We start from the raw sequence: 110,530 nt of genomic DNA on the forward strand, positions 1-110,530 counted from the left end.
CTGCTCGTCGCAGATCACCGGGATCTCCTTGCGGTTCGGCTCGCGGTCCAGGCGGAACGCCAGGGCCTTGAGGTTCACCTGCAGGTAGCGCGGGATCTCGCCGTCGGGGGCGAAGCCGCCCTCACGAGAGATCGTGAAGAGGGTCTTCTCCTTGCTGCGGTCACGGACCTGCACCACGTCGTCCGGGCGGACACGGAAGGAGGGCTTGTCGACCTTCTTGCCGTTGACCTGGATGTGGCCGTGGACGACCATCTGGCGGGCCTGGTAGATCGTGCGGGCGATGCCCGACCGCAGGACCAGCGCGTCGAGACGACGCTCCAGCTCGATGATCAGGGCCTCACCGGTCTTGCCCTGGACCTTGGAGGCACGCTCGTAGGCGCGGACGAGCTGACGCTCGGACACGTCGTACTGCGCACGCAGACGCTGCTTCTCCAGCAGACGGACCTTGTAGTCCGAGTTCTGCTTGCGGCCGCGGCCGTGCTCACCCGGCGGGTAGGGGCGGGCCTCGAAGTACTTGACGGCCTTCGGGGTCAGCGCGATGCCGAGGGCACGCGACTTCTTGACCTTGGGGCGGGACTGGTTCGCCACTTCTTTTCCTTTTCCTTTTCGGCTGCCTCAGGGTTACGGGAGGTCACATCCGCAGCCGGGGAATTCCCGGCAGGTCCGCGGGGGACATGCCAGGCAGCCGCTCCCTGGTCTGGGCACATACGTGCAGCACACGAGTGGCCCACCGACCGGTCCCTGGACTCACGGGTGGTGGTGGGCTGCCCGCGACACCTACGACGGTGCGCGACGCTCCTGGATCGAAGGATCCGGCTGGATGTCCCGCCTGAGGCGCCGACCGGAGCCGGACACGGGACGCAGCGCTTCGGAAAGTCTACAGGGTGGTCAGGAGCGCTTCCGACCGAGGCGCTTCCTGGTCCACTCCACCGCGTCCGCGTACCGGGCCTCCGCGCCGTGCCGGGTGGGCTCGTAGTAGGCGCGGTCCTTCAGGGCGTCCGGCGCGTACTGCTGTTCGGCGATGCCCTCGGGCAGGTCGTGCGGGTACACGTACCCCTGCGCGTGCCCCAGCTGGGCCGCGCCCTTGTAGTGCCCGTCGCGCAGGTGCGGCGGCACGGGTCCGGCCAGCCCCTTGCGTACGTCGTCCAGGGCGGCGCCGATCGCGGTGGTGGCGGCGTTGGACTTGGGGGCCAGGGCCAGGGCGATGGTGGCGTGGCTGAGGGTGAGGGCGGCCTCGGGGAAGCCGATCATGGCGACGGCCTGGGCGGCGGCGACGGCCACGGGCAGGGCGTTCGGATCGGCGAGGCCGATGTCCTCACTGGCGGAGATCATCAGCCGGCGGGCGATGAACCGCGGGTCCTCCCCGGCCTCGATCATGCGGGCCAGGTAGTGCAGGGCGGCGTCGACGTCGGAGCCGCGGATGGACTTGATCAGGGCGCTGGCGACGTCGTAGTGCTGGTCGCCGTCGCGGTCGTACTTCACCGCCGCCCGGTCGACCGTCTCCTCCAGGGTGGCCAGGGCGATCTCCGCCTCGCCCTTGTCGAGCGCGGCCCCGGCTGCGGCCTCCAGGGCGGTGAGCGCGCGGCGGGCGTCACCGCCGGCGATGCGCAGGAGGTGGTCCTCGGTGTCCTCGGGGAGGGTGACCGCGCTCTTCAAGCCCCGCTCGTCGGTGAGCGCACGCCGCAGCAGGTCCCGGACGTCGTCGTCGGTGAGCGGTTCGAGGGTGAGCAGGAGGGACCGGGAGAGCAGCGGGGAGATGATCGAGAAGTAGGGGTTCTCGGTGGTCGCGGCGATCAGGGTGACCCAGCGGTTCTCCACGGCCGGGAGGAGGGAGTCCTGCTGGGCCTTGCTGAAGCGGTGGATCTCGTCGAGGAAGAGGACGGTCTCCCGGCCGTACCCGCCGGAGGCGCGGCGGGCGCCCTCGATGACCGCGCGGACCTCCTTGACGCCCGCGGTGATCGCGGAGAGCTCGACGAAGCGCTTGTCGGTGGCCTTGGAGACGACGTAGGCCAGGGTGGTCTTGCCGGTGCCGGGCGGCCCCCAGAGGATCACCGAGGAGGCTCCCGCGGGACCCGAGGCGCCCTCGCCGACCAGTCTGCGCAGCGGCGAGCCCGGCTTCAGCAGGTGCCGCTGGCCCACCACCTCGTCCAGGGCGCGCGGGCGCATCCGGACCGCCAGGGGGCTGCCGGTCGGGTCTTTCTCCTGGCGGTCTTCCGCCGCGGCGGTGAACAGGTCGGGCTCCACGCTGAAACCCTAAAGCACCGCACCGACAGCCCTGCGCGGGCGATCAGCCGGTCCAGAAGTCCCACCAGCGGGTCAGGACCAGCATGCCGATGATGCCGATGTGCAGGACCGGCAGGACCCAGGTGAACTCGCCGAAGAAGCTCCTCAGCCAGCCCGGGGCGGGCAGGAAGCCCTGGCGCACGTTGAACGACGTCACGTACCAGAACATGACGATCGTGGCGACCCAGGCCAGGCAGCACCACAGGCACAGGGCGTTGATCCGGTACAGGGACTGGACCGTCAGCCAGGCGCAGAAGGCGACGCCGAAGAGCGTGCCCGCGTTGAAGGCGAGCCAGTACCAGCGCGGGAAGCGGGCCCGGGCGAGCAGGCTCACGCCGACGCAGATCACGATGCCGTAGGTGACCAGGCCGAGCATGGGGTTGGGGAAGCCGAAGACGGAGGCCTGGTCGCTCTCCATCACGCTGCCGCAGGAGACGACGGGGTTGAGGCTGCACCCGGGGACGAACGTCTCGCCCCTGGTCTTGGCCTCGAGCAGCTTGAACTTGTCGAGCGTGATCACCCATGCGGCGAGCACGCCGGCCGCGCCGGTGAGCACCAGGAGCAGGGCGAACGCCCGGCTCGCGCCCTCCGTGCGCGGGGCGGTGCGCTCCGGCGAGGGTTCGCGCTCCATGTCGACGTCCCTGACTGTCGTCTTGCTCATCACGCCGATTCCGTCACAAGAGAGTGTGGACCTGCTTCGGGCAGGGTCATTGTGCCGTACGGGGCGGTGGATCCGCCGTTGCGCGGACGTAAGGACGTACCGGCGCCCGCCCCTGAGCGTCCGGTTTCGGCCGACGTCCGCGGGGCGGCCGCACGGGTGTCTCCCCCGGGATCATCCGGCCGGGTGACGGCGGTGCCGGCGCGTTGACGGCGAAGGCGCCGGTGCTCCGCGGGAGCATCCGGCGCCTTCGCCCGCACGGGGAGGGATCAGCCGAGCCGTGACTCCAGCTCCGCGACGATCTCGTTGACGCCGACCGCCGTCTGCTCGCCGGACTCCATGTCCTTGAGCTGGACGACGCCCTCGGCGAGGTCTCGCTCGCCCAGCACCAGGGCGTAGCGGGCACCGGAGCGGTTGGCGGCCTTCATCGCCGCCTTCAGGCCCCTGGCGCCGTAGGAGAAGTCGGCGGCGACGCCGTTCTTGCGCAGCTCGGTGACCTTCGCGAAGAGGACCCGGCGGGCCTCCTCTCCGAGCGGGACGGCGAACACGCTGGTGGCGGCGGGGAGTTCGAGCTCGACGCCCTCCGCCTCCAGGGCCAGCACCGTGCGGTCGACGCCCAGGGCCCAGCCGACCGAGGGCAGCGCGGGGCCGCCGATCATCTCGGACAGGCCGTCGTAGCGGCCGCCGCCGCCCACGGCGGATTGGGAGCCGAGGCCGTCGTGGACGAACTCGAAGGTGGTGCGCGTGTAGTAGTCCAGGCCGCGCACCAGCCTGGCGTCGTCCTCGAAGGCCACGCCCGCGGCCGTGATCAGTTCGCGGACCTCCTCGTGGTACGCCTTGCAGGCGTCGCAGAGGTAGTCCTGCAGGAGCGGCGCACCTGTCAGCTGCTTCCGCACCGACTCCCGCTTGTCGTCCAGGACGCGCAACGGGTTGATCTCCGCGCGGCGCAGGGTGTCCTCGTCCAGGTCCAGGCCGCGCAGGAAGTCCTGCAGGGCGGCCCGGTACACGGGGCGGCACTCCTTGTCGCCCAGGCTGTTGAGCAGGATGCGGAAATCGCTCAGGCCCAGCGAGCGGTACGCCTGGTCGGCGAGGATGATCAGCTCGGCGTCCAGGGCCGGGTCCTCCGCGCCGATCGCCTCGGCGCCGACCTGGGAGAAGTGACGGTAGCGGCCCTTCTGGGGGCGCTCGTAGCGGTAGTAGGAACCGGAGTACCAGAGCTTGACCGGAAGGTTGCCGGTCTTGTGCAGGCTGGCCTCCAGGGCGGCGCGCAGCACGGAGGCCGTGCCCTCGGGGCGCAGGGCGAGCCGGTCGCCGCCCTTGGTCTCGAAGGCGTACATCTCCTTGGTCACGATGTCGGTGGACTCGCCGACACCGCGCGCGAACAGCTCGACGTTCTCGAAGCCGGGCGTCTCGATGTAGCCGTAGCCGGAGCCCCGCAGCGGGGCGGCGATGGCCTCACGGACGGCGAGGTACTTGGCGCTGTCCGGCGGGATCAGGTCGTACGTGCCCTTGGGGGCCTTGAAGGTGCTCACGGAAGTCTCTCGTCACATTCCTCGTCGGGGAGCGTCCACGTGCGCTCCCGGGCCGGCCGCCACCTGCCGCAGATACGGATTGGTGGCGCGCTCCCGGCCGATGGTCGTCTGGGGACCGTGGCCGGACAGCACCACGGTCGAGTCGTCGAGCGGCAGGCACACGCGGGCCAGCGAGTCGAGCATCTCGGCCGTGTCACCGCCCGGCAGGTCGGTGCGTCCGACGGAGCCGGCGAACAGCAGGTCGCCCGAGAAGAGGACCGGCGGGACGTCCGCCGCCTCGGGCAGGCCGAAGGTCACCGACCCCTTGGTATGGCCCGGCGCGTGCGCGACGGTGAGCTCCAGGCCCGCCAGTCGCAGCTTCGCGCCGTCGGCCAGTTCGCGGACGTCGTCCGGTTCCCCCACGGTCAGCTCGCCCATCAGCGGCATTCCGATGGAGCGGCCCAGCGCCTTCTCGGGGTCCTTCATCATGAAGCGGTCCGAGGGGTGGATCCAGGCCGGCACGCCGTGCGCTCCGCAGACCGGGACGACCGAGGCGACGTGGTCGATGTGGCCGTGGGTGAGGACGACGGCGACGGGCTTGAGCCGGTGTTTGGCGACCGCCTCCGCCACTCCGGGGGCGGCCTGATGGCCGGGGTCGATGATCACGCACTCCTCACCGGCGGCGGGGGCGACGAGATAACAGTTCGTCCCCCAGGCCCCGGCGGGGAACCCGGCAATGAGCACGATCGTCCTTCGTTGTATCGATACGGGAGGCTTGCGACGGGGCTGCGCCCGTGGTCAGAGCCTACCGGCGCTGCCGATTCCTCGGCGAACCCATATACGGTACGGGGCACACGCAGGCGGTCGGCTCACCGCACGCACGCACGCGTACCGGCCGGCACACGAGACGCATGAGGAGAGAACCCGGTGGTCAGCCAGGAACAGCGGCGGCGTCAGCTCGCCCGGGAGAAGTTCTTGCGGCAGCAGCAGCGGCGCACCGAAGCGCGGCGCAAGTCGCGGATGCGCAACTCGGTGATCGCGTCCGTGCTCGGTGTGGTCCTCGTGGGCAGCCTCGCGCTGTACACGACCGGGACGCTGAAGCAGGACGAGGACAGGACCGACGCGAGCGCGGAGGTGACGCCGAGCGCCTCGGCTCCGAGCAAGGCGCCCGACCCGTGCGAGAAGCCGGCGGAGGGCAAGGTCAAGTCGGAGACCTGGAAGAAGGAGCCGGCGATGTCCATCGACAAGTCGGCGAAGTACACCCTGAAGCTGGACACGACCTGTGGCGCGATAGACGTGGCGCTGAAGGCGTCGGCGGCCCCGCACACCGTCAACTCCTTCGACTTCCTCGCGAAGAAGGGCTACTTCGACCACAGCAAGTGCCACCGGCTCACCACCAACGGCATCTACGTGCTGCAGTGCGGTGACCCGACGGGCACCGGCACCGGCGGTCCCGGCTACACGATCCCGGACGAGAACCTGAAGGACGAGAGCCTGAAGGACAACGTCTATCCGGCGGGCACGGTCGCGATGGCCAACACCGGACAGAAGGACAGCGGCGGCAGCCAGTTCTTCCTGGTCTTCCAGGACAGCCAGCTCCCGCCCAGCTACACACCGTTCGGAACGATTTCGGACTCCGGCATGAAGGTGCTGAAGAAGATCGCCGACGCCGGGGAGAGCACCGGGGCCGGCGACGGGGCGCCCAACGCGACGGTCGTGATCGACAAGGCGACCGTCACCCGGTCCTGACCCCCCAACTGCGAAATTTCGGTCGCGCGGGATGCGGACAGGCATCCCGTCGGTCGCCTATGTTGGCCGTGACGAAACTGTGGACGATGCCCGGGGGAGCTACGAGGCCCCTCGACGGCATCATGTGGAGGAGGCGCTGTGAGCAGCGACCCGTGGGGCCGCGTCGACGAGACGGGGACCGTGTACGTGCGTACGGCCGACGGCGAGCAGGTCGTCGGTTCCTGGCAGGCCGGCTCTCCCGATGAGGCGCTGGCCTACTTCGAGCGCAAGTACGAGGGCCTGGTTGTCGAGATCGGCCTCCTCGAGAAGCGAGTCAAGACCACCGACCTGTCGTCCAAGGACGCGCAGACCGCGATCGGGCATCTGCGCGAGCAGGTCGACGCCCATCACGCGGTCGGTGATCTGGACGCTCTCAGGGCCCGGCTGGACAAGCTCGTGGAGCTGGTGGAGGCGCGTCGCGAGGAGCGCAAGGCGCAGCGGGCCAAGCAGTCCGACGAGGCGCGCCAGGCCAAGGAGGCGCTGGTCGTCGAGGCGGAGGAGCTGGCCCGGTCCGACCAGTGGCGGGCGGCCGGGGAGCGGCTGCGGTCCCTGGTGGACACCTGGAAGGGGCTGCCGCGGCTGGACCGCAAGTCCGACGACGAGCTGTGGCACCGGTTCTCGCACGCGCGCTCGGCGTTCTCCAAGCGGCGCAAGCAGCACTTCGCGCAGCTGGACGCGCAGCGCGAGGAGGCCCGCCGGATCAAGCAGCGGCTGGTCGCCGAGGCCGAGTCGCTGTCGGGTTCGACGGACTGGGGGCCGACGGCCGCCCGCTACCGCGATCTGATGTCGGAGTGGAAGGCCGCGGGCCGCGCCCAGCGCGAGCACGAGGAGGACCTGTGGAACCGCTTCCGCGGCGCCCAGGACGTCTTCTTCGCCGCCCGCAGCTCGGTCTTCGCCGAGCGTGACGCGGAGCAGACCGAGAACCTCAAGCTCAAGGAGGAGCTGGCGGGAGAGGCCGAGAAGCTTCTGCCGATCACGGATCTGAAGGCCGCGCGGGCCGCGTTCCGGGCGATCAACGAGCGCTGGGAGGCCATCGGCCATGTGCCGCGGGACGCCCGCCCGAAGGTCGAGGGCCGGATGCACACCGTGGAGCGGGCCCTGCAGGAGGCCGAGGAGTCCGAGTGGCGCCGGACGAACCCGGAGGCACGTGCGCGCGCCGCGGGTCTGACCGGTCAGCTCCAGGCCGCCGTGGACAAGCTGAAGGGCCAGATCGAGCAGGCCCGGGCGCAGGGCAACACCGCCAAGGCGGAGAAGCTCGAGCGGGAGCTTCAGGGGCGCCAGGCCCTGCTGGACCAGGCGCTGAAGGGTCTGCAGGAGTTCGGCGGCTGAGTCCGCGCGAGGAGGGGCTCCCGTACCTCGGTACGGGAGCCCCTCCTTCGTGTGTCTCCGTGTTGCGTGTGTCCTACGTGCGGTTGCGCGCCGAGGTCACCCGGTAGACGTCGTAGACGCCCTCCACGCCCCGTACGGCCTTCAGCACGTGCCCGAGGTGCTTGGGATCGCCCATCTCGAAGGTGAAGCGGGAGGTGGCGACGCGGTCGCGGGAGGTCTGGACGGCCGCGGAGAGGATGTTGACGTGCTGGTCGGACAGGACGCGCGTGACGTCCGACAGCAGCCGGGAGCGGTCCAGGGCCTCGACCTGGATGGCGACCAGGAACACCGAGGACTGGGTGGGCGCCCACTCGACACCGAGGATCCGCTCGGGTTCGCGGGAGAGGGAGTCGACGTTGACGCAGTCGCTGCGGTGCACCGATACACCGCTGCCCCGGGTCACGAACCCGATGATGGGGTCGCCCGGGACCGGGGTGCAGCAGCGGGCCAGCTTGACCCACACGTCCTCGACGCCCTTGACGACGACGCCCGGATCGGCGCTGGAGCGGCGCTTGCGGCCGCGGGCCGGCGGGACCGACTCGTCGATCTCCTCGGTGGCCGCCTCCTCGCCGCCGAGCGCCTGGACCAGCTTCTGCACGATGTTCTGCGCCGAGACGTGGCCCTCGCCGATCGCCGCGTACAGCGCGGAGATGTCGGAGTAGCGCATCTCGTGCGCGAGCGTGACCAGCGAGTCGCCGGTGAGGATGCGCTGGATCGGCAGGTTCTGCTTGCGCATCGCGCGGACGATGGCGTCCTTGCCCTGCTCGATCGCCTCGTCGCGGCGTTCCTTGGAGAACCAGGCGCGGATCTTGTTGCGGGCGCGCGGCGACTTGACGAAGCCGAGCCAGTCGCGGGACGGCCCGGCACCGGCCGCCTTGGAGGTGAAGACCTCCACCAGGTCGCCGTTGTCCAGGGTGGATTCGAGCGGTACGAGACGGCCGTTGACCCGTGCCCCTATGGTGCGGTGGCCGACCTCGGTGTGGACCGCGTACGCGAAGTCGACCGGGGTGGCGCCGGCCGGGAGCGCTATGACGTCGCCCTTGGGGGTGAAGACGAAGACCTCGTTGCGGGACAGGTCGAAGCGCAGGGACTCCAGGAACTCGCCCGGGTCCTCGGTCTCCTTCTGCCAGTCGAGAAGCTGCCGCAGCCACGCCATGTCGTTGATGGCGTCCTTGTCCTTGCCGGACGACTTGGGAGCGTCCGTGCGGACCTTGGACGCGCCGGCGACGGCCTCCTGCTTGTACTTCCAGTGCGCGGCGATGCCGTACTCGGCGCGGCGGTGCATGTCGAAGGTGCGGATCTGCAGCTCGACGGGCTTGCCGCCCGGTCCGATGACCGTCGTGTGCAGCGACTGGTACATGTTGAACTTGGGCATCGCGATGTAGTCCTTGAACCGGCCGGGGACCGGGTTCCATCGCGCGTGCACCGTGCCGAGGGCCGCGTAGCAGTCGCGGACGGTGTCCACGAGGACGCGGATGCCCACCAGGTCGTAGATCTCCGCGAAGTCACGGCCGCGGACGATCATCTTCTGGTAGACGCTGTAGTAGTGCTTGGGGCGGCCGGTGACGGTGGCCTTGATGCGGGCTCCGCGCAGGTCCTGCTGCACCTCGTCGGTGACCACGGCGAGGTACTCGTCGCGTTTGGGGGCCCGCTCGGCGACCAGGCGGACGATCTCGTCGTACATCTTGGGGTAGAGGATCGCGAAGGCGAGGTCCTCCAGCTCCCACTTGATGGTGTTCATGCCCAGGCGGTGGGCGAGCGGCGCGTAGATCTCCAGCGTCTCGCGGGCCTTCTGCTCCTGCTTCTCGCGCTTGAGGTAGCGCATGGTGCGCATGTTGTGCAGGCGGTCGGCGAGCTTGATGACCAGGACGCGCGGGTCCTTGGCCATGGCGACGACCATCTTGCGCACGGTCTCCGCCTGCGCGGCCTCGCCGAACTTGACCTTGTCCAGCTTGGTGACGCCGTCGACGAGGAGGGCGACGGTGTCGCCGAAGTCGCGGCGGAGCTGTTCCAGGCCGTACTCGGTGTCCTCGACGGTGTCGTGCAGCAGTCCGGCCATCAGCGTGGCCGGGTCCATGCCCAGCTCGGCGAGGATGGTGGTGACGGCGAGCGGGTGCGTGATGTAGGGGTCGCCGCTCTTGCGCTTCTGCCCGCGGTGCCAGCGTTCGGCGACCTGGTAGGCGCTCTCGATCTGCCGGAGCGTGGCGTTCTCGGTCTTGGGGTCGTTGCTGCGCACGATCCGCAGCAGCGGCTCCAGCACCGGGTTGTACGGGTTGGCGCGCTGGACGCCGAGACGGGCGAGGCGGGCACGGACGCGGTTGGAGGAGCCGGAGCGGACGGGCTGCCCGGTGTTCGGGCGGACCGCGGGGGCGGAGCGCTCGGTCGGGGCCGGCTTGGGGCGCGGCTGCTCGGGCTTGTCGACGGGGGCGGCCTGGGCGTGCTGGACCGGCCCGCGGGTGTCGTTCTTCGCCTGGGGCGTGGTCGGCGCGGGCTTGGCCGCGGCCGCCGAGGCGGACTCGGGCTTGGCGGCGGTCAGGTGCTGGGCCTCGTCTGGCAAGAGGACTCCTCGTGCGCGATCCGGGTCGCCCGGGCAGGCTCCGGAAACCCCATGGTAGCGATCCCGCCCCCGGGGATCGCCTGCGGAGCGGTAGTGAGGACCGTCTACCCCGGAAACGCACGAGGCGGACGCCGGATTCCTCCGGGTCCGCCCACGTGGTGTGGCAGGGCCTGCGCCGTCCGGGCCGTCGCCGGTCAGACCGTGAGCAGCGCCTCCAGCGGGGCGCCCGCCAGGGCCGGTTCCAGACGGGCCCGGCCGCCGAGGAAGCCGAGTTCCATCAGGACGGCGAGGCCCGCGACCTCGGCGCCCGCCCTGCGGATGAGCTGGAGGGACGCCTCGGCGGTGCCTCCCGTGGCGAGGACGTCGTCCACCACCAGGACGCGGTCGTCCGCGCGGAGGTCCTCCGCGTGGACCTCGATCTCGGCGGAGCCGTACTCCAGGTCGTAGGCCTGGCTGAGGGTGGCTCCGGGGAGCTTGCCCGCCTTGCGTACGGGGATGAAGCCGAGGCCCGCGCGAACGGCGACCGGGGCGCCGAGGATGAAGCCCCGGGCCTCCAGGCCGACGACCTTGGTGGCGCCCGTGCTCCGGGCGATGCCGGCCAGGGCGTCGCTGAGCGCGGCGAACGCCGCGGGGTCCGCCAGGAGCGGGGTGATGTCCTTGAACATCACGCCCGGCTCCGGGTGGTCCGCCACGTCGCGGATGCGGCTGAGCAGCAGGGTCGAGAGGTCGCTCGGCTCCGTCATCGGCGCTTCCCCGAGGGACGGCCGCGGCCGCGGGAGGCCTGCTGGTCACGCGGGCCGACGACCGCCGGCGCGGCGTCGTCGGAGTCGTCGTCGGAGTCGTCTTCGTAGTCCTCGTCGGAGACCCGGGCGTCCGGGGACTCGCCCGCGGCCGCCGTCTGGAGGCGCCTGGCCAGCACGCGCTTCTTCAGGGACCGCATCGCCGGCTCGCGCTCCTTGAGGTCGGCGACGAGCGGGGTGGCGATGAAGATCGAGGAGTACGCGCCGGCGGCGAGACCCACGAACAGCGACAGCGAGATGTCGTTCAGCATGCCGGCGCCGAGGACACCGCCACCGATGAACAGCAGGCCGCCCACCGGCAGCAGCGCGACCACCGTGGTGTTGACGGAGCGGACCAGGGTGCTGTTGATGGAGCGGTTGGCGATCTCGCTGTAGGTCCAGCGGGTCTGCTTTCCGATGTCCCTCGTCTGTTCCTTGAGGCTGTCGAAGACGACGACCGTGTCGTACAGCGAGTAACCGAGGATGGTCAGCAGACCGATCACCGTGCCCGGCGTGACCTCGAAGCCCACGAGGGCGTAGATGCCGACGGTGATGGTGATGTCGTGGATCAGCGCGACGAACGCGGCGAGCGCCATGCGCCACTCGAAGGCGAGCGCCAGGTAGATCACGACCAGGATGAGGAAGATGCCGAGGCCCTGCCAGGCCTTGTTGGCGATCTGCTCACCCCAGCTGGGACCGACCAGCTCGGCGTTGATCTGCTCCGCGTCGACCTCGAGGTCCTCGGCGAGCGTGTTCTTGATCCGGTCCGAGGTGTTGGTGTCGATGCCCGCGACCTGGATGCGCATGCTGCCGTCGCCGAGCTTCTGGACGATGGCGTCGTGACCGGAGGCGTCCTCCGCGTACTCCTCGGCCGTGGCGACCGAGACGCTCATGTTCTTCGGGGTCGTGAAGACCGCTCCGCCCTGGAACTCGATACCCATGTGCAGGCCGCGCACCGCCAGGCCGACGATGGCCGTGATGGTGATCAGGATGGAGATGCCGTACCAGATCTTGCGGTTCTTGACGAAGTCGTAGCCGACCTCGCCGTGGTGCAGTCGGGCGCCGAGGTTGCCGAGTTTCGACATCTCTCACGCCTCCTTCGGGTCGACGGGGCCGGCGGCCGGGCGGACGGGACGGCGGGTGCGGCGCAGCGGCGGCTTGGCGCCCAGGGCCTTCGGGTCGAGACCGGACCACTTGTGACCGCTCGCGAAGAACTGCCGGCGGGCCATCAGCGTCAGCAGCGGCTTGGTGAAGAGGAACACCACCACGACGTCGAGCACGGTGGTCAGGCCGAGCGTGAACGCGAAGCCCTGGACCTTGCCGACGGTGACGACGAAGAGCACGGCGGCGGCGAGGAACGACACGAAGTCCGAGACCAGGATGGTGCGGCGGGCACGCGGCCAGGCCCGCTCCACGGCGGGACGCAGCGTGCGGCCCTCGCGGATCTCGTCCCGGACCCGTTCGAAGTACACGATGAACGAGTCTGCCGTGATGCCGATCGCGACGATGGCACCGCACACGGCCGGCAGGTTCAGCGCGAAGCCGATGGTCGGGCCGAGCAGCGACATGATCACGTAGGTGAGGGCGGCGGAGACCAGCAGCGACAGGACCGCGATGAAGGACAGGCCGCGGTAGTACAGCAGCAGGTAGAGGACGACCAGGGCGAGGCCGATGGCACCGGCGATCAGTCCGGCCTCCAGCTGCTCACCGCCGAGGGCGGCGGTCACCGTGGTGACGCTGTCCTCGCGGAACGTCAGCGGCAGGGCGCCGTAGGACAGCATGTTGGCCAGTTCCTGCGCCGACTGCTGGGTGAAGTTGCCGGAGATCTCGGCGTTGCCACCGGTCAGCGCCTGGCTGACGTACGGGTCGGAGACGACCTCGCCGTCCAGGACGATGGCGAACTGGTTCTGCGGGGACTGCTTCTGCGCGAGCTGACCGGTGATGTCGGCGAACTTCTTGGCGCCCTTGTCCGTGAAGTCCATCGTGACGGTCCAGCCGGCACCGGTCTGCGTGTTCAGGAGGGCCTGGGCCTTGTCCACGTCCGTGCCGTCGACCGCCGCCGGGCCGAGGATGTACTTCTGCCACTGCCCCTGGGAGTTCTGGCCGCAGGCCACGGTCGAGTCGCTGGACTTGGCGCCGTCACCGGCCGTGGCGCGGACGTCTTCCTTGGTGCAGTCGAGCGCGGCGTACTGCTCCTGGAGCTTGCTGTCCGCGTCGCCGGAGGTGCCGCCGGTCGCGGAGGGGACGGCCTCGTCGGCCGCGCCGCTCGCGGAGGCGGACGGCGTCTCGTCGGCCTTCAGGGCGTCGGTGACCGCGCGGCCCTGGGTGGTGGCGTCGGCCGACGGGTCGGCGGCGTCGGACGGGGACGAACCGTCGGTCGCCTTGTCCGTGGCCCCGTCGGTCGCCTTGTCGGTCGCCTTGTCGGTGGCCTTGTCGTCTCCGGACGCGCTGCCGGAGGGGCTCGGCGCGGGCGCGGCCCCGCCGGCGATCTCGGTGGCGACGACGGGACGGAAGTAGAGCTTCGCGGTGGTGCCGACCTGATCCCGGGCCTGCTTGGAGTTCGTGCCCTTGGGAATGTTGACGATGATGTTGCGGGTGCCCTGCGTCTGGACCTCGGCCTCGGAGACGCCAAGACCGTTGACCCGGCGCTCCATGATGGAGACCGCCGTGTCCATGTTGGTCTTGTTGATCGCGGACTCCTGGCCGGCCTCGGGGACCGCCGCCAGCGTGATGCTCGTACCACCGGCCAGGTCGATGCCGAGACGCGGAGTGGTGTGGCCGGAGGCGAACATGCCTCCGGTGAGCGCCACCATGGCGATCAGGATCAGGGCCAGCGCGCGCCACGGCTTGCTCGGGGCGCTGGCGTTCCTGCCCTTTTTAGGTGCTGCCACCTTCTCGTACTCCCTCTCGGGCCGCCTCGCGCCGGGTCACGGGCAGGCGGCCATGACATGGTGTCGGGATTCCGTGCGAGTTGGGCATGTCCCGGGGCGCGCGGGCAGCGCCCGCGCACCCCGGGACACGACTACTTCGCCCCGGAGTCGCCGTCGGACTTCTTCGGCTGTGCGTCCGCCTTGGCCTCGTCGGTGGTGTCGGCGTCGGTCGGCACGTCGGCCGCGTCCTTCTTGCCGAGGTCGACGGGCGTGTCGTCGGAGACGGCGGCAGCGTCGGAGGAGTCGTCGGTCTCGGTGAGGGAGGAGGCGTCGTCGGGAACGACGTCGGCGTCGGACTTCAGGTCGTGCTCGATGCCGTGAACGATGCGGTTGTACTCGTCGTCGGTCAGGACCGCACCGATCGAGTTCTTGGCGAACAGCAGTTCCACGCCCGGCCCGGCGTCGAGGAGGACCGTGTCCTCGTTGACCTCCTTGACCGTCGCGTACATGCCCCCGATGGTGCGGACGCCGGAACCGGGCTGCATCTGGTTCCGCATCTGAATGGCCTCTTGCTGCTTCTTCTTGGCCGACCGGGTCATCAGGAACATGGCCCCGATGAGCACAATGAACGGGAGGAGGGTCAGGAGACTCACGGGTCGGAACTTCCTTCACACGACCGCGATGGTGAACGGCCTGATGGTTGGGGGTGTGCGTTGCCGCCGACAACGGTGGCATCGGCGGAGTCTAAGCGAGTCCGCGCGCAGGGAACAACGCTCAGCATGGCACCCGGGTTCCTGCCCTGGCCGTCGTCCTCGCCGTCACGCCCCGAACAGGTCTCCTTGTCCGTTTCCGGCGGCTCCCGAGCGGGGCGGCGCGAGGCCGAGATGCGTCCAGGCCGCCGGAGTGGCGACCCGCCCGCGGGGGGTGCGGGCGAGCAGGCCCTCCCGTACCAGGAAGGGCTCGGCCACCTCCTCCACGGTCTCACGCTCCTCCCCCACCGCCACGGCGAGCGTGGACAGGCCGACCGGTCCGCCGCCGAACAGCTTCAGCAGGGCCTTGAGCACCGCACGGTCCAGCCGGTCCAGGCCGCGGGCGTCGACCTCGTAGACCGCGAGGGCCGCCGCGGCGATGTCCCGGGTGATCAGGCCGTCGGCCTTGACCTGCGCGTAGTCGCGGACACGGCGCAGGAGGCGGTTGGCGATCCGGGGGGTGCCACGGGAGCGCCCGGCGATCTCGGCGGCGCCGGCCGGGTCGATCTCCACGTCGAGCAGGCTCGCCGAGCGGTGGACGACGCGCTCCAGTTCGGCCGGCTCGTAGAACTCCATGTGCGCGGTGAAGCCGAAGCGGTCGCGCAGCGGGGGCGGCAGCAGGCCGGCCCGGGTGGTGGCGCCGACCAGGGTGAAGGGGGGCAGTTCGAGGGGGATGGCGGTGGCGCCGGGGCCCTTGCCGACGATGACGTCGACACGGAAGTCCTCCATCGCCATGTAGAGCATCTCCTCGGCGGGCCGGGACATGCGGTGGATCTCGTCGAGGAAGAGGACCTCGCCCTCCTGGAGGGAGGAGAGGATCGCCGCGAGGTCGCCGGCGTGCTGGATGGCCGGGCCCGAGGTGATGCGGATGGGGGCTTCCATCTCGGCCGCGATGATCATCGAGAGAGTGGTCTTGCCGAGGCCGGGGGCGCCGGAGAGCAGCACGTGATCGGCGGTGGCGCCGCGTGCGCGGGCGGCGCGCAGCACCAGGTCGAGCTGCTCGCGGACCTTCTCCTGGCCGATGAACTCGCCCAGGTCCTTGGGGCGCAGGGCGGCCTCCACGGCCTGGTCCTCGCCGTCGGCGGCAGGGCCCACCAGCCGCTCGCCGGCGGCGGTGTCGGTCGTGTCGTCCCAGTTCATGTGCGTATGCCTCAGCTCTCCGTACGGGCTATCGGGCGCGGTTCAGCGTCTGCAGGGCCGCCTTCAGCAGCTGCCCCACCCGGGGGGTGCCCTCGGCGGCCTCCGCCTGGGGTGCCACGGCGGCGACGGCCTCGTCGGCCTCGCGGGTCGCGTACCCGAGGCCGATCAGGGCGGCGTGCAGCTGGTCGCGCCAGCCGGTGGTGACCGGTGCTCCGACGGCGGGGGCGCCGACCGGCTCGCCTAGGCGGTCCTTCAGCTCGAGCAGCAGTTTCTGGGCGCCCTTCCTGCCGATGCCGGGGACGGCGGTCAGCGCCTTCTCGTCCCCGGTGGAGACGGCTCTGCGCAGGGCGTCGGGGGCGTGCACCGCGAGCATCGCCTGGGCCAGCCGGGGTCCGACGCCGCTGGCGGTCTGGAGCAGTTGGAAGACCTGGCGTTCGTCGTCGTCGGCGAAGCCGTACAGGGTCAGGGAGTCCTCGCGGACGACGAGGGAGGTGGCGAGCTTGGCGGGCTGTCCGACGCGGAGCGCGGAGAGCGTGTTCGGCGTGCACTGGACGGCCATGCCGACCCCGCCGACCTCGACCACCGCGGCGTCGGGAGCGAGGGCGGCGACCGTGCCGCTGACGAAGGCGATCATGCCGTACGGCCTTTCGGTGCGTGGGGGGCTTTCGGGGGCCGGGGGGCCTTGGCCGCGTGCAGGGCGGCGGCCCGCTGGATCCGGTTCTGGGCGGGGGCGCGCCAGATGTGGCAGATGGAGAGGGCGAGGGCGTCGGCGGCGTCGGCGGGCTTCGGCGGTGCGTCGAGCCGCAGCAGCCGGGTGACCATGGCACCGACCTGGGCCTTGTCGGCGCGGCCCGAGCCGGTGACGGCGGCCTTGACCTCGCTGGGGGTGTGCAGGGCGACGGGGATGCCCCGGCGGGAGGCGCACAGGATGGCGACGGCGCTGGCCTGGGCGGTGCCCATCACCGTTCGGACGTTGTGCTGGCTGAAGACGCGCTCCACGGCGACGAACTCGGGCCGGTACTCGTCCAGCCACCGTTCGAGGCCCTGTTCGATCGCGACGAGGCGGTGGCCGAGGTCGGCGTCCGCCGGGGTGCGCACCACGCCCACACCGAGCATGGTGAGCGGCCTGCCCGCGACGCCCTCCACGACGCCGACGCCGCAGCGGGTCAGCCCCGGGTCCACCCCCAGTACGCGCACGCGCCGCCCCTTCCCTCGATCACCTGTTTGTGCAGGCTATCGGGTGCCACCGACAAAGCGACGGGCCGGCGGAGTGCGTCCCGCCGGCCCGCTGAGCAGTGGGCGCGTTACGCGTCGACCTTCTCCATGATCTCGTCGCTCACGTCGAAGTTGGCGAAGACGTTCTGCACGTCGTCGCTGTCCTCCAGCGCGTCGATGAGCTTGAAGATCTTCCTGGCGCCTTCCTCGTCGAGCTCGACCTGCATGGTCGGGACGAAGTTGGCGTCGGCGGACTCGTAGTCGATGCCGGCGTCCTGCAGGGCGGTGCGGACCGCGACCAGGTCGGTGGCCTCGCTGAGCACCTCGAAGTTCTCGCCGAGGTCGTTGACCTCCTCGGCGCCCGCGTCCAGGACGGCGGCGAGGACGTCGTCCTCGCTCAGCTCGCCCTTGGGGACGATCACCACTCCCTTGCGGTGGAACAGGTACGACACCGAGCCCGGGTCGGCCATGGAGCCGCCGTTGCGGGTCATCGCGACGCGGACGTCCGAGGCGGCGCGGTTGCGGTTGTCGGTGAGGCACTCGATGAGCACCGCGACACCGTTCGGGCCGTAACCCTCGTACATGATCGTCTCGTAGTCGGCGCCGCCGGCCTCGAGGCCCGCGCCGCGCTTGACCGCGGAGTCGATGTTCTTGTTGGGGACCGACTGCTTCTTCGCCTTCTGGATGGCGTCGTACAGCGTCGGGTTGCCGTCGATGTCGGCCCCGCCCATGCGGGCCGCGACCTCGATGTTCTTGATCAGCTTCGCGAAGAGCTTGCCGCGCTTGGCATCGATCACGGCCTTCTTGTGCTTCGTCGTGGCCCATTTAGAGTGGCCGGACATCTGCCTGTCTCCTTCGCGTAACCCATCTCTGCAACGAACGCAGGAATCCTACAAGGACTCGGCCGTCCGGCATGCGCGCACCATGTCGACGAACAGGCCGTGCACGCGGTGGTCGCCGGTCAGTTCCGGATGGAACGACGTGGCCAGCGCGTTGGCCTGGCGGACCGCGACGATGTGGCCGTCGTGCTCGGCGAGCACCTCGGCCCCGGCGCCCACGGACTCCACCCAGGGGGCGCGGATGAAGACGCCCTCCACCGGCGCGCCGGTGACGCCCCTGACGCCGACCGCGGCCTCGAAGGACTCGTTCTGCCGTCCGAAGGCGTTGCGGCGCACGATCATGTCGATGCCGCCGATGGTCTCCTGCCCGGAGCGCGGGTCGAGGATCTTGTCGGCGAGCAGGATCATGCCGGCGCAGGTGCCGTAGACGGGCATGCCGTCGCGCACGCGCGCGCGCAGGGGTTCCATCAGGCCGAACAGCACGGCGAGTTTGGAGATCGTGGTGGACTCGCCGCCGGGCAGGACCAGGCCGTCGACCCCGGCGAGTTCCCCGGGGCGCCTCACCGCCCTGGCCGCGGCGCCGGCCGCGGCCAGGGCGGTGAGGTGTTCCCGTACGTCGCCCTGGAGGGCCAGGACGCCGACCACAGGTGCTTCGCTCATGGGTGCTTACCAGCCGCGGTTGGCGTAGCGCTCGGCCTCGGGGAGGGTGTCGCAGTTGATGCCGACCATGGCCTCGCCGAGGTTGCGGGACGCGTCCGCGATGATCTTCGGGTCGTCGTAGAAGGTGGTCGCCTTGACGATGGCGGCGGCGCGCTTGGCCGGGTCGCCGGACTTGAAGATGCCGGAGCCGACGAAGACGCCCTCGGCGCCGAGCTGGCGCATCAGCGCGGCGTCGGCCGGGGTGGCCACACCGCCGGCGGAGAACAGCACGACCGGGAGCTTGCCCAGCTCGGCGACCTCCTTGACCAGCTCGTACGGGGCGCGCAGTTCCTTGGCGGCGGCGTACAGCTCGTTGTTGTCGTAGCCGCGCAGGCGGGCGATCTCGTTCTTGATCTGGCGCAGGTGGCGCACCGCCTCGACGACGTTGCCGGTGCCGGCCTCGCCCTTGGAGCGGATCATCGCGGCGCCCTCGGCGATGCGGCGCAAGGCCTCGCCGAGGTTGGTGGCGCCGCAGACGAAGGGGGTGGTGAACGCCCACTTGTCGGAGTGGTTGACCTCGTCGGCCGGGGTGAGGACCTCGGACTCGTCGATGTAGTCGACGCCGAGCGACTGCAGCACCTGGGCCTCGACGAAGTGCCCGATGCGGGACTTCGCCATGACGGGGATGGAGACGGCCTCGATGATGCCCTCGATCATGTCCGGGTCGGACATGCGGGCCACACCGCCGTCCTTGCGGATGTCGGCCGGGACCCGCTCCAGGGCCATGACGGCGACGGCGCCGGCGTCCTCGGCGATCTTCGCCTGCTCCGGCGTGACGACGTCCATGATCACGCCGCCCTTGAGCTGCTCGGCCATGCCGCGCTTCACGCGCGCGGTGCCGGTCTCGGGACCCTGGTTTTCGGAGAGCGTGCTGGACACGGATGACCTCGCTGAGGGGAAGGAGGGGGGTTTCTGCAGCACCGAGGAAACGTGAACGGACCAGTCCACAGCAAGGGCCAATGGAAAGGCGGTGGATCCTTTTGGCCGGGCGGCGGACCGCCGCCCGGCCGCTTCCCGCCGCTACGCAGCCCGTTCGATCAGCGCGACCGGCGGCTCGTCGTCCGTCTCGAAGGCCATCGGGAAGGGCGCGTGTCCCGCCAGCCGGAACCAGCGCACCTTGCGGTGCCGCCGCAGCGCCCGTGCGGCCCGCACGGTGTCGTTGTGGAAACGGCGGGCCATCGGCACCCTGCGGACCGCCTCGGCCAGCTCCGAGGCCGCCTCCTCTCCCCCGGGCGCCGCCCTGACCGCGTCCACCTGGTGCGCGTCGGCGAAGACCGCGCGCAGCGCCTGGCTCAGCTCGCTCTCGGCCACCTCGCGCTGTTCCTCCACCGCCTGCCGCGCGGCGTGCGCCGCCTCGTACAGCACGATCGAGGCGGCCGGGTCGAGGACCCCGGAGGTCGCCAGTTCCTGTGCCACGGAGGCGCGGCGCAGCAGCTGCGCGTCGAGCGCGGCCCGTGCGGCGTCGATGCGGGCGTGCAGCCGGTCCAGCCGCCCCGCCGTCCAGCTCAGGTAGAGGCCGGTGGCGATGAGGGCGACGAGGATCCAGATCAGGGTTGCGGTCACGGGCGGCAAGGCTACCGGGGCACCGCGCCGGGGTCCGCCCCGTGTCCGGGCGTGGCCGTCACCGGGGGCCGCCGGCGAGCCCCCGCCTCCGGCCCGGCGCGGTCCGAGGGCCCGGCCTCACCCGAGCCGCACGAGCGGGGGGGGCTCCCGGACGGGCCGGTGGTGCCGGCCCGGGCTGCCCGTTCGCCCTCAGTCGCGGGCCAGCCCGAACCGGGCCCACAGCCCCGTCGTGCGGTCGTCCGCCGCCACCGCCGCCGCGCCCGCGGTCACCGTCTCGTAGACCGACAGGATGTCCGCGCCGACGGTCGACCAGTCGAAGCGGCGGACGTGGGCGCTGCCGCGGGCGCGCAGCTCCGCGCGGCGTCCCGGGTCCCGGAGGAGCCGTACGGCCGCCTCGGCGAGCGCGTCCGCGTCCTCGTTGGCGAACAGCTCGCCCGCCGCCCCCCGGTCGAGGACCTGGGCGAACGCGTCCAGGTCCGAGGCGAGCACCGGAGCGCCCGCGGACATCGCCTCCACCAGGATGATGCCGAAGCTCTCACCACCGGTGTTGGGCGCCACGTACAGGTCGACGCTGCGCAGGAAACGGGCCTTGTCCTCGTCGCTGACCATGCCGAGGAACTCCACGCGCGAACGGAGCTCCCGGGGCAGCGGCTCGACCGCCTCCTGCTCGTCGCCGCGGCCGGCGACCAGCAGGCGGACCCCCGGGCGGGCGGCGAGGATCTTCGGCAGGGCCTTCATCAGCACGGGCAGGCCCTTGCGGGACTCGTCGATCCGGCCGATGAAACCGATGGTCTCGCCCTGCCACTCGGCTTTCGGCTCGGCCCTGGCGAAGAAGTCGACGTCGACGCCGTTCGGGATGACCACCGCGTCCCCGCCCAGGTGCTCGACGAGGGTCCGGCGGGCGTACTCGCTCACCGCGATGCGCGCGCTGATCTTCTCCAGGGCGGCCTGCAGGATCGAGTACGCGGCGATCATCGCGCGGGAGCGCGGGTTGGACGTGTGGAAGGTGGCGACGATGGGTCCGTCGGCCGCCCAGCAGGTCAGCAGGCCGAGCGAGGGCGAGGTCGGCTCGTGGATGTGGACGACGTCGAACGCGCCCTCGTGCAGCCAGCGCCGCACCCGCGCCGCGGACAGGAAGCCGAAGTTCAGCCGGGCCACCGACCCGTTGTACGGCACCGGCACCGCGCGGCCCGCCGAGACGACGTACGGCGGCAGCGGGGTGTCGTCGTCGGCCGGGGCGAGGACGGACACCTCGTGACCGAGGCGGAGGAAGTACTCGGCCAGATCACGGATGTGGAACTGGACGCCTCCCGGCACGTCCCAGGAGTACGGGCAGACGATGCCGATTCTCACGCGGTCCCCTTGCGGTCCTGCTCGAAGGCCGGCGCGGGGTCCCGCGCGGGGTCGAGGTCCTTCAGCCACAAGCGCTGCAGCATGTGCCAGTCCTCCGGGTGGTCGGCGATCCCCGTGGCGAAGGCGTCGGCCAGCGCCTGTGTCATGACGGACGTCTTCTCGGGCCGCGTACCTGACGCGGGGACCTCGACCGGCGGATGGATCCGGCCCCGCATCACCGGCGACTCGTCGTACCAGAGGGTCACCGGCAGCAGCCGGGCTCCGGTGTGCTGGGCGAGCAGCGCGGGGCCGCCCGGCATCCGGGCCCGCTCGCCGAAGAAGTCGACCTCGACACCGGAGGCGGACAGGTCACGGTCGGCGACCAGGCAGACCAGTCCGCCGCCGCGCAGCCGCCGGGCCAGGGTGCCGAAGGCGGAGCCGCCGCTGTGCGGCAGCACCTCCATGCCGAGGCCCTCGCGGTAGGCGACGAACCGGTCGTACAGCGTCTCCGGCTTCAGGCGCTCGGCGACGGTGGTGAACGGTATGCCGAGCCCGGTGGTGACCCAGGCGCCGGCCAGGTCCCAGTTGGCGAGGTGCGGCAGCGCGACGATGACGCCCTTGCCGGCCGCCAGGCCGTCGGTCACGTGGTGCATGTCCTCGACGTCGACGCCGGCCGCGATGCGCTCGGTGCTCCAGGCGGGCAGCCGGAAGGACTCCATCCAATAGCGCAGATACGACCGCATGCCCGCGCGGGACAGCTCGGCGAGCCGCGCGGGGCTCGCATCGGGCACCACCCGCGCGTAGTTGCTCTCCAGCCGGAGCACGCCCTCGCCGCGCTGTCTCCAGGCGAGGTCGGCGATGGTCCGGCCGAGACGGACGGCGACCGGTTCGGGCAGTCGCTTCACAGTGCCCCAGCCGGCGCCGTACAGGGCGTCGGTGAGCCGTTCCCGGGTGCTCACTTCGCCGCCTCGCTCCCCTGGCTCTCCTGCCGCTCCGCGGCCTCCGCCTCGGCGGACTCCCGGCGCACGGTGACGACCCGCTGGATCAGCGTGACCAGGCTGCCGACGGCCACGATCCACAGGGCGACCGGCAACAGGTACTGGATGCCGGGCACACCGAACGCGTGCAGGCCGGCGAGACCGGCCGCGACCAGCGAGACCACGAGCCGCTCGGCCCGCTCCACCAGCCCGTTGACGGCGACCGGCAGGCCGATCGACTCGCCGCGCGCCTTGGTGTACGACACCACCTGGCCGCTGGCCAGGCAGAAGATCGACACCGCGCACAGGACGTTGTCGTCACCGCCGCCCGCGTACCACAGGGCGAAGCCGCCGAAGACCGCCCCGTCGGCGACCCGGTCGAGGGTGGAGTCCAGGAAGGCGCCCCAGCGGCTGGAGCGGCCGAGCTGGCGGGCCATGTTGCCGTCGACGAGGTCGGAGAACACGAACAGCGTGATCACGACCGTGCCCCAGAAGAACTCGCCCCTGGGGTAGAAGACCAGCGCGCCCGCGACCACACCCGCGGTGCCGATGAGCGTGACCGTGTCGGGGCTGACCCCCCGCCGGATGAGAAACGCGGCGAACGGTGTGAGGACACGCGTGAAGAATGCACGCGCGTACTTGTTCAGCATGGCCTTCCCGACGGTCGGTGGGGCCGCGCGGCCCTTGCTGGCCACCCGGCGGGCCCCATCGTAGCCACGCGCGCGGGCGGGTGGCCGCCCGCACCCGATCGCCCGGCCCCCGGCCCGGCGGGCGGCCGCCCGCACCGCCGTGAGCACGGCGGGACCTCGTGATCACGTCCCTCGTATGGACGCACCGTGACGGGAGTGGAAAGCTCGAATGACCGCGGGCGTCGCCGGAGCCGCACCGCACGCGGATTCCGCGGGTCCGCGCCCACAGTGACCTCACCGTGCACGGGAGGCAGGATCATGGGCGACAAGACGCACACACACCCCGGAGCCGCCGGCAGGGCACAGGCGGCCGACCACCCCACGTCCGTACGGAACGTGGTGCTGGTCGGCCCCTCCGGATCGGGCAAGACCACTTTGGTGGAGGCTCTCGCGCTGACCGCGGGAGCCGTGAACCGGGCGGGCCGCGTGGAGGACGGCGGCACCGTCTCGGACTACGACGGGATCGAGCACCGGCAGCAGCGCTCGGTACAGCTCTCCCTGGTGCCGCTCGAATGGGACGGCGTCAAGGTCAACCTGCTGGACACCCCCGGATACGCCGACTTCGTCGGGGAACTCAGGGCCGGTCTGCGGGCCGCGGACGCGGCCCTGTTCGTCGTCTCGGCCTCGGACGGTGTGGACGGCTCGACCCGGATGGTGTGGGACGAGTGCGCGGCGGTCGGCATGCCGCGCGCCATCGTCGTCACGCGTCTGGAGGCGGCCCGCGCGGACTTCGAGGAGACGACACGGGTCTGCGCGGAGACCTTCGGCGGGGACGACCCCGACGCCGTGCTGCCGCTGTACCTGCCGCTGCGCGGACCGGCCGGGCCCGACGGGCACGCGCCCGTCACGGGGCTGATCGGACTGCTGTCGCAGAAGCTGTTCGACTACTCCGCCGGCGAGCGCAAGGAGTCCGGGCCGGGTGCGGAGCATCTGCCGCTGATCGAGCAGGCCCGCGGCCGGCTCATCGAGGGGATCATCGCCGAGAGCGAGGACGAGACCCTCATGGACCGCTACCTCGGCGGCGAGCAGGTCGACGTCGGGACCCTGACCGAGGATCTGGAGCGGGCGGTCGCGCGCGGGATGTTCTTCCCCGTCCTGGCCGCCGCCCCCGCTGCCGAGGGCGCCCGCCAGGGACTCGGCACGGTGGAACTGCTGGAACTGATCACCGGCGGCTTCCCGACCCCGCTGGAGCACGGCGCCCCGCGCGTGACCGGCGTCGACGGCACGCCGCGCGAGCTCAGGCCGTGCGACCCCGACGCCCCGCTGGTCGCGGAGGTCGTGAAGACCTCCTCCGACCCCTACGTCGGCCGGCTCTCCCTGGTCCGGGTCTTCTCCGGCACCCTGCGCGCCGACCAGACCGTCCACGTCTCCGGGCACGGGATGGCCGACCGGGGCCACGAGGACCACGACGTCGACGAGCGGATCGGCGCCCTGTCCACACCGTTCGGCAAGCAGCAGCGGCCGGTCTCGCACGTGATCGCGGGCGATCTGGCGTGCGTGGCGAAGCTCGGCCGCGCGGAGACCGGCGACACCCTGTCCGCCAAGGACGACCCGCTGCTCATGGAGCCCTGGGAGATGCCCGATCCGCTGCTGCCGCTGGCCATCCGGGCACACAGCAAACCCGATGAGGACAAGCTGTCGCAGGGGCTGGCCCGGCTGGTGGCCGAGGACCCGACCATGCGCCTGGAGCAGAACCAGGACACCCACCAGGTGGTGCTGTGGTGCCTGGGCGAGGCGCACGCCGATGTGGCCCTGGAACGGCTGCGCAGCCGCTACGGCGTCCAGGTCGACGTCGTGCCCCACCGGGTCCCGCTCCGGGAGACCTTCGGCGCCAGGGCCGCCGGGCGCGGCCGGCACGTCAAACAGTCCGGCGGGCACGGCCAGTTCGCCATCTGCGAGATCGAGGTCGAGCCGCTGCCGAACGGCTCGGGCATCGAGTTCGTCGACAAGGTGGTCGGCGGCGCCGTGCCGCGGCAGTTCATCCCCTCGGTCGAGAAGGGCGTACGGGCCCAGGCGGTCAAGGGGGTCGCCGCCGGGCATCCGCTGATCGACGTGCGGGTCACGCTCCTCGACGGCAAGGCGCACTCGGTGGACTCCTCCGACGCCGCGTTCCAGACGGCGGGCGCGCTGGCCCTGCGGGAAGCGGCCGCGGAGGCGAGGATCCACCTGCTGGAGCCGGTGGCCGAGGTGAGCGTCCTGGTCGGCGACGACTACGTCGGCGCCGTGATGAGCGATCTGTCCGGCCGGCGCGGCCGGGTGCTGGGCACCGAGCAGACACCCGGCGGCCGCACCCTCGTCAGGGCCGAGGTCCCGGAGATCGAGATCGGCCGTTACGCCGTCGACCTGCGCTCCCTCTCGCACGGCACCGCCCGCTTCAGCCGCCGGTACGCGCGGCACGAGCCCATGCCGCCCCAGGTCGCGGAACGGGTCAGGGAAGAGGCGCGCGCAGCCTCGTAGCCGGCGCCGGGCGCCCGCGGGGAGGACGCGCGGGCGCCCGCGCGCGCGTCGCGTTCCGGACGACTTCGGGCCGCTTCGCTCCGTACCGGCGGGCTGCTTGGGCCTTCCGCCGACGGACGGCCGTGGCTACGGATACGCTGAAGACCTGATCAACAGGTGTGCGCAGCACGGAAGTCGGGAAGGCCGCATGACGACAGTCGCGGCGATCGGGGGCGGGAATGACCGTTGAGAGCGGTTACGCGGACTTCTTCGGTCCGCAGGTACCGCGCACGGGCGACGAGGGGCAGACGCCGACGTTCGCGCTGGCCTCCGCGTCCTACCGGGACAACGAGGCCGAGGAGATACTCAAGGCCAACAACGAATGGCACAAGTCGGCCGTCAGCAAGCCCAGGCTGGCGCTCTTCCGGCCGAACCTGGGTGAGGCGTTCTCCCGCGCGGTCATCGACCGGATGCTGGGGTCCGGGCGCGCGCCGCTCATCCAGTCCTTCGGCATCCAGCCGCAGGTGGTGGTGGAGCACGCGCTCGCGGCGCACCGCATCCGCCGGGAGCGCGACAACTGGCTGAGCGCCGTCATGGTCCTGTGCGGGCTGCTCTTCCTGCCCGGACTCCTCGTGTGGCTGCTGGTCTTCCAGATCCGTATGACGATGGGCAGGCGCGAGGACAAACGGGCCGGCGCGCTCGCCACCGTCCTGCTGGTCGCGGTGGGCGCCCTCGCCCTGCTCTTCCTGATCCGCACGCCGTTCGACGGATTCTGGGCGTGGTACGCGCGCGCGGCGATCGTCGCCCCGGTCGCGGGCTGGTTCTGGGCCAAGCGGATCTGCGAGCGCACCGCGCACGACCTGCGGGAGCGCTGGAGCGGCCTGCTGTCCGGCAGCAGCGTCGGCGCCAAGGTGCCCGAGGCGGTGCCGAGCAGCCCCGGCGAGACGGCGGCCGAGCAGCTGCGCCAGTCCCTGGCCCGGCTGAGCGCCGAGCAGCAGTCCAACTCCGTGTTCTACGCCGGGCCCAAGGGCATACTCGGCATGGGCACACGCTGGGGCAGCTGGCAGCTCGCCGAGGATCTGGTGCAGGCCGACCCGGACCGGGAGATCCACCCGTTCCGCAGCTGGGACGTCATCAGGGCCATCCACGACCGGCTGCGGATGCTGGAGCGCGGGCCGCTGAACACCGGCGGCTTCCCCAAGCCGTCGGTACGGCACTGGATCGTCACGCCGATCGGGGAGAACGCCGGGGCGGTGTCCCGGCCCGACGGCACGGACGTCGAGGCGTACCAGGTCAAGCCGCACGCCATACAGGACATCTGCAACAAGCAGCAGTTCGGCGCGGGCGACCGGCACTACCTGGGCGTGCAGTGGACGCTGTGGGACGGCCAGCTGGTGATCACCATGCTGATCACGGTGACCGTGCTGCACGAGACGCTGCGCATCGAGGTGACCGGGCACGCGCTGGGACCGGTGCACTCGCTGTTCACCAGCAAGCCGGCGGCCAAGGAGAAGGAGGTCCAGAAGTCGATCAGGTTCTGGGAGACCCGGAAGGTCAAGCTCCCGCTGGTCGGCTCGGACGAGGTGGTGCGCCTGGCCGCGCGGGCACCGCTGACCTGGTACCCGCCGCTGCTGTACTGGCTCGGCGGCAAGCTGAGCCTGCCCGAGCCGTTCGGTCTGCGGCACGCGTGGGCGGACAAGCCGTGGCGGCACCGGTTCATGGCCGACGACGCGCTGCGGGCGGCCACGCCGGTGCTGCGCGTGGTGCACACCGCGGCGCTCAAGGTGCTGGAGGAGAACGGCGTGGACACGACGAAGTTCGGTGCGCGGTCGTCGTCCCTGAGCACCGCGGTGCAGGACGCCGCGCCGAAGAAGGCCGACGTGTACGACGCGTAGGCCTCCGGCGTTCGGGCGGAGGAGGTACGTCGGGGTGAGGCCGCTGCGGCCTCACCCCGGCCCCCCGTCGGCCTGAGCGGCCCCGTCCTCGAACGCCGGACGGCTGGGGGGAGCGGTCCGGGCCTGTCTCCCGGAGCCGACGGGCCCGGTGGGGCCGGCCGCGGCTCGCGCTCAGGCCGGCCAGGCCTCCGCCAGCATCTTGCGGGTGTCCGCCAGCAGTTGGGGCAGCACCTTCGTGTGACCGACCACCGGCATGAAGTTGGTGTCGCCGCCCCAGCGCGGGACGATGTGCTGGTGGAGATGGGCGGCGATGCCGGCGCCCGCGACCGTGCCCTGGTTCATGCCGATGTTGAAGCCGTGCGCCCCGGAGGCGGTGCGCAGGGCGGTCATCGCCCGCTTGGTGAGTTCGGCGAGCTCCGCGGTCTCCTCCACGGTGAGGTCCGTGTAGTCGGCCACATGCCGGTACGGCACCGTCATCAGGTGGCCGCCGGTGTACGGGTACAGGTTGAGCACCGCGTACACCCGCTCGCCGCGCCGCAGGATCAGCCCGTCCTCGTCGGACTTGGCCGGGAGGGAGCAGAAGGGGCAGCCGTCGCCGGCGCCCGGGCCGCTCGGCTTGTTCTCGCCCTGGATGTAGGCCATCCGGTGGGGCGTCCACAGACGCTGGAACGCGTCCTGCGTGCCCACTCCCCACTGCTGCTCCGGCTCACTCGTCATGCGTGCAGCATATGGCGTCACCGGAGGGCGGCGAAGAGGCCCCCGGGAACATCCCCGGGGGCCTCTCCCGCCGGCCGTGCGGTCAGACCTGCGCCCGCTCCTCGACGACCTTGGCGATCTTCGCGATGGCCTCGTCGACGGGGATGCCGTTCTCCTGCGAGCCGTCGCGGTAGCGGAAGGAGACGGCACCGCCTGCCATGTCCTCGTCGCCCGCGATGACCATGAAGGGCACCTTCTGCTTCTGGGCGTTGCGGATCTTCTTCTGCATCCGGTCCGAGGACGCGTCCACGTCCACCCGCAGTCCCGCCGCACGGGCCTTCTCGGCGAACTCCTGGAGGTACGGCACGTGCGCGTCACCGATCGGGATGCCGAGCGCCTGGACGGGCGCCAGCCACGCCGGGAAGGCACCCGCGTAGTGCTCGAGCAGCACGCCGAAGAAACGCTCGATGGAGCCGAACAGCGCGCGGTGCAGCATGACCGGCTGCTGGCGCGAGCCGTCCGCGGCGGTGTACTCCAGGCCGAACCGCTTGGGTTGGTTGAAGTCCACCTGGAGAGTCGACATCTGCCAGGAGCGGCCGATGGCGTCCTTGGCCTGGACGGAGATCTTCGGACCGTAGTAGGCGGCGCCCCCCGGGTCCGGCACCAGTGGCAGGTCCTGCTTCTCGGCAGCCTGGCGGAGGGCCTCGGTGGCCTCCGCCCAATCCTCGTCGGAGCCGATGAACTTGTCGGAGTCGTCGCGGGTGGACAGCTCCAGCTCGAACTCGGTCAGGCCGTAGTCGCGCAGCAGGTCGAGGACGAAGGTCAGGAGCGTGTCCAGCTCCTCGGGCATCTGCTCCTTGGTGCAGTAGATGTGCGAGTCGTCCTGGGTGAAGCCGCGCGAGCGGGTCAGGCCGTGCACGACGCCCGACTTCTCGTACCGGTACACCGTCCCGAACTCGAAGAGGCGCAGCGGCAGTTCACGGTAGGAACGCCCGCGTGACTTGAAGATCAGGTTGTGCATCGGGCAGTTCATCGCCTTGAGGCGGTAGTTCTGCTCGTCGAACTGGATGGGCGGGAACATGCCCTCCGCGTAGTGCGGCAGATGCCCGGAGATCTCGAAGAGGTGCTCCTTCGAGATGTGCGGGGTGTTCACGAACTCGTAGCCGGAGACCTCGTGCCGACGGCGCGAGTAGTCCTCCATGACCTTGCGGATCACACCGCCCTTGGGGTGGAAGACCGCGAGGCCGGGGCCCAGCTCGTCGGGGAAGGAGAACAGGTCCAGCTCGGCGCCGAGCTTGCGGTGGTCGCGCTTCTCGGCCTCGGCGAGGAAGTCCAGGTACGCCTTCAGCTCTTCCTTGGACGGCCAGGCGGTGCCGTAGACGCGCTGGAGCTGCGGGTTCTTCTCGCTGCCGCGCCAGTAGGCGGCGGCCGAGCGCATCAGCTTGAAGGCCGGGATGTTCCGCGTGGTCGGCAGGTGCGGACCACGGCACAGATCCTTCCAGCACAGCTCGCCGGTCTTGGCGTCGAGGTTGTCGTAGATCGTCAGCTCACCGGCGCCGACCTCGGCGCCGGCGCCGTCGGCGGCCTGCGCGGCGTTGCCCTTGAGGCCGATCAGCTCCAGCTTGTACGGCTCGTCCGCCAGTTCCTCACGGGCCGCGTCGTCGCTGGTGACGCGGCGGGAGAAGCGCTGGCCCCGCTTCTGGATCTCCTGCATCTTCTTCTCGATGCGCTTGAGGTCCTCGGGGGTGAAGGGCTCCTTGACGTCGAAGTCGTAGTAGAAGCCGTCCCGGATGGGCGGGCCGATGCCCAGCTTGGCCTCGGGGAACAGTTCCTGCACGGCCTGGGCCATGACGTGCGCGGTGGAGTGGCGCAGGATGTTCAGGCCGTCCTCGGAGGAGATCTCCACGCCCTCGACGGTCTCGCCGTCCCCGACCTCGTAGGCGAGGTCCTTGAGCTCGCCGGCCACGCGCGCGGCGATGACCGAGCGCTCGCCGGCGAAGAGCTCGGCGGCCGTGGTGCCCGTCGTCACCACGCGCTCTTCCCGCTCGGAATCGCGTTGGATGACCACACGGACGTCTGACACCGGTCTCTCCTGACTGAAGGGTGAGGTGCGGCGCCATACCGGAGCGCACGCATGGGTGCGATCGTACCGACCCGGGCCCGCCCTTAGCGAAATCCCTCCTCGCGGCCCGGACCGCAGGCCTCCCCGAAGACGTCGGGATTCTCCTGGAGCGCCTTCGTCAGCCGGTCCCGTTCGGCCTCGTCGACCCGCACCGGCGCGACCTCGCGGGCGTCGGTGAGCCGCCGGAAGCCGCCCCGGCTCTCCAGCCGCCCGCGCACCCGCACCGGAAGCCCGGCGAGGTGGGCGTGTCCGGCGATGCGGTAGTCCTCCTCGCCGAGCACGATCCGGACGTGGCCGACCTCGGCCCCGGCGAGGACGCGCAGCCGTACCGTGCCCTCGCCGCGCGGCCCGGCCCTGCGCATGCGCACCACCGCGCCGGTGAGGTGCACCCGCACGGAGGGCTCCGCCCGCTGGTAGCGGACGCCGGCCTCGCTCAGCACGGGCAGGTCGCCGGGGGAGAACTCGACGGGGTCGGCGGTGGCCGCGCAGCCCTCGGGCACCCCGGCCGCCGGTGCCCACGCCACGGCGATCCGGGCGCCCTCCGTACCCCGGACCAGGGCGGCGAGTGCCTCGGTGAGCTCATGGCTGACGCCCGCCCCGACGGCGGTGCCGAAGGCGTCCATCCCGCCGGTGGCCCGGCGGTAGTCGACGGCCTCCCGGGCCGCGTGCAGGGCCTGGTGCAGGCGTACGGCGAGGGGGCGTCCGGTGGCGACGGGGACGAACGCGGTGAGCCGGCGTCCGCCGGGTGCGGGCCCGACGAGGACCGTGCCGAGCGCGGCGGCGGCCGAGTGCCGGTGCCGGGCGCCGTGGAACCCGGCCCGCGCGCGGGTGGCGAGTGCGGCGGCGAGCAGGGTCCGGCGGGCGGCGGAGCGCAGCTGTTCCTCCGTCGTCCAGGCCGTGCCGCCGCCGGGGCCGGCCGGTACGTCGCGCCACCAGCGGATCTCGTCGCTGGGCACGGCGAGGGCGAGCAGGATCTCGCGGGCCGCGGACGTGGCGGTGCGGGAGAGGGCGTGCAGGGCTTCGGCGAGCAGGTCCTCGCTGTCGGGGAAGGCGTGGCTCTCCGGCACCAGCAGGCTCGTGCCGCTGCCCGGTCCCGGCGGGGTCCAGCGGCCGTAGCGGCCGGGGGCGCCGCCGCGCCGCTGCCAGCCGTGGCGGTGCAGGAGCGCGGTGAGCACGGCGGGGTCGACGTCGGCGGGCCCGGGCGGCCGGCCGTCGAGGGCGGCGCCGGCGGGATGCGGGCGTACCGGCCGCGGCGGTTCCCCGGTCGAGCGGTGCGTCACGGTGTTCCTCCCGTCCCGACCCGCGTCATGATCTCGCACAGCGCCCGGTCGTCGAAGACGCGTGCGGTGGGGATCCGCACCGTGGTGCGGGTGCGGCCGGTGACCGGGTGTCCGGCGAGGTTGGTCCAGTAGCAGCAGTGCCGCAGGTCGAGCCGGTCGTGGCCGGCGCGCAGCCAGTCGTCCTGCGAACGCGGCACGATCATCACGACGAGGATCTTGTGCACCGAGACCGGGGTGCGGGCGAGCTTGGCGAGATGCCCGTTGTCGAGCGTGAAGGAGAAGGAGCGGCCCGGCGGGTCCGGGGCGATCTGGTACGTCGCCTTCAGCTGCACCTTGATGGTGACCTCGTCGTCGACGGTGTGCCCGGCGGCGCTGTGGCTGACGTGCCAGTCGATGCCGTTGTCCGGGAAGGGCTGGGAGAGTGAACAGCCCGCGGCCGCCGCGACGGCGTGCAGATAGCCGACCTGCAGGGTCTCCATGCAGGCGGTGGTGGCGAGAGTGCCGCGAGGGGGCGGCGTGCGCTCGGGCAGCAGCCCGCCCCGTTCGGGCTGCGCGATGGCCATGGCCAACAGCCTTCCAGAACAGTCGTGTCCCCGGTGCGGGTCGTTGAACTGCGAGGACCCGTACTCCTGTTGTCTCCTTCCGGCGTACGGTGCAAACAGCCCGGGTATCACCGTTCCGGGCAGTGGACGGGGCGTCGGCTGCCGAAGCGGACGAGGGGTTGTTGGGTATGGCGTGCTGGTACGAAGGGCCGCTGGCGGCCTTCGACACGGAGACGACGGGTGTGGACGTCGAGACCGACCGGATCGTGTCGGCCGCTCTCGTCGTCCAGGACGCCCCGGACACCCGGCCGCGGGTCACCCGCTGGCTGGTGAACCCGGGGGTGCCGGTGCCCGCCGCGGCGACGGAGGTGCACGGGCTGACGGAGGAGCATCTGCAGCACAACGGCCGCTGGCCGGCGCCGGTGATGTACGAGATCGCGGAGGCACTGGCCGAGCAGGCCCGGGTGGGCCGCCCGGTGGTGGTGATGAACGCGCCGTTCGATCTCACCCTGCTGGACCGGGAGTTGCGGCGTCACCGGGCGTCGTCGCTGGGCAGCCGGTTCGAGCGGACGCCGCTGCTGGTGCTGGACCCGCGGGTGCTCGACAAGCATCTGGACCGCTACCGCAAGGGCCGCCGCACCCTGACCGATCTGTGCGCGCACTACGGCGTCGCGCTGGAGGGGGCGCACGACGCGGCGGCGGACGCGGCGGCGGCGCTGGAGGTCACCCGGGCGGTCGGGCGCCGTTTCGCGTCCCGGCTGGAGCGGCTGTCCCCGGGTGAGCTGCACGCCTTGCAGGCGGTGTGGCACGCGGCGCAGGCCCGGGGGCTCCAGGCGTGGCTTGCGCGCACGGGTGTGGAGGAGACGGTGGATCCGGCCTGGCCGCTGCGTCCGGATCTGCCGGCGGCGGCGTGAGCGGCGCTCGCGGGAGACACAACGAAGCCGGTCCGCCTGGGGCGGACCGGCTCTCCCGGTGGGCGATACTGGGTTCGAACCAGTGACCTCTTCGGTGTGAACGAAGCGCTCTCCCACTGAGCTAATCGCCCGGGAACGCACTGAACGATACAGGTCCGGTGACGCTTCCTTCAAACCGCTTCCAGGCGGGCGGACAGTCCCCGTCGTCCCGAGCGCATCATCAGCGCGTGGTTGAGGCGGAAGAGGGGCCGTCCCGGCACGGCGAGCCGGCGCATCAGCGGTTTGCCGACGTCCACCTCCTGGTCGTAGCGGGCGAGGCAGCCGCCCGCCGCCCGTGCGGTGACGGTCCAGCGGGCCCGGCCGTCGAGGTCGCCGAGGAGGGCGACCTCGAGCACTCCGGCCGCCGGATCGCGCCGCGTCTCCCGCAGGGTGAAGACCAGGTCGTACGGGAGGAGGGAGCGGATCCGGACGGTGCCGCGGGTGTCGTCGAGCCGGGTGACCCCACGCACCTGGGGCCACCACAGGGGGTAGTCCTCGATCCGCTCCAGCGCCCGGTAGGCCACCGGTGCGGGTGCGGGCAGGCTCCACAGACTGAGGAAACGGTAGTGGTTCCAGTCCATGTACGCAGTGTGCCCGCCCGCGCCCGGGTCGTGCCTACGGCATCCGGTCCCCCAGCAGCGCCGGGTTCCCGATGGCGGCGAGGCCGTGGAGCGCGGTGCCGCTGGTGGAGACCCAGGTGGCCTCGCCGCCCGCGACCAGCGCCGTCGGGCCGCTCACCCGTTCCGTCTTCCCGGGCGCGGACTCCTTGTGGCCGTCGGAGTCGTGGAACGTGTCCCAGGCCCTCCTGGCCGGCTTCCCGTCGCCGGTCCGCGGCGGCGTAGCCGCCGACGTCGTGGCGCCACCGGTGCCGGACGGTGTCGTAGGTGTGCATGATGTCGCCGTAGTCCCGGAAGCCGTACCAACGGCGCATCTCCACCTGGTCCTTGTCGGAGGTGAAGAGGAAGTCGAGGTTGTCCTCACGACGGCGCGGACCGGGCCCTCCTGCCCGACGGTGACCGCGGCGACGGCGCCGTCGAAGCGCTCCGTCCTCACCGTGCCCTGGTCGCCGTCGCCGTCCGCGTACCCGGACTGGCGCAGCACGACGTGGCGGCCGTCGCGGGCGATCTCGGTGGAGCCGCGGGTGACCGACTTGACGAGGGCGGTGCCGGAGGTGCCGATCCTCGCGGTGATGACGCCGGTGGAGACGTCGATGGTGCCGCCGCGCCTGTCGACGGTGACCTCCTTCTCCGGTGCGGCGGGTGTTCCCGGGGTCAGGGCCGGCGGTGCCGGTACCGCTCCTCCACGGCGACGGCCGCCGCCGCGACGGTCCCGAGGACGGGGACCGCCAGCGGCGCGCTGAACCAGGCGGAGCAGGCCACCACGGCCAGTCCGCCGATGACCAGGAAGGACCCGGCGGGGTCGAGGACGGTGTGGCGGCCGGCCCGTGCGAGCAGGGCCCGCCAGGAGGCGCCGGGCCGCCAGAGCGCCGCCGCGCGGAGCAGCGCGGCCGTCGCGCCGATGAGGGCGAGCACTCCGACGGCACCCGCGAACCGCCCTCCGGGCAGACCGGCCCGTACGGCCCGCAGGTCGAACCAGACGGCGGCGACGGCCGCCCATCCGGCGAGCCCGACGATCCAGCCCCCGTGCACCGCCGACCGGAAGTCGGCCGCGAACTCCCGCCATCCGCCCTGCTCGTGGGCGAGGTGCCGCCCGAGGTGCCGGGCGCCGGCCGCGAGGGCGGCGGGGTAGGTGACCAGCGGGAGTGCGGCCAGCGCGATCCACACGCCGGTCAGCAGGCACTCGGCGAAGAGGGCGAATCTCCCCCAGAACCTCGGCTCGGTGCGCGTGAGGGACATCGTCGTTCACTCAGCCCTTCAGTCCGGACGTGGCCATGCCGTCGATCAGATGGCGCTGGAAGGCCAGGAAGAAGGCCAGGACCGGCAGCAGGGCGACCAGCGACATGGCGATCATGCCGCCGTGGTTCGCCAGGGCCTCCTGGTCGACGAACATCTTCAGACCGAGGGAGACCGTGTACTTGCCGGGCTCGTTGAGGTAGATCAGCGGGCCCATGAAGTCGTTCCAGGCGTTGATGAAGGTGAAGATGGCGCTGGTGATCAGTGCCGGGCGGGACAGCGGCAGCACGATCGACCAGTAGATGCGGAAGTGCCCGCAGCCGTCGAGCCGGGCCGCCTCGTCGAGTTCCCCGGGCAGGTTGCGCATGAACTGCACCATCAGGAAGACGAAGAACGCCTCCGTGGCCAGGTACTTCCCGAGCAGGAGCGGGGTGTACGTGTTGATCATTTCCATGGTGCGGAACAGCGCGTACTGCGGGATCAGCAGCACGTGGTACGGCAGCAGCAGCGTGCCGATCATCAGCGTGAACAGCAGGTTGCGCCCGGCGAACCCGATCTTCGCGAAGGCGTACGCGGCCAGCGAGCAGGAGATCAGAATGCCGATCACCGAACCGACCGCGAGGAGGAGCGAGTTGAGGAAGAAGGTGGAGATCGGGATGTCCGCGATGCCGTCGGCGAGGCTGGTGTAGTTGGAGACGCTCGGGTCGGCCGGGAAGAGGTCCGGGCTGCCGATGATGTCCTCGCTGCTCTTGAACGAGCCGCCGACGACCCAGAGCACGGGATAGAGGATCACCGCGAGAACGGCCAGCGACCCGAGGTGCCAGGCGAGCGATCCCGGCAGTCCGCGCCGCAGGGCCCTTCTCGGGGACGGGGCCGGCGCGATGCCGGTGACCGGAGGGGGCGTCCCCCGGTCGGGCGGGGTCGAGGGGTCGGGGGAGCTCATCGGCCGCCCTCCTCGTAGTGCACCCAGCGCTTCTGGGACCGGAACAGCACCGCCGTGACCAGGGCGACCGCGACCAGCAGCATCCAGGCCATGGCGGAGGCCAGGCCCATCCGGCTGTTCTCGAAGCCCTGGACGTAGAGGTAGCAGGTGTAGACCATCGTTCCGTCCGCCGGACCGCAGGCGTTGCCTCCGGCGCCGCCGCCGACGATGTAGGCCGAGCTGAAGATCTGGAACGAGTGGATCGTCTCCAGCAGGACGTTGAAGAACAGCACCGGGGAGATCATCGGCAGGGTGATGTTCCAGAACTGCCGCACCCTGCCCGCGCCGTCGACGTCCGCCGCCTCGTACAGCTCGCGCGGGACCTGCTTGAGGCCCGCCAGGAAGACGACCATGGGCGCGCCGAACTGCCACACGGTCAGCGCCACCAGGCTGTAGATGATCATGTCCGGGTCGCCGGTCCAGCCGCCGGCCTCCACACCGAAGAGCTTCTGCGTACGGTCGACGACCGCGTCGTCCGAGAAGATCGCCTTCCACACGATGGCGACGGACACGCTCGCGCCGATCAGCGACGGCGCGTAGAACGCGGCCCGGTAGAAGGCCTGTCCGCGCCGCTTCTGCGCCAGCAGCAGGGCCACCCCGAGGGCGGCGGCCAGCTTGACCGGCGTGCCGATGACGACGTACCGGAGCGTGACCTGTACCGAGTGGCGCCAGCGCGGGTCGGCGAACATCTCGGAGAAGTTGTCCAGGCCGATCCAGCGCGGCGCGTCGAACAGGTTGTAGTCGGTGAACGCGAAGTAGAGCGAGGCGGCCATGGGTCCCGCCGTCAGCAGCAGGAAACCGGCGATCCACGGGGACATGAACAGGTAGCCGGCCAGGTTCTCCCGGTGGCCCCGCCGCCTGGACGCGGCGGGGCCCGGGGACGTCACCGGAGCGTGCCGCGGCTCGGAGGGCTCCGTCGGGCCCTCCGTCGCAGGGGCGTGTGTCACGGCGCTTCCCATCAGCCGGCGAGAGCCGTCTTCGACTCGGTGAAGAACTGCTTGACGGCGTCGTCCACGGACCGCTCGCCGAGGGCCATCTCCTCGGCGATGCGCAGGAAGGCGGCCTCGCAGACGTCGGCGCCGTTCGGGTGCGGGGTGATGGTCTCCAGTACGCCCGACTCGACGAGGGACTCCTCGTAGGCGGCGATCGCCTGGTCGACCGGGTCGGCCGGCCGGTAGGCGTCGTACTGGGCCTGCGTCGCGGGCACGCCGCGGTCGTAGCCCATGATCTTTGCGACCTCGGGGTCGTGGACCATGAAATCGATGAACCGGGCGACTTCTTCCGGGTGTTCGGTGCGCTTGGACGCGCTCAGCATCAGGGAGCCGAGGTACTGGCCGGTCCGCTTGCCGTCCGTGGTGGGGACGGGGGCGAGGCCGTACTCGCTCCTGCCCTCCGAGGTGTAGCGGACGGTGAAGTTGTCCCAGGTGAACTCGCTGCCGGCGAGTTCCGCGGACAGGGCCGACTTGGGCTTGACCTGGACGACCTTCTTCGCGTCGGCGTACAGGCCGGTCCTCACGCCCTTCTCCGCCTTGGTCCACCACCCGGTGAGATCCGCCTCGGTGAAACCGAGTCCGTCCTCGGTGAAGAACGCCTTGCCGTTCTGACGCAGATACAGGTCGTAGAGGTACATCACGCCGTACATGCCGCTGTCGCCGGCGCGGCCCGCCCTGTCCCGGATCTTCGTCATGGCCTCGTCGAAGTCGTCCCAGGTCCAGCCCTGTTCGGGCTTGACGCCGGCCTTGGCGTAGACGGGTTTGTCGATGACGAGGGCCATCGAATTGGAACCCACGGGCACCCCGAGGAGTCTGCCGTCGATCTCGCCTAACTTCTCCAGGCCCGCCCGGAATCCGTCCATGGAGAGGTTGCCCGCCCCCACCTGCTCACCGAGATCGAGCAGCACATTCTTCGCGTCGTATTTACGGAGAAAGCCGATGGCATTCTGGAACACGTCCGGCGGATTCCCGCCCGAGGCCTGGGTGTTGAACTTCTTCCAGAAGTCGAGGTACGGCTGGAAGTCGGTCTTCACCTTGATCTTCGGGTACTTCTCCTCGAAGAGCGCGATGGTCTCGTTGATGCGCTCGGCCCGGTCCTCCGCGCCCCACCAGGAGTAACGGATCGTCACCGTCCCGTCCTCCGAGCCGGTGCCGCCACCGCAGGCGGTGGCCGTCGCGCCCAGCCCCGCCACGGCCAGCGAGGCGCCCGCCGCTTTGAGGATCGTCCGCCTTCCGGTCCACCCCTCCGCATTCCCGCCCTGCTGCATGTGAGCCTCCCCTCGACGTTCGCTTCCGTTCATGAATCGTTTCAAGCAAGCGCTTGCTGCCACAAGTTACGGAGGGCCCACGGGCACGTCAATGATTCGGACAGGAATCGATGGGCGCCCGGATCCGGCGACGGCGGTCGCGGCCCCGGCCGCCGATCCGGGCCCGGCGAGACACCCCCAGGCCGAAGCCCTGCGACCGGCCGGCCGAACACCGACGCGCCGGCCGGGACGGACACGGCGGAAGGTCACGGCTGGATGAAGGAGGCCGTAAGCGGAACGGCCCGGCGGGGCGAGGGGAGGCCCGTACGAGTCACGGGGCCCGTACACGCAACCGGGGCCGCGAAAGCGACCGGGCCCGCACGGCAAAGCGGCCCGGCTCACTGTTCGTGAGCCGGGCCGCCTGATGATCCGGTGGGCGATACTGGGTTCGAACCAGTGACCTCTTCGGTGTGAACGAAGCGCTCTCCCACTGAGCTAATCGCCCGGACGCAGGAAGAACATTACCCCATGTCAGGGGGTGCCCGTGACCAGCCGGGGAGCGGGGGCGGCGCCGCCCCCGCCGCGGATCACTGGTCCTTGATCTTCCAGGGCATCACCAGACCGAACTTCCACAGATAGACCGCCGCCAGCACCGCCACGATCACCAGGCCGACCGAGGTCAGGATGATGTTCCGGCGTCGCACCCGGGGATCCAGGGCGCGCTGCGCCGCCTCGGTGACCTTGCGTTTGGTCCAGCGCAGGACCAGCTGGGCCCAGACGAACTCGGTCGCCCAGATCGCCATGCCGCAGAAGATCACGACCCAGCCCGGCCCGGGCAGCGGCAGCATGATGATGCCGGTCACCACGACCGCGAGGCCGACTATGAAGACGCCGACCTGCCAGCTCACGTGCAGCGCGCGGCGCGCCTTGATGAATTCCGGTGCCCGCGAGCCGAGAGCTCGCCCGTCCCGGCTCTCGCTCTCGTCCATGGACGCCCCATGGGCCGTCACCGCGGCCTCGCCAGGACTGCTACTCCCCGTGTTCATACAGCCAAACACTACCCGAGCGAAACAGATCACCGGAATGGGCGCACACCGCGAACGATCTTTCGGCCGGAAGAGTTACATAAACACACCCAAACCACGCAGAGGGGTTTACAACGGCACCGTAGGTGGCATGTCGATTTCGCCGACGTGCGAATCCCCGAGCGCACACTGAGCGAAAGGCCCTGGCGCTTATGAACACCACGGTCAGCTGCGAGCTGCACCTGCGCCTCGTTGTGTCGAGCGAGTCCTCCCTGCCTGTCCCCGCAGGCCTGCGGTACGACACGGCCGACCCCTACGCCGTGCACGCCACCTTCCACACCGGAGCCGAGGAAACCGTCGAGTGGGTGTTCGCCCGTGACCTCCTCGCCGAGGGACTTCACCGCCCCACGGGCACCGGCGACGTCCGCGTCTGGCCGTCGCGCAGCCACGGTCAGGGCGTCGTCTGCATCGCGCTGAGCTCGCCGGAGGGAGAGGCGCTGCTCGAGGCCCCGGCACGGGCTCTGGAATCCTTCCTGAAGCGCACCGACGCCGCCGTGCCGCCCGGCACGGAGCACCGGCACTTCGACCTCGACCAGGAGCTCTCCCACATCCTGGCGGAGAGCTAGGCGAGACCCACCAGACAGCCCGGCGCCGTCGACTCGGGGAGACGGCTCGGGCCCGGACAACCGCACACGGGCAGCCGTACGCGGCTCACACGCAACGGCGCCGACGCCGCGGGGTTCCGCGGGTCGGCGCCGTTGCGCCGGGCGCACGCCACGTCCCGCCTCCGGGATGTGCGGCGCCTGCCGCCCCCGGGGCGGGCGGGGCCGGTGACCGGGAACGGCGGAGGATGCTCCGGCGTTGTATTCGAAGTCATGTGCGGAGCGGGAAGGCGCGGTGCGCGCCGGAGCCACTACCATCGGCCAGCATCGGCGGGCGCCCGCCCGACCCCAGGCCAGGGAGCGAATGTGCTGATCACCCACGACACCCGGTGCGCACTCGACACCGTGGTGGATCTGGTGAACACCGCGCCGGAGGACGACACCACGCCGGACGGGTTGCCGGATGTCGCGGCTCTCGAGGTCTTCGTACGGCAGCACCAGGTCAGCGAGGTGGGGGTGCTCTCGGAATTCGATCTGGCAGCGGTGCGCAAGCTCCGCTCCCGGTTCGCGGCGGTCTTCGCCGCTCCGGACGCGCGCGGTGCCGCCGGGCTGATCAACGAGCTGATCGCGGCCGCGGGCACCACTCCCCGGCTCACCGACCACGACGGCTACGACTGGCATGTGCACTACTTCGCGCCCGGCGCCTCCGTGGCCGACCATCTGGCCGCCGACTGCGGGATGGCGCTGGCGTTCTTCGTGGTCGCCGGGGAGCAGGAGCGGCTGCGGCGCTGTGAGGCGCCGGACTGCCGGCACGCCTTCGTGGACCTCTCCCGCAATCGTTCGCGCCGCTACTGCGACAGCCGCACCTGCGGCAACCGCCTGCATGTCGCCGCCTACCGGGCGCGGCGCAAGGAGGCGGCGACGGGCTGACCGGCCCGCGGGAGTGGGGCCGCGGAGGGCCGGAGGACCGTTGGATGCCGTGCCGACGCGGCCCCGACGGGTGACGCCGGGTACCGCGGGTACGGTTCACAGCCACAGCAGGTCGTGCAGGGCAGCCGTGAGCAGCAGACACCCGATCACCGCAAGGAAGATCATCAGCGGTGGCTGGGAAAGGGCGAAGAGGCATCCGCGCGGCTCGTCCTGCTGCGGCGCGGCATCGCTCTGGGTCGTGTCCAGCATCTCGCGGCGATGATGACGCATCGGGAGCACCCGACGCGATCAGGACGCGGGGAAAGCATGCGAGTTCGCCGAATACGCGATCTACGGTTCGGGTTGTGACCGCTTCCGGGCGCTCCGGGACCCCCTGTGACGTATCTGCTGGTCCGCGCCGGTGCACCCGCGGCGCGGCACGGTCATATCCCGTGCTTCTTGAGGATGGCCTCGATGTCGCCGAAATCGTCCTCGCCGCGGGAGGCGGGCGCCGGCCGGGCCGCCGGACGGGACCCCTGGCCCAGGGAGGGCGCCGAGGCCCGCGGCGCCACCGCCTCGGGCGCCGCCGTCGCCCCGGCCGCCTTGCGTGCCCTGCGCGTGCCGCCGCGCCGCCGCTCCACCGCGCGTGTGGTCGCGAACAGCACCCAGGACAGGCCCAGCACGCCGAAGCCCGCCCAGGCCGTCGGACTGAAGGCGGTGCCGGCGAGCCAGTCCACGACGCCGGTCATCACCAGGCCGATCGGAACGAGCGCGTAGGCGGCGATGCGGGCCGCCGCGTGGAAGCGCTTGCGGTAGGCCGTGACCAGAGCGATGCCCAGGCCTGCCGCGGAGACGGCGGAGCAGACGGTCTCGGCAATCATCCGGTCCTCCAGGGCAGGTCGGGGTCGTGACGGGCGCTTCGTCCCTTCCATCCTGCACCCGCCGTACCTCCCCGGGCCATGCTCCGGCCGCACATCAGGGACATCTCCGGGTCGGGTCGTCCGCAGGTACCGGGGGACCGGGGTGCGGCTCCTCCTCACCCGCCGCCCGGGCCGCCCGTCCGGGGACCGTGCGAGGTCCGGTTGGGCGGTCCGGAGCGGGGCTGGAAGACTGTGGCCATGAGCGACTCCTCCCCCGCCCGCCCCGCCGCCCCCGTCCTGGACGTCTGGTGCGAGCTGCAGTGTCCGGACTGCCGAAGCGCCCTCGACGACCTCCGTGCCCTCGGGGCCCGCTACGGCGACCGCCTGGAGCTGCGGCTGCGGCACTTCCCGCTGGAGAAGCACAAGCACGCCTTCGCCGCGGCCCAGGCCGCCGAGGAGGCCCTGGAACAGGGGCGGGGCTGGCCGTACGTCGAGGCCGTGCTGGCCAGGGCCGAGGAGCTGGACCGCCGGGGAGAGGACCTCCTGATCGAGGTCGCCCGGGAACTCGGCCTGGACGCCGAGGAGTTCGACACCGCGCTGATCGACGGACGGCACATCCTGGTCGTGGACGCGGACCAGGCCGAGGGCAAGGCCATCGGGGTGACCGGCACCCCGACGTACGTCATCGGCGGCGAGCGTCTCGACGGGGGCAAGAGCCAGGAGGGCCTGCGCGAGCGCGTCGAGGAGATCGCCGACCGGCTGCTGGCCGGGCAGGAGCACTGATCCGGGGGCGGGTCCGGCCCGCGGCCCCGCCCCCGACGGCTACACCAGTGCCTTGTACATCACGTACCGCGTCGTGCCGTAGCCGAGCGAGTCGTAGAGGCGCTCGGCCGGGGTGTTGCCGGCGAACACGTTGAGGCCGATGGTCCGCTTGCCCGCGGTGATCGCCTGGGCCTCGGCGAGCAGCATGAGGGTGCGTCCGTGGCCGCGGCCGCGGTGGGCGGCACCGGTCTCGACGTCGAAGACGCAGGCCTGCTCACCGCGCACCGCCAGCCACAGGGTGCCCACGGGGGAACCCGCGTGTTCGAGGACGGTGAAGAGCATGCCCTCGGTGGCGCGGCCCTCGGCCAGCAGCACGGCGTGGTCCCTCGCCGCCTTGGCGCGCGCCTCGGCCTCCGGCACCCCGCGCCTGATCCACTCCCGCGCGTAGTCCCCGGCGGCCTTCTCCCGCCAGGACCGGAACTCGGCCTCGGTCATGGGGCGGGCCGCGCCGCCCTCCGGAAGAGCGGGAGGGGCGGCCCCGAGGGCCTTCTCCATGTTCCGGTTGCGCACGACGTAGCCGAGCGCCGTCGCGAGGTTCAGGGCGGTGCCGGAACCGGCGGGCACCGTCGCCTCGATACGGCGGCAGCCCCAGCCGCGCGCCACCTCCTCGGCGGCGAGCGCGGCCACCGTGCCCCGGCCGCGCCGGCGGTCCGGTTCCTCGATGCGCAGGCTCGTGATCCGGGCCACCGCGTCGCCGAAGGCGGGGTGCGTGCCGAGGTGTATCTCGCCGACCGGACGGCTGTTGACGCACACCCGGTAGCGGCGCGAGCGGGTGCCGTCGGCGTTCTGCTGAAGCGGCTCGGCCGGCCGCAGGGTCGTGGTCATCACGGGTGTTCTACCCGCTGCCGCACCCCGGATCAGCCGAATATCCGGACCGTCACGGATCGAGGTCGGCGCCCGCGCGCTCGTCGAAGATCCGCATGGCCTTGGCGGTCACCGGGCCGGGGGCGGGCAGTTCGCGGTCGTCGACGCGGTGCACCGCCTGTACGTCGCGCAGGGTCGAGGTGAGGAAGATCTCCTCCGCCCGCCGCAGGACGTCCAGCGGCAGGTCGGTCTCCTTCGCCCCGGACCACTCGGCCACGAGGGCGCGCGTGACGCCGGCGAGGCAGCCCGAGGCGAGCGGCGGGGTGTGGAGCTCGCCGTCGAGGACGACGAAGACGTTCGACCCGGTGCCCTCGCAGAGCTGCCCGACGGTGTTGCCGAACAGTGCCTCGGAGGCGCCGCGCTCGCGGGCGCGGGCGAGGGCGACGACGTTCTCGGCGTACGAGGTGGTCTTCAGGCCGGTCAGCGCGCCGCGCTCGTTGCGCGTCCAGGGGACGGTGACGACGGCGGTGGAGTCGGGGCGGCGGGCGGTCTCGCCGAGGGCGACCACGAGGGTCGGGCCGTGGTCGCCGCGGTCGGAGCCGAGCGGGCCGAGGCCGCCGGTGTAGGTGAGGCGCAGCCGGCCCAGGGGCATGGGGTTGGCCTCGAGGACGGCGGCGCAGGCGCGGCGGACCTCGTCGAGGTCGGGGTCGGGCAGGCCGAGGCCCCGGGCGGAGCGGGTCAGCCGGTCGAGATGCCGGGTGAGCGCGAACGGACGGCCGGCCGCGGCCTTCACCGTCTCGAAGATGCCGTCGCCCACGGTCAGTCCGTGGTCGAAGACGGAGACGCGGGCGGACTCGATGTCCTGCAGCCCGCCGTCGAGCCAGATCTTCACCTCGTGGTCCCTTCACTCACGTCGTACGTTCCCGACGCTACCGCGAGCAGCCGGGAGGCCTTCAGCTCGGTCTCCCGCCACTCCCCCTCGGGGTCGGAGCCCCAGGTGATCCCGGCGCCGGTGCCGAACCGCAGCACGGTGCCGCCGGCCGCGCCCCGGTCGATCCAGAAGGTGCGGATGCCCACCGCCAGCTCGGCGGTGCCGCGGTCGGCGTCGACCCAGCCGATGCCCCCGCAGTACGGACCGCGCGGTGCCGTCTCCAGCGCGTCGATGATCCGCAGGGCGCTCGACTTGGGCGCGCCGGTGACGGAGCCGGGCGGGAAGGCCGCCGCCAGGAGCTCCGGCCAGCCGGCGCCGGCCCGCAGTTCACCCCGCACGGTCGACACGAGGTGGACCAGGCCCGGGTGCTTCTCCACGGCGCACAGGTCGGGCACGGTGACCGTGCCGGTGGCGCAGACCCGTCCGATGTCGTTGCGGACCAGGTCGACGATCATCACGTTCTCGGCGTAGTCCTTCTCCAGGAGGTCCGACTCGGTGCGCCCGGTGCCCTTGATCGGCCCGGACTCCACGATCCGCCCGTCACGGCGCAGGAACAGCTCGGGCGACGCGGTGGCGACCTCCACTCCGCACCCGGGCAGGCGAATCGTTCCTGCATAGGGCGCGGGGTTGCCCCGGGCCAGCAGGGCGGTGAGGGCGTCCACGTCCGCGTCGTCCGGCACGGGCGCGGACAGGACGCGGCACAGGTTCGCCTGGTAGACCTCGCCGGCGGCTATGTGCCCGCGGATGCGGCGGACGGCCGCCGTGTACGCGGCGCGGTCCAGTGACGACGTCCAGTCACCGACGGCCGGCCCCCGCCAGCCGCCCGGCGCGGGCACCGGCCGTTCGCTCACGTCACGGAAGCGGGCGCAGGTCAAACGGCCCTCGAAGTCCGCGCAGACGGCCCAGAAACCCCGTGAGTCCAGGGCTGCCGGGTCGTCGGTGACGTCCAGGAGGCCGGTGGCGAGGCGGGCGCCGAAGCGGGCGAGAGGGAGGAGACCGGGCACGCGACGAGTCTATGGCGGGGGCACTTCGGACGACGCGGTCACGTCCGTCACGGCGCCGCGGGCCCGCCCCCGAGCAGGTGCAGCGCAGCACGCTGCACAAACGGGTTTTTGTACTGGCCCCGGAATCCGCTAGAGTTCAGTTCGTCGCCGGGACGCGCAAGCCGACCGAAACGACAGGCGGACGTAGCTCAGTTGGTAGAGCGCAACCTTGCCAAGGTTGAGGTCGCGAGTTCGAGCCTCGTCGTCCGCTCGCAGAAAGAGGGGCTTCACGGCCCCCCGCACTCCTGGTGGAGTGGCCGAGAGGCGAGGCAACGGCCTGCAAAGCCGTCTACACGGGTTCAAATCCCGTCTCCACCTCCAAGGACGATTAGCTCAGCGGGAGAGCGCTTCCCTGACACGGAAGAGGTCACTGGTTCAATCCCAGTATCGTCCACCGGATCTTCGGATCCCCCGCGCGATTAGCTCAGCGGGAGAGCGCTTCCCTGACACGGAAGAGGTCACTGGTTCAATCCCAGTATCGCGCACGCAGTGCCCATGATCCGCTCCTGGAGTGATCGTGGTCCCGAGGACGATTAGCTCAGCGGGAGAGCGCTTCCCTGACACGGAAGAGGTCACTGGTTCAATCCCAGTATCGTCCACACCACACCGGATCCCCCGGCCGCACCAGCGGCCGGGGGATCCGTCGTCCTCCCGGTCCTCAGGACGAGAAGAGCATGTGCCCGAAGCCCTTCTTGTTCCGGTGGTGACCGTGGTGGCCACCGTGCGGGGCGCCCCACGCGGGAGACTGCGGGGCCGCCGGGTACGCCTGGGGGGCCGCAGGGTACGCCTGCTGGGCAGCGGGCGGGGGCGGCGGTGCGGGCTGGGACCACTGGGCCTCCAGACGGGTCAGCGACTCCAGCTCGCCGTAGTCCAGGAAGATCCCCCGGCACCCGCTGCACTGCTCGATCTGAACGCCGTTGCGGTTGTAGGTGTGCATCGGCGCACGACACTTCGGACACTGCATGATGGTTCAACTCCTCGCCGGTCGGCCCTGCTTCACGTTCCGCCAGGACAGACTCCGTCCCGCTTCGGTCGGTTGCACCCTACGTCCCGGGGCCCCGGCCCTCCCAGGGCGGGGCCGTGACCATGCGCGCGCAGGCGTCGATCACGGACTGCTCCGGCTCGTCCGGCTGCCGCCCCTCCGTCACGGCCTTGGTGATCATCCGGGCGGCGGTCTGCACGGTCAGGGCACGGGCCGGGACGTCGAGCACGGCCCACGGGTCGGCGCCTGCCGGGACGGCCGGTCCGCCCGCGGCACGGTAGGCATCGAGGAACCGCTCCCACTCCGGCGCCGGCAGCAGGCCGCACGCGTACCAGGCCGCGGGACGCGCGAGGTCCCAGACGGGGTCGCCCACGCCCAGGTCGTCGACGTCTATCAGCCGCCAGCGACCGCCGGACAGGCGTACGAGCTGGCCCAGGTGGAGATCTCCGTGGCACAGGGTTCCGGTCTCGGGCATGGGCGCCTCGGCCCGGGCCCAGGCGGGCAGGGCGGCCCAGGCGCGCAGGACGGGGACGGCGGCGGGCGGGGGGTCGCCGAGGGCACGCAGACGGGTGACGGCGTGGGCGGCCCTGGCCGGGCCGCGCATGGCCGGGAGCCCGGCGGTGTCGACGGGCGTGCGGTGCAGCAGGGCGAGCAGGGCCGCGGCGGGTTCCCAGGGGGCGGCGTCCGGGTCGTCCGGGTCCACGGGAGTGCCGTACGGCCAGAAGGTCACCAGGCGGCCGTGCAGGGCGACCGGCGCGGGGCGGAGCGGGGGGACGAAGACGTCCGGTCGCCGCGCGGCGGCGGTGAGGCGGAGGGCCAGGTGGGCGGGGTCCGTGTCCGGGGCGTGGGCCTTGGCGACGGTGTCCGCGTGGCGTACGACGGTGGCGTCGGGCCGGTGGGCGAGCGTGCGGGTCGCTCCGCAGGGGCAGGCGGCGGTGCGGGTGTGGGCCATGCGCAGGGCGTGGGCCGTGAGTGCGGTGAGGAGGGGGTCGGGCGTCACTTGGCTCCCTGGCCGGGGGTGGGTCTCAGGGGAGCGTACGTGGAGGCGTGCGCGGGGTGGCCGGGGGCTCGGTGCCGGTGCGGGCCGAGGGGGCGGGGTGCGCGACCCGGCGCTTGCGGGAGGACGCGCCCGCCGGCGCCGCCCCGGGGGCACCTCACGAGCCTTCGGTGCGCGGGAGGAGGCACGGCCGCCCGCCGTGACACGGGGCGGGGCGTGCGAGGGCGCGGCGCAGGTGTCCGCGGTGTCCCACGGCATGGCAATGCCGGCGCAGCTCCCCAGCTGCGCCGGCATTTTCTGCCGTCCGCCGCACCCCCGTCCCCACGGGGTTTCATGGGTGGATGTCCCCACCCGGACCGCTCTTCCGGGCCTGGGGTCGCCGCTCAGCGCCCCAGCATCTCGCCCACGGACGACGCCTGTGTGGTCACCGTCTCCCACCCGTCGAAGACGAGGAGGAGCAGGACCGCCAGGGGAAGGGCCATCAGCGTCGCCACCAGCGGATGGCGGCGGCCCTCGCCGCGTTCCCGCGTGCGGATCAGTGTCCGCGGTGACGTGTGGGCCATGGCCCTCTCCTGACCGATTCCGTTGTTCCTGGCAGCGGCGGGCGTCTGACCTCGGGGGACGAGTGCTGCACCCGCCGCTTGACCTCAAATCTAGGGGCCGGGCGCTTTCGGCACGTCATGCCCTCGTACCCATTGCCGGGCCTCCCGGAGGATGAGCCGTGACCTGCTGCGTACTCCCCTGGGTGGAGACGGGGTCCTACGTCTCAGGGAGATCCCGGAGGGGTCGACCGCTCTGCCCCGCTTTCTCCGAGTTCTCCTCCCGCGGCACCGGCTGTTCCACCAGGGCGAGCACCCGGTTCGCCATGAAGCGGGCCGTCCGTACGACGGCCCCGGTTCGGGTGACTTCGCTCACTTCGACCACTCCCCGGCGCACCGCCGTCTCCACCCGGCGCCCGGCCCTGCTCGCCACCACCTCATACGTTCGCGTGGTGTCCCCCGCGTCCACGACGATCTCCACACGGTCACCCTTCACGCGATCAATCCCCCTTCGGTGTCGGGTGGTTGGGATCATGCCCCGCGCGAACCCGGCCTGTTCACGCGCTCCCTGCCCACTCTTCGAGTGTCCCACCCGGCACTGACAATCGATCGGTTCGAGAGGGCGCGGCCTCTGCGCGCGGGCGGCCGGGGAAACGTAAGCTGTGGCACGTCACAGGACCGGGCAGCGGGGATGAACATGGCGATGATGCGCCTGAGGCGCGAGGACCCGCGCGTCGTCGGCTCTTTCAGGCTTCACCGACGGCTCGGCGCGGGCGGCATGGGTGTGGTGTACCTGGGCTCCGACAAGAAGGGGCAGCGGGTCGCGCTGAAGGTCATCCGGCCGGACCTCGCGGAGGACCAGGAGTTCCGCTCGCGGTTCGCGCGCGAGGTCTCGGCGGCCCGGCGCATCCGCGGGGGCTGTACGGCCCGGCTGGTGGCCGCCGACCTCGAGGCGGACCGGCCGTGGTTCGCCACCCAGTACGTGCCCGGGCCGTCACTGCACGACAAGGTCGCCGACGAGGGGCCGCTCTGCGCCGCCGAGGTCGCCGCCGTCGGCGCCGCCCTCTCCGAGGGGCTGGTCGCCGTCCACGAGGCCGGTGTGGTGCACCGGGACCTCAAACCGTCCAACATCCTGCTGTCCCCGAAGGGGCCGCGGATCATCGACTTCGGCATCGCCTGGGCGACGGGCGCCTCGACGCTCACCCACGTCGGCACGGCCGTCGGATCGCCCGGCTTCCTCGCCCCGGAGCAGGTGCGCGGCGCCGCCGTCACCCCGGCCACGGACGTGTTCTCGCTGGGCGCCACGCTCGCGTACGCGTCGATGGGCGACTCCCCCTTCGGACACGGCAGTTCCGAGGTGATGCTGTACCGCGTGGTGCACGAGGAGGCCCACCTGCACGGCGTCCCGGACGCCCTGGCCCCGCTCGTCCGCGCCTGCCTGGCCAAGGACCCGGAGGAGCGGCCCAGCACGCTCCAACTGTCGCTGCGGCTCAAGGAGATCGCGGCGCGCGAGGCCCAGGGCCTCGCCGACGTCCGGCCACCGGCGCCGCGCGGCGCCGAGACGGAGCGGCCCACCGGGCGCCTCGCCGACACCTACCCGGAGCGCGCGCGGCGCCGGCAGGGGGGCCAGGGGACTCCGCCGCCGCGCGGTCGCGGCCCCGCTCCCCAGGGCGGCGGGCCGTCCTCCGGGCGGAACGGCCGGGGCGTGCCCGCCTCCCGGGGCGGCTCCTCCCGCGACAGCTCCCCGCGCGGTGGTGCGCCGTCCCGGTCCGGACCACGGCCCACGCCGGCCTCCCGGAACTCCACCCGCTCCGGTACCGGTGCCCGTCGGCCCGGGTCCCGGCCGACCGGGACCGGTCTGCGGCCGGCCAATCCGCGGCTGCTCAGGCAGCGGTTGTTCGTGTTCGTCGTCGTGACGCTGGTGGTGGCCCTCGGCATCGCGCTGGTGCAGGGCTGCCAGGGACCCGCGTGAGGACGCGGCGGCGACGGCGGGCCCGGGCGGGTACGTCCCGGCGCCCGTCCGGGGCGGCCCAGGGCTCCGGCCGCTACTCCTGGGGGCGGCCGGTGGCCACCGCGTAGAACGCGACCGCCGCCGCGGCGCCCACGTTGAGGGAGTCGACGCCGTGGGACATCGGGATGCGGACCCACGCGTCGGCGGCGGCCAGGGCCCGGGCGGACAGACCTCCCCCTTCCGCGCCCAGCATCAGGGCCACCCGGTCCATGCGGTGGGGCGCCACCTCGTCGAGGGACCGCGCGGTGTCGTCGGGGGTGAGGGCGAGAAGCGTGAAACCCGCCTCGCGGACCGACTCCAGGCCCTGGGGCCAGGTGTCCGGACGGGCGTACGGCACGGAGAAGACCGCGCCCATGGAGACCTTGACGCTGCGGCGGTAGAGGGGGTCGGCGCAGTCCGGGGAGAGCAGGACGGCGTCCATGCCGAGGGCGGCGGCGGAACGGAAGATGGCGCCGATGTTGGTGTGGTCGTTCACCGATTCCATGACGACGACCCGGCGGGCGCCGCGGAGCAGGTCCCGGGCCGTGGGCAGCGGTTTGCGCTGCATGGAGGCGAGCGCGCCGCGGTGCACGTGGTAGCCGGTGACCTGCTCGGCGAGCGCGGGTTCCACGACGTAGACCGGGGCGGTCGCCCGGTCGATGACGTCCCGCATCACGTCGACCCACTTCGCCGACAGCAGCATCGAGCGCATCGCGTAGCCCGCTTCCCCGGCGCGTCTGATGACCTTCTCGCCCTCGGCGATGAACAGGCCCTCGGCGGGCTCGCGCCGGCGGCGGAGTTCGACGTCGGTCAGACCGGTGTAGTCGTGCAGACGCGGGTCGCGGGGGTCGTCGAGGGTGACGAGTTCGGCCATGTCACACCGCCCCGGGCCGGCCCACACCCACGACCTCGCCGATGACGATGACGGCCGGCGGCTTGACCTCCTGTTCCACGACCGCCGCGGCGACCGTGGCGAGGGTGGCGTCGACCCGGCGCTGGGCGGCCGTGGTGCCCTCCTGGACCAGGGCGACCGGGGTGTCCGGGGACTTGCCGTGCGCGACCAGGGTCTCGGCGATCCGGCCGATCTTGTCGACGCCCATGAGCACGACCAGGGTGCCGGTCAGCCCGGCCAGGGACGGCCAGTCGACCAGGGAACGCTCGTCGTCGGGAGCGACGTGGCCGCTGACCACGGTGAACTCGTGCGCCACACCCCGGTGGGTGACCGGGATGCCGGCCGCGCCCGGGACGGATATGGAGCTGGAGATCCCGGGGACGACGGTGCACGGGATGCCCGCCTCGGCGAGCGCCTGGAGTTCCTCCATGCCGCGCCCGAAGACGTAGGGGTCGCCGCCCTTGAGCCGGACCACGGACTTGCCCTGCCCGGCGTGCTCGATCAGCGCGTTGTTGATGGCCTCCTGGGCCATGAAACGGCCGTAGGGGATCTTCGCCGCGTCGATCACCTCGACGTGCGGCGGGAGTTCGGCGAGCAGGTCGCGCGGGCCGAGCCGGTCGGCGATGACCACGTCCGCCTCGGCGAGCAGCCGGCGGCCGCGCACCGTGATCAGGTCCGGGTCGCCGGGCCCGCCGCCGACCAGGGCGACCCCCGGGGTGCGGGTGCGGTGGTGCGGGGCGACGAGGGTGCCGTCGCGCAGCCCCTCGACCACGGCGTCGCGGACGGCGGCGGTGTGCCGGGGATCGCGGACCTTGGCGTCGGTGGTGAGGACGGCCACCGTGACGCCCTCGCTGTGTCCGGTCGCCGGGGTCCAGGCGGTCGCCCGGTCGGCGTCGTCGGAGCGCACGCACCAGACGCGGTGGCGCTCCGCCTCGGCGGAGGCCCGCGTGTTGGCCTCGGCGTCGCTGGTGGCGATCAGGGCGTACCAGGCGTCCGCGAGGTCGCCGTCGGCGTAGCCGCGCCGTTCCCAGGTGATCTCGCCCGCGTCGGCCATCGCCTCCACGGAGGGGGTCGCCTCGGGCGACACGAGGAGAACGTCCGCACCGGCCGCGAGCAGGGCCGGAAGCCGGCGCTGGGCGACCTGGCCGCCGCCGAGCACGACCACTCGACGGCCGGTGAGACGGAGGCCCACAGGGTAGGCGGGGTGTTCGGCCATGAGGGTGCGGCTCCTCGTACGGGCGACGGGCGAATGGGCGCTACGGCACTGGAGCGGCCCTGACGTGCGGATTCTAGAGGGGGTGCTCGGCGTACGGCGGGGCGGGCCGAACCGGGCGGCGGTGCGCCTGGGGTGCCCGCCCCGTGCGGGGGGGGTTACTTCTCGGTGACTCCCGCCGAGTCGAACGTCGCCACCTCGTGCATGGCGCGCGCCGTGCTCTGCACCAGCGGCAGGGCGAGCAGCGCGCCGGTGCCCTCGCCGAGCCGCAGGTCGAGGTCGACCAGGGGACGCAGGCCCAGCTTGTTGAGGGCCGCGACATGACCGGGCTCGGCGCTGCGGTGCCCGGCGATGCAGGCGGCCAGGACCTCGGGGGCGATGGCCCGGGCCACCAGGGCGGCGGCGCCGGCGCTCACGCCGTCCAGGATGACCGGCGTACGCAGCGACGCCCCGCCGAGCAGCAGGCCGACCATGGCCGCGTGCTCGAAGCCGCCGACGGCGGCCAGGACACCGATGGGGTCGGCCGGGTCCGGCTGGTGCGCTTCGAGGGCACGGCGCACGACCTCGGTCTTGCGGGCGAGGGTCTCGTCGTTGATGCCGGTGCCGCGGCCGGTGACCTCGGCCGGGTCGGCGCCGGTGTAGACGGAGATGAGGGCGGCGGACGCGGTGGTGTTCGCGATGCCCATCTCGCCGGTCAGCAGCGCCTTGTTGCCGGCCGCCACCAGGTCGCGGGCGGTCTCGATGCCCACCTCGATGGCCTTCTTGGCCTCTTCCCGGCTCATCGCGGGGCCGGTGGTCATGTCGGACGTACCGGCGCGGATCTTGCGCGGCAGCAGTCCGGGGGTGGCCGGGAGGTCGGAGGAGACGCCCACGTCGACGACGCAGATCTCGGCGCCCACCTGCGCGGCGAAGGCGTTGCAGACCGCTCCCCCGCCGAGGAAGTTGGCGACCATCTGGGCCGTGACCTCCTGCGGCCAGGGGGTGACGCCCTGGGCGTGCACCCCGTGGTCGCCGGCGAAGATCGCGAGGGCGGCGGGCTCCGGCACCGGCGGCGGGCACTTGCGGGACAGGCCGGACAGCTGGGCGGAGATGATCTCCAGCATGCCGAGCGCGCCGGCGGGCTTGGTCATGCGCTTCTGGCGCTCCCACGCCTCGCCGAGCGCCTTGGCGTCCAGCGGGCGGATCTGCGCGACGGTCTCGGCAAGCAGGTCGTGGGGGTCCTCTCCGGGCAGGGCGCGACGGCCGTAGGTCTCCTCGTGCACGACCCAGGACAGCGGGCGGCGCTTGGACCAGCCGGCCTGCATCAGCTCGGGCTCGTCCGGGAACTCGTCGACGTAGCCTACGCACAGGTAGGCGACGACCTCCAGATGCTCGGGCAGACCGAGGGCGCGGACCATCTCGCGCTCGTCGAAGAAGCTGACCCAGCCGACGCCGAGGCCCTCGGCGCGGGCGGCGAGCCAGAGGTTCTCCACCGCGAGCGCGGAGGAGTACGGCGCCATCTGCGGCTGGGTGTGCCGGCCGAGGGTGTGCCGGCCGCCGCGCGTGGGGTCGGCGGTGACGACGATGTTCACGGGGGTGTCGAGGATGGCCTCGATCTTCAGTTCCTTGAACTGCTTGGCCCGGCCCTTGGGCAGGGACCTGGCGTAGGCGTCCCGCTGGCGCATGGCCAGTTCGTGCATGCCGCGCCGGGTCTCGGCGGAGCGGATGACGACGAAGTCCCAGGGCTGCGAGTGGCCGACGGAGGGCGCGGTGTGCGCGGCCTCCAGGACACGGAGCAGCACCTCGTGCGGGATGGGGTCGCCGCGGAAGCCGTTGCGGATGTCCCGGCGCTCGCGCATGACCTTCAGCACGGCCTCGCGTTCGGCGTCGTCGTAGCCGGGGGCGGCGGGGCCGGCGGACCGTGCCGGTTCCGTCTCCGCTCGCGTCTCCGGCTCCGCGCCGGCTCCCCGGGTGTCCATGTCGTCCGCGTTCTGGGCGGGTTCGGCGTCCGGCTCGGCCGGCACGGTCACGCCCTGCGGTGGGGTGGGGGCGGGATGCGGGGTGGCGGGCGCGGTTCCGTCCACGTGGGCGGGCCGGTCGGAGGCGGGCCCGGGAGTGACGGCGCCGGGGTCCTGCTGGGGGACCCGGACCAGGTCCGCGTCCGCCGGGGCGGGAGCGGGGGGTGCCGTGTCGGCCGCGGCCGCGGCGGTGACGGCGGGCGGGGCGGACGCGCCCGTGCCGGGCACGGCCTCGGTGACGGCAGCGGGCACGGCGGCGGCCGTCCCGTCGGAGGCCTGGAGCGGTTCCGGGTCCACGGCGGTCGGGGGCTGGGCCGCGGGTGCCCCGGCCGGGGCCGGCGCGGGGAATTCGCCGCCCGTCGGACCGGAGGCGGGTGCGGTGGTTCCGGTCGGTTCCGGTACGGCCTGTGCCGGGTCCGCCTCGGCCGTCGCGCCGGGACCGGATTCCGCCGTCGGGACTGCGGCGACGGGCGCGGTGGTGTGCGGCTCGGCGACGGGAGCCCCGGTCGGCACGACCGGGTCGGCAGGGGTCCGGGACGCCGGGATCTCCTGGGACCGCGCCTGCGCGGCGGCTTCCGTACCCGGCGCCTGAGCGTCCTGGGCCGTCTCCGCGTGCTCCGGGGCAGTTGTCCGGGCGTCTGCCGCCCGGACGTCCGGGAAGGCCCCGGCGTCCTGGGCGTACCCGGGCTCGGCGGCTTCGGCGCCCGGCGCCCGGGGGGCCCGCGGCTCCTGCGGCCCCACGGCGGCGTCCACGCCCGGTACCGGGGCAGCGCCGAGGGCCTCGTCCGGCTGGACGTCCTCCGGCCCGGCGGACGGAGCGTTCTCCGGCCCGGCGGCTTCGGCACCCGGGGCCTGGGCGGCGGGTGACACCTCAGCCTCTTGGACGTGCTCGGACACCGCGCCCTCGCCTTCCGGTAGGTGAACGGCCGGGTACACCTCGGCTGCCTGGACGTGCTCCGACACCGTGTCCTCGGCACCCGCCGCCTCCGCGGCCGGGGGCACCTCGGCCGTCCGAGCATGCCCAGGCACCGCACCCGCGACACCCGGCACGTCCGCGGCCGGGGGCATCTCGGCCACCGGGACGTCCCCCGGCACTGCGGCCCCGGCTCCCGGCACGTGGACATCCGGGGACACCCCGGCCGCTCGGACGTCCTCCGGCACCACGTCCCCGGCACCCGGGAACCCGGCGGTCGGCGGCTCCCCCGCCTCCCGCGCCCGATGGTCCGCGGCGGGCCCGGCGTCCAGCACCTGTGACACCTCCGGCCCCTGGACCTGCTCGGGAACGGCAGTCTCCACGGCCGGCGCGGTTCCGGCTGCCCGGGCGGCCGGGGGCACTCCGTCGGGCCGGGCGTCGGGGACACCGGCACCCGGCGTCCCGGCGGGCTCGGCCCCCGGCACCTGGGCGTACTCCGGGGCGGCGGCCTCCGCGGGCGCCGCGGTCACCGGAGCGGCCGCCCCGGGCTCCGGGGCGTGGTCCGGCCCGGCGGCCCGGACGGTGGGCAGCTCGGGGCCCGCCGCCGGCTCGGGGACGCCCGCGGCGTCGTGTGCCGTGGCCTCGGTGCCGTCGGCGCCCGCGACGGGGCCGGCACCTCCGGCCGTGCCATCGGTGTCCTGCACGGCGACCGCCTCCGCCGCGACGCGGGTGACGACCGCCTGGGCGGCGTCCACCGGCTCCGGCGACGGAACAACCGTTTCCGCGGTCGTCGCCCCGGCACCGACCGCGGCCTGCGCGCCCCAGGGCGCCGCCGGCGGTGGCGCTACGGCCTCCCGCGCGCGCGGGACGTCGAGGTACTCGGGGCCGAGGGTCGGCGGTCCCGCCTGACGGGTCGGCAGGTCGGCGGGACCGCGGTCGGCGAGGGAGCGGACCGGACCGGCGGAGAGATCGGGAATGGGCGGACCGAGGTGCAGCGGGCGGCGCGGCGCGGCCGGTACCGGCTGCTGCGGCCCGGGGAGCCTGACGCCGCGCAGGTCGACCGAGCCGCTGTCACGGCCGGCCGTCTCGTGCGGTCCCGGTTCGTGCACGGTCTCGACGACCGGCTCGGGAGGGGGCGGGGCGATCTCGTTGCCCCAGGCGCCCTGGGCGCCCGGCAGCAACAGGTCTTCGTCCTCGGCCGGACTGGCCGGACTGTCGGAGAGGTAGGTGTACGTGCCCGGCGCGGGGACGCCCGGCTGCTCCACCATGCCTGCGTTCTCCGGCAATCCCTCGCCCGGGACCTGGCCGGTGTCGGTCATGCGTACCCCTCGCCCATCGGTTAGTGCTCCTACGACCAGCTCACCCGGAACGGCGCACCGACCGCCCCACGCTGAAGAACGAGCGTGCGTCCCCAGCGGCACGAACGGTCCGCCCGAAAAAGGCGACAAAGCCATTCACTGGCATTGTCGCGGCCGTACGGCCGTCGCGTCAGCCTGATCGGCGACGGTTCGCTGTGGACTGCGCCACGTTGCGCGTTCTCCGGTTCTGCCGTACCACACACGTCTCAAAACGGGCGCGCTTTCCGGGACATCGACCGACGAAGTGCCGGGTGCCCGAGTGCGGTACAACGATCGGCCAGCCTACCGCGCGCGGTCCGACAACCCGATCACGGGGACGGCCCGCGGATCAGTCGCCGCGTGCGGGCAGCACCCCGCTGAGCAGGAACGCGACGCTCCGTTCCTTCTCCGTCCAGGCCCGGGTGTCGAGTTCGACGGACTGGAGCAGGGCGCACTCGACCCGATAGCCGTGTTCCGTCAGGTTGCGGCCGATGAGCTCGGCCGCGTCGCGGGTCGCGGCGTCCGCGACGATGCGCTGCGGACGGCGGTCGGCGACCGCGGAGACCACGGCCGCTCCCCCGCCGCCGACCCGGACCACGTCCGGCTCGGGAAGGTTCTCCAGGACGTACGGGGCGGTGCCGTGGACGATCTGGAGCTGAACCCCGTGACGCCGGGCGGCGGAGTCGGCGCGGGCACAGGCGCGCGGGTCGCGGTCGACGGCGATGACGGCGGCGCCGGCGCGGGCGGCCTCGGTGGCGAAGGCTCCGCTGCCGCAGCCGATGTCCCAGACGAGGTCGCCGAGCCGCGGTCCGAGCCGGGCGAGTTGGGAGACGCGCAGCGGTTCCCGTTCGCCCTCGCCGAGTTCGCCGCCGTACTCCTTCGCGGGCAGCGTCCAGCCGCGCGTGCCGCAGGCGGGGTCGCGGCCGGCGATCCAGCCGCCGGACTCGCCGGCGGCGGCCGGGCCGCCGATGACGATGACGACGTTGGGGTCGCGCCAGGTGTGGTCCGCGGCCCTGTCGGAGGTGACGACGGTGACCCGTTCGCGCTCGGTGCCGAGTTCCTCGCAGATGACGAAGGTGCGGTGGATGCCTTCCATGAGCAGGCCCAGTTCGGCGGGGCCGGCGCCGGGTGAGGTGAGGACCGCCACCTTGGTGTGGGCCCGGCAGACGTTGACCGCGCGGCGCAGGGTGCGCGGATGCGCGACCACCACGTGGGCGTCGTCCCAGGGCATTCCGGCGCGCGCGAAGGCGGCGGCGACCGAGGAGACGGCGGGGACGACCTCGACCTCCAGGCCGAACTCCGGTGCGCGCAGCGTCCGTACGACGCCGAAGAAGCCGGGGTCGCCGTCGGCGAGGACGACCGCCGTGCCGCGGTGGGCGGCGATGCGGCGGGCGGCGAGGGCGACGGAGCCCAGCCTGACGCGCTCGGCGCCGGAGGGCACCTCGGGCAGTGCCAGGTGGTGGGAGGCGCCGGCCACCAGCGTGGCGGCGCCCAGCGCGGCGCGTGCCGCGGCGGTCGGCGGCGAACCGTCCCAGCCGATCACCGTGACCCGGTCGGCCATCGTCGTCAGTCTCCTGGGGTGTTCGCAGGTCGTCGGCTTCTCCCGCCCCGGGGCGGGTCCGCTGAGGTTACCCGGTGCGGCCGTGGACCGTCGCGGCGGCACCGGCGGGAGGAGGTCCGGGGATCAGTTCCAGTCCGGATAGGTGGTGAACCCGCCGGTGTCGGCCAGGTGTCCGTCCGCACCCTCGATGTCCTCGGGGAGCAGGCTCCACACGATGAAGTCGGTGCGCACCTCGCTCCAGCCGCCGTCCTCGGTGCGGACGTGGGCTATGCAGGCGTTGCGGAGCACGCCCTCGCTGATGCAGCCGATCTTCTGGGCGACCTGCTGGGAGGCGGTGTTGTCGGCGGCGGTGCGCAGTTCGACGCGTTGGAGTCTGCGGTCGCGGAAGAGCCACTGGGCGGTGGCGAGCGCGGCCTCGGAGGCGTAGCCCTCACCGCGTGCCCAGGGGGCGATGATGTACGACAGTTCGGTGGACCGCACGTGCCAGTTGGTCTTCGAGAGCTGGATGACGCCGACCAGGCGCTGGGTGAGGAACTCGGTGACGGCGAGGTCGAGTCCGCGGCCGGCCTCGCGTTCGGCCGGGGCGCGCTCGGTGATCCAGGTGCGGGCGGCCTGCTCGGTGAACGGCTGGGGGACGGGGGTCCAGGCGGCGACCTGGTCGTCGTTCATCATCGCGGCGAGGGCCGGAACGTCGTCCGTGTCGAAGGGGCGCAGCACCAACCGCTCCGTGCTGATGGAGATGTTGGGGAAGGTGCTCGTCATGCGCCGCTCCGTTACCTGAGAGACCGTCGGGTGCCGCTGAACTGCCCAGCATGCAGCATCGGAGCACCGGCCCGCATCACGGGGTCCACTCCTTGCAGCGGAGCGGACCCCGTCGGTGGCGGGCGCGGATCAGAAGGAGGCGAGGACGGAACCGGCGTACTTGTCCTCGATGAACTTCTTCACCTCGGGGGAGGTGAGGAGCTCGGCGAGCTTCTTCACGCGCGGGTCGTCCTCGTTGCCCTCCTTGACCGCGAGGAGGTTGCTGTTCGGGTTGCCCTCGGCGGACTCCAGGACGAGGGCGTCCTCCGCGGGCTCGAGGTCGGACTCGATGGCGTAGTTGCCGTTGACCACCGCGGCGTCGACGTCGTCCAGGACGCGCGGCGTCTGGGCCGCCTCCAGCTCCTTGAACGTGAGCTTCTTCGGGTTCTCGGTGATGTCCGCGGGGGTCGCCGCGGCGCCGACGCCCTCCTTGAGGGTGAGGAGGCCGCCCTCGGCGAGCAGCTGCAGGGCGCGGCCCTCGTTGACGGTGTCGTTGGGGATGGCGATCGTCGCGCCGCTCCTCAGCTCCGCGGTCTTGCCGGCCTTGCGCGAGTACAGGCCGAGCGGCTCCAGGTGCACGTCGACGACGGACACGACGTGGGTGCCGTTCTTCTTGTTGAAGTCGTCGAGGTAGGGCTGGGTCTGGAAGTAGTTGGCGCCGACCGAGCCGTCCTCCGTGGCCGTGTTCGGGGTGACGTAGTCGGTGAACTCCTTGACCTCGAGGTCGAGGCCGGCCTCCTCGGCGAGGTTGTCCCTGACGAAGGTCAGGATCTCGGCGTGCGGCACGGGGCTCGCGGCGACGACCAGCGGGCCGGAGGTGTCGGAGGCCGCGTCCTTCTCCGAGCCGCACGCGGTGAGCCCGAGGGTGAGGGCTCCGGCGGCGAGGACGGCGGTGGTGATCTTGGCGGTGTTACGCACGAAAAGTGCCTTTCCTTGGTGGTGCGGCCCCTTGCGTCAAGGGGTGCCGGCGCGAAGCGCCGTCGGCAGGGGGTGGTGGCCGGGCGCCGGGTGGGCGGGACGGGGGTGCGGGGAGCGTCAGGCGGCCTTGCCGACGTCGGCCGCGGCGGGCTCCTTGGCCTTCGGCAGGCGGAGCCTGGGCGAGGGGCCGGAGCGGCCGCCGCGGCGGTGCAGGGCACGGGCCGCGTGGTCGCCGGCGAACTGGATGAGGGAGATGGCCACGGCGAGGACCGCGACGGTGATCCACATGAGGCCGGTCTCGAAGCGCTGGTAGCCGTAGCGGACGGCGAGGTCGCCGAGTCCGCCGCCGCCGACGGTGCCCGCCATGGCCGAGTAGCCGACGAGCGCGATGACCGTGGTGGTGGTGCTGGCGATCAGCGAGGGCAGCGCCTCGGGGACGAGGACCTTGCGGACGATGGTCCAGGTGCTGCCGCCCATCGCCTGCACGGCCTCGACGAGCCCGTGGTCGACCTCGCGCACGGCCGTCTCGACGAGACGGGCGAAGAAGGGGATGCCGCCGATGGCGAGCGGCACGATCGCCGCCTCGCTGCCGATGGTGGTGCCGGTGACCCAGCGGGTGAAGTTCATCAGGGCGACCATGAGGATGATGAACGGCAGCGAGCGGCCGACGTTCACGATCTGCCCGATGACCTTGTTCACCGCGGTGTTCTGCAGCAGTCCCCCCTTGTCGGTGAGGACGAGCAGAATGCCGAGCGGAAGGCCGCCGACGACGGCGATCAGGGTGGACCAGCCCACCATGACCAGCGTCTCGGTACACGCCTGTGCGAGCAGCGGCTGCATCTCGGACCAGGTCACTTGGCCCCCTCCTTCACCAGCGCGGGCTGTTCCCGGTTCACGACGTCGATCTGCAGGCCCTGTTCGCGCAGGAAGCCGATCGGCACGACGTTCTCCTCGTAGCGGCCGGGCAGTTCGATGCGCATCCGGCCGATCTGCAGGCCGCCGACGGTGTCGATGGCGGCGCCGAGGATCGATATGTCGATGTTGTAGGTACGCGACAGCTGGGAGATGACCGGCCGGGTCGCGCTCTCGCCCTGGAAGGTGACGTCGAGGACGGTGCGGTCGTCGCCGGAGGCCTCGCCGCCGACCGGGAACAGGGCGGAGGCCAGTTCGGAGCCGGGGGTGGCGAGCAGTTCCGTGACCGTGCCGGACTCGACGACGCGGCCCTTGTCCATGAGAGCGGCCGAGTCGCAGATCGACTTCACGACGTCCATCTCGTGGGTGATGAGCAGGACGGTGAGGCCGAGCTGCCGGTTCAGGTCGCGCAGGAGCGTGAGGATCGAGCGGGTGGTCTCGGGGTCGAGGGCGCTGGTGGCCTCGTCGGAGAGCAGCACCTTGGGGTCGCCGGCCAGCGCGCGGGCGATGCCGACGCGCTGCTTCTGGCCGCCGGAGAGCTGGGCGGGGTACGCCTTGGCCTTGTCGGCGAGGCCGACCAGGTCGAGCAGCTCCAGCGCCTTGCTGGAACGTTTCTTCCCTTGCACGCCGAGGATTTCCAGCGGGAGTTCGACGTTGTCCTGCACCGTGCGGGAGGACAGCAGGTTGAAGTGCTGGAAGACCATGCCGATCCGGCTGCGCGCCTGCCGCAGCTCCCGGCCGGCGCGCGGTCCGCGCCCGGCGAGGGCGGTGAGGTCCCGCCCGTCCACGGTCACGGTGCCCGAGGTGGGGCGTTCCAGCAGGTTGACGCAGCGGATGAGGGAGGACTTGCCGGCGCCGGACTGGCCGATGACGCCGTAGACCTCGCCTTCGCGGACATGCAGGTCGACGCCGTCCAGGGCGGTGACCTCGCGGCCGCGGGAGCGGTAGACCTTGGTCAGGCCCGAGGTGGTGATCACGTGGGTTTCCGTCACTGTCGAGTGTGCGGCGCGTCGTGGGCGCCGGCACGAGGCGTTCAGGGTCGAAAGCAGCCTGGGCGGCACGGATCCCGGGCGCGGCGGAGGAGGCCGTGGGGAGACGTGCGCGCGGGGCGTGGCTCGGTCTCGCATGCGGCGCATGCGAACGGACCTGAGCGGGCTCTCGCTTCGGGGCGCGAGGCTCGGCTGGTGCAGGGGCCCTCTAGAAGGCGCGCATTCGGCGCTGACACAGACAACGAGCACCGGGCGTCAGGGTCGCCCCGGTCGCAGGAGTGCGGTCGCTCGTGATGGTCATGCGGTCAGTAAAGCAGATGTTTCGATCTCACCGGCCACGACTGTCCGGATAGTGGACAGCCATGGACACCGGTGCGCGCACGTCACGCGCGCACGGAGATGTCCACCGCACCGTCCGTGACCAGTGCGGACAGGGCCGAGAGGTCCTCGACGACGAGATCGGCGGTCAGCTCGTGGGCCTGGTGGGTTGTGGCCAAGGCCACGGTGGTCATGCCGGCGGCGCGGCCGGCCCGGAGTCCGGCCGGGGCGTCCTCGAAGACGACGCAGTGGGCGGGGTCGACGCCGAGCCTGCGGGCGGCCAGGAGGTAGGGCTCGGGGTCGGGTTTGCCCCGGGTGATGTCGTCGGCGGCGACGAGGGTCTTGGGCAGGATGCCGACGGCGGCGAGGCGCGCCTCGGCCAGTCGCCGGGTGGCGGAGGTGACCACGGCCCAGCGCTCGGCGGGGAGCGCCGCGAGGAAGTCCTCGGTCCCGGGCAGCAGGTGGACCCCGCCGTTGGGCACGTCCTCCACCTCCAGGTCCTCGATCCGCGCGACGGCCCCCGCCACGACGTGGGCGGGCAGCAGGTCGGCGGCTATCTCGGCGGCCGGCCGGCCGTGCAGCTCGACCCGCCCGAACTCCTCGGCGGTGATGCCGTACTCCCCGGCCCACCGCGTCCAGCACCGCTGCACGGACAGCAGGGAGGAGACGAGGGTTCCGTCGTTGTCGAACAGCAGGGCCCGGGCGTGGATCGTCATGGCGCCGACCCTACGGTGCCGCCGGGCCTCGCCGGGGACGCGGGCCCGGACGCTGCCGGGGGCGGGCGCGGCGGGGGTGTTCCGGCGTAATAAGGTCGCTGCCATGCTTGATGTCCTGACGGTGGTGACCGGTGTCGCCGCGCTGCTGCTCGGCGCCTGGTGCGGGTGGGCCGCCTACCGTGACCAGCCGACGAAGGACTGGCACTTCATCGGGATGGCCGTGGTCACGCTGCTGGCGCTGGTCCAGCTGATCGTCGGGATCGTGCGGCTGGCCCGGGGCCAGGACCCGGAGCAGGGCACGACGATCTTCGTGGCGTATCTGCTCGGCGCGTTCGCGTGCGTCCCGGCGGCCGGCTTCCTGTCGCTGGGCGAGCGCACCCGCTGGGGTTCGGTGACGGTCGCCGCGAGCGGTGTCGTGCTGGCCGTGCTGGAGGTGCGGCTGTATGACATCTGGGGAGGCTGAGATGGCCGCGGCGCGGGAGAAGCCGGACCGGGCACGGCTGATCGGCGGGCCCGGACTGCTGCTGGTGTGGCTGTACGGCGTGATGGTCGTCGGCGCCGTGTCGCGCTCCGTGTACCAGATCGCCACCGAGTTCGACCGGGCGCCGCTCGCCTACACGCTGTCGGCGCTGGCCGGAGTGGTCTACGGCTTCATCACCTACGCCCTGGTCCGTGGCGGGGAGACGGCCCGCAGGGCGGCGCTGGTGTGCTGCGCCGCCGAGCTCGTGGGCGTCATGACCGTCGGCACCTGGACGTTGCTGGAGCCGTCCGCCTTCCCGGACGCGACCGTGTGGTCGGACTACGGGAGGGGGTACCTCTTCATTCCCGTGCTGCTGCCCCTCACCGCCGTCCACTGGCTGCGCAGGGCGCGGCCGGGGCGGCCCGGGGCCTGATCAGGCGGTCGTCGCGTAGGTCTCCGCCTGCTTCTCCAGGACGATCATCGGTACGCCGTCCGCGCCCTGGGACGTACCCACCCGCTGGTAGCCGACCTTGTTGTAGAGCCGCAGGTTGCTCTCGCTGCGGTGCCCGGCGTGCAGACGGAACGTCCTGGCCCCGTGCTCGCCGGCGAGGGCGGACTCCGCCGCCGCGAGAAGACGCGCGCCGATGCCGTGTCCCCGCAGGCGGGGGTGTACGCAGAGCTTGCCGATCGCGGCGGCGCCGTCCTCGGCGACCCTGCCGTGCACCGAGCCGACGACCTCGTCGCCGAGGCGGGCGACGAAGACGCAGTCGGCGGCGACCTCCTCGCGGACCGAGTCGAGGGTCTGGACGAGCGGGTCGATGCGGTAGTTGCCGTAGAGCGCCGCCTCGCTCTGGAAGCACAGGTACTGCAACCTGAAGATCTGCTCCGCGTCCTGCCCGGCCGCCGCAGAGATGGTCACGCTCATGCCCATGTGCGCATGCCTCCCGCTCACCTGATCGCCTGTCGTCCCCACACCTATCCCCGTCCTCAGCGTGCCGCAACCTCCGATGCGAGCAGACGACGCAGACATCCCAGGCATCTGGAACGTTCCGGTCCGAGACTGCCCTGTGAGATATCCAACTCCCCCGCGATCTCCCGGTATGTCGGGTCGTGCGGGGACAGCAGCGCCTCCAGGAGCCGGGGGCAGCGGCCGGGCAGTCGCCGTACGGCGTCCACCAGGGCGCGGCGGCGGGCGGCGGCGAGCGCGAGGCGTTCGGGGTCGTGGTCACCGTGCCCGGCGGGTTCGCCGGTCAGGGGCGTCTCCCGCCGGGCGGCGCGGCGGGTGCGGCGGACCTCCGTGCGGACGGCCGCGCGGAGCCAGCCCGGCGGGTCGGGCGGCGGGCCGCCGGCGTCGAGGCGCTCCAGGAGGCGGAGCCAGACGGCCTGTTCCAGGTCGTCCGGTTCGGTTCCGCAGGCGAACGCCTCGGCGGCGGCCTCCGCGGTGAGCAGCGGGCGCAGGGAGGTGACCAGATCGTGCGTCATACGGGCAACGACGAGGCCGCTCCGGGCGGGGTTGCCCGGAGCGGCCGCGACTCACCCCATCCGGGGCGGGGCGCCTCAGCCGTTGACGAAGTCCTCGCGGGCCAGCAGGCCGGTGTCGGGCTGGTCGGTGAAGACACCGTCGATGCCGGTGGCGAAGTACGCGCGGTAGGCGCCGAACACGTCGCCGTAGGCGTCGCGGTCGGTGCCCTCGCGGAAGTCGGCGGGCAGGAACGGGTTCTCGTTGCGCAGGGTGTAGGGGTGCAGGATCAGGCCCGCCCGGTGGGCGTCGCGCACCAGGCCGGTCGGCTCGGTGAGCCTGCCGCTCGCGTCGCGCGGGATGACCAGGTCGAGGGTGGGGCCGATGCCCTGGGCGTAGGAGGCGATCTCCTTCAGTCCCTCGGGGGTGATGAGGTCGGCGACGGTGCGCGGGTCGCCCGACTCGACGAAGTCCCAGGGACGCTCACCGGCGTGGGACAGGAGCACCACGAGCGGGTTGTCCACGAGCCTGCTGAAGCGCCGGATGCTGGTCGGCTCGAAGGACTGCAGGACGACCGGGGCGTTGCGGCCGTCCTTGCCGTACTTGCGCAGCAGCTTCGCGACCCGCTCCTCCAGGCCCAGGCCCAGCTTCCGGAAGTAGGTGGGGTGCTTGGTCTCGGGGTAGATCCAGACCTGCTTGCCGCGCTTGCGGGTCTGCTCGTCCTGCCAGCGCAGCACCTCCTCGAAGGTGGGGATCTCCCAGCGGCCGTCGTAGAGGGTGTTGTGCGGGCGGTTGGCGGGGATGCGTTCGACCGCGCGCAGTCGCTTCAGCTCGGCGAGGGTGAAGTCCTCGGTGAACCAGCCGGTGGTGGCGATGCCGTCGAGCGTCTTGGTGGTCCTGCGGCTCACGAACTCGGGGTGGTCCGCGACGTCGGTGGTGCCGCCGATCTCCGGCTCGTGCCGGCAGACGAGGTGGCCGTCCCTGGTGGGCACGAGGTCGCCGGCCTCGACGATGTCCGCGCCCATGTCGAGGGCGAGTTGGTAGGCGGCGAGGGTGTGCTCGGGGCGGTAGCCGCTGGCCCCGCGGTGGCCGACGATCGTCGGCACGGGCAGGCCCTTCAGTCCCCGGCCGCCGCCGTGCCGGGCGTCGGCGGCTCTCGCCGTGCCGCTCAGGCCCAGGGCCGTTCCCGAGGCGCCGAGCACCGCCGCGCCGAGGAGCGCACGCCGTGCGGTTCCGCCCGCCTGTTCGTTAGACTCCCGCGTTCCCATGAGTGCCCCTTAGCCGTCGCCGCGTTCACTGCGGGCCGATCGTAGGTGGGCGCGGATGACGGACGGGAGACCCCGGGCCGAACACACGGGTGATGTTGCGTGTCGTACGCCCCTCATACGGATGACGTACCCCCGTCACACGTCTGCCGTATTGTGGCGGGGATGTGACGGCTCGTCCGATTGGGGCGGGCGGACGGGGGCACCCGTGCGGTGTGCGGGTCCGGGCGAGTTCGGTCACAGGGTGGCGGCCCCGTTCCCCGCGGCCGACGGGCGGGCCACCGCAGGTGCACCCGGGTCAAGAGTGCGTAAGACCTCGGTGAACTCCCACGAGTCCGATGTGCGCAACCCCTCGTGCCGCGAGTAATGTCCTCACCTGCACGGACTCATACGACATTCACAGACGTCCGCTTCCGACCGGAGGGCCAGTTGTCCCGCTTCGCGCTCATCAAGGCAGTGCTCGGACCGATCATGCGCCTGATGTTCCGCCCACAGGTGGAGGGCGCGGAGAACATCCCGGGCGACGGCCCGGTCATCCTGGCCGGCAACCACCTGACGTTCATCGACTCGATCGTCCTGCCGGTCGTCTGCGACCGTCAGGTCTTCTTCATCGGCAAGGACGAGTACGTCACCGGCAAGGGACTCAAGGGCCGGCTGATGGCCTGGTTCTTCACCGGTGTCGGCATGATCCCGGTGGACCGCGACGGCGGCCGGGGCGGCGTGGCGGCGCTGATGACGGGCCGCCGGGTGCTGGAGGGGGGCAACGTCTTCGGCATCTACCCGGAGGGCACGCGCTCCCCCGACGGGCGCCTCTACCGGGGTCGTACCGGGATCGCCCGGCTCACCCTGATGACCGGTGCGCCCGTGGTGCCGTTCGCCATGATCGGCACGGACAAGCTCCAGCCGGGCGGCGCGGGCCTGCCCCGTCCGGGCAAGGTCACGGTCCGCTTCGGCGAGGCGATGGAGTTCTCCCGCTACGAGGGCATGGACCGCGACCGCTACGTGCTGCGCGCGGTCACCGACTCGGTGATGACCGAGGTGATGCGGCTGTCCGGGCAGGAGTACGTCGACATGTACGCCAGCAAGGCGAAGGCGGCGTAGCCGCCGGCACCGGTCCGAGCCGGGGGTGAGGGACGGCCGGGGTGGTGCCGCCGGTGCGGGTGGGAGGTGGCCGGTCGCGCGGTTCCCTCGCCCCCGCAGGCCGGCCGCCCGGTTGCCGGCCCCGGCTTCCCGCGCTCCTTATCGCCCGGCCGCCCGGCTGCCGCCCCGGTTCCCGCAGTCCTGGGGCCGGCTGTCCAGCCGTTGGCCACGCAGCATGAACCATGCCGCCGCCGACGCCGCCAGCAGGACCGCCGCTCCGGTGCCTGCCGCGAGGGCGAGGCCGTCGACGAAGGACTGGCGGGCCGCGTCCAGCATGGGTCCGGCCGTGTGCGCGGGCAGTGCGGACGCCGCTTCCACCGCGCCGCCCAGCGACTCGTGGGCCTCCGCCGGGGTGCCCGCGGGTCCGGTGAAGTCGCGGTAGACGCCGGTCACGATGGAGCCGAGGACGGCGATGCCGAGGGCCGCGCCGAGTTCGTAGGCCGTCTCGGAGACGGCGGAGGCGGCGCCCGCCTGTTCCCTGGGCACGCTGGAGAGGATCACATCGGCGGTCACGGTGAAGGAGAGACCGGCACCGGCGCCGACCACCAGCAGCGCCGCCCCGAGCAGGGGGTAGCCGGTGGACCGGTCGATCACCGTGAGCGCGGCGAGCGCGAGACCGACGGCGGCGAGTCCGCCGGCGACGACCGAGCGCACCGAGAAGCGCCGGGCGGCCCGGCCCGCCAGCAGTCCGGCGGCCACCGCGCCGATCGCGGCGGGCAGTTCGGCCAGTCCCGCCTCGAGCGGGCGCCTGCCCTGGACGAGTTGCAGGTACTGGGAGAGGAAGAACACCAGCCCGGACAGTCCCAGGATGGACAGCAGGTCGGCCAGTACGGCCCCGCTGAAGCCGCGGTGCGCGAACAGCCTCATGTCCAGCAGCGGGGCGGTGAGGGTGAGCTGGCGGCGTACGAACCCGTAGAGGGCGCCCGCGCCCAGTACTCCGGCGGCCAGGCCGGTCGCCTCCGGGCCGTGCGCCGCGGTCTCCTTCACCGCGTAGACGACGCCGACCATGCCGAGCAGCGACAGGACCACACCGACCAGGTCCCAGGGGCCGGGGCGGGGGTTGCGGGACTCCGGGAGCAGCTTGACGCCGACGGCCACCAGGACGGCCATGACCGGCAGGTTGATCAGGAAGACCGAGCCCCACCAGAAGTGTTCGAGGAGGAATCCGCCGGCTACGGGTCCGACCGCCGCGCCGGCGGATGCCGTCGCGCCCCAGATGCCGACGGCCAGGCTGCGTTCGCGCGGGTCGTGGAAGAGGTTGCGGATCAGGGCGAGGGTGGCCGGCATCAGGGTGGCGCCGGCGACGCCGAGCAGCGCCCGCGCGAGGATCATCAGCTCGGGTGTGCCGGCGTAGGCGTTGAGCACGGATATCGCGCCGAACGCGGTGGCGCCGCAGAGCAGGATCCGCTTGCGGCCGACACGGTCGCCGAGGCTGCCCATGGAGACGAGCAGACCGGCGATCACGAACGAGTAGACGTCCCCGATCCACAGCAGCTGGCTGCCGGTGGGTGCGAGGTCCTCGCTGATGTACGGGGTGGCCAGGCCGAGGACGGTCGCGTCGACGGCCACCAGCAGCACGGCGAGCACGAGGACGCCGAGCGCGAGCCACCGGCCGGGCCGCCGGACCGCCTCGGCCGGGGGCCCGGGCCGCAGGACGCCGGTCATGCCTCCTCCCTCCGCGCCGGGCCGTCCGGGTGCCGGACGCCGCCGAGCAGCAGCTCGGTGACCATGTGGGTGAAGTCCCTGGGGGCGACGCGGCCCTCGGCCACCGCCCAGGCCGCGGAGGCGAGCAGTCCGTAGAGTGCCTCGGTGAGCCAGGCCGGGGTCAGGTCGACGCGGAACTCGCCGCTCGCCCGGCCGCGCCGGAACAGGCCGGCGACACGCTCGTCGATCCTGGTCCAGCCCTCGTTCTGGGCCCCGCCCTCGAACAGCTGGTTCTCGCTGTAGAGGAAGGCCAGCAGCGGGGCGTGCGGTTCGATCCCGGCGACCAGGCGGCGTACGGCGTCACCGGCGGGCCCCTCGTCGGGCCGGGCCGCCTCGAGGGCGGCCTCGCACTCCGCGATGCCGAGCTCCTCCAGGGCCCGGACCAGCGCGTCCCGCCCGGCGAAGTGCCGGTGCAGCGTGGCGCGGCTGATTCCGGCGGCCTTGGCGACCTCGTCCATGGTCGCGGTGGATCTGCGGGTCAACAGGGCCGCGGCGCTGCGCAGCACATGGTCACGATCGACAGCCATGAGACAACGATACCCCGTATGAGACATTGATGTCTCATACGGATCGTACGCGTCTCATGATGTGCGGAGAGGCGGTGCGGAGAACCGGCGCTCAGTGCCAGGGCAGCTCTCCGCGCCGCTCCCAGTAGGTGTGCGGCTCCTCGACCAGTGCGGCGAGGCGGGAGAGCTGGTCGTCGGTGAGGTCGACGGCGGGGGCGTGCAGGTTGGAGGCGAGCTGGGCGGTGGTCGCCGCTCCGGAGAGCACGACACCGGCCCACGGCCGACGCAGGACGACGGCGAGGGCGACGGCGTCACACCCCAGGCCGCTCTCCTCGGCGACCTCCCGCAGCGCCCGGGGGGCGTTCGGGCCGGCCAGGCGGCCGTTGGCCATGCCCTCCTTGACGATCACCGTGAGCCCGGCGTCATGGGCCTCGGCGAGCGCGGGCCCGGCGGAGGTCTCCAGCGCGTTGAAGGTGGACTGGACGGTACGGAAGAGGGGCTCGCCGCCGACCGTGACGGCGAGGGCGGTGCGGATGGCGTCCGCCTGGGCCGGGCCGCTGGTGGAGAAGCCGACGGTGAGTCCCCGGCTCGCCGCCTCCGCGAGCCGGGCGTGCAGCTCCTTGTCGGTGAGGGCGGGGCTCTCCGGGGTCACCGAGTGGATCTGGTACAGGTCCAGCCGGTCCCCGAGCAGCGCCCCGGACTCGGCGCGCTGACGCTCGTACGCCGCGAGGGAGTGGTCCTTGACCTCGTGCCGCTCGGCGTCGGTGGACCAGTCGGCGGTGTAGGTGTAGCCCCACTTGCTGCCGATGACGACGTCGTCGGCGTCGGGCCGGCTCTCCAGCCAGCCGGCGAGGAACTCCTCGGACCGGCCGTAGGAACGGGCGGCGTCGAAGTAGCGCACGCCCTGGGCGTAGGCGGCGTCGAGGAGTTCGTGGGTGCGGGTGCGCAGCGTCTCGACGCCGCGGTCGTCTCCGAGGTCCCGGTCCCGGCCGAGGTTGATGTAGCCGGGGCGGCCGACGGCGGCGAGACCCAGACCGATGTGGCAGGTGGGGGTCGTCGCTGTCGCCAGTCGGGCGAAGGGCATCGCGGGCTCCGTTCGGTCGGCTCCGGTGCGGTTCGCGACCAACGTAACCCGCGATGACCTTCGGCTTCCGCCTCAGGGCGCTGTTCGTGCGGTGCTGCGGCGGGTGCGGGCGGTGCGCGGCCCGCCCCGCGGGCCCCACGCCCCCGAGGGGGTGTTCCCTCGGCGGCGTCTCATCGGTTCCGCCGCTTCGCGTCGGCCCACGCGTGCTGGGCCGCCACGTCCGTCCTCACCTCGGCGAGCTGCGCGGCGACCGCGCTCGGTGCCGTGCCGCCGCGGCCGTCGCGGGAGGCGAGGGCGCCGGGGACGTCGAGGACCGTGCGCACCTCGGGGGTGAGGTGGACGGAGATCTTCGCGAACTGTTCGTCGGTCAGCTCGTCCAGCTCCTTGCCCTCGGCCTCGGCGGCCTTGACGCACTCGCCGGCCACCTCGTGCGCGACGCGGAACGGAACGCCCTGCCTGACCAGCCACTCGGCGATGTCGGTGGCGAGCGAGAACCCGGCCGGGGCCAGCTCCTCCATGCGCTCGCGGTGCACGGTGAGGGTGGCCATCATCCCGGTGAAGGCGGGCAGCAGGATCTCCAGCTGGTCGATGGAGTCGAAGACCGGCTCCTTGTCCTCCTGCAGGTCCCGGTTGTACGCCAGCGGCAGCGCCTTGAGCGTCGCCATCAGGCCGGTGAGGTTGCCGATCAGGCGGCCGGACTTGCCGCGCGCCAGCTCGGCGATGTCCGGGTTCTTCTTCTGCGGCATGATCGACGAGCCGGTGGAGAAGGCGTCGTGCAGGGTGACGAAGGAGAACTCCTTCGTGTTCCAGATGATGACCTCCTCGGCGATCCGGGAGAGGTTCACGCCGATCATCGCCGTGATGAAGGCGAACTCGGCGACGAAGTCCCGGGAGGCGGTGCCGTCGATGGAGTTGGCGGCACTGCCGTGCTCGAAGCCGAGGTCCTTGGCCACCGCCTCCGGGTCCAGGCCGAGGGAGGAGCCCGCGAGGGCGCCCGAGCCGTACGGCGACACGGCGGTGCGCTCGTCCCACTGGCGCAGCCGCTCGGCGTCCCGGGACAGCGCCTGCACGTGGGCGAGCACGTGGTGGGCGAAGAGCACCGGCTGGGCGTGCTGGAGGTGGGTGCGGCCGGGCATGGCCACGTCCGGGTGGGCCTCGGCGAGACCCACCAGCGCGTCCTGCAGACCGGCGATCAGGCCGCCGATGATGCGGGCGTGGTCCCGCAGGTACATCCGGAAGAGGGTCGCCACCTGGTCGTTGCGCGACCGTCCGGCCCGCAGCTTGCCGCCGAGGTCGGGGCCGAGCCGCTCCAGCAGGCCGCGCTCCAGGGCGGTGTGCACGTCCTCGTCGGCGACGGTGCCGGTGAACGAGCCGTCGGCGACGTCCGCCTCCAGCCGGTCCAGACCCTCGATCATGCGGGTGAGCTCGTCCGCGGTGAGCAGCCCGGCCGCGTGCAGGACGCGCGCGTGGGCGCGGGACCCGGCGATGTCGTAGGGGGCGAGCCGCCAGTCGAAGTGGACGGACGCGGACAGCTTCGCCAGGGCCTCCGCGGGACCGTCGGCGAAGCGGCCGCCCCAGAGCCGTACGTCACCGCTGTTGCTGCTCACTTGCGTTGCTCCTCAAGGCTGTCGATGTGCCACCGCCTCCCCACGGATCGGTGAGGAGGCGGCTGTCAGGCTAGTGCGTGTGAGGGACCGTCGGGCGGTTACGCGAGGTCCCGCTTGGCCGCGATCTTCGACGACAGGCTGTAGATGTCGATGAAGCCCTTGGCGGCGGCCTGGTCGAAGGTGTCGCCGGTGTCGTAGGTGGCCAGGTTGAAGTCGTACAGCGACGACTCGGAGCGCCGGCCGGTGACGACCGCGCGGCCGCCGTGCAGGGTCATCCGGATGTCGCCGGTGACGTGCCGGCTGGCCTCGTCGACGAAGCCGTCCAGGGCGCGCTTGAGGGGGGAGAACCACAGGCCGTCGTAGACCAGCTCGCTCCAGCGCTGCTCGACCCCCCGCTTGTAGCGGGCGAGCTCGCGCTCGACGGTGACGTTCTCCAGCTCCTGGTGGGCGGTGATCAGGGCGAGGGCGCCGGGGGCCTCGTAGACCTCGCGGGACTTGATGCCGACGAGGCGGTCCTCGACCATGTCGATCCGGCCGATGCCCTGGGCGCCGGCGCGCTCGTTGAGCTGCTGGATGGCCTGGAGCACGGTGACCGGCTTGCCGTCGACGGCGACGGGGACGCCCTCCTCGAAGGAGATGATCACCTCGTCGGGCTCGCGGGCGGCGGCCGGGTTCTGGGTGTACTCGTAGATGTCCTCGATCGGGGCGTTCCAGATGTCCTCGAGGAAGCCGGTCTCGATGGCGCGGCCGAAGACGTTCTGGTCGATGGAGTACGGGGACTTCTTGGTGGTCGCGATCGGCAGGCCCTTGGCCTCGCAGAAGGCGATGGCCTTGTCGCGGGTCATGGCGTAGTCACGGACCGGGGCGATGCACTTCAGGTCGGGGGCCAGGGCGACGATGCCGGCCTCGAAGCGGACCTGGTCGTTGCCCTTGCCGGTGCAGCCGTGGGCGACGGTGGTGGCGCCGTGCTTCTGCGCGGCGGCGACGAGGTGCTTGACGATCGCCGGCCGGGACAGCGCGGAGACCAGCGGGTAGCGGTCCATGTAGAGGGCGTTGGCCTTGATCGCCGGGAGGCAGTACTCCTCGGCGAACTCGTCCTTGGCGTCCGCGACCTCGGCCTCGACGGCACCGCAGGCGAGCGCGCGCTTGCGGATGACGTCCAGGTCCTCGCCGCCCTGGCCGACGTCGACCGCAACGGCGATGACCTCGGCGCCCGTCTCCTCGGCGATCCAGCCGATGGCGACGGAGGTGTCCAGACCGCCTGAGTAGGCGAGTACGACGCGCTCGGTCACGGGTTTCTCCTCACAGTGCATTCGCTGACATGCATGAGTATGCAGTAGTCCGCATGATTCGTCAATTCGTCGCCGGTACCCCGACCGGGCCGGACGCCGAGAACCGCTTTCGCGCACGTGCCGCAACCACCTCGCCACCGGCAGCCGCGTCGCCACCGCCGCCGGCCGCACCACCGAACGGCCCTCCGGCGCGGACTCCCCTGCCGTCACCCCCTCACCGAGCGAGGTGACGGGCGCCGTGGCCACCCCGTGTGCGCGCCGGCCGGGGCGGCCGCAGCCCTCCTCCCGCACTCCGGTAATTCCTTAGACGAACAAAGGAATTGCCTCCATAATCGTTGGACATGGGAAAGACCTATGAGCGCATAGACGGCCGCCTCCGCGCCTTCATCGAGGAACAGCCGGTCTTCTTCACCGCCACCGCACCCCTGTCCGCCGACGGCACGGTCAATCTCTCGCCCAAAGGACTCAAGGGATCCTTCGCGGTCCTCGACGAGCTCACCGTGGCCTACCTCGACTTCGCCGGCTCCAACGCCGAGACCGTCGCCCATCTGCGGGAGAACGGACGCATCACCCTGATGTGGTGCGCCTTCCAGGGCCCGCCGAACATCGTGCGCGTCCACGGCCGCGGTGAACCCGTCTTCCGGGACGACCCGCGTTTCCCCGGGCTGCTCGGCCGCTTCCCCGACATCGACCCGGCCGTCCACGGCCTGCGCGCGATCGTCGTCGTGACGGCCGAACAGATCCGGGACACCTGTGGCTACGCGGTGCCCTTCATGGCGTACGAGAGCGAACGCGACCTGCACGGCAAGCGGTTCGCCCGGGAGGACGACGCCTCCCTGAACGCGTACTTCGCCAAGAAGGAGCACATCGCGACGAGCCTGGACGGGCTGCCCGGACTGCCGTTGCCGCTGCCCCCGTCCCCCGTCTGAGCCCGCGCCCCGGTGGCCGGGCGCCCTCCGGCGACGCGGAGCGGGCGGGGGCCGGCTGAACACTCCCGCGTGGCGGCACGTATCTGTGGGCCAAGGGTCAAGTCCCCACGGAGGAACCGTGACCACCACGCTCGCCGGCGGCCGCGCCGCCCGCCGCCAGACGATGCGGCGCATCCGTCCGCGCCGCTCCCCCGCCGTGCCCCTGCTGCTCGCCGTGGGCGCGGGCGCCGGGGCCGTGCTGTGGCTGTGGTGGAACAGCACACCGTCCATCGCCGGCACCACCGGGAGGATCGTCGCCGCGGGCCGGATCACCGGTCTGCTCGCCGGCTACCTGATGGCCCTGGTCGTGCTCCAGATGGCGCGGGTGCCCGCGCTGGAACGCCGGGTGGGTTCGGACCGGGTCGCCCGCTGGCACGCGATGAGCGGCCGTTACACCGTCTGCCTGGTCGTCGCCCATGTCTTCCTGATCATGTGGGGCTACGCCCGTCAGGCGGGCAGGAGCCTCGGCGGCATCGCACAGCAGACCGTCACCTCCGTCACCACGCTGCCGGACATGGGCAAGGCCGCCACCGGCACCGGGCTGCTGTTCGTGATCGCCCTCCTCTCCGTCGGCGGCATCCGGCGCCGGCTGCCGTACGACGGCTGGTACCACGTGCACCTGCTCACCTACGCGGCGGTCTACCTGACGTTCTGGCACCAGATCACCACCGGCAACGAGTTCGCCGTCGAACCGTCCGCGAAGACCTTCTGGTACGGGCTCTACGGCACCGTGACCGCGCTGGTCCTGTGGTACCGGATCATCACCCCGCTGCGGCTGAACCTGCGGCACCGAATGCGGGTCGAGGCGGTCGTCGAGGAGACGCCGGGCATCGTGTCGGTGCTGATCGGCGGGCGCAGGCTGCACCGGATGGGCGCGGAGGCCGGGCAGTTCTTCCGCTGGCGGTTCCTGGCGCCCGGGATGCGGTTCAGCTCCCACCCGTACTCCCTGTCGGCGGCGCCCCGCCCGGACATGCTGCGGATCACGGTGAAGGCGATCGGCGACCACAGCTCCCGGCTGCGCGAACTGCAACCCGGCACACGCGTCTGGGCGGAGGGCCCGTACGGGGCGCTGACCGCGCAGCGCCGCAGCCGCGGCAAGGTGCTGCTGGTCGCGGGCGGCGTGGGCATCACCCCGATGCGGGCGCTGTTCGAGACGCTGCCCGGCGCCTCCGGTGACATCACCCTGCTCTACCGCGCCACCAGCACGCAGGACCTGGCGCTGTGGGGCGAGCTGGCCAGGATCGCCGACGAGCGCGGAGCCCGCCTGATGTACGCGGTGAACAGCCCCGGCGGGGAGCGCCCCGACATCTCGGCGGAGAGCCTGCGGCGGAAGATCCCGGACGTCGACCGGCACGACGTCTTCATGTGCGGGCCGCCCGGGTTCGCCCGGTCGGTGTACGAGGCACTGCGCGGCGCCGGGGTTCCCGCCCGCCGTATCCATCACGAGTCGTTCGAGATGTGAGCGACGGGTCGTCCACACCCTTCAGGAGCCTGAGTAGCGATGAGGAAGTCCCACCCCGTCCGGCGCGTCGTGCTCGCGACCGCCGCCACCGTCTCCGGGATCGTGCTGCTGCTGTCGCTCAAGCCGGCCTCCGATCCGGGCTCGGCCGCCGCGGCCGGCGGCGCGGTCCCGCCCGCGGCGGCCCGGTCCCCGCAGGGCGGCGCCCAGGCCATCGCGGACGGCACGGCCACCGGGGACGCGGCACGCACCCGGTACGGCGCGGTGCAGGTCCGTCTGACGGTGAGCGGCGGGAAGATCACCAAGGCCGAGGCGGTCCGGGCCCCCAAGGGCGGCCGGAGCGATCGGATCACCTCCGACGCCGTGCCCAGACTGAACCGGGCGGCCGTCTCGGCGCAGGGCGCGGAGATCGACGCGGTGTCGGGGGCCACCTACACCAGCGCCGGGTACCGGCAGTCGCTCCAGTCGGCGCTGGACAAGGCGCGGGCGGCCGGGTCATCCGGGTCGCCCGGGTCATCCGGGTCGCCCGGGCCCTCGCAGCCGGCCGGTCCCGGGCAGGGGTCCGGGGACGGCGCCGGAGAGGCGCGGGCCCGGACGGTCACCGGGGACGTGGCACAGACGCAGTACGGACCCGTCCAGGTCCGGGTCACCGTCAGCGGCGGGAGGATCACCGGGGCCGAGGCGGTCCGGGCGCCCGGGGGCGGCCGGAGCGATCGGATCACCTCCGACGCCGTACCGAAGCCCAACCGGGCGGCGGTGGCGGCCGGGAGCGCGGAGATCGACGCGGTGTCGGGGGCCACCTACACCAGCGCCGGGTACCGGCAGTCGCTCCAGTCGGCGCTGGACCGGGCCGGTGGCTGACCGGGGGGCCGGCCCCGCGGAGGCTCCCGCCGCGGTGCGTCGTACGGAGGAGACGATGGGCACCGTCTTCTCCTTCGACGTCCGCGGCGGGGATCCCGCCGCGGTGCGCGCGGCGCTGGAGGAGGCGGTCGCCGGCCTGCGCCGCGTCGACGAGATGTTCAGCACCTACCGCGACGACAGCCAGGTGTCCCGGCTGGCGCGCGGTGAACTGGCCGTCGGGGAGTGCGGTCCCGAGGTCGCCGAGGTGCTGGAACTGGCCGCCGAGGCGGAGCGGGTGAGCGAGGGCTGGTTCAGTCCCCGCTACGGGGGCCGTCTGGACCCGACCGGGATCGTGAAGGGCTGGGCCACCGAGCGGGCGGCACGGCGGCTCGCCGAGGCCGGGGCGACGGGCGTGAACCTCAACGGCGGCGGCGACGTCCAGCTGCTGGGTGCGCCGGGTGCGCAGCGGCCCTGGCGGGTCGGTGTGTCGGACCCGCTGCGCCCCGGCGGTCTCGCCGCCGTCGTCTCCGCCGCCGGCGCGGACGAGCTGGCCGTGGCCACCTCCGGCACCGCCGAACGCGGCGATCACATCGTCGACCCCCGCACGGGCCGCTCCGCGGTCACCGACCTGGTCGCCGTGACGGTCGTGGCGCCCCGCCTGACGTGGGCCGACTGCTGGGCCACCGCGGCCTTCGCGATGGGGTCGCGGGAGGGGCTGCGGTGGCTGGAGTCCCTGCCGGACGTCGAGGGCCTGCTCATCACGGCGGGGGACGAGGTCCGGTGCACCGGGGGGCTGGCCGCCCGCCTGGGCTGAGGCGACGGTGCGCCCACCCACGTTCGCGGGGTGCCCGCCCCGGCTCCTCCCGGCTCTTCGAAGCCCTGGGGTACGCCCGTGCCGCCCGGGAGATGCGCCCCGGGCCGTTCGGGCACGACCGGGCCGGCCGCCGCCGACGGCTGCACGGCACCCCCCGCAGGGGCGCGGGAAACCGCCCGGCCGGTCACCGGCCCGCCCGCGGCCCGCGGACCCGCCCCCTTCAGTGGCCGTTCTGCGCCAGCCGCAGCAGGTGTTCGGCCAGCGCCTGCCCGCCCGCCGGCTCCCTGCTGATCAGCAGCAGCGTGTCGTCACCGGCGATGGTGCCGAGGATGTCGTGCAGTTCCGCCTGGTCGATGGCGGAGGCGAGGAACTGGGCCGCGCCGGGCGGGGTGCGCAGGACGACGAGGTTCGCCGAGGCCTCCGCGGAGATCAGCAGTTCCTGGGAGAGCCGCCGCATCCGCTCCTCCTTGGCCGACCCTCCCAGCGGCGCGCGCGGGGTCCTGAAGCCCCCTTCGCTCGGCACCGCGTAGATCAGGTCGCCGTCGGTGTTGCGGATCTTCACCGCGTTCAGCTCGTCCAGATCCCGGGAGAGCGTCGCCTGGGTGACGCTCAGCCCGTCGTCGGCGAGCAGCTTCGCCAGCTGGCTCTGCGAGCGCACCGGCTGCCGGTTGAGGATGTCCACGATCCGGCGGTGGCGTGCGGTGCGCGTCTGCGGCACGGCAGGCCCCTGCTGCCCCTGGTCCTGCTCCTGGCTCATCGTCGTCTCATTCTCCGGATCGTCCTTCCCCGCCCGGCCTGCCGGCCCCGTCGAGGATGCCGGGCAGCGCCCCGAGGAAGGCGTCCACCGCGTCGTCCCCGAGGGTCAGCGGCGGCATGAGCCGTACGACATCGGGGGCGGGCGCGTTCACGAGGAATCCGGCGTCCTGAGCCGCCTGTTGCACCTGGGGTGCGAGCGGCCCGGTGAGCACGATACCCAGGAGGAGGCCCGCGCCCCGGACATGGTCGACCAGACCGTGGCCGAGCGCCTCGATCCCCTGGCGGAGTTTCTCGCCCTGCCGCTTGACGTTCTCCAGCAGCCCGTCGTTCGCGATGGTGTCGAGAACGGCGAGTCCGGCGGCGCAGGCGACCGGGTTGCCGCCGAAGGTGGTGCCGTGGTGGCCGGGCCGCAGCAGGTCCGCGGCGCGCCCGAAGGCGACGGTGGCGCCGAGCGGCAGCCCGCCGCCCAGCCCCTTGGCGAGGGTGACGACGTCCGGCAGGACGCCCTCGTGGGCCTGGTACTCGAACCAGTTGCCGGTACGGCCGACACCGGTCTGCACCTCGTCCAGCACGAGCAGCGCGCCGGTGGCCGCGGTGATGGCGCGGACCGCCTTCAGATACCCGGGCGGGGGGACGACGACGCCGTTCTCGCCCTGGATCGGCTCGACGACCACCAGCGCGGTGTCCTCGGTGACCGCGGCGGCCAGCGCCTGCGCGTCGCCGTAGGGGACGTGGGTGACGTCCCCGGGCAGCGGCAGGAAGGGCTCCCGCTTGGCGGGCTGGCCGGTCAGCGCGAGGGCGCCCATGGTGCGGCCGTGGAAGCCGCCGTCGGTGGCGACCATGTGGGTCCGCCCGGTCAGCCGGCCGATCTTGAACGCGGCCTCGTTGGCCTCGGCACCCGAGTTGCAGAAGTAGACCCTGCCGTCGCGGCCGAAGAGCTGGACCAGCCGTTCGGCCAGTGCCACGGGCGGCTCGGCGACGAACAGGTTGGAGACGTGTCCCAGGGAGGCGATCTGCCGGCTCACGGCCTCGACCACCGCCGGGTGGGCGTGGCCGAGCGCGTTGACGGCGATCCCGCCCACGAAGTCGGCGTACTCCCTGCCGTCGGCGTCCCACACGCGCGCGCCCTCGCCGCGCACGAGGGGCAGCCGCGGGGTGCCGTAGTTGTTCATGAGCGCGCCCTGCCACCGGGTGGTCAGTTCCCGGTTGCCCATGACGCTGTCCGCGTCGCCCACGGCGTTGCTCACGACTCCCCCTGTTCGTCGGGCACGACCATCGTGCCGATGCCCTCGTCCGTGAAGATCTCCAGCAGGATCGAGTGCTGGACCCGGCCGTCGATGACGCGGGCGGTGGTGACGCCGTTGCGCACGGCGTGCAGACACCCCTCCATCTTCGGCACCATGCCGGAGGACAGCTCCGGCAGGAGTTTCTCGAGCTGGGACGCGGTGAGGCGGCTGATCACCTCGTCGGAGTCCGGCCAGTCCTCGTAGAGCCCCTCGACGTCCGTGAGGACCATGAGGGTCTCGGCGCCCAGTGCGGCGGCGAGCGCCGCGGCCGCCGTGTCGGCGTTGACGTTGTAGACGTGGTGGTCGTCCTGGCTGCGGGCGATCGAGGAGACGACCGGGATACGGCCGTCGGCGAGGAGCGCCTCGATCGCGCCCGTGTCGATGCCGGTGATCTCGCCCACCCGCCCGATGTCGACCGGTTCGCCGTCGATCAGGGGCTGGTGCCTGGTCGCGGTGAGGGTGTGGGCGTCCTCGCCGGTGAGGCCGACGGCGAGCGGTCCGTGCCGGTTCAGCAGCCCGACCAGTTCCCGCTGCACCTGTCCGGCCAGCACCATGCGGACGACGTCCATGGCGTCCTCGGTGGTGACGCGCAGGCCGGCCCTGAACTCGCTGGCGATGCCGTGCCTGTCGAGCGCGGCGCTGATCTGGGGGCCGCCGCCGTGCACGACGACCGGTTTGAGGCCGGCGTGCCGCAGGAAGACCACGTCCTGGGCGAAGGCGGCCTTGAGGTCCTCGTCCACCATGGCGTTCCCGCCGAACTTGATGACGACGGTCTTCCCGTGGTGCCGGGTGAGCCAGGGCAGGGCCTCGACGAGGATCCGGGCCTTGGGCAGCGCGGTGTGCTTACGCGTGGTGGTCATGAGGAGTAGGCGCTGTTCTCGTGGACGTAGTCGGCGGTGAGGTCGTTGGTCCAGATGGTGGCGGTCTGCCCGCCGGCGGCGAGGTCGGCGACGATGTGCACCTCGCGGTAGCGCATGTCGACCAGTTCGCGGTCCTCGCCGACGGCGCCGTTCCTGCACACCCAGACGCCGTTGATGGCGACGTTGAGTTCGTCGGGCTCGAAGGCGGCCGTCGTCGTCCCGATGGCGGAGAGGACGCGGCCCCAGTTGGGGTCCTCCCCGTGGATGGCGCACTTGAGGAGGTTGTTGCGGGCGATGGAGCGTCCCACCTCGACGGCGTCGTCCTCGGTCGCGGCGTTGATCACCTCGACCTTGATGTCCTTGCCGGCGCCCTCGGCGTCACGGATGAGCTGCTGCCCGAGGTCGTCGCAGACGGCGCGTACGGCCTCGGCGAACTCGGCGTAGGCCGGGGTGACTTCGGCGGCGCCGGAGGCGAGCAGCAGCACGGTGTCGTTGGTGGACATGCAGCCGTCGGAGTCGACCCGGTCGAAGGTGACCTTCGTGGCGGCGCGCAGGGCCTTGTCGAGGGTCGCGCTGTCGAGGTCGGCGTCGGTGGTGAGGACGACGAGCATGGTGGCGAGGCCGGGGGCGAGCATGCCGGCGCCCTTGGCCATGCCGCCGACGGTCCAGCCGTCCCTGGTGACGACGGACGTCTTGTGCACGGTGTCGGTGGTCTTGATGGCGATGGCGGCCTTCTCGCCGCCGTGCTCGGAGAGCGCGGCGGCGGCCGCCTCGATGCCGGGGAGCAGCTTGTCCATGGGCAGCAGGACGCCGATGAGTCCCGTCGAGCAGACGGCGACCTCGCCCGCGCCGGTGCCGAGCACCCCGGCGGCCTTCTCGGCGGTGGCGTGGGTGTCCTGGAAGCCCTTCGGGCCCGTGCAGGCGTTGGCGCCACCGGAGTTGAGGACGACGGCGGACAGCTGCCCGCTCCTCAGCACCTGCTCGGACCAGAGCACGGGCGCCGCCTTGACGCGGTTGGAGGTGAAGACGCCGGCGGCGGCGCGGCGGGGGCCGTTGTTGACCACGAGGGCCAGGTCGGGGTTGCCGTTCTCCTTGATCCCGGCGGCGATGCCCGCCGCCGTGAATCCCTTCGCTGCCGTCACACTCACGGCGCAACTCCGATCGTCGTCAGTCCCGTGGTCTCGTCGAGGCCCAGGGCGATGTTCATGCTCTGCAGGGCACCGCCCGCGGTGCCCTTGGTGAGGTTGTCGATGGCGCTGATCGCGATGATCCGTCCCGCGGCCGCGTCGTACGCGACCTGCACCTGAACGGCGTTGGAACCCTGGACGGACCCGGTGGCGGGCCACTGGCCCTCGGGGAGCAGGTGGACGAAGGGCTCGTCGGCGAAGGCCTTCTCGTAGGCGGCCCGCACGGACTCGGCGGTGACGCCGGGGAGCGCCTTCGCGCTGCACGTGGCGAGGATGCCGCGGGGCATCGGGGCGAGGGTCGGGGTGAAGGACACGGAGACGCGCTCGCCCGCCGCCGCGCTGAGGTTCTGGATCATCTCGGGGGTGTGCCGGTGTCCGCCGCCCACGCCGTACGGCGCCATGGAGCCCATGACCTCCGAGCCCAGCAGGTGCGGCTTGGGCGCCTTGCCGGCGCCGGAGGTCCCCGACGCGGCGACGATCACCGCCTCCGCCTCGGCGAGTCCGGCCGCGTACGCCGGGAAGAGGGCCAGCGAGACGGCGGTCGGGTAGCAGCCGGGCACCGCGACGCGCCCGGAACCCTCCAGCGCGGCGCGGGCACCCGGCAGTTCCGGCAAGCCGTAGGGCCAGGTACCGGCGTGCGGGGAGCCGTAGAACCGCTCCCAGTCGGCGGCGTCCTCCAGCCGGAAGTCGGCGCCCATGTCGATCACGAGGACCTCGGGGCCGAGCTGCTCGGCGACGGCGGCGGACCGGCCGTGCGGCAGCGCGAGGAAGACGACCTCGTGTCCGGCGAGGACCTCGGGCGTGGTCGGCTCCAGGACCCGGTCGGCGAGCGGCAGCAGGTGCGGTTGCAGCGCGCCGAGCCGCCGGCCGGCGCTGGAGTTGCCGGTCAGGGAGCCGATCTCGACCTCGGGGTGGGTGAGCAGCAGACGCAGCAGTTCGCCGCCCGCGTATCCACTCGCTCCGGCCACCGCGGCACGTACGGTCATGGAACCTCCTCCTCGATGGCATGACTATACGTTTCGCTGCACGTTTATGCAATGCCGTGCGGTGTCGCGGCTCCGGGACGGTGCGACCGGGTGTTCCGGCCGGCCGGTGACGGGTGGGTCACCGAAACGGCTCCCGCGGCCGCGGAATGCCTGCCATGCTGGGGCACCGCCGTCCCCCGTCCGTCGTGCGCGGCGTCGTCACGGCCGGGCCGAGCGGCCCGCACGGACGGCACGGGATCGCGGAGAACCGCGTACGACCATGCGGTGGAGGCGTTTTCAGGAGGTGCGGCACAGTGTCGGACGGTGTTCGGCGGGTTCGTCCCGTCATGCGGCCCGTGGTGCGGGAGACGTACGGTCCGGCCGATCTGAGCGGCCAGCGGAGCTTCGCCGGGGGATTCATCAACTTCGGGTACTGGCGAGCCGTGGACCTGGGCCTGCCGCTCAGCGAGGTGGAGCGGATCCGCAGCCAGGAGGACCTCTACCGGCGCGTCCTGGACGCCGCCGGGTCACCGCCAGGGCCGAAGGTCCTGGAAGTGGGCTGCGGGCTCGGCATGGGATGCGCGGTGACCCTGCGGGAACACGGCTCCGCCGCGGTCACCGGCATGGACATCCATCCGGAGCAGCTGCGGCGGGCGCGCGACGCGCATGCCGAGCTGCTCCGGCAGGAGCCGGCACGGCTGCGGTTCGTCCAGGGGGCCGCGGAGAGCATGCCCGTGGAAGACGGTGGGTTCGACGCCGTCATCAGCGTGGAGGCCGCTCAGCACTTCCCGGATCTCGGCGCCTTCGCGGCGGAGACGTGGCGGGTGCTGCGACCGGGTGGCCGGGTGGCCGTCGCCAGCTTCTTCACCGTGGACGACGCGCCCGGCCGGCCCGAGGAACTCGCACGGCTGCTGGATTCGTACGCGAGCGGCCTGGACATCGCACGGCCGGTGAGGGCGCTCGCCGACGCGTTCGCGGAGGCCGGGCTCACGGGCGTGCGCGTCGAGTCGATCGGGCCGCAGGTATGGCCGGGGTGGGACCTCTGGCTCAGCCGGTGGTGGGCCCCGGGGACCTGGCCGCGCAACTTCCTGCGCGCCTACGAACAGGGGATCCTCGACTACTACCTCGTCACGGCGGACCGGCCGGGACGGAACGCCGGCGCCGGGACGGCCGCCGCGGCTCCGGGTCCGTGAGGGCGGCGGCCCGGCGGCGTCCTTCAGCGCGACCGTGAGGCAACCGCCGTCCCCGGCGCGCGCCCGCACGGAGAAATCGCATCGCCCGCCCCGCTCCGCCCGGATACCGGTGTCGTACCCGGCATCGGTGACGGAGGAGCCGGCACCGAGGGAGAGGTGGTTGCGGTTGCGGTTGCGCTCGTGGAGCCGTCCGGAGTCGCTCACCGCCTCGGCCGTGCCGGCCACCGGCCAGGAGGCCGGGGGCGCGTACGCGCCGTTGTCGACGGTGGAGTACTCCGTGGACGACACCCGAGCGTTCGAAGCGCCGGCCATCGGCCGGCGCTTCGAACGGCAAGATGGGGAGGAGGCAGGAGCACGTCGATGGGTCGTGCGCCGACGCAAGAGCACGGAGAACGGAACGGGATGGGCGAGTTCTGGCCGGTGCCCGACACACTGGACTACCTGAACGGCCGCTGGCGGGCGGAGCGGAGCGTGCGCGACCTGGCGAGCGGCGACCGGGGGCGCTTCGAGGGGACCGTCGTTTTCGGCCCGCTGGAGGGCGGCGGCCTGCTGCAGCGGGAGTCCGGCGACTTCACCTGGCGGGGCGTCACCCGGCCCGCCGGGCGGACCCTGCGCTTCCTCCCCGGGCCGGACGGCACGGCGGACGTACGGTTCGCGGACGGCCGCCCGTTCCACGACCTGGACCTGCGCGCCGGCCGGTACGTCGCCGGCCACCCCTGCTCGGCGGACCTCTACCGGGGGGAGTTCACCGTGCGCGACGCGGACCACTGGCGGACGGTCTGGCGGGTGCGCGGTCCCGCCAAGGACCTGGAGCTGATCACCGGCTACGCGCGCGTGGCCTGAGCGGATACCCCCTCCGGACGCAGGCTCCACCGGCCCGCCCGGCCGGCGACGCCGATCGTCGACAGCGGGCGGACGTCGATGTTCCGGTAGGCGGCGGGCGGTGCCTTCAGCACATGGACCAGCGCCGCAAGGACGCGGCGGGACAAGCCGCCCGAAACGGGGGGCACGGCCCTGGTGCCGGTCATTCGTGGGTGAGCGCCATCCAGTGGTCCGGCCGGTCCAGCGGGCGGAACCCGAGCCTGGCGTAGACACCGTGCGCGTCGTGCGTGGCGAGCATGACGCGCTTCACCCCGCAGGACCGCAGTTCCTCCCGCACGGCCGCCACCAGGGCCGTGCCGAGGCCCTTGCCCCGCGCCGACGGGTCGACGTACACATCGCACAGCCAGGCGAAGGTCGCCCGGTCGGTGACGACCCGGGCGTACGCCGCCTGCTCCCCCGAGACCGTGTCGTAGACGCCGAAGTTGAGCGAGCCCTCGATCGCCCGGTCCTGCTTCTCACGGGGGCGGCCCAGCGCCCAGTACGCGTCGGTGGACAGCCACCGGTGCACCCGTCCGGCGTCGATGCGGGCGCGGTCGGCGGAGATCTCGTAGCCCTCGGGCAGGCGCGGAAGGTCGGTCATGGCGGGATGCTCGCAGGTCGCGCGGTCCGGCGTCGAGCCGTTATCCGAGCTGTCCCGGCACCTCGTCGCAGGCGGTGCGCAGGCGCCGTACGCCTTCCGCGATCTCCCCGGTGCCGGCCACCGCCGCGAAGCTCAGCCGCAGGTGTCCGGCCGGGGGTTCGGCGCTGAAGTAGGGGCGGCCGGGGGTGACGGCGACGCCCGCGCGCAGGGCGGCGGCGGTGAGAGCCGTCTCGGCCGTGCCGTCCGGCAGCCGCAGCCACAGGTGGTAGCCGCCGGACGGGATGTGCGGCAGGGCGAGTCGGGGCAGGTGCAGGCGGAGCGCGGCGGTCATCGCCTCCCGGCGGGCCCGCAGGGCGGCCGAGACCGCGCGCAGATGGCGCGGCCAGGCGGGCGAGCCGACGAGTTCCAGGGTGGCCTCCTGGAGCGGGCGGGGCACGAAGAAGGTGTCGACCACCTGGATGGCCCGCAGCCGCTCCAGCACCGGGCCGTGCGCGACCAGGGCGCTCACCCGGAAGCTGGGCGAGGTCGCCTTGGTCAGTGAGCAGACGTGCACCACGACCCCGTCGGGATCGTCGGCGGCGAGCGGGCGCGGCAGCGGACCCGCGTCCTCGTGCACCAGCCGCCGGACGAAGTCGTCCTCGACGACGAAGGCGCCCGCCGCGCGGGCGATGCGCAGCACCTCGCCGCGCCGCTCGGGTGCGAGCACGGCGCCGGTCGGGTTCTGGAACAGCGGCTGGCAGACGAGGACCCGGGCGCCGGTCGCCTTGAACGCGTCGGCGAGCAGCGCGGGCCGTATCCCGTCCGCGTCCACCGGGACGGGCACCGGGCGCAGTCCGGCCGCGCGGGCGATGGCCAGCATGCCCGGGTAGGTGGGCGACTCGACGAGCACGGGGGCACCCGGCGGGGCGAGTGCGCGCAGGGCGGTGGTCAGCGCGGACTGCCCGCCCGAGGTGACCAGCACGCCCGCCGCGGTCACCGGCCCGCCGACCTCGCGCGCGAACCACTCGCGCAGCTCCGGCAGCCCCTCCACGGGCGGGCGCCCCCAGGCGCCCGGCCGGCGTCCGGCCCGGGACAGCGCGGCCGCCATCGCCCGTTCCGGCTGCAGGCAGGGGTGCAGATAGCCGCCGTTGAACTCGATCACCCCGGGCGGCGGCGCGGCGAGCGAGACCAGTACGCCGGAGGCGTCCACCGAGCGCGGTACGAGGTCGGCGGCGCCGTCCGCGCTGAGGGCGACCTCCTGCCAGGAGGTGTCCCCCGCGGGGGCACCCGCGGCGCGTGGCCGCGCGCGGAAGGCGCCTGCGCCGGGCCGGGTGACCACCAGTCCCTCGGCGGCGAGCCGCGCCAGCGCCCGGGAGACGGTCACGGGGCTCACCCGGTACCGCTCCACCAGGGCCCGACTGGACGGCAGCTTCCCTCCGGGAGAGTAGCGGTCCAGCTCCTGCCGCAGTCGATCCGCCAGTTCGCCCACGCTGCTACGCTGCTGCATGAGAGCACAGAGTAGCGCTACCACCGCATCGGCGATAGCGGTCCCCGCCTCCCGGGACGGCCGCGGCCTCGGCACCCTCCAGGCCGCCCTCGGCGTCGTCGCCTTCTCCCTCACCTTCCCGGCCACCGCATGGGGCCTCGAGGGCTTCGGCCCGTGGTCGCTGGTGGCGGTGCGCAGTGTGCTCGCGGCGGTGATCGCGGGCGGCTGCCTGCTCGCCCTGCGCGTCCCCCTGCCGTCCCGGCAGCACCGGCCCGGGCTCGCCGTGGTCGGCGCCGGGGTGGTGATCGGCTTCCCGATGCTGACCACCCTGGCCCTTCAGACCTCGACCACCGCGCACGCCGCCGTCGTGGTGGGCCTCCTCCCGCTGACCACCGCGCTGCTGTCCGCCCTGCGCATGGGCACCCGGCCCTCGCGCGTCTTCTGGGTCGCCGCGCTCGCCGGGGCCGCCGCCGTCGTGGCGTTCACCGTGCAGCAGAGCGGAGGCGCGCTGACCACGGCCGACCTCTACCTGTTCGCGGCGCTCCTGGTGTGCGCGGCCGGATACACCGAGGGCGGCAGGCTGGCCCGGGTGATGCCGGGCTGGCAGGTGATCGGCTGGGCGCTGATGCTGTGCCTGCCGCTCGCCGTGCCCGCCGCCGCGATCGCGCTGAGCGTCGAGCCGGTGCGGCTGACCGCCCACAGCGTGACCGGCCTGCTGTGGGTGGCCGCGGGATCGCAGTTCCTCGGGCTGATCGTCTGGTACCGGGGCATGGCGGCCATCGGCATCCCCAGGGCCAGCCAGTTGCAGCTGGCGCAGCCGCTGCTCACACTGGTGTGGTCGGTGCTGCTGCTGAACGAGCACCTGACGGCGGCCGCTCCGCTGACGGCCGCGGCGGTGCTGGTGTGCATCGCCGTCACCCAGCGGGCACGCGGCTGAGGAGTCCTGCGGCCCGCCGCCGGGTGGCGGGCACCGTCGTGGACGCGAGGACACGGACCGCTGCTCCCGCGTTCGGTGAGGAGGCCCCGATGCGCGCAACCGAGGGTGACCAGCTTGTCCAGCACGGCAGGGTGGTCGGACAGCACGACAAGGTCGGCGAGATCGTCGAAGTGATGGGCCAGGAAGGGAACCCGCCCTACCGTGTCCGCTTCGAGGACGGTCACGAGGGCGTGTGCTCGCCCGGCCCCGACACCGAGATCCGGCACCGGGCGACGCGACAGCGCTAGGGGCCGTCCCCCCGCCCGGCGTCGGGCCGGGACAACGGGTGCGTCACCTCCGGCAGCCGCTTCCCGCCTGTCACGGCGAGACGTACGGGGCGGGCGGCACGCTCTTTCCGGCCTTGCCGCGTCGGCAGGACATCTCGCGGGACGCCCGGGCGTCCACCAGCCGTCAGGAGGTCCGCCCGAACGACTTCGGCCACGCGGGGGACCCTTTGCCCGGCTCGCCGCCAGGGCCGCCGGCCGGCACCCGCATCGACGCCCCGATGACGGCGCCGGCCTCGGCCGGACACGTCACCACGGGGAGCGGGTGCCCGAGGCGCCGGCGGTGCGGCACGGTCACGTGGTGGGGCCGTCGCAGGCGGGCGCAGCCCGGGGAAGGCCGGTGCGGGCTTCCCCGGACGGATCCACGCGGACGTGCGGGCTCTGCGGGCGTCTGCGGACAGCGTGGCCGGACGGCCGGCCGTGCGGGCGCCGGCTTCGGCCTCCAGCGCGGCGGCCGGCATCCGCCCGGCGCCCTCCCGGACGATCTCGTCGATCAGGGACCCGCCCCGCGTCGGCGGGCTGTCCTCGGTGACCACCGTGAGCACGGGCGTATCCTCCCGGCCGGCGCGCCGACGCCGGTCTGCCCGATCCCGGTCGATCGCCCCCTCGGGGGGTACGCCCTGCGCGTCCGGCTCGGGTCCGATCCCCAGGTCCTGAGCCTCGCTCGTGGCTGTGACCAGCGCTTTCACGACAGACCTCGGAACGGCGTGCGGTGCGGTGGCCCGTACCGCACACCGCGGACCTCCTCGCCGTGGCGGAGCCGGGCACGCGTCGGTCTTCCGCCCGTCGGCCGCCCAGCGCCATGAGCTTGCGCGAATCTGATGTGACTGTCTCTAACATTGCCGTATGTTAGAGGCAGTCACATCTCGTGTGGCGCCTGGGAGAACTGGGAGTTCGTATGGCCGCCGTCGCACCACCCGCAGAAGTCACCCCCCGCCGGAAGAGACCACGGGGGCGGCGGAGCTGGGCCTGGATCGCCTTCTCGTCGGTGGCGATCGCCGCCTACTTCTCCGGCCAGTACGCGCAGGGCACGCTGGACGAGCTGAGCCGGAATGAGGTCGGGCTGGCCAACGGCTACGCCGAGCGGCCCCTGCTGGTACAGCTGACGTTCTACGTGCACATCGTCTCCGCCGGGTTGGCACTGGCGCTCGGCCCGTGGCAGTTCTCCCGGCGCGTCCGTGCCCGCCGCCGGGCGTTGCACCGGTGGATCGGGCGAGTGTATTTGGCCGGCGTCGCCCTCGGATCCCTGTCGGGCCTCATCATGTCGGTGTTCAACACAGCCGGAATGGTGGGGTTCTTCGGCTTCGGCTCGCTTTCCGTGCTGTGGGGATGGACGGCTTGGCAGGCATACAGGACGATCCGCGCACGCGACATCCCCAGCCACCAGGCCTGGGTGATCAGGAACTTCGCACTCACCTACGCCGCGGTGACACTGCGTCTCTGGTTCGGCGCCCTGACTGCGGTTCAGATTCCGTTCATGGACAGCGGCGACTCGGTCGAAAGCATCATGGACAACGCCTACCTGCCGCTGGGATTCCTGTGCTGGCTGCCCAACCTGGTTGTCGCCGAGTTCATGGTCCGCCGCCGCGGACTGCCCGCCCTGCACCTCACCACCGAACCCGCACCCGAGACGCCCGCGTCCACCGACAGCACGGGACTGCAGGCAACAGCGCGTGGTCGCGGGGGGCCACTGTGACGAGGCATCGAGCCGAGTGAGCGACCGGGGCAACGCCGCCGGGTCGTCCGGCGCACCGTGCCCCGGCGGTCCGGCCCACGCCGGCTCGGCTCCGCCACGAACGCGATCCCCCGCGACCGCCCGCCCTTTTCCGGACTCGCCGCCGCCCTGTGCTGCCGCGGCGGCTGCTCCGCCTCACCGCACAGGACACGGTCCGGTCAGAGGCCGAGCAGTGCCGACAGCGTGTCGGCGGCGAGTTTCTCCGGTGGACCATCCATGTCGAATCGATCGGCCAGCTGCCGCAGACTCAGGACGGACAGTCCGTGCAGGGCGGCCCAGATGGACCTGGTGAGCAATTCCGCCGACGGGACGGAGGAAAGCAATTCCGCCTGTTGGGCCTCGATGACGGCGTCCCGGAGGATTTCGAAAGACTTGATGCCGACCACGTCCGGAACACCTCCCGGTCCGCGGAACATCGTCACGAAGAGCCCTGGATACTCCTGTGCGAACCGCACATAGGCCCCGCCCAGCCGCAGCAGCCGTTCGCCCGGATCACTGACGCCGAGCACTACCTGTTCGAGGCACTGGCGCAGCGTTGCGTAACCGTCCGCGGCCACCGCCGCCAGCAGTTCGTCCCGCCCGTCGAAGTGGCGATAGGGCGCGGAAGTGCTCACACCCGCCCGGCGCGCCACTTCGTTGAGGCTGAACTGTTCATGCCCCAGCTCGGCCAGAATTTCCTTGGCACCCTCGATCAGCGCTTGCCGGAGCGCACCATGGTGATAGCTGGTACGCGCCACCCGCTCGGAAACCATCCGGCCAATCTAGCAACCGGTGCCCTGCCTCAGTGACTGGGCGGAGCCTGACCCCCACAGGCCGCCGGAGACGTCCTGGCGTCGCATTGGGCCTCCTGCCGATTGCCCGCCACCGACGAACGGATTCGTCACGACGTCGAGCAGCCGTGGCACGACCACGACGATTCCGGCCGGGCCCGCCGCGACCCCCAGGGTGTCGGTGAGGTGATGGAGCAGCGCGAGGCCCGGCACCGTGGCGAAGATCCCCGTGGCGGCCGAGCCCGCGCCGGAGGAGGCCTGCCCGAAGGCGGACGGCGGTGTCTTCGCGGGGGCGGGTGGCGAAGAGGCGGAGGGGGGTGGTCGGGCCGGGCGTCACGGGTTCCTTCGGCCGATCGTTGTGACCGCGGTCGTACGAGGCGCGGGGGCCCGCCCCGCCGGGGCTCCCCCTGGCCGTGGGCACCCGGAGACCGGGACGTGAGGTTCCGGAGGACCTGGGGTCCGTCCCGGGGTCTCGTTCAGCGCAGGGCGATGCCCGTGTCCACGGAACGGAGCGCCTTCTCGAGGAGGCTCGCACCAGGACCCGCCAGCCAGCGGTCGAAGCGCAGCAGGAAGGGGAACTCCGCTCGCAACGCGTCGAGGTCCGCGCTTCCCGCCAGCCTGCCGCCGTCGGCGAGTGCTGCCACTCTGCCGAGGACCTCGTCCTGCGCCAGCAGCGTCGCCGGCAGGCGGCCGTAGCTGATCGGCCGGCCGGCGGCCCGGGTCAGACGCTCGGCCAGGGCCTTGCCGGTGAGAGCGTCACCGGCGATCTCCATGGTGCGGCCGGCGTACCGACCGGGTGAGCCGAAGACCGCGGCCGACGGCCCGCTGTCCGCCCGGGAAGAGACAGGACCCAGGTCAGCGCGGGGGCTTCGCCGGCCGGCGGTAGTGGTCGGCGACCACCCGCGCCATCGCCCCGATCGGATCGGCCGCCACCTCGCGGGCGGCGAAGAAGACGTGCCCGCGCACCTGCGGGTGGCGCCGGGCCAGCGTGAGGTGGCGGGACAGCTCGGCCGGGTCCTGCCAGGAGGCGGGCTGTGACGCGTCGCCCGCCTTGTACAGCGCCTCCCCCGCGTACAGCCGCGTGCCGGAGCCCCGGACGGTCGCGGCCCACCAGCGGATCAGCTCGGCGTAGTCGGCGGGGGCGAAGCCGATGTTCCAGTACAGCTGCGGGCAGATGTAGTCGATCCAGTGCTCCCGGGCCCAGGTGCGGGTGTCCGCGTGCAGATCGTCGTACGTCTGCACACTCGCGTGCGTGTCCGAGCCGAGGGGGTCCGTCCCGGCGTTGCGCCACACGCCGAAGGGGCTGATGCCGAAGCGGGTACCGGGCCGGATCGCCCTGATCCCGGCGGCCGTCTCGCGCACCAGCCGGTCGACGTTGTCCCGCCGCCACGCGGCCCGGTCCGCAAAGAGGCCGCCGTGGGTGTCGTGGGCGAGGTCGTCGTCGAAGGTCTGGCCCGCCACGGGATACGGGTAGAAGTAGTCGTCGAAGTGGACCGCGTCGACGGGGTAGCGGCGCACCGCGTCGAGCATCGCCTCCCGGACGAAGGTCCGGACCTCGGGCAGCCCCGGGTTGTAGTAGAGCCTGCCGCCGTACGTCACGACCCAGGAGGGGTTCCGGCGGGCCGGGTGGGAGGCCGTGAGCCGGGCGGGGTCGGCGTGCATCGCCACGCGGTACGGGTTGAACCAGGCGTGCAGCCGGAGCCCGCGGGCGTGGGCCAGCGTGACGGCCGTGCCGAGCGGGTCCCAGCCGGGATGTGTGCCCTGGGTGCCGGTGAGGTACTGCGACCACGGTTCGTGCGGCGAGGGCCACAGCGCGTCGGCCGTGGGCCGCACCTGCAGGACGACCGTGTTGAGCCGGGCGCGGACGGCCGCGTCGAGGAGCGCGGTCAGCTCGGCCCGCTGCTCGGCGGCGCTCAGTCCCGGCCGGGACGGCCAGTCCCGGTTGGTCACGGTGGCCACCCACATGCCGCGCATCTCGCCGGTCCCCTCGGCCGTCGCCGCGCGGCGCCCCGGCGCGGCGGACGCCCGCGGCACCGCCGCCGGCGCGGTCAGCACCGCCGCCACCAGCGCCCTGCGTGACACCCGTCCCATCGCGCCCCCCCCTGAGACCGCGCGCCGGTCCGCCCGGCCGCGGACCGTCCCGGGGCCAGGATGCACCACCCCCACGATCGAGCATCGATACTTCGGAGTAACGTGCACGAACGGAGCAGGCACCGGGACCCGGCGGACCTGCCACAGCCGCAAGCAGGAGCGAAAGGGACGATGTGACCGACATCGAACGCGTCGGAGTGGTGGGCTGCGGTCAGATGGGCGCGGGGATCGCCGAGGTGTGCGCCCGGGCCGGACTGGACGTCAGGGTCGCCGAGACCACCGGCGAAGCCCTGGAGATCGGCCGCACCCGGCTGTTCAACTCCCTGTCGAAGGCGGCCGGACGCGGCAAGATCACCGAGGACGAGCTGACGGCCACGCAGGCCCGGCTGAGCTTCACCACGGATCTCGGCGAGTTCGCCGACCGTGATCTGGTGATCGAGGCCGTGGTCGAGAACGAGCAGGTCAAGACCGAGATCTTCCAGGTGCTCGACCAGGTGGTGACCCGCCCGGACGCGATCCTGGCCTCCAACACCTCCTCCATCCCGCTGGTGAAGCTGGCGGTCGCCACGGGGCGGCCGGACCACGTCATCGGCATCCACTTCTTCAACCCGGCGCCCGTGCAGAAGCTGGTCGAGCTGATCCCGGCGCTCACCACCTCCGAGGGCACGCTGAGCCGCGCCCAGGTCTTCACCGAGAAGGTGCTGGGCAAGCACGCGATCCGCGCCCAGGACCGCTCCGGCTTCGTGGTGAACGCGCTGCTGATCCCCTACCTGCTCTCCGCGATCCGGATGTTCGAGTCGGGCATCGCCAGCCGCGAGGACATCGACAACGGCATGGAGATGGGCTGCGCCCACCCGATGGGCCCGCTGAAACTGTCCGACCTGATCGGTCTGGACACGGTGGCCTCGGTGGCGTACTCGATGTACGAGGAGTACAAGGAGCCGCTGTACGCCGCTCCCCCGCTGCTGCAGCGCATGGTCGACGCGGGCCGGCTGGGCCGCAAGAGCGGTTCCGGCTTCTACACCTACGGCTGACGGCGGGGCGCGCGGGCCCGGCACCCGGCCATCCGGCCACGGGCGCCGGGCCCGCGGCGTCACATTCTGAGGTGGTGCAGCAGGAGCAGCGCGGCCGCCATGTTGGCGGCCGGGACCTCGCCGCGGGCGACCAGGTCGGGCACCGCCTTCAGGGGCACCCACTCCCGGCGGTCCGACTCGAAGTCGTCCACCGGGTGCCCGACGTACTCGCCCTCGTCGGCCCAGTAGACGTGGTGCCGGGCGTCGGTGAGGCCGTTGGACGGTTCCACGCTCATCAGATGGCGCAGGGGCCCCGGCCGCCACCCGGTCTCCTCCTCCAGTTCCCTCGCCGCCGCCCGGGCGACGTCCTCGCCGTCCTCGACGACGCCCGCCGCCAGTTCCCATCCCCAGCTGTCGGTGATGAAGCGGTGGCGCCACAACAGCAGGACCTCGTTGGCCTCGTTCACCACCGTGGCCGCGGCGACGGGCCGCAGCCGTATGAGGAAGTGGTCGAGATGCCGGCCGTCCGGCAGCTCGACATCCGCGAGATTGACGCTGAACCAGCGGTTTGAGTACACAGTTTGTTCGTTCTGTTTCGTCCACTGCACGGTTCTGCCACCTTCCGCCGAGTAAGTGGCAATATCGCAGCAGGAACGGGCCGGCAGCAGGCGCACGGGAGGCAGCCCACGGCGCAGCGGACGGCGCGGCGGAGGCGCGCGCCGGGCACGACGCCTCTCGACCGGGGCCGTGCTACAGCGGTACGCGCAGCGCCCCGTCGATGAGTTCGGCCGCCTCGGCCGTGCCCGCGCAGCCGCTGCGCACCAGATGCTCGCGCACCGCGCGCAGCCGGTCGCGCAGCCGCTGCGACTCCATGCCCCGGGCCTGTTCCGCCATCCGCACCGCGATGGCCACCGCCTTGTCGGCGTTGCCCCGACGCAGTTCGATGGTGCTCAGCATGGCCAGCCGGTGCACCCGGCCCCGGTCGTGCGCGGGGTTGTCCACGGCCGCGGCGGCGTGCTCCCCGGCCGCCTCGATCTCACCGAGGCTCAGCAGCGCCTCCGCCACCTGCACGTTGACCAGGCCGGGCTGGACGTAGCCGGTCTCGTCGGGTTCGTGTCCGCGCCGGATGCGCTCGGCGGCCCGTTCGGCGCGCCGGATGCAGGACAGCGCGCTCGCGCCGTCGTCCAGGTGCGCGTACGCCTTGGCCTGCATCGCGTACAGATCGGAGGCGAGCGCCGGGGTGATGTCGGCGCCGGCGGCGCGCAGCGCGGCCTCCGCGAAGGCCACGGCCTGCCGGTGGTCGCGCAGGAACAGCGACTGGTTGACCAGCAGGGCGATCACATAGGCGCCGAGCCCCCGGTCACCGCTGGCCTTGGCCAGCCGGAGCGCCTGGTGGAAGTAGCGCTGGGCGAGGCCGTGGGCGTCGGAGTCGTACGCGCAGATGCCGGCGACCGCCACCAGGCCGCCGGTGGCGCGGTGCAGTTGACGGCCGGTGGCGTCGGTGTAGCTGCCGCGCAGCAGCGGGGCGGCCTCGGCGGTGAGGAAGCCGACGATCCGGGCGCGGGTCGCCATGCCGCCCGCCTTGCGGTACATCTGCTCGTAGTGGGCACGGGCGGCGCGCAGCACGTCGAGGTCGCCCGGGGTGACCCGGTGCGGGCCGCCGCGGGAGACGTCCACGTCCTCGGGCGGGTTCTCCCATTCCCAGACGGGCATCACGGCCGGCGTACCGGTGAGCGCGGGGGAACCGAGGACGTGCGGGCGCCCCTGCTGGTCGGAGCGCCACAGCGCGGTGGCCCGCTCGACGAACCCGGACAGAGGACCGGTGTGCGGGGCGGACGGTTCGCCGGGGACGCCGAGCCCGACGTCGTCGAGGGTGACCGGACGGTGCAGCCGGGCGGCGAGCACCTCGCAGATCAGGTCGGGCACCCGCCCCCGGGGCCGCTGGCCCTTCAGCCACCGCGCCACGGCGGTGTGCTCGTATCTGAGGGACAGACCGCGCACCCGGCCGGCCTGGTTGACGTGCGCGGCCAGGCCCGCGTGCGAGATCCCGGCCTCGTCCAGGATCGCGTCGAGCAGAGTATTGGGCTGCATGGGCCCCCCAGTGGATCGGTGCCGGCAGAGTAGTGGGCGGCCGTTCACACGGGGTGTGAACGAAGTGCTCGAATCCGGGGCGTGCGCGCGCTGTCGCGGAGAGTTGCCGGCCGGTTGACTGAAGTGCCTCGAAAGAGGCCGGCCGGGCCGCCGGCTCCCCCTCATCAAGTACGGCGGCCCGTTTCCGCGCCGTCCGCCCGGCCGCCTGCCCGACACTCCGCGGCGGGGCGGACGGCGCGCGGTTGCCCGGTTCAGGCGGGGAACCTCAGGTGCCCGGCCGGGGGCAGGTCCGTCCGGGCCGGTCCCGGGGTCTCCCGCGCCTGCGCGGGGGCGCGTGCGGAGGGGCGCTCGTTGCCGAGTATCAGCAGGGCCACGTCGTCCGTCGGCGGGTCGGTCGTGTGCCGCAGCAGCGCCGAAAGGACCGTGCGCCGTACGGACTGGGGCGTGAGCGGGCGGTCGCGCGCGGCCCCGTCGAGGACGTCCCGCAGCGGGAAGAACCCGCCCGCGGTGTTCCGTGCCTCCTCGGCTCCGTCCGTGTGCAGCACGAGTACGTCGCCGGGCAGCAGGTGTCCGCAGGGCACGGCGGGGAGTTCGGCGGGCAGCGGGAACGGGCCGAGGGGCGGGAGCGGATCGGCGCGGGCGAGCGGCTCGGCCCGTGCTCCGGCCAGCAGGTGCGGCCAGGGGTGCCCGCAGTTCAGGGCCCGCACCTCCCCGTCCGGGAGGATCTCGAGGAGCAGGACGGTGACGAACTCCTCGCCGGCCGCGCCGTCCGGGTCGGGCTCGTCGTGGGCCCGCTCCCGCAGATGCCGGGCCATCGCCCGGTCCAGCCGGCGCAGCACCCCGGCCAGGTCCGCCTCGTCGTGGGCGGCCTCGCGGAAGCTGCCGAGGACGGCGGCGGCGGCCCGTACGGCACCGAGACCGTGCCCCCGGACGTCACCGATGACGGCCCGTACACCGTGCTCGGTCGCGACCACCTCGTACAGATCGCCGCCGATCCGGGCTCCCGGGTCGGCGGACAGGTGGACCGCGGCGGCCGCCAGCCCGTCGACGCGCGAGGGCGGCGGCCGGAGCAGCACGCTCTGCGCGGCGTCCGCGATCCGGCGGGCCCGCCGCAGCTCGCGCAGCAGCCTGCGCCGCGCATGCATCACGAGCCCGGTGACGACGGCGCACAGGACGGCACTGCTGACGAGGCGTGCGCCGAGGGCGTCGTCCCGGGCGAGGGGGCAGGTCATCCGGTAGGTGACCGCGACGGCGCCCCAGGCCGTGGGCACCGCGAGGGCAGGCACCCGTGAGAGGAACCCGGGCGTCGCCCAGCGGGGAGCCCCGGGTTTGTAGCGGATCATGCCGATGGCCCCCCATATAGGCCCGGACAGCGCAGACCGGCCCCGAGAGGCCGGTCCGATTCTGTCGACCGCATGGCCCTATCCGGACGTATCACCGCGAATAGTCACCCGAACGAGTGAGGTGACCGGCGTGAGAAGAGACAAGAGGGGCGTGGGAGGCCAGTCCCACGCCTCCCACGCCCCTCCCCGTGCCGGGTCCGGTGCCGCGTCAGCCGGGGTGCGCCCTTCGAGGAGCGGCGTCCCATGCTCCCGGCGTGCCGGCCGGAAGCCCTCGTACCGGACGTACTCGGGCTTCCGGCCGGTGCGGCGGGAGTGCGTGCCGGGCGTCGCGACGGGGCGAACCCCGGCTGACGGGGCACTAGCTCCGGAGAGCGGCTCCGGTGCGCTCGCCCGCGAGGGCGACCGCCGCTTCACGGGCCGCCGACGCCTCGTCGACGGTCAGCGTCCGGTCGGCCGCACGGAACCGCAGCGCGTACGCCAGCGACTTGCGGCCCTCGCCCAGCTGCTCGGCGTTCTCGTACACGTCGAACAGGCGGATGGACTCGAGCAGCGGGCCGGCGCCCTCGCGCAGCGCGGACTCGACGTCCGAGGCGGGCACGAACGCGTCGACGACCAGCGCGACGTCCTGCGTGGCGACCGGGAAGGTGGAGATGCCCGGCGCCTGCGGGGTGTCGTCGCCGACCCGCCGCAGGACGTCCAGGTCCAGCTCCATCGCGCAGGTGCGGGCGGGCAGGCCCAGGGCCTTCCAGACGCGCGGGTGCAGCTCCCCGGCGTGGCCGATGACACGCTCGGCGCCGTCGACGGTGACGGTCAGCTCAGCGCAGCGGCCCGGGTGCCAGGGCCCGTACTGGCCCTTGCGCACGCCCAGTTCGGCGCCGGCCTCGCGGGCGACGGTCCGGGCGGCCTCGACCGCGTCGGCCCAGCCGGCCGGGCGGCCCTTGCCCCACCAGCCGGCCTGCTCGCGGGCGCCGGCCAGCACGACGGCGACGTGCCGGGGCTGGTCGGGCAGGGCGGCGTCGAGCGCGGCGATGTCGTCCTCGCCGGGACGCCGGTCGACGGGCAGGTTCGCGGCGGCCTTCCGCTCGTCGCGCGGGGAGGTCTCCCCCGCTCGAGCGGAGCCGAGGGCCCGGGGGAGGAAGACCAGGCCGGTCTCGAACAGCGCGAGGTCGTGCGAGCCCCGGCCGTCGTTGCGGCGCAGCGCGCCGAGCAGGCCCGGCAGCAGCGAGGTGCGCAGCGCGGGCTCCTCGTCGCTGAGCGGGTTGACCAGCGTGACGACGCGGCGGGCCGGGTCGTCGGCCTCCAGGCCGAGCTGGTCGAAGACCCGCTCGCTGACGAACGGGTAGTTCGGCGCCTCGACGTAACCGGCACCGGCCAGCGCACGGCCGACACGGCGGTGCAGCCGCTGGCGGGGGGTCAGGCCGCGGCCCGCCGGCGGCCGCGGCAGGGTGGAGGGCAGGCTCTCGTAGCCCTCCAGCCGGATGACCTCTTCGGCCAGGTCGTTCGGATCGGTGAGGTCGGGCCGCCAGGACGGCACCGTGACGATCAGCTCGTCCTGCCCGTACACGTCGCAGCCCACCTCCTGCAGGCGGCGTACGACGGTCTCGCGGCCGTAGGTCACGCCCGCGACCCTGTCCGGGTGGTCGGCGGCGGTGGTGATGGTGTGCGGCGCGGTCGGGGCGACGACCTCGGTGACGCCGGCCTCGGCGGTGCCGCCCGCGAGCAGCACCAGCAGATCGACGGTGCGCTGCGCGGCGGCAGCGGCGGCCTGCGGGTCGACACCGCGCTCGAAGCGGCGGGAGGCCTCGGAGGACAGCTTGTGACGGCGGGCGGTGCGCGCGACGGACACCTGGTCGAAGTGGGCGGCCTCGATCACCACGTCGGTGGTCGCGTCCGCCCCGTTCCCCTGGTCGGCGATCTCGGTGTCGGCGCCGCCCATGACTCCGGCCAGCCCGATCGGGCCGCGGTCGTCGGTGATGACCAGGTCCTCGGCGTGCAGCTTCCGCTCGACGCCGTCGAGGGTGACGATCTTCTCGCCCTCCTCGGCCCGGCGCACGCCGATGGTGCCCCGGACGAGGGAGCGGTCGTAGGCGTGCAGCGGCTGACCGAGCTCCATCATCACGTAGTTGGTGACGTCGACCGCGAGCGAGATCGGGCGCATGCCGACCTTCTGCAGCCGCCGCTGGAGCCAGATCGGGGAGCGCGCCTCGGGGCTCAGGCCGGTCACCGTACGGGCGGTGAAGCGGTCGCAGCCGGCCGGGTCGGAGACCTCCACCGGGTAGCCGAAGGCGTTCGGGCCGGGCACGTCGAGCAGCGCGGGGTCGCGCAGCGGCAGGCCGTAGGCGATGGCGGTCTCGCGGGCGACGCCGCGGATGGACAGGCAGTCGCCGCGGTTGGCGGTGACGGCGATGTCCAGCACCTCGTCGACCAGTTCGAGGAGCTCGACGGCGTCCTTGCCGACCTCGGTCTCCGGCGGCAGCACGATGATGCCGTGGGTGCCGTCGTCGCCCATGCCCAGCTCGTCGCCGGAGCAGATCATGCCGTGCGAGACCCTGCCGTAGGTCTTGCGGGCGGCGATCGAGAAGCCGCCGGGCAGGGTGGCGCCGGGCAGGACCACGACGACCTTGTCGCCGACGGCGAAGTTGCGGGCGCCGCAGACGATCTCCTGGGGCTCGCCGGTGCCGTTGGCCCGGCCGACGTCGACGGTGCAGAAGCGGATCGGCTTCTTGAAGCCCTCCAGTTCCTCGATGGTCAGCACCTGGCCGACGACGAGGGGGCCCTTGAGGTCGGCGCCGAGGTGCTCGACGGTCTCGACCTCCAGCCCTGCCGAAATGAGCTTGGCCTGCACGTCGCGGCCGGTCTCGGTGGCCGGCAGGTCGACGTACTCCCGCAGCCAGGAAAGCGGGACCCGCATCAGATCTCCATCCCGAACGGCCGGGTGAACCGGACGTCACCCTCGACCATGTCTCGCATGTCCTCGACGTTGTGGCGGAACATCAGCATCCGCTCGATGCCGAACCCGAAGGCGAACCCGCTGTACCTCTCCGGGTCGACGCCGCAGGCGGTGAGCACCCGCGGATTGACCATGCCGCAGCCGCCGAGCTCGATCCAGCCCTCGGACGAGCAGGTGCGGCAGGGCCGGTCGGGGTTGCCGACGGAGGCGCCCTTGCAGACGTAGCAGAGCATGTCCATCTCGGCGCTCGGCTCGGTGAAGGGGAAGAAGTTCGGCCGCAGCCGGGTCTTCATCTCCTCGCCGAACAGCGACTGCACCATGTGGTCCAGGGTGCCCTTGAGGTCCGCCATGGTGAGGCCCTCGTCGACGGCGAGCAGCTCGACCTGGTGGAAGACGGGGGTGTGCGTGGCGTCCAGCTCGTCGGTGCGGTACACCCGGCCGGGGCAGATCACGTAGACCGGCAGCTCGCGGCCGAGCAGGGAGCGGACCTGCACGGGCGAGGTGTGGGTGCGCAGCACGACGCCGGACTCGGTGCCGCCTTCGGGGCCCCGCACGAAGAAGGTGTCGGCCTCGCCGCGGGCCGGGTGGTCCGGGCCGATGTTGAGGGCGTCGAAGTTGAACCACTCGGCCTCGGCCTCGGGGCCCTCGGCCACCTCGTAGCCCATGGCCACGAAGATGTCCTCGATGCGCTCGGAGAGCGTGGTGAGCGGGTGGCGGGCGCCGGCCGGCACGCGGTCGTGGGGCAGCGAGACGTCCACGGCCTCCTCGACCAGGACGCGCGCGTCGCGCTCGGCCTCCAGTTCGGCCTGGCGGGCGGCGAGGCCCTTGTTGACGGCACCGCGTGCCTGGCCCACCCGCTTGCCGGCGTCGGCCTTGGCGTGCGGCGGCAGGGCACCGATCTCGCGGTTGGCCAGTGCCAGCGGGGAGGTGCCGCCGGTGTGGGCGACCTTCGCCTCCTGGAGCGCGTCGAGGGAGTCCGCGGCGGCGAAGGCGGCGAGCGCCTCGTCCCGCATGCGCTCGATCGCTTCCGGTTTCAACGCCTCGACCTCGACAGGGTCGTACGACTTATTCGGTGCCGACATCTCTTCCCGTGCTTCCGGTTGGCTGGCTGATGGTCCCCGTCATCGACTCGTGGACGAAGCGTTCGTCGTCGCGTCGTTCGTCGTCGCGTCGTCGTCGTGTTGTTCGCCCTCGGGACGCAAAGGTGCCAGAGGCCGAGTCTAACGGGGTGAGGGAACGTGAACTCGCCCGTGGGGGCCCCGGGCGTCTCAGGTGAGGTACGCCGGTGCCGCCACGGGCAACGTAAATCGGAACTGGGCGCCACCGCCGGGGGCGCGTCCGACCGTGATGGTGCCGCCGTGGGCCTCGACGATGCCCTTGACGATGTACAGGCCGAGGCCGGTCCCGCCGCGCTTGCTGCCCCGCCAGAAGCGGGTGAAGACGCGGTTCATGGATTCCTCCGGGATGCCGGGCCCCTCGTCGCTCACGGTGACCGACGTGGCCGCGTTGTCGGCGGTCTCGGCGCCGTCCCGTTCGCGGGGGGACGCCGAGGGCGTGATGTCGATGGTGACGGTTCCCTCGCCGTGCCGCACCGCATTTTCCAGCAGGTTGCTCAGCACCTGGTCGACCTTGTCGGGGTCGGCCCAGAGATCGGGCAGCGGGTGCTGCACCCGCAGCAGGAACCGGTCGGCCCGCTGTCCGGCGGCGACGTAGGCCTGGATGTGCCGTCCGACGGCGGCGCCGATGTCGACGGGCTGGCGGCGCACCTCCAGGCGTCCGGAGTCGATGCGGGATATGTCGAGCAGCTCGGCGATGAGCCGGGTGACGCGGTCGGCGTCGGCGTCGACGGTCTCCAGCATCAGCCGCTTCTGGTCGTCGGTGAACCGTTCCCACTTGGCGAGCAGGGTGGCGGTGAAGCCCTTGACGGAGGTGAGCGGGGAGCGCAGTTCGTGGGCGACGGTGGCGATCAGCTCGGCGTGGCTGCGCTCGGTGCGGCGCCGGGCCTCGGTGTCGCGCAGGGTGACGACGACCCGGCGGACCGGTCCGGTGGGCCGGGTGCGGACGTAGCGCGCGGAGGCCAGCACCTCGCGTCCGCCGGGCAGGAGCAGATTGCGTTCGGGCTGGCCCACCCGGATGGCGAGGCCGCCGTAGGGGTCGGTGAGCTGCCACCAGCGGCGGCCCTCCAGGTCCTCTAACGGCAGGGCCGTCTCGAGCCGCTGTCCGAGGGCCTGCTCGGCGGGGACGGCGGTGATGCGTGCGGCCGCGGCGTTGAAGCAGATCACCCGCCCGTGCTCGTCGGCGACGACGAGCCCGTCGGGCAGCTGGTCGGGGTCGATGCCGAGTTCGGCGAGATCACCGGGCCGGGGCGCGGGCGGGCGCGCCACCCGCCGTGCTCCCGGTGCGCTGCTCGTGCCGACGCTCATCCCCGTACCCCACCTCTCACAACCTCCTCGGGGCGCCCCGTGCTCGAGACCGGCCGAGAGCTTGGGGGAGGGTCCCCGAGCCGGTCAGCCTACTAGTCTTCGGTGACGGAGCGGCACCCTCGCACGGCGCGCTGTGCGCGTGCCGACGCGTACAGACATACGGCGGCGGCGGTGGCCAGGTTCAGGCTCTCCGCCTTCCCGTGGATCGGGACGCGTACGACGGCGTCCGTGAGCGCGCGGGTCTCCTCGGGAAGTCCCCAGGCCTCGTTGCCGAACACCCATGCCGTCGGTCCGCCCATGGTGCCCTTGTCGAGCTCCTCGTCGAGGTCCCGGTCACCGGCGCCGTCCGCGGCGAGCAGCCGCACGCCCGCGCCCCGCAGGCCCGTCACGGCGTCTTCGACGGGGACGCCCACGGCGACGGGGAGGTGGAACAGGGAGCCGACGGAGGCGCGTACGGCCTTGGGGTTGTACAGGTCGACGGAGGCGTCGGTGAGGACGACGGCGTCGGCCCCGGCGGCGTCGGCGCACCGGAGCACGGTGCCGGCGTTCCCCGGGTCGCGTACGTGTGCGAGGACCGCGACCAGGCGGGGGCCGGCGGCGAGGATCTGTTCGAAGGGCGTGTCCAGGAACCGGCACACCCCGACGAGCCCCTGGGGGGTGACGGTGGTGGAGATGTCGGCGATGACCTGCTCGGAGGCCAGGTGGACGCGGACGCCGGCGTCCCGGGCCCCGCCGATGACGTCGGCGTACCGGTCGGCGGCCTCCGGTGTGGCGAACAGTTCGGCGAGCGTGGCGGTGTCGCCGGTCCGGTGCGCGGCGGCCTCCCGCACGGCCTGCGGCCCCTCGGCGAGGAACAGCCGGTCCTTCCCCCGGAAGTTCCGCTTGGCGAGCCGCCGTGCGGCGGCGACGCGGGGGGAGCGGGGGGAGATCAGCTCGGGGCCGAGGGGGGGCATCTTCTCTTCACCTTCGGAAATCTCGGACACGCTGCACGTTCGGACGACGGGACCGCGGCGTCCCGGGGCTGTGCCGGCACGCGGCTCCGCCGCGTGGGCCCGGCCGGCCGCGACGCACCCGCAGCCACACGCGTCGCCGTGCAACAGCAGGACCCGCAAGCCGTGAGCCTGCGGGTCCTTCGGTCGCGTCGGCTTCAGGCCGACGCGGTGATCACGCGGCCTTGGGCGCGTTCACGTCCGCCGGGAGCGCCTTCTGGGCCACCTCGACGAGCGCGGCGAAGGCGGTGGCGTCGTTGACGGCCAGCTCGGCCAGGATCTTGCGGTCGACCTCGACGTTCGCGGCCTTCAGACCCTGGATGAACCGGTTGTACGTGATGCCGTTGGCGCGGGCAGCGGCGTTGATGCGCTGGATCCACAACTGCCGGAAGTCGCCCTTGCGCTTCTTGCGGTCGTTGTAGTTGTAGACCAGCGAGTGGGTGACCTGCTCCTTGGCCTTGCGGTACAGGCGCGAGCGCTGCCCGCGGTAGCCGGAGGCCTGCTCGAGGATCGCCCGGCGCTTCTTGTGGGCGTTGACTGCCCGCTTGACGCGTGCCACTTGTTAACTCCTTGTAGCGGGGCCGTGGTTGTGCCCACACGGCCCGAAATCGATTGGGTCCCGGTCTGACGTGCTGGCGGCGCTCGCGCGCCGGGGCGTCACTTGCCGAGAAGCTTCTTGATCTTCGCGGCGTCGCCCGGGGCCATCTCGGCGTTGCCGGTGAGGCGACGCGTCACGCGGGAGGACTTGTGCTCGAGCAGGTGGCGCTTGCCGGCGCGCTCACGGAGCACCTTGCCGGAGCCGGTGATCTTGAAGCGCTTGCTGGCACCGCTGTGCGACTTGTTCTTCGGCATAGCGCCGTTCTCTCCTCGTCGGTGGCGCTCCGGTGCCCGGTCGTGAAACCGGGCACGGTGGAGCGTCGTACTTGTATCGGTTACGTCCTGGGGACTGGCGTCCCCCGGGGTCACGCCTCGGCGGATGCCTCGGCCGGAGCCTCGGCGTTCGCTGCGTCGGGAGCCTCGGCGTTCGCGGCGTTCGCGGCGTCGGGGTCCGCGGCGTTCATCGAACGGCCGGGGTTGGCCTTCGCCTCCGCCTTGCGGGCCTCCTGCGCCTGGCGAGCCTCGGCCATCGCCTCGGTCTTCTTCTTGTGCGGACCGAGGACCATGATCATGTTGCGGCCGTCCTGCTTCGGGTTCGACTCGACGAACCCGAGGTCCTGGACGTCCTCCGCGAGCCGCTGCAGCAGTCGGTAGCCGAGCTCCGGCCGGGACTGCTCGCGACCACGGAACATGATCGTGATCTTGACCTTGTCGCCCTGCTTGAGGAACCGGACGACGTGACCCTTCTTGGTGTCGTAGTCGTGCGGGTCGATCTTCGGCCGGAGCTTCATCTCCTTGATGACCGTGTGCGCCTGGTTCTTGCGCGCCTCACGGGCCTTCATGGCCGACTCGTACTTGAACTTCCCGTAGTCCATGAGCTTGCACACAGGCGGACGGGCGGTCGCCGCCACCTCGACCAGGTCCAGGTCGTACTCCTGCGCAAGCTCCAGTGCCTTGGCCAGGGGGACGATGCCCACCTGCTCGCCACTGGGACCGACAAGTCGCACCTCTGGAACGCGAATCCGGTCGTTGATGCGGGGCTCGGCGCTGATGGATCCTCCTCGGTAGCACCACGCGACGGTCTGGCGGACAGCCGCGTAACGTCTGTATTCGTTAGACCTAACCGCGCCGAAGCAAGAAAAATGCCCCGGACGATCACAGGCGGGGCTCCTCGAACTACCGGAGCACCACCACAGTGAACGCGGGGCGCGCTATCGGGCGGATCGCCGTCACGGGGACGGGACCGCCTGACCGGTGACCCGCCGCCCCGGGGGCGGTCAGGTGGGAGTTCGAAGCCTCCACTTGTGGGTCGGGCTCGCGGGCCGCGAGGCATACGGGTCCGACCGGTCGTTACACAAGGTTAGCAGCTCCCGGGGAGGCGCGCTAACCGGGCGTCTCCCGCCTCCTGGCGTCAAGGGGGTGCCGGACTGCCCCTATCGTGTGGGGCATGAGTGAGACCTCCCCCTCGGACACCCCCGGGACCCCCGGCGGCCCCGACTTCGACGCCATGGCCCGCGACATCGCCGAGGTCCCGGCCGTCGAGGTGATCGTGACGGTCGCCGTCAATCTGATGAGCGCCGCCGCCGTGAAGCTCGGTCTGACCGAGGAGGGCGACACGTTCAAGGACCTGGACGAGGCCCGCAAGCTGGTGCACGCGCTGGCCGGTCTGCTGGACGCCTCCGCGACCGAGATCAGCTCGTTCCACGCGGCGCCGCTGCGCGACGGCCTGAAGTCGCTCCAGCTGGCGTTCCGCGAGGCCTCCCTGGTCCCGGACGAGCCGGGCCAGGGCCCGGGCGAGAAGTACACGGGCCCGGTCTACGGCTGAGGCCTGTCGTTCGGGCCGGGTAGCGGGGAATCGACGCGCGGGCCGGGACCGGACCCTGTCGGCGCCGTCCGCACCGGCTCGCGGGGCCGGGGCTCTCAGGGAGTACGCACGTACAGCGGCTCGCCAGGTGGCGTGGCCCGGGCCGGCAGGACCGCCAGGTCCAGGCCGCGCACCAGGCGGGCCCTCAGTGTTTCGTCGGCGGCGAGCCGCCGGGCCACCGCTCGGGCGGCCTCGGCGGCCGGGACGGCCGGGTCGAGGACGAGGGCGAGGGTGCCGTCGGCCTCCCCGGGCCCGAGGTGGGCGCGCAGCACGGCGGGTTCGGCGGCCACCGCGGCCCGCACGGCCTCGACGACGGCCGGGTCGGCGAGCGGGTCGGTGCTCGTGCGGCCCTCGGCGAGCGCGAGCAGTGCGGGGCCGGTCAGTTCGAACGGGACGGGACCGGCCAGGTCCAGGACGACCGTGTCCGCCTTCTCGTGCGCGGCGGCCCGCAGGGCCTGGTGCAGCGGTACGGCGACGGGCCGGGCCGCCGGGTCCCAGCGGGCGAGCGAGTCGGTGGAGGTGAAGGCCGGCAGCGCGGTGCGGCCTCCCGCTTTGAGGGTGGGAACGGCCATGTCGCTGGTCTTCTCCCGGCGCAGCCCGTTCTCGTCCTCCTCGGTCTCGCCGAGCACGGCCACCACGGGGACGAGCAGCCGGGCGTCCTTGAGCGCCTCCAGGACGGGGCCGACGGCGGAGCCGTCCTCGGCCCAGGCGGCGAGGGCGGCACTGACCCGGGGGTCGGCGGAGCCGTCGTCGTCCCGGAAGGCGGAGTCGGGAATGTTCTTGTTCGCCACGTCACCGACCTTAGCGGCCGGTGGTGACACGCCCGGCGGCGGGAGGCGGGCGGCCGGGGCCGCGGTTTGGACGGAGAGGGGCACGGATGGGGTGGGCGGGGCGGGCGGCGGACGGGGCGAGGGTGTCCGTGGCGGTGCTGGACCTCGGCTCCGGGCGGACGGTCTGCCACGGCGACGGTGAGTTCGTCACCGCGAGCGTCGTCAAGGTCGACATCCTGGCGGCGCTGCTGCTCCGGGCGCAGGACGCGGGGCGGGAGCTCACCGGGGCGGAGCGGTCGTACGCGGCCGCGATGATCGAGCACAGCGACAACGGCGCGGCGTCGGCCCTGTGGGACGGGATCGGCCGGGCGGCCGGCCTCGACGCCGCGAACGCCCGCTTCGGGCTGACGCGGACCCGGGGCGGCGACGGCACGCTGTGGGGTCTGACCCGCACCACGGCGCTGGACCGGCTGGTGCTGCTGCGGCAGGTGTTCGGCGGGGGCCCGCAACTGGACGGGGACTCGCGGGCGTTGGTCCGGGAGCTGATGGAGCGGGTCGTGCCGGATCAGGCGTGGGGGGTGCCGGCCGTGGCGGACGCGGGCACGGCGTGGGCCGTGAAGAACGGCTGGCTGCCGCGCGACGCGACGGGGCTGTGGGTCGTGCACAGCGTGGGGCGCGTCACGGCCGGCGGGCGCGAGTGTCTGGTGTCGGTGCTGTCCGACGGCAACGCGACGAAGGCGGCGGGCGTCGCGCTGGTGGAGGCGGCGGCGGGGGCGGCACGGTCGGCGTTCGGCGGGGGCGCCGGTCGTCCCGCGGGCCGCTAGAAGTCCTCGCGGTCCGTGCGGCGGCCGCGCCACAGGACCACCGCGGCCACCAGCAGCACACCGCCGGCGCCGCCCGCGAGGGGGGCCGCCCAGTCGGCGGTGCCGTCGCCGGACCCGGCGCTGTCCGGGCCCGGCCCGAAGTACCGGTCGCCGTGGGCCGCCGACTTCAGGCCCTGCGGCTCCAGCCGGCCCGCGGCCTCGATCGCGGCGGCCGGGTCGATGAAGCCGAAGCCGCGCGAGTCGTCGCGGCCACCGGTGGGGGCGTTGCGGGCGGTGTCCTGCAGCAGCCGCTTGACCTGGGCCGGGGTCAGGCCCGGGTGTGCCGCCCTGACCAGGGCGACGGCACCGGAGACGAACGCGGCGGCGGCGCTGGTGCCCCAGCCCTCGTAGTACCTGTGGTCGGGATCGGCGATGATCACGTCGACGCCGGGGGCGCTGACCGTGGCGTACCAGCGGCGGGTGGAGAACGGGGCGCGGGTGCCGTAGCGGTCGACGGCGGTCACCGCGATGACGCCCGGGTAGGCGGCCGGGTAGGAGACGTGGTCGCCCTTCTCGCCGCCGTTCCCCGCGGAGGCGACGACGACCACGCCCTTGCGCAGGGCGTACTGGATGGCCTCGTCCTCACCCGGTTCGGGGTGGGCGGAGGCGGAGTCGTCGCCGAGGGAGAGGTTGATGACGTCGGCGCCGTTGTCGGCCGCCCAGCGGATGCCGTCGGCGAGGGCGTTGCCGCGGGTGCTGCGGGCCTTGGCGCGGGAGGGGTCCCCGTCCTCCAGGATCACGCGGACGGGGAGGATCTCGGCCTCGGGGGCGATGCCCATGACGCCGTCGGCGTTGCCGGGGCCGTGCCCGTGGCCGGCGATGATCCCGGCCATGGCGGTGCCGTGCCGGGCCCAGGCGCGGTCGCCCTCGCCCGCGCCGAAGCCGACCAGGTCCTTGCCGGGGAGGACGTTGCCGTCGAGGTCGGGGTGGTCGGCCTCGACCCCGGTGTCCAGGACGGCGACGGTGACGCCCTCGCCCTTCGTGGTCAGCCAGGCCGCGTCGGTGTGCATGGCCTCCAGGGACCACTGGCGGGCGCGGATGCCGTCGGCGTGCGCGGTGGTGGCGGGCAGGAGCACGAGTGTGGTGGAGAGGAGGACGGCGAGGACCGCGGCGGGACGCCGTCCGGTGCGGGGCCGCGTCACGAGGGATGCTCCGTGGCGGTGCCCGCCCTCTTGCGCAGGCCGCGTTCGACGCGGTCGGCGAGGCCCCGTGCCTCGTGGCCCAGGCCCGCCTGGGCGACGGCGGTGGTGGCTCCGGACTCCATGGCGTCATCGGCGGGTTGCGGGGTGTCCACGGCACGGCCGTCGGCCCACCCGGAGACGGTGTAGACGACGACGGGCGCGTCCTTGAGGACGGAGATCGCCCAGGAGGCGCGCTGCCGGGTGCCGAAGGCCGCGGCGGCGGTGCCCTTCGCGGCATACGGCAGCGGCATGAGATCGGTACGCCGGTCCAGGCGTTCGGTGTCGAAACGGCGGGCGAGGGAGGCCGTGGCGGCGGCGTCGGCCCTGGTGAACAGCAGGCCGACGGTGGTGACATGGCTCTGGGTGGCGTCGGTGTAGGTGGCGCGCAGCAGACGCTCGCAGCCGACGGGGGCGAGGACCTCGCCGAGCAGGGCGTCGAAGGCGGCCTCGCAGCCGCTGTCGGGGGCCACGGCGATGCGCGTCCAGAACCGGTCGGAGTCCCCGGGTCCCGCGCCCCTGCCCTCCACGGTGGGCGGGAAGAGCTGGTCGACGGGGACGTTGTGCCAGAGGTCCCCGGCGGCGGCGAAACCGCCGCGGTCGCGGGAGCCGCCGGGGTCCCCGGCGAGCCAGCTGCCGGCCACGGCACCGCCGATGAGTCCCGTGCCGAGTACGAGGCAGAGGGCGGCCGCGAGGACCTGTGAGCGGTTCCGCCGCCCGAGCGGACGCGGCCGTGCGTCCGCGTCGTACCCCTCCGGCTCGCCGAAGGAGACGACCGGCCGGGGCGCGGTCCTGGGGGTGCGGCCCGGCGTCATGGGCGCGCTCCAGGAGAGCACGGGGTCGGGGGCACCGTCGGGCGCGTGCGCCGGGCCGGCCCCGGAACGGCGCGCCTCCCCGTGGCCCGCCCGCGCGTCGGGGGCGGGCCGGGGCGGGAAGGGCGGCCGCGGGGACGTGCCGGGCGGCCGGGCGGCCGGGTCGGCGGGGACGGTCCGCAGGCGGGTGGTGGTCTCCGACGGGGTCCCGGCGGTGCGGGAGGGGCCGGCGGGGGCGCCCGCGCCGCGTGCGGCGGGCCGGTGGGTGGGCCGGGGCGGGACGGCGGGCCGGGCGTCCCGGGCCGGCGTGCCCCGGCCGGGGGCCGGCGGCGCGTCGGGGAAGCGGGCGGAGGCACGCGGGGGCGGGGGTGCCGGCGCGCCGGCACCGCCACCGGGGACACGCGGCCGGGGCGCTGCGGGGCCGGCGGGAGCGCCGGTCCCCGCCGGGGCGGCAGCGTTGCGTTCCCCGGCCGGCGGGTCCGCCGGCTCACGCACGTCGAACATGCCCGGGCCGCCCGAGGTCAGGCCGCGGGTGCGGCCGTCCGCCCCGGCGGCCGCACGGTCCGCGCCCCCGTGCGGTGGAGCCGCCGGCCAGCGCGCGTCGAACGCGCCGGAGCCGGACGAACGCGCCGTGCCCCCGCCGTTCGACGGGTCGGACGGGGGGTGGACGGGCTCGCGGGTGTCGAGGTTGCCGGAGCCGGACGTCGTCAGCCCCCGGGGCGTGGCGCGGGGGGCCGGCTCGCGGCGGTCCGCCTCGGGTGTGCCGGGGCCGTGGGGGACCGGCGGGTGTGCGGGGCGCGGGGGGACGGTGGGACGCGGGGGGAGGGAGGCGCGACGCGCTTCCGTGCTCATGCACCCCCCGTTTCCTCGTGCCCGGGCCGTCCCTCTTCCGCGGGCCGGTGGTCTCCTGCCAGAGGCCCGGCACGGACTCGTCCCGGGCACAGATACCCGCACGGACGGCGCGTCACCCCGCCCGGACCTCCGGGCCGGCCCGTTCCGCCGTGCGTGCGCGTCACTCTACGGCGTGGCCGGGCCCGAACGGGAACCGGTCCGCAGGGCCGCGGCATCTGCCCGGAACATCCCCCTACCCTGCGGTAATCCCGTCTGGCAGGCTGCGCCCATGACTGCGCGCTCAGCCGACCGGGCCCGGTACGACCGGGCCGCCGCCCAGTTCGACGCCCCGCTCGCCCTCGTGGACCTGGATGCCTTCGACGCCAACGCGGACGACCTCGTCCGCCGGGCGGGCGGCAAGCCGGTCCGGATCGCCAGCAAGTCCGTGCGCTGCCGCGCGCTGCTCGAACGGGCCCTGGCCCGTGAGGGTTTCGCGGGCATCATGTCGTTCACCCTCGCCGAGTCCCTGTGGCTGGCCCGCTCCGGTTTCGACGACGTGCTGCTGGCCTATCCCTCCGCCGACCGCGCCGGTTACGCCGAACTCGCCGCCGACCCCGGGCTCGCCGCCGCCGTCACCGTGCTGGTCGACGATCCGGCGCAGCTCGACCTGATCGACGCCGCACGCGCGGGCGGCGGCGAAGTGGTGCGGGTCTGCCTGGAGTTGGACACCTCCCTGAAGCTGTTCGGCGGGCGGGTGCGGGTGGGGGCCCGGCGCTCCCCGCTGCACTCCCCCGCGCAGATCGCCGACCTGGCGCGCGCGGTGACCCGGCGTCCCGGGTTCAGGGTCGTGGGGATCATGGCGTACGAGGGTCATGTGGCCGGGGTCGGCGACGCGGTGGCCGGGCGGCCGCTGCGGTCCCGCGCGGTGCGGCTGATGCAGGCCGCCGCACGCCGTGAACTCGCCGGGCGGCGGGCCGCGGCGGTGCGGGCGGTACGGGAGGTCGTGCCGGATCTGGAGTTCGTCAACGGCGGCGGCACGGGCAGTGTGCAGCACACGGCGGCGGAGGACGCGGTCACCGAGATAGCGGCCGG

The 110,530-nt window shown here is 72.8% G+C and carries 104 protein-coding genes, 7 tRNA genes and 4 pseudogenes (2 of these 115 cut by a window edge); 30 read left to right on the forward strand and 85 right to left on the reverse strand.

Translation table 11 applies throughout. The features are described from left to right. From rpsD to ACF07S_RS18300, 5 genes are all read right to left on the reverse strand, one after another. Positions 1–588, reverse strand: the 5' portion of a protein-coding gene (rpsD, locus tag ACF07S_RS18280; protein ID WP_391964435.1) for a 30S ribosomal protein S4. Its footprint begins 27 nt before the window's first position; only the first 588 of its 615 coding nucleotides appear in the window; the start codon lies at positions 586–588; its stop codon lies beyond the left edge, outside the window. Positions 589–888: 300 nt separating this feature from the next. Beyond that, a complete protein-coding gene (locus ACF07S_RS18285; RefSeq protein ID WP_391964436.1) occupies positions 889–2,244 on the reverse strand; it encodes a replication-associated recombination protein A in 1,356 nt (451 codons plus the stop codon). A gap of 43 nt (positions 2,245–2,287) precedes the next feature. Continuing rightward, complete coding sequence (locus ACF07S_RS18290; RefSeq protein ID WP_391964437.1) at positions 2,288–2,944, reverse strand: vitamin K epoxide reductase family protein; 657 nt, start codon at positions 2,942–2,944, stop codon at positions 2,288–2,290. Between the two features lie 266 nt (positions 2,945–3,210). Then, positions 3,211–4,473: a histidine--tRNA ligase gene (gene hisS / locus ACF07S_RS18295; RefSeq protein WP_391964438.1), complete on the reverse strand. Its 1,263-nt coding sequence runs from the start codon at positions 4,471–4,473 to the stop codon at positions 3,211–3,213. Between the two features lie 12 nt (positions 4,474–4,485). Next, positions 4,486–5,196, reverse strand: a complete 711-nt coding sequence (locus ACF07S_RS18300; RefSeq protein WP_391964439.1) for an MBL fold metallo-hydrolase — start codon at positions 5,194–5,196, stop codon at positions 4,486–4,488. Positions 5,197–5,379: 183 nt separating this feature from the next. Here ACF07S_RS18300 and ACF07S_RS18305 point away from each other — a divergent pair, with 183 nt between their 5' ends. Together ACF07S_RS18305 and ACF07S_RS18310 are read left to right on the forward strand one after the other, a co-directional pair. Further along, positions 5,380–6,201 carry a peptidylprolyl isomerase gene (locus ACF07S_RS18305; protein ID WP_391964440.1) on the forward strand — a complete coding sequence of 274 codons (822 nt, stop codon included), beginning with the start codon at positions 5,380–5,382 and terminating at the stop codon, positions 6,199–6,201. A 138-nt stretch (positions 6,202–6,339) separates the two neighbouring features. Next, entirely contained in the window at positions 6,340–7,569 is a 1,230-nt protein-coding gene (locus ACF07S_RS18310; protein WP_391964441.1) for a DUF349 domain-containing protein, read from the forward strand. Positions 7,570–7,642: 73 nt separating this feature from the next. On the opposite strand, the gene relA is transcribed toward ACF07S_RS18310, so the two are convergent. From relA to pgsA, 15 genes are all read right to left on the reverse strand, one after another. After that, complete coding sequence (gene relA / locus ACF07S_RS18315; protein ID WP_391964442.1) at positions 7,643–10,165, reverse strand: GTP pyrophosphokinase; 2,523 nt, start codon at positions 10,163–10,165, stop codon at positions 7,643–7,645. A 194-nt stretch (positions 10,166–10,359) separates the two neighbouring features. Then, on the reverse strand, positions 10,360–10,908 hold the full coding sequence (locus ACF07S_RS18320) for an adenine phosphoribosyltransferase (RefSeq protein ID WP_391964443.1): 549 nt from the start codon (positions 10,906–10,908) through the stop codon (positions 10,360–10,362). Further along, the gene (secF, locus tag ACF07S_RS18325) at positions 10,905–12,029 is read right to left on the reverse strand and encodes a protein translocase subunit SecF (RefSeq protein WP_391974591.1); all 1,125 of its coding nucleotides are present in this window, start codon (positions 12,027–12,029) and stop codon (positions 10,905–10,907) included. Before secF ends, ACF07S_RS18320 begins: the two co-directional genes overlap by 4 nt. Positions 12,030–12,032: 3 nt before the next feature. Then, positions 12,033–13,835 (reverse strand): protein translocase subunit SecD, encoded by a 1,803-nt coding sequence (secD, locus tag ACF07S_RS18330; RefSeq protein WP_391974592.1) that lies wholly within the window; start codon positions 13,833–13,835, stop codon positions 12,033–12,035. A gap of 131 nt (positions 13,836–13,966) precedes the next feature. Further along, a complete protein-coding gene (yajC, locus tag ACF07S_RS18335; RefSeq protein WP_391964446.1) occupies positions 13,967–14,467 on the reverse strand; it encodes a preprotein translocase subunit YajC in 501 nt (166 codons plus the stop codon). Positions 14,468–14,632: 165 nt separating this feature from the next. Beyond that, entirely contained in the window at positions 14,633–15,703 is a 1,071-nt protein-coding gene (ruvB, locus tag ACF07S_RS18340) for a Holliday junction branch migration DNA helicase RuvB (protein WP_391964447.1), read from the reverse strand. Positions 15,704–15,731: 28 nt separating this feature from the next. Continuing rightward, positions 15,732–16,337: a Holliday junction branch migration protein RuvA gene (gene ruvA, locus ACF07S_RS18345; protein ID WP_391964448.1), complete on the reverse strand. Its 606-nt coding sequence runs from the start codon at positions 16,335–16,337 to the stop codon at positions 15,732–15,734. Continuing rightward, on the reverse strand, positions 16,334–16,900 hold the full coding sequence (gene ruvC / locus ACF07S_RS18350) for a crossover junction endodeoxyribonuclease RuvC (RefSeq protein ID WP_391964449.1): 567 nt from the start codon (positions 16,898–16,900) through the stop codon (positions 16,334–16,336). Before ruvC ends, ruvA begins: the two co-directional genes overlap by 4 nt. Before the next feature lie 107 nt (positions 16,901–17,007). Next, positions 17,008–17,760 (reverse strand): YebC/PmpR family DNA-binding transcriptional regulator, encoded by a 753-nt coding sequence (locus ACF07S_RS18355; RefSeq protein ID WP_391964450.1) that lies wholly within the window; start codon positions 17,758–17,760, stop codon positions 17,008–17,010. A 48-nt stretch (positions 17,761–17,808) separates the two neighbouring features. Beyond that, positions 17,809–18,417, reverse strand: coding sequence for a pyridoxal 5'-phosphate synthase glutaminase subunit PdxT (gene pdxT, locus ACF07S_RS18360; RefSeq protein WP_391964451.1), 609 nt, complete (start codon positions 18,415–18,417; stop codon positions 17,809–17,811). A gap of 6 nt (positions 18,418–18,423) precedes the next feature. Then, the gene (gene pdxS, locus ACF07S_RS18365) at positions 18,424–19,335 is read right to left on the reverse strand and encodes a pyridoxal 5'-phosphate synthase lyase subunit PdxS (protein WP_391974593.1); all 912 of its coding nucleotides are present in this window, start codon (positions 19,333–19,335) and stop codon (positions 18,424–18,426) included. 141 nt (positions 19,336–19,476) lie between these two features. Then, complete coding sequence (locus ACF07S_RS18370; protein ID WP_391964453.1) at positions 19,477–20,019, reverse strand: hypothetical protein; 543 nt, start codon at positions 20,017–20,019, stop codon at positions 19,477–19,479. Positions 20,020–20,208: 189 nt separating this feature from the next. Then, a complete protein-coding gene (locus ACF07S_RS18375; RefSeq protein WP_391964454.1) occupies positions 20,209–21,372 on the reverse strand; it encodes a glycosyltransferase family 4 protein in 1,164 nt (387 codons plus the stop codon). Then, positions 21,369–22,310, reverse strand: coding sequence for a phosphatidylinositol mannoside acyltransferase (locus tag ACF07S_RS18380; RefSeq protein WP_391964455.1), 942 nt, complete (start codon positions 22,308–22,310; stop codon positions 21,369–21,371). The genes ACF07S_RS18375 and ACF07S_RS18380 overlap by 4 nt, the downstream gene beginning before the upstream one ends. After that, the gene (pgsA, locus tag ACF07S_RS18385) at positions 22,307–22,978 is read right to left on the reverse strand and encodes a phosphatidylinositol phosphate synthase (protein ID WP_391964456.1); all 672 of its coding nucleotides are present in this window, start codon (positions 22,976–22,978) and stop codon (positions 22,307–22,309) included. The genes ACF07S_RS18380 and pgsA overlap by 4 nt, the downstream gene beginning before the upstream one ends. 297 nt (positions 22,979–23,275) lie before the next feature. On the opposite strand from pgsA, the gene ACF07S_RS18390 reads away from it, so the two are divergent. Both ACF07S_RS18390 and ACF07S_RS18395 read left to right on the forward strand, forming a co-directional pair. Then, complete coding sequence (locus ACF07S_RS18390) at positions 23,276–25,474, forward strand: elongation factor G-like protein EF-G2 (protein WP_391964457.1); 2,199 nt, start codon at positions 23,276–23,278, stop codon at positions 25,472–25,474. Between the two features lie 218 nt (positions 25,475–25,692). Beyond that, entirely contained in the window at positions 25,693–27,348 is a 1,656-nt protein-coding gene (locus ACF07S_RS18395; protein WP_391964458.1) for a hypothetical protein, read from the forward strand. Between the two features lie 171 nt (positions 27,349–27,519). Here the strand turns inward: ACF07S_RS18395 and ACF07S_RS18400 are convergent, their stop codons facing one another. The 4 genes from ACF07S_RS18400 to ACF07S_RS18415 form a co-directional block, all read right to left on the reverse strand. Next, positions 27,520–28,065, reverse strand: a complete 546-nt coding sequence (locus ACF07S_RS18400; RefSeq protein WP_391964459.1) for an HIT family protein — start codon at positions 28,063–28,065, stop codon at positions 27,520–27,522. Between the two features lie 82 nt (positions 28,066–28,147). Further along, on the reverse strand, positions 28,148–30,127 hold the full coding sequence (gene thrS / locus ACF07S_RS18405; RefSeq protein ID WP_391964460.1) for a threonine--tRNA ligase: 1,980 nt from the start codon (positions 30,125–30,127) through the stop codon (positions 28,148–28,150). A gap of 83 nt (positions 30,128–30,210) precedes the next feature. Further along, a complete protein-coding gene (locus ACF07S_RS18410; RefSeq protein ID WP_391964461.1) occupies positions 30,211–31,446 on the reverse strand; it encodes a hypothetical protein in 1,236 nt (411 codons plus the stop codon). Next, positions 31,443–32,009, reverse strand: coding sequence for a DUF4365 domain-containing protein (locus ACF07S_RS18415; RefSeq protein ID WP_391964462.1), 567 nt, complete (start codon positions 32,007–32,009; stop codon positions 31,443–31,445). The genes ACF07S_RS18410 and ACF07S_RS18415 overlap by 4 nt, the downstream gene beginning before the upstream one ends. Positions 32,010–32,176: 167 nt before the next feature. Between ACF07S_RS18415 and ACF07S_RS18420 the strand changes: the two genes are divergently transcribed. Beyond that, positions 32,177–32,902, forward strand: coding sequence for a 3'-5' exonuclease (locus tag ACF07S_RS18420; RefSeq protein ID WP_391964463.1), 726 nt, complete (start codon positions 32,177–32,179; stop codon positions 32,900–32,902). Between the two features lie 59 nt (positions 32,903–32,961). On the opposite strand, the gene ACF07S_RS18425 is transcribed toward ACF07S_RS18420, so the two are convergent. The 10 genes and pseudogenes from ACF07S_RS18425 to ACF07S_RS18470 form a co-directional block, all read right to left on the reverse strand. Then, a tRNA-Val gene (locus ACF07S_RS18425) sits at positions 32,962–33,033 on the reverse strand. Between the two features lie 39 nt (positions 33,034–33,072). Then, positions 33,073–33,522, reverse strand: coding sequence for an SRPBCC family protein (locus ACF07S_RS18430; RefSeq protein ID WP_391964464.1), 450 nt, complete (start codon positions 33,520–33,522; stop codon positions 33,073–33,075). A 34-nt stretch (positions 33,523–33,556) separates the two neighbouring features. Next, a pseudogene (locus ACF07S_RS18435) lies at positions 33,557–33,716 on the reverse strand (hypothetical protein); the annotation flags it as partial. A gap of 200 nt (positions 33,717–33,916) precedes the next feature. Continuing rightward, positions 33,917–34,216 (reverse strand): annotated as a pseudogene (locus ACF07S_RS18440) (Tat pathway signal sequence domain protein); the annotation flags it as partial. Beyond that, positions 34,213–34,797, reverse strand: coding sequence for a hypothetical protein (locus ACF07S_RS18445; protein WP_391974594.1), 585 nt, complete (start codon positions 34,795–34,797; stop codon positions 34,213–34,215). The pseudogene ACF07S_RS18440 and the gene ACF07S_RS18445, both read right to left, overlap by 4 nt. Before the next feature lie 10 nt (positions 34,798–34,807). After that, positions 34,808–35,737 (reverse strand): carbohydrate ABC transporter permease, encoded by a 930-nt coding sequence (locus ACF07S_RS18450; protein WP_391964466.1) that lies wholly within the window; start codon positions 35,735–35,737, stop codon positions 34,808–34,810. Continuing rightward, positions 35,734–36,735 (reverse strand): carbohydrate ABC transporter permease, encoded by a 1,002-nt coding sequence (locus ACF07S_RS18455; RefSeq protein ID WP_391974595.1) that lies wholly within the window; start codon positions 36,733–36,735, stop codon positions 35,734–35,736. Before ACF07S_RS18455 ends, ACF07S_RS18450 begins: the two co-directional genes overlap by 4 nt. After that, positions 36,735–38,036, reverse strand: coding sequence for an ABC transporter substrate-binding protein (locus ACF07S_RS18460; protein ID WP_391974596.1), 1,302 nt, complete (start codon positions 38,034–38,036; stop codon positions 36,735–36,737). The genes ACF07S_RS18455 and ACF07S_RS18460 overlap by 1 nt, the downstream gene beginning before the upstream one ends. Before the next feature lie 412 nt (positions 38,037–38,448). After that, positions 38,449–38,520: transfer RNA gene (locus ACF07S_RS18465), tRNA-Val, on the reverse strand. A gap of 82 nt (positions 38,521–38,602) precedes the next feature. Further along, on the reverse strand, positions 38,603–39,061 hold the full coding sequence (locus ACF07S_RS18470; protein ID WP_391964469.1) for a TIGR02611 family protein: 459 nt from the start codon (positions 39,059–39,061) through the stop codon (positions 38,603–38,605). 191 nt (positions 39,062–39,252) lie between these two features. On the opposite strand from ACF07S_RS18470, the gene ACF07S_RS18475 reads away from it, so the two are divergent. Both ACF07S_RS18475 and ACF07S_RS18480 read left to right on the forward strand, forming a co-directional pair. Further along, positions 39,253–39,666 (forward strand): SsgA family sporulation/cell division regulator, encoded by a 414-nt coding sequence (locus ACF07S_RS18475; protein ID WP_004002642.1) that lies wholly within the window; start codon positions 39,253–39,255, stop codon positions 39,664–39,666. Positions 39,667–40,008: 342 nt separating this feature from the next. Continuing rightward, the gene (locus ACF07S_RS18480; protein WP_391964471.1) at positions 40,009–40,572 is read left to right on the forward strand and encodes a CGNR zinc finger domain-containing protein; all 564 of its coding nucleotides are present in this window, start codon (positions 40,009–40,011) and stop codon (positions 40,570–40,572) included. A gap of 96 nt (positions 40,573–40,668) precedes the next feature. Here ACF07S_RS18480 and ACF07S_RS18485 read toward each other — a convergent pair whose 3' ends face one another. Further along, positions 40,669–40,821, reverse strand: a complete 153-nt coding sequence (locus ACF07S_RS18485) for a hypothetical protein (RefSeq protein WP_019523797.1) — start codon at positions 40,819–40,821, stop codon at positions 40,669–40,671. Between the two features lie 173 nt (positions 40,822–40,994). Continuing rightward, positions 40,995–41,432 carry a hypothetical protein gene (locus ACF07S_RS18490; RefSeq protein WP_391964472.1) on the reverse strand — a complete coding sequence of 146 codons (438 nt, stop codon included), beginning with the start codon at positions 41,430–41,432 and terminating at the stop codon, positions 40,995–40,997. A gap of 237 nt (positions 41,433–41,669) precedes the next feature. Here ACF07S_RS18490 and ACF07S_RS18495 point away from each other — a divergent pair, with 237 nt between their 5' ends. Next, the gene (locus tag ACF07S_RS18495) at positions 41,670–42,194 is read left to right on the forward strand and encodes a DsbA family protein (RefSeq protein WP_391964473.1); all 525 of its coding nucleotides are present in this window, start codon (positions 41,670–41,672) and stop codon (positions 42,192–42,194) included. A gap of 39 nt (positions 42,195–42,233) precedes the next feature. Here ACF07S_RS18495 and ACF07S_RS18500 read toward each other — a convergent pair whose 3' ends face one another. Genes ACF07S_RS18500 through ACF07S_RS18510 form a run of 3 tightly spaced genes read right to left on the reverse strand, consistent with a single transcriptional unit; the run spans position 42,234 to position 44,972 of the window. Beyond that, complete coding sequence (locus tag ACF07S_RS18500; RefSeq protein WP_391964474.1) at positions 42,234–43,058, reverse strand: GNAT family N-acetyltransferase; 825 nt, start codon at positions 43,056–43,058, stop codon at positions 42,234–42,236. A gap of 52 nt (positions 43,059–43,110) precedes the next feature. Then, positions 43,111–43,929, reverse strand: a complete 819-nt coding sequence (locus ACF07S_RS18505; RefSeq protein WP_391974597.1) for an aminotransferase class IV — start codon at positions 43,927–43,929, stop codon at positions 43,111–43,113. Continuing rightward, positions 43,926–44,972 (reverse strand): chorismate-binding protein, encoded by a 1,047-nt coding sequence (locus ACF07S_RS18510; protein WP_391974598.1) that lies wholly within the window; start codon positions 44,970–44,972, stop codon positions 43,926–43,928. Before ACF07S_RS18510 ends, ACF07S_RS18505 begins: the two co-directional genes overlap by 4 nt. Positions 44,973–45,149: 177 nt before the next feature. On the opposite strand from ACF07S_RS18510, the gene ACF07S_RS18515 reads away from it, so the two are divergent. The 5 genes from ACF07S_RS18515 to ACF07S_RS18535 all read left to right on the forward strand — a co-directional run bounded on the left by ACF07S_RS18515 (position 45,150) and on the right by ACF07S_RS18535 (position 45,610). After that, a tRNA-Gly gene (locus ACF07S_RS18515) sits at positions 45,150–45,222 on the forward strand. A gap of 36 nt (positions 45,223–45,258) precedes the next feature. Then, positions 45,259–45,332, forward strand: a tRNA-Cys gene (locus tag ACF07S_RS18520). A gap of 1 nt (position 45,333) precedes the next feature. Beyond that, positions 45,334–45,405, forward strand: a tRNA-Val gene (locus ACF07S_RS18525). Between the two features lie 19 nt (positions 45,406–45,424). Continuing rightward, positions 45,425–45,496, forward strand: a tRNA-Val gene (locus tag ACF07S_RS18530). Between the two features lie 42 nt (positions 45,497–45,538). Continuing rightward, positions 45,539–45,610 (forward strand) — tRNA-Val (locus ACF07S_RS18535). 59 nt (positions 45,611–45,669) lie between these two features. Here the strand turns inward: ACF07S_RS18535 and ACF07S_RS18540 are convergent. From ACF07S_RS18540 to ACF07S_RS18555, 4 genes are all read right to left on the reverse strand, one after another. Continuing rightward, complete coding sequence (locus tag ACF07S_RS18540) at positions 45,670–45,975, reverse strand: zf-TFIIB domain-containing protein (protein WP_391964477.1); 306 nt, start codon at positions 45,973–45,975, stop codon at positions 45,670–45,672. Positions 45,976–46,054: 79 nt separating this feature from the next. Further along, positions 46,055–46,993, reverse strand: coding sequence for a phosphotransferase (locus tag ACF07S_RS18545; RefSeq protein ID WP_391964478.1), 939 nt, complete (start codon positions 46,991–46,993; stop codon positions 46,055–46,057). A 380-nt stretch (positions 46,994–47,373) separates the two neighbouring features. Beyond that, positions 47,374–47,553, reverse strand: coding sequence for a hypothetical protein (locus tag ACF07S_RS18550; protein ID WP_391964479.1), 180 nt, complete (start codon positions 47,551–47,553; stop codon positions 47,374–47,376). A 196-nt stretch (positions 47,554–47,749) separates the two neighbouring features. Next, positions 47,750–48,025: a hypothetical protein gene (locus tag ACF07S_RS18555; protein ID WP_391964480.1), complete on the reverse strand. Its 276-nt coding sequence runs from the start codon at positions 48,023–48,025 to the stop codon at positions 47,750–47,752. Positions 48,026–48,220: 195 nt separating this feature from the next. Between ACF07S_RS18555 and ACF07S_RS18560 the strand changes: the two genes are divergently transcribed. Next, positions 48,221–49,501 (forward strand): serine/threonine-protein kinase, encoded by a 1,281-nt coding sequence (locus ACF07S_RS18560; protein WP_391964481.1) that lies wholly within the window; start codon positions 48,221–48,223, stop codon positions 49,499–49,501. 73 nt (positions 49,502–49,574) lie between these two features. On the opposite strand, the gene ACF07S_RS18565 is transcribed toward ACF07S_RS18560, so the two are convergent. From ACF07S_RS18565 to ACF07S_RS18605, 9 genes are all read right to left on the reverse strand, one after another. Next, positions 49,575–50,393 carry a TrmH family RNA methyltransferase gene (locus tag ACF07S_RS18565; protein ID WP_391964482.1) on the reverse strand — a complete coding sequence of 273 codons (819 nt, stop codon included), beginning with the start codon at positions 50,391–50,393 and terminating at the stop codon, positions 49,575–49,577. 1 nt (position 50,394) lies between these two features. Continuing rightward, positions 50,395–51,627 (reverse strand): uroporphyrinogen-III C-methyltransferase, encoded by a 1,233-nt coding sequence (gene cobA / locus ACF07S_RS18570; RefSeq protein ID WP_391964483.1) that lies wholly within the window; start codon positions 51,625–51,627, stop codon positions 50,395–50,397. Between the two features lie 155 nt (positions 51,628–51,782). Continuing rightward, a complete protein-coding gene (cobT, locus tag ACF07S_RS18575) occupies positions 51,783–55,853 on the reverse strand; it encodes a nicotinate-nucleotide--dimethylbenzimidazole phosphoribosyltransferase (protein ID WP_391974599.1) in 4,071 nt (1,356 codons plus the stop codon). 367 nt (positions 55,854–56,220) lie between these two features. Further along, positions 56,221–57,432 (reverse strand): precorrin-6y C5,15-methyltransferase (decarboxylating) subunit CbiE, encoded by a 1,212-nt coding sequence (gene cbiE / locus ACF07S_RS18580; protein WP_391974600.1) that lies wholly within the window; start codon positions 57,430–57,432, stop codon positions 56,221–56,223. A gap of 123 nt (positions 57,433–57,555) precedes the next feature. After that, complete coding sequence (locus ACF07S_RS18585) at positions 57,556–58,194, reverse strand: GNAT family N-acetyltransferase (protein ID WP_391964486.1); 639 nt, start codon at positions 58,192–58,194, stop codon at positions 57,556–57,558. A gap of 129 nt (positions 58,195–58,323) precedes the next feature. Further along, entirely contained in the window at positions 58,324–59,151 is an 828-nt protein-coding gene (locus ACF07S_RS18590; protein WP_391964487.1) for a MetQ/NlpA family ABC transporter substrate-binding protein, read from the reverse strand. Positions 59,152–59,268: 117 nt separating this feature from the next. Further along, the gene (locus ACF07S_RS18595) at positions 59,269–60,006 is read right to left on the reverse strand and encodes a methionine ABC transporter permease (protein WP_391964488.1); all 738 of its coding nucleotides are present in this window, start codon (positions 60,004–60,006) and stop codon (positions 59,269–59,271) included. Continuing rightward, complete coding sequence (locus tag ACF07S_RS18600) at positions 60,003–61,040, reverse strand: methionine ABC transporter ATP-binding protein (RefSeq protein WP_391964489.1); 1,038 nt, start codon at positions 61,038–61,040, stop codon at positions 60,003–60,005. The genes ACF07S_RS18595 and ACF07S_RS18600 overlap by 4 nt, the downstream gene beginning before the upstream one ends. Before the next feature lie 395 nt (positions 61,041–61,435). Then, positions 61,436–62,086, reverse strand: coding sequence for an HAD family hydrolase (locus ACF07S_RS18605; protein WP_391974601.1), 651 nt, complete (start codon positions 62,084–62,086; stop codon positions 61,436–61,438). A gap of 103 nt (positions 62,087–62,189) precedes the next feature. Between ACF07S_RS18605 and ACF07S_RS18610 the strand changes: the two genes are divergently transcribed. Together ACF07S_RS18610 and ACF07S_RS18615 are read left to right on the forward strand one after the other, a co-directional pair. After that, the gene (locus ACF07S_RS18610; protein ID WP_391964491.1) at positions 62,190–62,549 is read left to right on the forward strand and encodes a hypothetical protein; all 360 of its coding nucleotides are present in this window, start codon (positions 62,190–62,192) and stop codon (positions 62,547–62,549) included. 1 nt (position 62,550) lies between these two features. Further along, complete coding sequence (locus ACF07S_RS18615; RefSeq protein WP_391964685.1) at positions 62,551–62,979, forward strand: hypothetical protein; 429 nt, start codon at positions 62,551–62,553, stop codon at positions 62,977–62,979. Here ACF07S_RS18615 and ACF07S_RS18620 read toward each other — a convergent pair whose 3' ends face one another. The 3 genes from ACF07S_RS18620 to ACF07S_RS18630 form a co-directional block, all read right to left on the reverse strand. Further along, positions 62,980–63,477 carry a GNAT family N-acetyltransferase gene (locus tag ACF07S_RS18620; protein ID WP_391964492.1) on the reverse strand — a complete coding sequence of 166 codons (498 nt, stop codon included), beginning with the start codon at positions 63,475–63,477 and terminating at the stop codon, positions 62,980–62,982. Between the two features lie 56 nt (positions 63,478–63,533). Next, entirely contained in the window at positions 63,534–64,028 is a 495-nt protein-coding gene (locus ACF07S_RS18625; protein WP_391964493.1) for a sigma-70 family RNA polymerase sigma factor, read from the reverse strand. Positions 64,029–64,103: 75 nt separating this feature from the next. Continuing rightward, the gene (locus tag ACF07S_RS18630; protein WP_391974602.1) at positions 64,104–65,273 is read right to left on the reverse strand and encodes a glycerophosphodiester phosphodiesterase; all 1,170 of its coding nucleotides are present in this window, start codon (positions 65,271–65,273) and stop codon (positions 64,104–64,106) included. Positions 65,274–65,699: 426 nt separating this feature from the next. Between ACF07S_RS18630 and ACF07S_RS18635 the strand changes: the two genes are divergently transcribed. Then, positions 65,700–66,371: a lysophospholipid acyltransferase family protein gene (locus ACF07S_RS18635; protein WP_391964495.1), complete on the forward strand. Its 672-nt coding sequence runs from the start codon at positions 65,700–65,702 to the stop codon at positions 66,369–66,371. 138 nt (positions 66,372–66,509) lie between these two features. Here the strand turns inward: ACF07S_RS18635 and ACF07S_RS18640 are convergent, their stop codons facing one another. From ACF07S_RS18640 to ACF07S_RS18660, 5 genes are all read right to left on the reverse strand, one after another. After that, complete coding sequence (locus ACF07S_RS18640) at positions 66,510–68,075, reverse strand: MFS transporter (protein WP_391974603.1); 1,566 nt, start codon at positions 68,073–68,075, stop codon at positions 66,510–66,512. Beyond that, complete coding sequence (locus tag ACF07S_RS18645) at positions 68,072–68,641, reverse strand: TetR/AcrR family transcriptional regulator (RefSeq protein WP_391964497.1); 570 nt, start codon at positions 68,639–68,641, stop codon at positions 68,072–68,074. The genes ACF07S_RS18640 and ACF07S_RS18645 overlap by 4 nt, the downstream gene beginning before the upstream one ends. Positions 68,642–68,732: 91 nt before the next feature. Further along, positions 68,733–69,704 (reverse strand): aldo/keto reductase, encoded by a 972-nt coding sequence (locus ACF07S_RS18650; RefSeq protein WP_391964498.1) that lies wholly within the window; start codon positions 69,702–69,704, stop codon positions 68,733–68,735. 170 nt (positions 69,705–69,874) lie between these two features. After that, complete coding sequence (argH, locus tag ACF07S_RS18655) at positions 69,875–71,311, reverse strand: argininosuccinate lyase (protein WP_391964499.1); 1,437 nt, start codon at positions 71,309–71,311, stop codon at positions 69,875–69,877. A gap of 98 nt (positions 71,312–71,409) precedes the next feature. After that, complete coding sequence (locus tag ACF07S_RS18660) at positions 71,410–72,603, reverse strand: argininosuccinate synthase (protein ID WP_391964500.1); 1,194 nt, start codon at positions 72,601–72,603, stop codon at positions 71,410–71,412. 341 nt (positions 72,604–72,944) lie between these two features. Here ACF07S_RS18660 and ACF07S_RS18665 point away from each other — a divergent pair, with 341 nt between their 5' ends. The 4 genes from ACF07S_RS18665 to ACF07S_RS18680 all read left to right on the forward strand — a co-directional run bounded on the left by ACF07S_RS18665 (position 72,945) and on the right by ACF07S_RS18680 (position 76,684). Further along, positions 72,945–73,532 carry a pyridoxamine 5'-phosphate oxidase family protein gene (locus ACF07S_RS18665; protein ID WP_391964501.1) on the forward strand — a complete coding sequence of 196 codons (588 nt, stop codon included), beginning with the start codon at positions 72,945–72,947 and terminating at the stop codon, positions 73,530–73,532. Positions 73,533–73,650: 118 nt separating this feature from the next. After that, on the forward strand, positions 73,651–75,033 hold the full coding sequence (locus ACF07S_RS18670) for a ferric reductase-like transmembrane domain-containing protein (RefSeq protein ID WP_391964502.1): 1,383 nt from the start codon (positions 73,651–73,653) through the stop codon (positions 75,031–75,033). Between the two features lie 39 nt (positions 75,034–75,072). Then, positions 75,073–75,891, forward strand: a complete 819-nt coding sequence (locus ACF07S_RS18675; protein ID WP_391974604.1) for an FMN-binding protein — start codon at positions 75,073–75,075, stop codon at positions 75,889–75,891. A gap of 55 nt (positions 75,892–75,946) precedes the next feature. Continuing rightward, positions 75,947–76,684 (forward strand): FAD:protein FMN transferase, encoded by a 738-nt coding sequence (locus ACF07S_RS18680; RefSeq protein ID WP_391964503.1) that lies wholly within the window; start codon positions 75,947–75,949, stop codon positions 76,682–76,684. 220 nt (positions 76,685–76,904) lie between these two features. Here ACF07S_RS18680 and ACF07S_RS18685 read toward each other — a convergent pair whose 3' ends face one another. The 5 genes from ACF07S_RS18685 to argC are packed head-to-tail and all read right to left on the reverse strand — an operon-like array spanning position 76,905 to position 81,759. Continuing rightward, positions 76,905–77,441, reverse strand: coding sequence for an arginine repressor (locus tag ACF07S_RS18685; RefSeq protein ID WP_391964504.1), 537 nt, complete (start codon positions 77,439–77,441; stop codon positions 76,905–76,907). Between the two features lie 7 nt (positions 77,442–77,448). Then, complete coding sequence (locus tag ACF07S_RS18690) at positions 77,449–78,654, reverse strand: acetylornithine transaminase (RefSeq protein ID WP_391964686.1); 1,206 nt, start codon at positions 78,652–78,654, stop codon at positions 77,449–77,451. 29 nt (positions 78,655–78,683) lie between these two features. After that, the gene (gene argB, locus ACF07S_RS18695; protein WP_391964505.1) at positions 78,684–79,586 is read right to left on the reverse strand and encodes an acetylglutamate kinase; all 903 of its coding nucleotides are present in this window, start codon (positions 79,584–79,586) and stop codon (positions 78,684–78,686) included. Next, complete coding sequence (argJ, locus tag ACF07S_RS18700) at positions 79,583–80,734, reverse strand: bifunctional glutamate N-acetyltransferase/amino-acid acetyltransferase ArgJ (protein ID WP_391964506.1); 1,152 nt, start codon at positions 80,732–80,734, stop codon at positions 79,583–79,585. The genes argB and argJ overlap by 4 nt, the downstream gene beginning before the upstream one ends. Beyond that, on the reverse strand, positions 80,731–81,759 hold the full coding sequence (gene argC, locus ACF07S_RS18705; protein WP_391974605.1) for an N-acetyl-gamma-glutamyl-phosphate reductase: 1,029 nt from the start codon (positions 81,757–81,759) through the stop codon (positions 80,731–80,733). The genes argJ and argC overlap by 4 nt, the downstream gene beginning before the upstream one ends. 326 nt (positions 81,760–82,085) lie before the next feature. Between argC and ACF07S_RS18710 the strand changes: the two genes are divergently transcribed. Beyond that, positions 82,086–82,931, forward strand: a complete 846-nt coding sequence (locus tag ACF07S_RS18710) for a class I SAM-dependent methyltransferase (protein ID WP_391964508.1) — start codon at positions 82,086–82,088, stop codon at positions 82,929–82,931. Between the two features lie 9 nt (positions 82,932–82,940). Here ACF07S_RS18710 and ACF07S_RS18715 read toward each other — a convergent pair. Beyond that, positions 82,941–83,213, reverse strand: a pseudogene (locus ACF07S_RS18715) (alpha-N-arabinofuranosidase); the annotation flags it as partial. 120 nt (positions 83,214–83,333) lie between these two features. Here ACF07S_RS18715 and ACF07S_RS18720 point away from each other — a divergent pair. Then, positions 83,334–83,774, forward strand: coding sequence for a DUF6314 family protein (locus ACF07S_RS18720; protein ID WP_391974606.1), 441 nt, complete (start codon positions 83,334–83,336; stop codon positions 83,772–83,774). Positions 83,775–83,955: 181 nt separating this feature from the next. On the opposite strand, the gene ACF07S_RS18725 is transcribed toward ACF07S_RS18720, so the two are convergent. Together ACF07S_RS18725 and ACF07S_RS18730 are read right to left on the reverse strand one after the other, a co-directional pair. Then, positions 83,956–84,393, reverse strand: a complete 438-nt coding sequence (locus ACF07S_RS18725; RefSeq protein WP_391964511.1) for a GNAT family N-acetyltransferase — start codon at positions 84,391–84,393, stop codon at positions 83,956–83,958. Positions 84,394–84,433: 40 nt separating this feature from the next. Further along, complete coding sequence (locus ACF07S_RS18730; protein WP_391964512.1) at positions 84,434–85,879, reverse strand: PLP-dependent aminotransferase family protein; 1,446 nt, start codon at positions 85,877–85,879, stop codon at positions 84,434–84,436. Between ACF07S_RS18730 and ACF07S_RS18735 the strand changes: the two genes are divergently transcribed. From ACF07S_RS18735 to ACF07S_RS18745, 3 genes are all read left to right on the forward strand, one after another. Next, complete coding sequence (locus tag ACF07S_RS18735; RefSeq protein WP_391974607.1) at positions 85,878–86,795, forward strand: DMT family transporter; 918 nt, start codon at positions 85,878–85,880, stop codon at positions 86,793–86,795. The genes ACF07S_RS18730 and ACF07S_RS18735 overlap by 2 nt on opposite strands. An 89-nt stretch (positions 86,796–86,884) precedes the next feature. Beyond that, entirely contained in the window at positions 86,885–87,082 is a 198-nt protein-coding gene (locus ACF07S_RS18740) for a DUF1918 domain-containing protein (RefSeq protein ID WP_391964514.1), read from the forward strand. 1,024 nt (positions 87,083–88,106) lie between these two features. Then, a complete protein-coding gene (locus ACF07S_RS18745; protein ID WP_391964515.1) occupies positions 88,107–88,814 on the forward strand; it encodes a DUF2306 domain-containing protein in 708 nt (235 codons plus the stop codon). 197 nt (positions 88,815–89,011) lie between these two features. Here ACF07S_RS18745 and ACF07S_RS18750 read toward each other — a convergent pair whose 3' ends face one another. The 4 genes and pseudogenes from ACF07S_RS18750 to ACF07S_RS18765 all read right to left on the reverse strand — a co-directional run bounded on the left by ACF07S_RS18750 (position 89,012) and on the right by ACF07S_RS18765 (position 91,714). Next, positions 89,012–89,605 (reverse strand): TetR/AcrR family transcriptional regulator, encoded by a 594-nt coding sequence (locus ACF07S_RS18750; RefSeq protein ID WP_391964516.1) that lies wholly within the window; start codon positions 89,603–89,605, stop codon positions 89,012–89,014. Positions 89,606–89,614: 9 nt separating this feature from the next. Then, positions 89,615–89,860, reverse strand: a pseudogene (locus ACF07S_RS18755) (MFS transporter); the annotation flags it as partial. Between the two features lie 239 nt (positions 89,861–90,099). Next, on the reverse strand, positions 90,100–90,396 hold the full coding sequence (locus ACF07S_RS18760) for a hypothetical protein (RefSeq protein WP_391964517.1): 297 nt from the start codon (positions 90,394–90,396) through the stop codon (positions 90,100–90,102). Positions 90,397–90,478: 82 nt separating this feature from the next. Then, entirely contained in the window at positions 90,479–91,714 is a 1,236-nt protein-coding gene (locus tag ACF07S_RS18765; protein ID WP_391974608.1) for a glycoside hydrolase family 10 protein, read from the reverse strand. Between the two features lie 173 nt (positions 91,715–91,887). Here ACF07S_RS18765 and ACF07S_RS18770 point away from each other — a divergent pair, with 173 nt between their 5' ends. Further along, positions 91,888–92,748, forward strand: a complete 861-nt coding sequence (locus ACF07S_RS18770) for a 3-hydroxybutyryl-CoA dehydrogenase (protein ID WP_391964519.1) — start codon at positions 91,888–91,890, stop codon at positions 92,746–92,748. A gap of 59 nt (positions 92,749–92,807) precedes the next feature. Here the strand turns inward: ACF07S_RS18770 and ACF07S_RS18775 are convergent, their stop codons facing one another. From ACF07S_RS18775 to infC, 10 genes are all read right to left on the reverse strand, one after another. Then, the gene (locus ACF07S_RS18775; RefSeq protein ID WP_391974609.1) at positions 92,808–93,335 is read right to left on the reverse strand and encodes an NUDIX hydrolase; all 528 of its coding nucleotides are present in this window, start codon (positions 93,333–93,335) and stop codon (positions 92,808–92,810) included. A gap of 142 nt (positions 93,336–93,477) precedes the next feature. After that, positions 93,478–94,818 (reverse strand): transcriptional regulator, encoded by a 1,341-nt coding sequence (locus ACF07S_RS18780; protein WP_391964521.1) that lies wholly within the window; start codon positions 94,816–94,818, stop codon positions 93,478–93,480. Between the two features lie 251 nt (positions 94,819–95,069). Continuing rightward, entirely contained in the window at positions 95,070–96,161 is a 1,092-nt protein-coding gene (locus tag ACF07S_RS18785; protein WP_391964522.1) for a PP2C family protein-serine/threonine phosphatase, read from the reverse strand. A gap of 358 nt (positions 96,162–96,519) precedes the next feature. Next, positions 96,520–99,072, reverse strand: a complete 2,553-nt coding sequence (pheT, locus tag ACF07S_RS18790; RefSeq protein ID WP_391974610.1) for a phenylalanine--tRNA ligase subunit beta — start codon at positions 99,070–99,072, stop codon at positions 96,520–96,522. Continuing rightward, entirely contained in the window at positions 99,072–100,193 is a 1,122-nt protein-coding gene (gene pheS, locus ACF07S_RS18795) for a phenylalanine--tRNA ligase subunit alpha (RefSeq protein WP_391964524.1), read from the reverse strand. Before pheS ends, pheT begins: the two co-directional genes overlap by 1 nt. A gap of 186 nt (positions 100,194–100,379) precedes the next feature. Continuing rightward, positions 100,380–101,534, reverse strand: coding sequence for an ATP-binding protein (locus ACF07S_RS18800; RefSeq protein WP_391964525.1), 1,155 nt, complete (start codon positions 101,532–101,534; stop codon positions 100,380–100,382). A 92-nt stretch (positions 101,535–101,626) separates the two neighbouring features. After that, complete coding sequence (locus ACF07S_RS18805) at positions 101,627–102,487, reverse strand: TrmH family RNA methyltransferase (protein ID WP_391964526.1); 861 nt, start codon at positions 102,485–102,487, stop codon at positions 101,627–101,629. A gap of 211 nt (positions 102,488–102,698) precedes the next feature. Next, entirely contained in the window at positions 102,699–103,082 is a 384-nt protein-coding gene (gene rplT / locus ACF07S_RS18810) for a 50S ribosomal protein L20 (RefSeq protein ID WP_004933571.1), read from the reverse strand. A gap of 98 nt (positions 103,083–103,180) precedes the next feature. Next, positions 103,181–103,375: a 50S ribosomal protein L35 gene (rpmI, locus tag ACF07S_RS18815; protein ID WP_003977225.1), complete on the reverse strand. Its 195-nt coding sequence runs from the start codon at positions 103,373–103,375 to the stop codon at positions 103,181–103,183. Between the two features lie 110 nt (positions 103,376–103,485). Beyond that, positions 103,486–104,172, reverse strand: a complete 687-nt coding sequence (gene infC, locus ACF07S_RS18820; protein WP_391974667.1) for a translation initiation factor IF-3 — start codon at positions 104,170–104,172, stop codon at positions 103,486–103,488. A gap of 395 nt (positions 104,173–104,567) precedes the next feature. Between infC and ACF07S_RS18825 the strand changes: the two genes are divergently transcribed. Continuing rightward, positions 104,568–104,945, forward strand: a complete 378-nt coding sequence (locus ACF07S_RS18825; protein ID WP_391964527.1) for a DUF1844 domain-containing protein — start codon at positions 104,568–104,570, stop codon at positions 104,943–104,945. A gap of 95 nt (positions 104,946–105,040) precedes the next feature. Here ACF07S_RS18825 and ACF07S_RS18830 read toward each other — a convergent pair whose 3' ends face one another. Continuing rightward, entirely contained in the window at positions 105,041–105,775 is a 735-nt protein-coding gene (locus tag ACF07S_RS18830; RefSeq protein WP_391964528.1) for an SseB family protein, read from the reverse strand. An 86-nt stretch (positions 105,776–105,861) separates the two neighbouring features. On the opposite strand from ACF07S_RS18830, the gene ACF07S_RS18835 reads away from it, so the two are divergent. Then, on the forward strand, positions 105,862–106,578 hold the full coding sequence (locus tag ACF07S_RS18835) for a serine hydrolase (RefSeq protein ID WP_391974611.1): 717 nt from the start codon (positions 105,862–105,864) through the stop codon (positions 106,576–106,578). On the opposite strand, the gene mycP is transcribed toward ACF07S_RS18835, so the two are convergent. Then, on the reverse strand, positions 106,575–107,759 hold the full coding sequence (mycP, locus tag ACF07S_RS18840; protein WP_391974612.1) for a type VII secretion-associated serine protease mycosin: 1,185 nt from the start codon (positions 107,757–107,759) through the stop codon (positions 106,575–106,577). The genes ACF07S_RS18835 and mycP overlap by 4 nt on opposite strands. After that, the gene (locus tag ACF07S_RS18845) at positions 107,756–109,459 is read right to left on the reverse strand and encodes a hypothetical protein (protein ID WP_391974613.1); all 1,704 of its coding nucleotides are present in this window, start codon (positions 109,457–109,459) and stop codon (positions 107,756–107,758) included. The genes mycP and ACF07S_RS18845 overlap by 4 nt, the downstream gene beginning before the upstream one ends. Positions 109,460–109,727: 268 nt before the next feature. Here ACF07S_RS18845 and ACF07S_RS18850 point away from each other — a divergent pair, with 268 nt between their 5' ends. Beyond that, positions 109,728–110,530: the 5' portion of an amino acid deaminase/aldolase gene (locus ACF07S_RS18850; protein ID WP_391964532.1), read on the forward strand. 400 nt of this gene lie beyond the right edge of the window; 803 of the gene's 1,203 nt are visible here — the first part of the coding sequence; the start codon lies at positions 109,728–109,730; its stop codon lies off the right edge, out of view.

Origin of the sequence: Streptomyces sp. NPDC016640, assembly GCF_043076215.1 — a bacterium.
Classification (GTDB): Bacteria; Actinomycetota; Actinomycetes; order Streptomycetales; family Streptomycetaceae; genus Streptomyces.

What these genes read in the sequence shown, in the direction of transcription:
- ACF07S_RS18290 (WP_391964437.1), bottom strand. Translation starts at nt 2,944, where the DNA reads ATGAGCAAGACGACAGTCAGGGACGTCGACATGGAGCGCGAACCCTCG.
- ACF07S_RS18320 (WP_391964443.1), bottom strand. Translation starts at nt 10,908, where the DNA reads ATGACGGAGCCGAGCGACCTCTCGACCCTGCTGCTCAGCCGCATCCGC.
- secF (WP_391974591.1), bottom strand. Translation starts at nt 12,029, where the DNA reads ATGTCGAAACTCGGCAACCTCGGCGCCCGACTGCACCACGGCGAGGTC.
- ruvB (WP_391964447.1), bottom strand. Translation starts at nt 15,703, where the DNA reads ATGAACTGGGACGACACGACCGACACCGCCGCCGGCGAGCGGCTGGTG.
- ruvA (WP_391964448.1), bottom strand. Translation starts at nt 16,337, where the DNA reads ATGATCGCCTTCGTCAGCGGCACGGTCGCCGCCCTCGCTCCCGACGCC.
- ACF07S_RS18355 (WP_391964450.1), bottom strand. Translation starts at nt 17,760, where the DNA reads ATGTCCGGCCACTCTAAATGGGCCACGACGAAGCACAAGAAGGCCGTG.
- pdxT (WP_391964451.1), bottom strand. Translation starts at nt 18,417, where the DNA reads ATGAGCGAAGCACCTGTGGTCGGCGTCCTGGCCCTCCAGGGCGACGTA.
- pgsA (WP_391964456.1), bottom strand. Translation starts at nt 22,978, where the DNA reads ATGCTGAACAAGTACGCGCGTGCATTCTTCACGCGTGTCCTCACACCG.
- ACF07S_RS18390 (WP_391964457.1), top strand. Translation starts at nt 23,276, where the DNA reads ATGGGCGACAAGACGCACACACACCCCGGAGCCGCCGGCAGGGCACAG.
- ACF07S_RS18395 (WP_391964458.1), top strand. Translation starts at nt 25,693, where the DNA reads ATGACCGTTGAGAGCGGTTACGCGGACTTCTTCGGTCCGCAGGTACCG.
- ACF07S_RS18400 (WP_391964459.1), bottom strand. Translation starts at nt 28,065, where the DNA reads ATGACGAGTGAGCCGGAGCAGCAGTGGGGAGTGGGCACGCAGGACGCG.
- ACF07S_RS18415 (WP_391964462.1), bottom strand. Translation starts at nt 32,009, where the DNA reads ATGGCCATCGCGCAGCCCGAACGGGGCGGGCTGCTGCCCGAGCGCACG.
- ACF07S_RS18420 (WP_391964463.1), top strand. Translation starts at nt 32,177, where the DNA reads ATGGCGTGCTGGTACGAAGGGCCGCTGGCGGCCTTCGACACGGAGACG.
- ACF07S_RS18430 (WP_391964464.1), bottom strand. Translation starts at nt 33,522, where the DNA reads ATGGACTGGAACCACTACCGTTTCCTCAGTCTGTGGAGCCTGCCCGCA.
- ACF07S_RS18445 (WP_391974594.1), bottom strand. Translation starts at nt 34,797, where the DNA reads ATGTCCCTCACGCGCACCGAGCCGAGGTTCTGGGGGAGATTCGCCCTC.
- ACF07S_RS18450 (WP_391964466.1), bottom strand. Translation starts at nt 35,737, where the DNA reads ATGAGCTCCCCCGACCCCTCGACCCCGCCCGACCGGGGGACGCCCCCT.
- ACF07S_RS18455 (WP_391974595.1), bottom strand. Translation starts at nt 36,735, where the DNA reads ATGGGAAGCGCCGTGACACACGCCCCTGCGACGGAGGGCCCGACGGAG.
- ACF07S_RS18460 (WP_391974596.1), bottom strand. Translation starts at nt 38,036, where the DNA reads ATGCAGCAGGGCGGGAATGCGGAGGGGTGGACCGGAAGGCGGACGATC.
- ACF07S_RS18470 (WP_391964469.1), bottom strand. Translation starts at nt 39,061, where the DNA reads ATGAACACGGGGAGTAGCAGTCCTGGCGAGGCCGCGGTGACGGCCCAT.
- ACF07S_RS18475 (WP_004002642.1), top strand. Translation starts at nt 39,253, where the DNA reads ATGAACACCACGGTCAGCTGCGAGCTGCACCTGCGCCTCGTTGTGTCG.
- ACF07S_RS18485 (WP_019523797.1), bottom strand. Translation starts at nt 40,821, where the DNA reads ATGCTGGACACGACCCAGAGCGATGCCGCGCCGCAGCAGGACGAGCCG.
- ACF07S_RS18490 (WP_391964472.1), bottom strand. Translation starts at nt 41,432, where the DNA reads ATGATTGCCGAGACCGTCTGCTCCGCCGTCTCCGCGGCAGGCCTGGGC.
- ACF07S_RS18495 (WP_391964473.1), top strand. Translation starts at nt 41,670, where the DNA reads ATGAGCGACTCCTCCCCCGCCCGCCCCGCCGCCCCCGTCCTGGACGTC.
- ACF07S_RS18500 (WP_391964474.1), bottom strand. Translation starts at nt 43,058, where the DNA reads ATGACCACGACCCTGCGGCCGGCCGAGCCGCTTCAGCAGAACGCCGAC.
- ACF07S_RS18540 (WP_391964477.1), bottom strand. Translation starts at nt 45,975, where the DNA reads ATGCAGTGTCCGAAGTGTCGTGCGCCGATGCACACCTACAACCGCAAC.
- ACF07S_RS18550 (WP_391964479.1), bottom strand. Translation starts at nt 47,553, where the DNA reads ATGGCCCACACGTCACCGCGGACACTGATCCGCACGCGGGAACGCGGC.
- ACF07S_RS18560 (WP_391964481.1), top strand. Translation starts at nt 48,221, where the DNA reads ATGAACATGGCGATGATGCGCCTGAGGCGCGAGGACCCGCGCGTCGTC.
- ACF07S_RS18565 (WP_391964482.1), bottom strand. Translation starts at nt 50,393, where the DNA reads ATGGCCGAACTCGTCACCCTCGACGACCCCCGCGACCCGCGTCTGCAC.
- cobA (WP_391964483.1), bottom strand. Translation starts at nt 51,627, where the DNA reads ATGGCCGAACACCCCGCCTACCCTGTGGGCCTCCGTCTCACCGGCCGT.
- cobT (WP_391974599.1), bottom strand. Translation starts at nt 55,853, where the DNA reads ATGACCGACACCGGCCAGGTCCCGGGCGAGGGATTGCCGGAGAACGCA.
- cbiE (WP_391974600.1), bottom strand. Translation starts at nt 57,432, where the DNA reads ATGGCCGACCGGGTCACGGTGATCGGCTGGGACGGTTCGCCGCCGACC.
- ACF07S_RS18585 (WP_391964486.1), bottom strand. Translation starts at nt 58,194, where the DNA reads ATGACGAGCACCTTCCCCAACATCTCCATCAGCACGGAGCGGTTGGTG.
- ACF07S_RS18605 (WP_391974601.1), bottom strand. Translation starts at nt 62,086, where the DNA reads ATGACGATCCACGCCCGGGCCCTGCTGTTCGACAACGACGGAACCCTC.
- ACF07S_RS18610 (WP_391964491.1), top strand. Translation starts at nt 62,190, where the DNA reads ATGCTTGATGTCCTGACGGTGGTGACCGGTGTCGCCGCGCTGCTGCTC.
- ACF07S_RS18615 (WP_391964685.1), top strand. Translation starts at nt 62,551, where the DNA reads ATGGCCGCGGCGCGGGAGAAGCCGGACCGGGCACGGCTGATCGGCGGG.
- ACF07S_RS18620 (WP_391964492.1), bottom strand. Translation starts at nt 63,477, where the DNA reads ATGGGCATGAGCGTGACCATCTCTGCGGCGGCCGGGCAGGACGCGGAG.
- ACF07S_RS18625 (WP_391964493.1), bottom strand. Translation starts at nt 64,028, where the DNA reads ATGACGCACGATCTGGTCACCTCCCTGCGCCCGCTGCTCACCGCGGAG.
- ACF07S_RS18630 (WP_391974602.1), bottom strand. Translation starts at nt 65,273, where the DNA reads ATGGGAACGCGGGAGTCTAACGAACAGGCGGGCGGAACCGCACGGCGT.
- ACF07S_RS18640 (WP_391974603.1), bottom strand. Translation starts at nt 68,075, where the DNA reads ATGACCGGCGTCCTGCGGCCCGGGCCCCCGGCCGAGGCGGTCCGGCGG.
- ACF07S_RS18645 (WP_391964497.1), bottom strand. Translation starts at nt 68,641, where the DNA reads ATGGCTGTCGATCGTGACCATGTGCTGCGCAGCGCCGCGGCCCTGTTG.
- ACF07S_RS18650 (WP_391964498.1), bottom strand. Translation starts at nt 69,704, where the DNA reads ATGCCCTTCGCCCGACTGGCGACAGCGACGACCCCCACCTGCCACATC.
- ACF07S_RS18665 (WP_391964501.1), top strand. Translation starts at nt 72,945, where the DNA reads ATGGGAAAGACCTATGAGCGCATAGACGGCCGCCTCCGCGCCTTCATC.
- ACF07S_RS18675 (WP_391974604.1), top strand. Translation starts at nt 75,073, where the DNA reads ATGAGGAAGTCCCACCCCGTCCGGCGCGTCGTGCTCGCGACCGCCGCC.
- ACF07S_RS18680 (WP_391964503.1), top strand. Translation starts at nt 75,947, where the DNA reads ATGGGCACCGTCTTCTCCTTCGACGTCCGCGGCGGGGATCCCGCCGCG.
- ACF07S_RS18685 (WP_391964504.1), bottom strand. Translation starts at nt 77,441, where the DNA reads ATGAGCCAGGAGCAGGACCAGGGGCAGCAGGGGCCTGCCGTGCCGCAG.
- ACF07S_RS18690 (WP_391964686.1), bottom strand. Translation starts at nt 78,654, where the DNA reads ATGGGCAACCGGGAACTGACCACCCGGTGGCAGGGCGCGCTCATGAAC.
- argB (WP_391964505.1), bottom strand. Translation starts at nt 79,586, where the DNA reads ATGACCACCACGCGTAAGCACACCGCGCTGCCCAAGGCCCGGATCCTC.
- argC (WP_391974605.1), bottom strand. Translation starts at nt 81,759, where the DNA reads ATGACCGTACGTGCCGCGGTGGCCGGAGCGAGTGGATACGCGGGCGGC.
- ACF07S_RS18710 (WP_391964508.1), top strand. Translation starts at nt 82,086, where the DNA reads ATGCGGCCCGTGGTGCGGGAGACGTACGGTCCGGCCGATCTGAGCGGC.
- ACF07S_RS18720 (WP_391974606.1), top strand. Translation starts at nt 83,334, where the DNA reads ATGGGCGAGTTCTGGCCGGTGCCCGACACACTGGACTACCTGAACGGC.
- ACF07S_RS18725 (WP_391964511.1), bottom strand. Translation starts at nt 84,393, where the DNA reads ATGACCGACCTTCCGCGCCTGCCCGAGGGCTACGAGATCTCCGCCGAC.
- ACF07S_RS18735 (WP_391974607.1), top strand. Translation starts at nt 85,878, where the DNA reads ATGAGAGCACAGAGTAGCGCTACCACCGCATCGGCGATAGCGGTCCCC.
- ACF07S_RS18730 (WP_391964512.1), bottom strand. Translation starts at nt 85,879, where the DNA reads ATGCAGCAGCGTAGCAGCGTGGGCGAACTGGCGGATCGACTGCGGCAG.
- ACF07S_RS18740 (WP_391964514.1), top strand. Translation starts at nt 86,885, where the DNA reads ATGCGCGCAACCGAGGGTGACCAGCTTGTCCAGCACGGCAGGGTGGTC.
- ACF07S_RS18750 (WP_391964516.1), bottom strand. Translation starts at nt 89,605, where the DNA reads ATGGTTTCCGAGCGGGTGGCGCGTACCAGCTATCACCATGGTGCGCTC.
- ACF07S_RS18760 (WP_391964517.1), bottom strand. Translation starts at nt 90,396, where the DNA reads ATGGAGATCGCCGGTGACGCTCTCACCGGCAAGGCCCTGGCCGAGCGT.
- ACF07S_RS18765 (WP_391974608.1), bottom strand. Translation starts at nt 91,714, where the DNA reads ATGGGACGGGTGTCACGCAGGGCGCTGGTGGCGGCGGTGCTGACCGCG.
- ACF07S_RS18780 (WP_391964521.1), bottom strand. Translation starts at nt 94,818, where the DNA reads ATGCAGCCCAATACTCTGCTCGACGCGATCCTGGACGAGGCCGGGATC.
- ACF07S_RS18785 (WP_391964522.1), bottom strand. Translation starts at nt 96,161, where the DNA reads ATGATCCGCTACAAACCCGGGGCTCCCCGCTGGGCGACGCCCGGGTTC.
- pheT (WP_391974610.1), bottom strand. Translation starts at nt 99,072, where the DNA reads ATGCGGGTCCCGCTTTCCTGGCTGCGGGAGTACGTCGACCTGCCGGCC.
- pheS (WP_391964524.1), bottom strand. Translation starts at nt 100,193, where the DNA reads ATGTCGGCACCGAATAAGTCGTACGACCCTGTCGAGGTCGAGGCGTTG.
- ACF07S_RS18800 (WP_391964525.1), bottom strand. Translation starts at nt 101,534, where the DNA reads ATGAGCGTCGGCACGAGCAGCGCACCGGGAGCACGGCGGGTGGCGCGC.
- ACF07S_RS18805 (WP_391964526.1), bottom strand. Translation starts at nt 102,487, where the DNA reads ATGCCCCCCCTCGGCCCCGAGCTGATCTCCCCCCGCTCCCCCCGCGTC.
- rpmI (WP_003977225.1), bottom strand. Translation starts at nt 103,375, where the DNA reads ATGCCGAAGAACAAGTCGCACAGCGGTGCCAGCAAGCGCTTCAAGATC.
- ACF07S_RS18825 (WP_391964527.1), top strand. Translation starts at nt 104,568, where the DNA reads ATGAGTGAGACCTCCCCCTCGGACACCCCCGGGACCCCCGGCGGCCCC.
- ACF07S_RS18835 (WP_391974611.1), top strand. Translation starts at nt 105,862, where the DNA reads ATGGGGTGGGCGGGGCGGGCGGCGGACGGGGCGAGGGTGTCCGTGGCG.
- ACF07S_RS18845 (WP_391974613.1), bottom strand. Translation starts at nt 109,459, where the DNA reads ATGAGCACGGAAGCGCGTCGCGCCTCCCTCCCCCCGCGTCCCACCGTC.